The sequence below is a fragment of the Salmonella sp. SAL00653 genome (assembly GCF_046552515.1).
Classification (GTDB): Bacteria; Pseudomonadota; Gammaproteobacteria; order Enterobacterales; family Enterobacteriaceae; genus Salmonella; species Salmonella enterica.
Map to the genome: position 1 here is coordinate 57,672 of NZ_JBGDTY010000002.1, position 115,343 is coordinate 173,014.

Sequence of the window (115,343 nt, forward strand, 5' to 3'; positions counted from 1 at the left end):
CTGGATTTGAAAAAAGTCGCCAAAGCTCTGGGCGCGAAAAAGGTCGATATGGCCGACCCGATGGTGGCGCAACGCACCACGGGATATCTGGTCGGCGGGATCAGTCCGCTGGGACAGAAGAAACGGCTGCCTACGCTGATTGACGCGCCAGCCCGCACGTTTGCCACTATTTATGTTTCCGGTGGTAAACGCGGGCTGGATATTGAACTGGCGGCTGACGATTTGGCCGCCATACTGGGTGCTAAATTCGCTGATATCGCGCGTCGGGATTAAGCCTGCGTAAAATACATTGCCGGATAGCGGCGCAAACGCCTTATCCGGCCTACAGCAGACATAATCCGTAGGCCTTAAGGCTGCGCGCCATCAGGCAGTGATGGCTATCCGTACCGCTACAGCCAGCTCACCTCGCCATTTGGCGTAAACGCCGCCGCATCCAGCGGTGAATTCTGCTGAATAAACTCTTTCAGCACTTCCGCGTCAATAAACCCGGTATTCACGTATCCCGGTTTGTTATCGATGCGCGGATAACCATCGCCGCCCGTGGCGTTGAAACTCAGCGTCGCCATGCGATAGGTTTTAGCCGGATCAACAGGCTCGCCTTTGATTTTCAGATCGGTGAGCTTGCCCTCTTTGGCGACAAAGCTCACATTGGCGAACTGTGGATAGGCGCCGGAGTCCGGTTTCATCTGTGCTACGGCGGTGAGATAATCAACCACCTCTTTGCCGCTCATATCGGCATACACCACAATGTTGCCGAACGGCTGTACCTTGAGCACGCTTTTATAGGTAATATCTCCCGCCTCAATCGAGTCGCGAATACCGCCGCCGCTCATCACGCCAAAATCGGCGCCGGTGCGCGCGATCTGCGCAGCCAGAATCACCCGTCCCATATTGGTCTGGACAAATCTGACCTTACTGCGATCGCCTTCAAGAAGGCCATTCACGCTACCAATTTTCACCTCCAGTTGCGCTTTACCTTTATTCTGGAACGGCGTTAATAACGAGAGCATTTGCGGATTTTCGGCGATTTCCGGCGTGTAAAGTACACGCTCGCTTTTCCCGTTATCCCAGGTCACTTTTTTCTTGAGATTTACCGGAATAAGCTGGTAGTTAACCATTTTCATCTCGCCGTTACGGAATTCGAAATCCGCGCGGCCCACATATTTACCCCACTCATGCGCCTGCACGATCCAGATACCATTTTGCTTATCCGGCGCGCAGGGCGTTCCCGGTACGTAATTCACCTGTTTTTTATTTTCCGACGCCATACATACCGGATCTTGTGAGTGACCGCCCACAATCATCGCCAACGAACCGGCAGGCAGGCTACGCGCCATCTCAACGTCGCCCGGCGCGTTCGAACCGTGATCGCCGTTGTCATAATGTCCCATATGCGTGGTCGCGATAATCACGTCCGGTTTTTCATTCATATTAAGTTCCTGAATCACCACCTTTGCTTCTTCAGCAGGTTTACGAAACTCAATATCGGTGAAATATTCCGGGTTGCCTATTTTCGCCGTGTCATCGGTGGTTAAGCCGATTACCGCGATTTTTATATCCTGGCGTGTAAAAATAGCCCACGGCTTAAACAGACGCTCGCCGGTACTTTTTTGATAAATATTGGCGGAAAGAAAGGGAAACTTCGCCCACTTTTCCTGCTGGCGCAATACGGTGAGCGGATTATCAAATTCATGATTACCGACGGCCATAGCGTCGTAGCCAATCAGATTCATCCCGCGGGAATCGGGCTCCGCATCCTGGAGATCGGATTCCGGCACCCCGGTATTAATGTCGCCGCCGGATAACAACAGGACGCTTCCCCCCTCTTGCGCCACCTCTTTACGGATACTGTCCACCAGCGTTTTTTGCGCCGCCAGACCATATTCGCCATATTCGCTGCGCCAGAAGTGACCGTGGTGATCGTTGGTATGCAGGATAGTAATTTTATAGGTTTTATCTTTTTCGTAAGCCTGTGCAGGCTGAGTCGTCAGCGCGAACGCCGCCAGTAACGCCAGCGCCACACCCCGTTTCAAAAATTTCATCTTTCTCTCCCTGACTCAATATCAACCGCAGAAATTACCTTTCCTTGCAATAATAGACAAATATGTTTTCAGAATTGAGACTTCCTTCAAACACATTTCACAGGTATGTTAGGCAAGTAATAATTACACATCCTACTATCTCCAACATCGCATAAAATTTAAGTGACTTTCTATGGCCATGAGTGAACCAACCCAGCCGTTAGCCGGCGCGCCCGCAGCGGCCGCTAAAGCACGTACTTCGTTTGGTATTTTGGGCGCGATCAGTCTTTCCCATCTGCTGAACGATATGATCCAGTCGCTAATCTTAGCCATTTATCCCCTGTTGCAGGCAGAGTTTTCGCTGACTTTCGTCCAGATAGGTTTGATCACCCTGACGTTCCAGCTCGCCTCATCGCTGCTGCAACCGGTCGTCGGCTACTGGACGGATAAATATCCCATGCCGTGGTCGCTGCCTGTCGGCATGTGTTTTACCCTGAGCGGGCTGGTACTGCTGGCAATGGCGGGAAGTTTTGGCGGCGTATTGCTCGCTGCGGCGCTGGTGGGTACCGGCTCGTCCGTTTTTCACCCGGAATCGTCCCGCGTGGCGCGCATGGCCTCCGGCGGACGTCATGGTCTGGCGCAGTCTATCTTCCAGGTCGGCGGTAACTTCGGCAGTTCATTGGGCCCGCTGCTGGCCGCCGTGATTATCGCGCCCTATGGCAAAGGGAATGTCGCCTGGTTTGTGCTGGCCGCGCTGCTGGCGATCGTGGTGCTGGCGCAGATCAGCCGCTGGTATGCAGCCCAGCACCGGATAGCGAAAGGCAAGCCAAAAGCGATAATCGCTAACCCGCTGCCGCGCAATAAAGTCGTGCTGGCGGTCAGCGTGTTATTGCTACTCATTTTCTCGAAATATTTTTATATGGCGAGCATCAGTAGCTACTACACCTTTTATCTGATGCAAAAATTCGGATTATCAATACAAAACGCGCAGCTCCATCTGTTTGCCTTCCTGTTTGCGGTGGCTGCCGGGACGGTAATCGGCGGGCCGGTGGGCGATAAAATCGGCAGGAAATATGTGATTTGGGGCTCTATTCTCGGCGTCGCGCCGTTTACCCTTGTTTTACCCTACGCCACGCTGTACTGGACGGGGATTTTAACGGTGATTATCGGCTTTATTCTCGCGTCGGCGTTTTCCGCCATTCTGGTGTATGCCCAGGAGTTGCTGCCAGGACGCATCGGTATGGTTTCCGGCCTGTTTTTCGGGTTTGCCTTCGGGATGGGAGGCTTGGGCGCAGCGGTGCTGGGGCTGATTGCCGACCATACCAGTATCTATTTAGTTTATAAAATATGTGCTTTCCTGCCGCTTCTGGGGATACTGACCATATTCTTACCTGATAATCGACATAAAGCGTGATTTTATGGCGGTTAAAGGTACGCTTTAACCGCCTGTACATCCCGATGCCATCATGCTTTGCCTATCCCATACTTATCCCTTTTCCGTTCCGTGCTCTTTTTACCGTCAGATTGTATTTTTTTATAAAACACAACCATTTTTTATAAACATCCTGATTGAAATTGTCATAAACTATTACCCGGAGTTTTGGAGTCCAGCAACCAAAGGAGACGGAATGCATCACGCTACCCCGCTTATCACCACCATTGTCGGCGGCCTTGTGCTCGCTTTTATTCTCGGCATGATTGCCAACAAATTGCGTATTTCTCCACTGGTGGGATATCTGTTAGCGGGCGTTCTGGCGGGACCTTTTACCCCGGGTTTTGTTGCGGATACCAAACTGGCACCGGAGCTGGCGGAGCTCGGCGTGATTCTATTGATGTTCGGCGTCGGGCTGCATTTTTCGCTGAAGGATTTGATGGCGGTAAAGTCTATCGCCATTCCCGGCGCTGTCGCTCAGATAGCGGTGGCGACGCTGTTGGGTATGGCGCTTTCCGCCGTGCTGGGATGGTCATTAATGACCGGCATCGTTTTTGGGCTCTGTCTGTCTACCGCCAGTACCGTCGTCCTGCTGCGCGCGCTTGAGGAGCGACAACTCCTTGATAGCCAGCGCGGGCAAATCGCCATCGGCTGGCTGATTGTCGAAGATCTGGTGATGGTGCTGACGCTGGTCTTGCTGCCCGCCGTTGCCGGCATGGTGGAAAAAGGCGATGTCGGCATAGCCTCGCTGACAGTCGATATGGGGATAACCATTGGTAAAGTGGTGGCGTTTATCGCCATCATGATGCTGGTCGGACGCCGCCTGGTGCCGTGGATTATGGCCCGCAGCGCCGCCACCGGCTCGCGCGAGTTATTTACCCTTTCCGTACTGGCGCTGGCGTTAGGCATTGCGTTTGGCGCGGTAGAGCTGTTTGACGTCTCTTTTGCGCTGGGCGCGTTCTTCGCTGGAATGGTGCTTAATGAGTCGGAACTGAGTCACCGGGCGGCGCACGATACGTTGCCGCTGCGCGACGCCTTTGCCGTCCTGTTTTTTGTTTCCGTCGGCATGTTGTTCGATCCGTTAGTCTTGATCCAACAGCCGCTGGCGGTGTTGGCGACGCTTGCCATTATCGTCTTTGGTAAATCGATCGCTGCGTTTTTCCTGGTGCGTATGTTCGGCCACTCGCCGCGAACCGCGCTGACCATTGCCGCCAGCCTGGCGCAAATCGGCGAATTCGCCTTTATTCTCGCCGGACTCGGCATGGCGCTCAATCTGCTGCCGCAAGCGGGACAGAACCTGGTGCTGGCAGGCGCTATTTTGTCGATTATGCTTAATCCCGTACTGTTTACCCTGCTGGAGAAGTATCTGGCGAAAACCGAAACGCTGGAAGAGCAAACTCTGGAAGAGGCTATCGAAGAAGAGAAGCAAATTCCGGTGGATATCTGTAATCATGCCCTGCTGGTGGGTTTTGGCCGCGTAGGCAGTCTGCTGGGAGAAAAATTACTGGCGGCGGGGATTCCGCTGGTGGTTATCGAAACGTCCCGTACCCGCGTGGATGAACTGCGCGAACGCGGGATTCGCGCCGTACTGGGCAACGCCGCTAACGAAGAAATCATGAATCTGGCGCATCTGGACTGCGCCCGCTGGCTGTTATTGACCATCCCCAACGGTTACGAAGCCGGTGAGATTGTCGCCTCAGCGCGGGAAAAAAGTCCTGATATCGAGATAATCGCCCGCGCGCACTATGATGATGAAGTGAAATATATTACCGAGCGGGGAGCCAATCAGGTAGTGATGGGCGAGCGAGAAATTGCCCGGGCGATGCTGGAACTGCTTGAAACGCCGCCCGCGGGTGAAGTCGTCGCCAGTTAAGGGTTTGCCGGACGGCCCGATGCGCGCAGCGCCATCGGGCAAGCCAGATTAGCGATCCCAGTACGACTCTTCCAGGCTGTCCTCACGTTCCGGCAGCCCGCGTGTCAGACGCGGAGAATGCTGGTTCAGTACCTGATAACTGACACGGTTAGCATATTTACACACCTGCGCCAGCGACGAATAGGTCAGCCAGGTAAATTTGTGCTTACTGGAGTTCGGTACGTTGCTACGATGGTAACTGTTCGCCGTAATATCGTGCAGCAGCGCCGCCAGCGCGCCATCGCCCGCGCCGTTGGTGTTCATGATTTTTTCCGGCCCGCCCATATACGGCGCAATATGCGAATAAACGCGCAGCGGATTAATACAATCTTTATGGCGCATTGCCCGGCTAAATTCATACTGGTTAAATTCAGCAATAGCTCCCGGTAGCAGCGGATGCTGGGTTTTACGTTTTGCTTCCTCTTCGGTGAAGCCCGCCATATATAACCCTATCGGCCCGGCGGTGCATAACACCAGGTCGACCCAGTCCAGCGCCTTATCCGCCGCCAGCAGCGGGTCGTTTTCGCCGGTCAGCGCTTCCGCTTCTTCTTCATTCATTGCCAGAATCGAGACATTCTCTTTGAGAAACGCCTGCCACCACTGCGGATTATCGGCGATCACAAATTTGGTGCCCAGCGTCATGACAACCGGCACGTTATGCTTTTTCGCGTATTCGATCGCTTTCATCGTCGCGTCAGGCATCGGTTCGCCAGGCTTACAGCGCACCAGATATGAGGTCAACACCAGCGCGGAAGCGCCAGCGATCACCGCTTCCGGAATACTTTCCGCCCGTAACTGATTCATATGGCCGGGGCTGATAGCGAAGGTACGCTCGCCGGATTCGCCAATCAGCGTGAAACAGCGGCCAATCGGGCCATCTACCGCTTGCAGATAATTCAGGTCGGTACGGCTGGAAGTATTACACAGGTAGCGATAAGCGTAGCTGCCAATCTCAATGTTGCTGCACATCACGCCCAGTAACACCGAACAGTCATCCGCCAGTACCGAGTAATTGTGCATCGTATTGCCTATGGTGCCGCCAGCAAACTGATGGGTGATCAGATTTTCCCGCGTCAGTTCCTGATACAGCTTCTCCGCCACCTCGTCTTCTATCACCAGAGAATGCCCGGCGCTTAATCCATAGCGTGTAATAAAATCGTCATCCACTTTCGCCTCAATATCCACCAACGTCTGGTCGATACCGACGACCCAGGAGGCGTTGGTTTCCTGTTCTGGCTGAATTTGTTGCAACAACGGGTCACGCGCATTGACGGGAAAATAGTGTTTGGATTTACGTTTACCGGGAAATTTCATGATTGTGCTTACGGATGAATAACGGAGCGCTGCATGGTAGCACATTCCCCCTGCTGCGCGCGACGGACGATGGCGTTTCAATATCGGACGACGAGATCGCAGTTTCTCCAGCCGCGTTTTTTACAATGGTTCACTTTCACAAGGAGCGTTTTATGAAGCCGGAAAATAAAATTCCCGTACTCACCCGACTGTCAGACGAAATGAAAGCCGTCGTAAACTTCCAGCAACCAGGCCTTCCCCCCTGGCCTGCCGATGGCGATATTGAGACCCAGCGTCAGTATTATCTTCTTGAGCGCCGTTTCTGGAATGCCGACGCGCCGTCCATGACCACCCGCACCTGCGCCGTCCCTACGCCTTATGGCGATGTAACAACCCGGCTCTACTCGCCGCAGCCGACCAGCCAGGCCACCTTATACTATCTGCACGGCGGCGGATTTATCCTCGGTAATCTGGATACGCATGACCGGATAATGCGTCTGCTGGCGCGTTATACCGGCTGTACCGTGATCGGTATTGATTATTCGCTGTCGCCACAAGCGCGTTATCCGCAGGCCATTGAAGAAACCGTCGCGGTATGCAGCTACTTCTCTCAACATGCCGATGAATACTCGCTCAACGTGGAGAAAATCGGTTTCGCCGGGGATTCCGCAGGCGCCATGCTGGCGCTTGCCAGCGCGCTCTGGCTACGTGATAAGCACATTCGCTGCGGTAACCTTATCGCGATTCTGTTGTGGTATGGGCTGTATGGGTTGCAGGACTCGGTAAGCCGCCGTCTGTTCGGCGGCGCATGGGACGGCCTGACGCGTGAAGATCTGGACATGTACGAAAAGGCCTATCTGCGTAACGATGAAGATCGGGAATCGCCCTGGTATTGTCTGTTTAATAACGATCTCACGCGCGATGTGCCGCCCTGCTTTATTGCCAGCGCGGAGTTTGATCCGCTCATTGATGACAGCCGCTTGCTGCACCAGACATTACAGGCGCACCAACAGCCCTGCGAATACAAAATGTATCCCGGCACGCTGCACGCCTTTCTGCACTATTCGCGAATGATGACAATCGCCGACGATGCCTTGCAGGACGGCGCACGCTTCTTTATGGCGAGGATGAAGACGCCGCGTTAACGGTACGGCGCCGTGAGTTTCAGCATCATATCAATATGTTCCGGCGTCGCGTTCAGCGCCGGAATGTACGCATATTTTTTACCGCCCGCTTCAAGGAAAATCTCGCGATTCTGTTCCGCTATCTCTTCCAGCGTCTCCAGACAATCCGCGGCAAACCCCGGACACATGACCTGAATATGGCCCGTCCCCTTTTCACCCAACATTTTTAGCGTTTCATCGGTGTACGGCGTCAGCCACGGTTCACGGCCAAAGCGCGACTGGAACGTCATCATTACCTTTTCCGGCGGCAGTCCCAATGCGGAAACCAGTTCGCGCGTGGTATCGCGACAGCGCTGCGGGTAGTCATCGCCTTCATCCGCATAACGTTGTGGAATGCCGTGATAAGAGAGCAGAAGCACATCCGGCTCGCCGTGTCTGGCGAACGACTCACGCGCGCTTTTCGCCAGCGCATCGATATAAGCGCCGTCATCCGCGTAATCGCGAATAAATGAGATACCGGGAATACGACGTTTACGCGCCAGTATCCGCCCCAGTTCGTCCCAGACTGCGCCCACCGTTGAGCAAGAGTATTGCGGGTACAACGGCAGCACGACGATATGGTCGACGTCGCTTGCTAACAGTTCATCGACAGCGCTTTCCAGCGAGGGCGAGCCGTAGCTCATCCCCAGCGCGACGGGCGTATCTGGCAACCGCGCGGCCAGCGCCTGTTGCTGTTCGCGGCTATATACCATGAGCGGCGAACCGCCATCCATCCAGATAGATTGATAGAGTTTCGCGACGCGCGGCAAACGCAGCGGTAAAATAACGCCACGCAGCAGCGGCCACCACAGCAGACGAGGAGTATCCACCACGCGTCTGTCGCTTAAAAATTGTTTCAGGTAACGCTTTACCGCTTCAGGAGTTGGGGCATCTGGCGTGCCAAGGTTAGCCAGCAGGATACCGGTTTTCGTCTGACGCATTGCCGCCTCTTATCTATTCAAATTGTTGATAATTGTAGCGGAAAAGTGATAAAGAAGAACTAATTGCTGCGAGAGGTAAGACGAGAATTTGCCGAATGGCGCTAACGATGCCAGTAGGCCGGATAAGGCGTTCAGGCCGCCATCCGGCACCGATTGCCTGATGGCGTTACGCTTATCAGGCTTGCGGGATAACAGCAGGCCTGATAAGTGCTTCACTACGCGAAAAAATTAACCGAGGATTTTTTCCAGCGCTGCGCGCACGTCGGCAACGGCCTGCGTACCGTCAACTTTAGCGTATTTGGTGTTGCCCGCTTCCGCTTCTTTCTGGTAGTAGCCAATCAGCGGCGCGGTCATCTGATGATATTCCACCAGACGTTTGCGAACGGTCTCTTCCTGATCGTCTTTACGGGTCGTCAGATCTTCGCCGGTGACGTCATCTTTGCCTTCCACTTTCGGCGGATTAAACTTTACGTGGTAAACGCGGCCAGAGGCGGCGTGTACGCGACGGCCCACAATACGGTCAACGATCAGTTCGTCCGGTACGTCGAATTCCAGCACGTAATCCACGACAATACCCGCTTCTTTCATCGCGTCAGCCTGCGGGATCGTGCGCGGGAAACCGTCCAGCAGAAAACCGTTACGGCAGTCTTCCTGGGCGATACGCTCTTTAACCAGCGCAATCACCAGTTCATCGGTCACCAGTTTACCGGCGTCCATGATATCTTTCGCCTGTTTGCCCAACTCGGAGCCTGATTTCACTGCGGCGCGCAGCATATCGCCAGTGGAGATTTGCGGAATACCATATTTCTCCATGATGAACTGAGCCTGAGTTCCTTTACCCGCGCCCGGAGCGCCAAGCAGAATAATACGCATTACGAAAATCCCCTCAAAGGTTGTCGATATTTTTTAAAAAGCGCTAAACGATACCACCATCACGCATTTCGCTCAAGGAAGCCGCCTGATGCTGAAACGGTTAACGAAGAGAAATCCAGAAAAGAGAAGGCATTATAAAAAATGCCGGATGGCGCTGGCGCTTATCCGGCCTACAAACAGTACTCGCCCGTAGGCCGGATAAGATGCTTCGCGTCGCTATCCGGCAATCAGATGAGCGTTATCAGGACACCAGCAACTGGTTCATACGGCGGATAAACTGGTTCGGATCTTCCAGCGTACCGCGTTCAGCGAACAGCGCCTGATCCAGCAGCAGCTCAACCCACTCTTTAAACTGCGCTTCATCCTTGGTATCGGCAGTGCGTTTAACCAGCACATGATCCGGGTTGAGCTCAAAGATGTATTTCACTTCCGGCACGGACTGACCAGCCGCGGCGAACAGTTTCGCCATCTGGGTGCTCATTTCATCCGCATCGGTGGTGACAATCGCCGGCGTGTCGGTTAAACGGTGCGTCAGACGCACGTCTTTCACGCGATCGCCCAGCAGGGTTTTGACACGCTCCACGAACGGCTCAAGCACCTTTTCCGCTTCTTTCGCGTTTTCGTCGACTTCATCCGCCAGTTTTTCGATGGATTCATCGGCTTTAGCGACCGACTGGAATGCTTTACCGTCAAACTCGGTCAGGTAGTTCATCATCCACTCGTCGATGCGATCGGAGAGCAGCAGCACTTCGATGCCTTTCTTACGCAGCAGCTCCAGGTGCGGGCTGTTTTTCGCCGCCGCATAGCTGTCTGCGGTGATGTAGTAGATTTTTTCCTGCCCTTCTTTCATCCGGGAGACGTAATCTTCCAGCGACACGGTCTGAGCGGAAGAGTCGGTATGGGTGGAGGCAAAGCGCAACAGTTTAGCGATCGCTTCCTGGTTGGCGTGATCTTCCGCCGGGCCTTCTTTCAACACCAGACCGAACTGTTTCCAGAAGGTTTGGTATTTTTCCGCGTCGTCTTTCGCCAGTTTTTCCAACATTTGCAGAACGCGTTTGGTTAGGGCGCTGCGCAGATTACGCGTTACCGTGCTGTCCTGCAGGATTTCACGGGAGACGTTCAACGGCAGGTCATTAGAATCAATCAGGCCGCGCACGAAACGCAGATAGTTCGGCATGAACTGCTCGGCATCGTCCATAATGAACACGCGCTGTACGTACAGCTTCAGACCATGTTTGTGATCGCGGTTCCACAGATCCCACGGCGCCTGCGACGGGATATACAGCAGGCTGGTGTACTCCTGCTTACCTTCCACGCGGTTGTGGCTCCAGGTCAGCGGATCGGTGAAATCATGCGCGATGTGCTTGTAAAACTCGTTGTACTCGTCGTCTTTAATTTCCGACTTGTTACGGGTCCACAACGCCTGGGCCTTGTTGATTTTCTCCCAGGAAATCACGGTTTCGCCGTCTTTTTCTTCCCGTTTTTCAATCTCTACCGGCAATGCGATGTGATCGGAATATTTACTGATAATTGAGCGTACGCGCCAGTCATCGAGGAATTCATCTTCGCCTTCACGCAGGTGTAAGGTGATTTCCGTACCACGGTCATTTTTGGTGATATCGGCAACGGTGTATTCGCCTTCGCCTGCCGATTCCCAGAACACGCCATTTTCCGGCTTGTCGCCTGCCGCACGAGTACGTACGGTCACTTTATCGGCCACAATAAACGCGGAGTAGAAGCCTACGCCAAACTGACCAATGAGCTGGCTATCTTTCGCCTGATCGGACCCCATTGATTCGAGGAAAGATTTGGTGCCGGACTTGGCAATGGTGCCTAAGTGGTCAATCACCTCATCACGATTCATCCCCACGCCGTTATCGGCAATGGTCAACGTACGCTTATCTTTATCGAAAGAGACGCGCACACGCAGCTCGCCATCTCCTTCATACAGGTCCGGGTTTGACAGAGCGCGGAAACGCAGCTTGTCCGCCGCATCTGAGGCGTTAGAGATGAGTTCACGCAGGAAGATTTCTTTATTGGAATAAAGAGAATGGATCATCAGGTGCAGAAGTTGTTTAACTTCTGACTGAAAACCACGCGTTTCTTGTCCTTTCATGTGGATAGACCTCAACAATGCCATTTTTAATGGTAAAAATACGTTGAGGGTGAGATGGGGACAAGCAGGTGTGATTTCAAGCGGAGGCCGCGAATGCCGCCTCCGTTTGTTCAGAAAATAATCTTATGGCGTCCCGCCAGCGAGTGGGACAGCGTCGTACCGTCGACCATCTCCAGTTCGCCGCCAACCGGCACGCCGTGGGCGATACGACTGGCTTCGACGCCGGCCTCCGCGCACAGCTCGGCAATATAGTTCGCGGTAGCCTCCCCTTCAACCGTCGGGTTGGTTGCAAGGATCAGCTCACTGATTTTTTCTGACGCCAGCCGCTGTTCCAGACGATCGAGACCGATATCATCCGGCCCGATGCCGTCCAGCGGCGACAGGTGGCCCATCAGCACGAAGTAGCGGCCGGGAAATTGCCCGGTCTGCTCAATGGCGTAGATATCCGCAGGACTCTCCACCACGCAAATCTGGCCGTTTTCCTGACGCCGCGGGTTCGAACAGATATTACAAACATCCTGCTCGGTAAAGGTGCGGCAGTCGGCGCAGTGGCCGATTTCCGACATCGCCCGGGTCAGCGCCTGCGCCAGGCGCATTCCGCCGCTACGATCGCGCTGCAACAGGGTAAACGCCATCCGCTGCGCCGACTTAGGGCCGACGCCCGGGAGGCAGCGCAACGCTTCCATAAGCTGAGTTAACAGCGGACTGGTTTGCATCAGAATGGCATCTTAAAGCCTGGCGGCAGTTGCATACCGGAAGAGACGGAAGCCATCTTCTCTTTTTGCGTCTCTTCAATGCGGCGCGCCGCATCGTTGAAGGCCGCAGCGACCAGATCTTCCAGCATCTCTTTGTCATCTTCCAGCAGGCTTGGGTCAATTTCCACGCGGCGGCAGTTATGCGCGCCGTTGATGGTAACCTTCACCAGACCCGCGCCGGATTCGCCGGTCACTTCCAGCTGCGCAATCTCTTCCTGCATTTTCTGCATTTTTTCCTGCATCTGCTGGGCCTGCTTCATCAGATTGCCCAGACCGCCTTTTCCAAACATAAGCTCTCTCTCTTGATGGTTCACAATCGCAAGCCAGGCTTACGATCAAATGGGGCGGATACTCTCTTCATCCAGCTCGGCGTCGAAGAATCGACGCAGCGTCTGAATGTTATTATCCGCAATAATTGACTCACGCGCTTGCGCGAGTTTCTCTTCATAAATGGCCTGACGCCATTCCAGCGGCGTACGCACCGCGGGATTATCATCTTCAACGATGGTCAGTTCAACCGTCGTTCCCGTCAGATCGCTGAGCGCTTGCGCCAGCTTTTGCTGCGCGCCGCTGGAATTGAGGTGCCGCTGCGTCGAGCGCAGATGCAGACAAACCGCGTTGCCGTTCTGCTCCTTCCAGGCATTGAGCGCCACCTGCTCCACCAGCTTAGGCAAAGAAAGCTGGCTTACCTGCGCCGCCCACGGATCGCGCTCAATCGCTTCCGCCGCCAGTTTAGCCGCCAGCTCCGGCGTTTTTTCATGCTCCAGAGCTTTCTTAAGCGCTTTTGGCGTAGCTACCACTTCTTTGGTTTGTACTACCGGCGTGGTGGCCTTCCAGCGATAAGCCTCTTTCTTTACTGGCGCCGTTTCCAGCGCGGACGGCGCCGGGCGCGCCTGTACGCGCTCCGAAACCGAGGCCAGCCGCTCCAGCGCAGAGTGATTCACCGGCCGCGCGCGGGATGCGGCTGCCGGTTCACTCTTTTTTGTTTTGGTTACTCCCTGCGCGCGCTGTAGCTGATTGCGCGCCGCCAGCACCTGACTGGTAGACGCCGGCAGCGGCGCTGGCGATGTCTGCGGCGCGGGCGCCGACGGCTGCTGCACCTGCGGCGGCGTCATTACCGCCGTTGGGGCCACGGGCGCAAAAGACTGCCGCGGCGTTTCAGGCTCCGGCAAGGGCATACGAGGGTGAAACGCCAGTGCACGCAGTAACGTCATTTCAACGCCCATCCGCCGGTCCGGCGCCCAGGGCAATTCTTTGCGACCAATCAACAACGTCTGATAATAGAGCTGAAGATCGCCGGGAGGCACCGTCCGGGCAAGTTCGCGCATCCGTTGCTCGATAGCCGCCATATCGCTGCCTAACGCGGCAGGCGAAAGTTGCACCATCGCAATACGGTGCAGCAGGCTAAGCATTTCGACCAGCAGCGCTTCCCATTCAATACCGCGCGCCGCCGCCTCGTTGATAAGCGACATGACGCGTTCGCCGTTAGCGTCAACCACCGCCTCGACTAATGACAAAGCCTGGTCGTCGTCCAGCGTACCGAGCATGGCGCTTACCGCCTGCGTCGAAACCTGCCCGTCGCCGCTGGCGATCGCCTGGTCAGTCAGACTTAATGCATCGCGCAGGCTGCCGTCAGCCGCACGTGATAACAACTGCAACGCGCGGGGTTCGTGAGCGATATGTTCCTCATTGAGAATATGCTCAAGCTGATGGCGAATCTGTTCAACATCCAGCGCTTTGAGATGAAACTGTAGGCAGCGCGACAAAATGGTCACCGGCAGCTTCTGCGGATCGGTGGTCGCCAGTAAAAATTTCACATGCGCTGGCGGCTCTTCAAGCGTTTTAAGTAGCGCATTAAAGCTGTGGCGCGACAGCATGTGGACTTCATCGATCAGATAGACTTTAAAGCGACCGCGCGCAGGCGCGTACTGGACGTTATCCAGCAGGTCGCGGGTGTCTTCGACTTTGGTACGCGATGCGGCGTCAATCTCAATGAGATCGACAAAACGCCCTTGCTCAATTTCCCGACAGTTATCGCAAACGCCGCACGGCGTCGCGGTAATACCGGTTTCGCAGTTCAGCCCCTTCGCCAGCAGTCGGGCGATAGAGGTTTTACCGACGCCGCGCGTGCCGGAAAAAAGATATGCGTGATGAATGCGCCCTAACGACAAGCCGTTCGCCAGTGCGGTCAGCACATGTTCCTGGCCGACGACGTCAGCAAAGGTTTGTGGGCGCCATTTTCTGGCTAAGACCTGATAACTCATTGGCAGGCTCTGAAACGCTGGAAGGTGGATTCATAGAAGGGTAATGCTAACACAACCTCGCCGATACAGCGAGGTTGTCTCTCTGGCTAAAATAGCAGTGCGAATAGCCTGAATCAATGCCCCGGAAACGGCACCAGGCTATAACAGGTAATTCCTTGCTTTTCCAGACGCTGCTCGCCGCCCAGATCGAACAAATTGATGATGAACGCCGCATCGGTGACTTTCCCGCCCAGACGACGGATCAGCTTCACGGTCGCCTCAATGGTGCCGCCAGTCGCCAGCAGATCGTCCACGACCAGCACGTTGTCGCCAGGTTTAATCGCGTCGACATGGATTTCCAGCTGATCGGTGCCGTACTCTAATTCATAGGTCTCGGCAATAGTTTCACGCGGTAATTTGCGCGGTTTACGTACCGGAACAAAACCAACGCCCAGCCCAAGCGCAACCGGCGCGCCAAACAGGAAGCCACGCGCTTCGGTGCCGACCACTTTGGTGATACCCGCATTTTTATAACGCTCAACCAACAGTTCAATACTGAGCGCGTAGGCTTTCGGGTCTTCCAGTAAGCTGGTGACATCACGGAAAAGAATGCCCGGTTTCGGGTAATCCTGAATGCTTTTGATGCTGTTTTTGAGAAACTCAAGCTGCTGTGCAGTCGCGGTCATGGATATATGCCTGCTAAGTACGGTGTTACTCACGGCGCAATACTTTTCAGTCAGGGGTAACGCTCGGTTACTCTTTGACCGCCTGCGCCTGTGCTCGAAAACGGTCGAATTTACTGGCTGTGAACGACAATTGCAACAGCGATTCGTGTGCTTCAGCGCTTTTGTTGCTTTTCATCAATCACCGGTATCCGCCACATAAAAATCAGCAGGCAGGCCAAAATAACCAACAGCAGCACCCGCACCCACATCATATTCACCAGCCACAGCGAAATACCAAAGGTCAGCAATATCAACGCGATCGCTCGCGGTTTCGCTCCCGGCGGCATGGCCCGATAATGCTGCCAGTGGCGCAGATAACCGCCAAACCATGAGCGGTATAACAACCAGGCATGGAAACGCGGCGACGAGCGGGCGAAACACCAGGCCGCCAGTAAAATGAACGGCGTTGTCGGCAACAGGGGCAAAACCACGCCCAATGTCCCTAATACTACCGCCAGCCAGCCAATGATGATTAAAATAGTACGTTGCATAATGCGAATCGTTATCAAACAGAAGGCTACTGTAGCACAGCCTGTCTTATTTTCATCGGGGTGTTGAATTGAAAACCGCTATGCTGTTACAGACGCTGGAAGAGAGGCTGGCGACGCTACGCCAACGCTGCGCGCCGCTGGCGCAACATGCGACGTTAAGCGCGCGCTTTGACCGACACCTTTTCCGTACCCGCAGTACTCTGTTGCAGGGATATCTGGAAGAGGCTGACGCCAATCTCGCCGCGTTGCGTCAGGCGGTAAAACATGAGCAACTGCCGCAAGTCGCCTGGCTGGCGGAACATCTGGCTTCGCAACTGGAGGCTATATCGCGTGAAACCGCCGCCTGGTCGCTGCGCCAGTGGGACACCGCCGCGCCAGGGCTTGGCCGTTGGCAGCGCAGACGAATACAGCATCAGGAGTTTGAACGTCGACTACTGGCGATGACACAGGAGCGCAAAATTCGTCTGGCGCAGGCGACCGGCCTTGTCGAACAACAAACGCTGCAAAAGGAAGTCGAGATCTATGAAGGACGGCTGGCGCGCTGTCGACATGCGCTGGAGAAAATAGAAAACGTACTGGCGCGTTTAACCCGCTAACCCTGGAGAAAGTATGTCGCTTGAAAATGCCCCTGATGAAATCAAACTGGCCGTGGATTTAATTATGCTGCTTGAAGAGAATCGCTTACCGGCACGAACGGTGCTACGCGCGCTGGAAATAGTTATGCGTGATTATGAAAACAAGTTAAAAAGTACGGAAGACGACTCGCAAACAGAGTAATTGCCCTCTGGTTTGTCCTCGTTGTCGCTGACAAAGTGGTCGATACAGTCAGGCAACAAGGGATGGGTCATGGAACGTCTACCCACCACGCCGCACGATGCGATATTTCGACAAATGCTGATGCAAAAAGAGGTCGCCCGCGACTTTCTGGCTATCCACTTGCCAGAAGCCTTTCTTGCAATCTGCGATCTGGATTCACTGAAGCTGGAGTCAGGGAGTTTTGTTGAAGACAATTTACGCAGCCGCTATTCAGATATTCTCTACTCTCTGCATACCCAACACGGCCCCGGGTATGTTTACGCGCTCATTGAACATCAGAGCAAATCAGACCGGCTGATGGCTTTTCGCCTGATGCGTTACGCCATTGCCGCCATGCAGCGTCATCTGGATGCCGGCCATGATACCTTGCCGCTGGTGGTACCAATCCTCTTTTATCACGGTCCGGAAAGCCCGTGGCCCTATAGCCTTAACTGGCATAATATGTTTGTGAAACCGGATATGGCGAAGGCCTTATACAGCCGCGATTTTGCGCTGGTCGACCTGACGATAATGCCGGATAATCAGCTTTTGCAGCATCGGCGGATAGCGATGTTAGAGCTCCTGCAAAAACATATTCGTCAACGCGATTTAAGCGAACTGCTCGACCCCCTTATCACGCTTTTAACGCAGGATCATTTGACGGACACGCAGCTCAGTGTACTAATCAACTATATGTTGAAAGCAGGAAACGCCGCAGAACCCGGGGCGCTAATTCGTCAACTGGCGCAGGGCGCGCCGCAGTATAAGGAACAACTGATGACAATAGCGGAATGGCTGGAAGAAAAAGGCCGAACGGAAGGGTTGCAAAAAGGCCTTGAGCAAGGGTTAGCACAAGGCCGTGAGGCCGAAGCGCGCGCTATTGCCCGCAAAATGCTTGCCAACGGGCTGGAACCCGGGCTCATCGCCAGCGTCACCGGCATTACGCCGGAAGAGCTTTCTACGCTTTCGCATTAGCGGCGCCGCGCGCACTCATAAAGCGCGCGGCCCACCGCCTTTTAGCTTGTCGTAGGCGCCAGATCGCCGCCGTTGAGATCGCGCTTCACTTCAGTGACTTCGTCGCCCTTCGCGTTATGCAGATGCACCTCAAGCTGGTTAAAGGCGATATTGATATCATTTTCACGGCACAGTCGATCGATCGCGCGGTTCAGTTCATCCACCGTATGGCTACGATCGCGCAATTCACGCACATACAGACGCAGTTCATGATCCAGAGTGCTGGCGCCAAAGGTGGTGAAGAATACGGCAGGTTCCGGATCGTGCATCACCTTCGGATGCTCCATCGCCGCCTGTAGCAGGACTCTTTTCACTTTCTCCAGATCCGAGCCATAGGCCACACCAAGCCGGATCACCAGACGTGTCGTGGTATCGGAGAGGGACCAGTTAATCAGCCGCTCCGTCACGAACGCTTTGTTCGGAATGATCACTTCTTTACGATCAAAATCGGTAATAGTGGTGGCGCGAATACGAATCTTACTGACCGTGCCGGAGTAGGTGCCGATCGTTACCGTATCGCCAATGCGTACCGGACGTTCGAAGAGGATGATTAAACCCGAGACAAAGTTACCGAAGATCTCCTGTAGCCCAAAACCGAGACCCACCGACAACGCCGCCGCCAGCCACTGGAGTTTATCCCACGAGACGCCGAGCGATCCGAATACTGTCATCGCGCCAACAGCGATAATGACGTAGTTAAGGATCGTGGTGATCGCATACGAAGCCCCCTGGCGCATATTCAGACGTGAAAGCACCAGCACTTCCAACAGGCCGGGTAAGTTGCGGATGAGTGCCCAGGCCACCATCGCGGCAATAATGGCGAATAGCAAGCTGCCCATCGTCACGCTTTTCACCACCGCAGCGCCAGCTTCGGAGCCGTTGTAGTGCCACAGCGTGATGCTATCAAGATAGCTGAATACGGTGATCAAATCGGACCAAATCGCCCAGAACATAACGCCAAACAGGGCAAGCATTAGCAGCATCGTGATACGTAATGTTTGCTGGTTAATCTGCTCCAACGCAATGGCGGGTTCTTCCTGTGGCTCCGCGCCTTCCGCTCCCTCTTTTACCAGGTTCTGACGACGAGCCAGCGCGCGTCGCCAGGCAATCCGGCGCGCCGCTACGCTTAACCCGCGCAGCACCGTTTGATAAAGCAGGTTCCAGATAATGACCAGATAGACGGTTTCAATCCAGCGTCCCGCCAGGCGCAGCGTGGTATAGAAATAGCCGGTCGCCGTTAATACCATTAACGCCACCGGAATAATGGAAAGAATCGTCACGGTCACCAGTCGAATGCCGTGAGATTCTTTATCGCGCCAGCTTTCCCGGCACAGTGGCCACACCAGCAATGTTATGACCAGCAGATTGAGGAAAATAACCGCCTGCCCCAGCACGTCATCCATCAGATTCAGCGGCGACAACTCCGCCACCACAGACCAAAAGTGCAGCGGCAGCAATGCGAGGCTAATGCGTACAATCTGGCGACGCCAGTGGCTGGTCAACTGCGCTGGCATACCGAAATGGCGTATTGCCACGCCCTCTTTTTCCAGCACCTTCCAGCACAGCCCAAAGACCAGCCAGAACATCGCGAGCTTTTTACTAAAGGCCCAGAGCAGATCGCTGATATTTAGCTGCATGGTCAGCAGGATCAGTCCAAGCGCGAGGATAATCAGGCACACCGGCAGCGCGCGGATCAGATCGATCAGAATAGCTTTTGGCGTATTGAGCTGACTATCGTTACGCAGCGATCCCACGGCGGCGGCCAGCTTCTGTTGATACGCTTTTAACCATTTCAGACGCCAGCGGATTAAACCGGCGATGAGCAAGAGCGGCAACCCGGCCAAAAAAGCAATAAATACCGCGGGCCAGGCTTTTTGCCAGTTCACCGTGATTTTCATGGCGCTGAATTGCTCTTTTAACGTTTGGGGGAACGCTTTAAGCCAGTCCCAGTCCATAGGGCGGTTACTGTTCACCCAAAAAATCTGCTGCGTCAGAATGGCTTTCAGATTTTTCGAGACGCTCATCAACTGCTGCTGGTTAACTTGCAGGTTAATCGCCATCATCAGCTGGTTACCCAACTGTTTATTTAGCTGATCCAATAGCTCACGGCGCATCTCCACCACCTGAAGCAACGCATCATGAACTTCATCATTCACCTCGCTGGTATGCCCCTCCTCCAGCTTGTCGACAAAGGCATCGCTTTGGAATAAGGCATCACGCTGCTGGTTGATTTCAAACTGCTCCAGACGCAAATCCGCAATGCGGTTGGTCATATCTTCGAGTTCGTCGGCGGAGGGCAGGGTTTGCTGCTGTTGATAAAGAATACGCGACAACAACAGGCTGCCTTTTAAGACGGCAATCTGTTCTTTGATATTTCTTTCCGACTGCAGCGCGCGATCGAGCCAGTTTTTTACTTTAATGTTTTGCTGCATCAACATATTGCCGTTTTCGGTCGCGACAATCAGACGCTGGCTGAGTTGATGGTTAATATCCAGTTCCTGTTTTACCAGCGGGTTTGCCTGGATACGCGCCGTTTCGTCCGGCGAAATGGCCTCCTGGGCCGTTTTTTCCGTTAGCGTAAGTCGTTTACTGTTGACCGCCTCCTGTAAAAGTTGAAGCTGATGTTCAAGGCGATTACTGTTGGCCGTCACGTAATCCCGCTGTTTTTGCAGGGTGTCCTGCAAAACGGTATTTCCTTCAAGACTCTTACGTTGCTGGTCGATCTGCGCATTAAGCAGCGCCTGCTGTGCCTGTAATAACACCTGTTGGCTGGGGCGAAGCGCGGCTTCGCCAACGTTATTGCCGTCCAGACGGTTACGGATTTGCTGTATTTGCTGTGAGGCGGTATACATGGCGTTTTGCACGCGCTCAGGCTGGGTCTGTAGCGAAACAAGCTGGCTGTTATAAGCGGCAAGATCGTTTTGCGAATTTTGCAAATCATCCAGTACCTGCGCCACGCGCAGCTCAAGCTGACGTAGCGAAAGCGCACTCAGCGTTTTTCGCATTTCATCATCATTATCGACATCGCTCAGCGCATTCAACGCAGCCGTCGCCTGACGCATTTTTTCAGGCGCCTGCGCCACCTTCTGCCGTAGCTGTACGGTTTCCTCTTTCACCCGCTCGATTTTCTCCAGCGTAGCTAACGTATCAATAAGGTCCTGCTGGACGAACTTATCCTGGGCGGAGAGATCTTTTTGCTTATTCAGCGTATCCAGCTGGTTTTGCACATCCGCTTTTGACGGCAGGTCGCCATTCGTTTGCCCCCGGGCAAATGCCAGAGACTGACAGGACAGCAAGATAATAAGGACGCTAATTGTAATAAAAACAAAATGCTGTGAACGTTTATAAAGCTGCAACATAGTCATGAGAATGAAGTGTCTGAACCGGCAAGCAGACCGGAAATAATTGAGTCGCAAGAATATCACGCCTGTAACAAACAGAATAGCGACACAGAAAATGTCCAGGAGTTTTCCTGGAATATTATCAGGGGGAGCCGTTGAACGTCGACGCGCGCAGCGTCGGACACAATTGATACATCTCCAGCAGGATCGTGACGTAGGCGCGAGCGGTAATGACTCCAACTTATTGATAGTGTTTTATGTTCAGATAATGCCCGATGACTTTGTCATGCAGCTCCACCGATTTTGAGAACGACAGCGACTTCCGTCCCAGCCGTGCCAGGTGCTGCCTCAGATTCAGGTTATGCCGCTCAATTCGCTGCGTATATCGCTTGCTGATTACGTGCAGCTTTCCCTTCAGGCGGGATTCATACAGCGGCCAGCCATCCGTCATCCATATCACCACGTCAAAGGGTGACAGCAGGCTCATAAGACGCCCCAGCGTCGCCATAGTGCGTTCACCGAATACGTGCGCAACAACCGTCTTCCGGAGCCTGTCATACGCGTAAAACAGCCAGCGCTGGCGCGATTTAGCCCCGACGTATCCCCACTGTTCGTCCATTTCCGCGCAGACGATGACGTCACTGCCCGGCTGTATGCGCGAGGTTACCGACTGCGGCCTGAGTTTTTTAAATGGCGGAAAATCGTGTTGAGGCCAACGCCCATAATGCGGGCGGTTGCCCGGCATCCAACGCCATTCATGGCCATATCAATGATTTTCTGGTGCGTACCGGGTTGAGAAGCGGTGTAAGTGAACTGCAGTTGCCATGTTTTACGGCAGTGAGAGCAGAGATAGCGCTGATGTCCGGCGGTGCTTTTGCCGTTACGCACCACCCCGTCAGTAGCTGAACAGGAGGGACAGCTGATAGAAACAGAAGCCACTGGAGCACCTCAAAAACACCATCATACACTAAATCAGTAAGTTGGCAGCATCACCGGCGCGAGCTTCTTTTTTTAAATCAAACGATTGCGGAGCAAATAACCAGTTTTCCATGAGCCCTGAAATAAAGCTGCGCATCAGTATCGCCGCACGACGAGTCAGCAGATTTTCAGGCAGCATTTTAGCATTAATACAATGTTTTAACGTTTGTTCAATCCGATCGTAACTTTCCAGACAAAGGCTACGTTGCGCCTGTTGAACCACAACCATTTCTCCGACAAACTCACATTTATGGAATATAATCTCCATCAATAAGCGGCGTCGTTCTTCTGTTACAGTAGCTTCAAGAATATGAACTAAAATTTCTCTTAATACAGATAGTGGATCGTCGGGGAATTTTGCCTGATACTCAATCTCAAGCTCACCAATATTGGATTCTGATAGCTCCCAGATCTCACTGAATAAATCCGACTTATTTTTGAAATGCCAATAGATTGCGCCGCGCGTCACGCCAGCAGCGTTCGCAATCTCCGCCAGCGAGGTTGCCGATACGCCTTGCTGCGAGAACAAACGCAGGGCCACATCCAGGATGTGTTGTCGTGTCTCCAGCGCTTGTTGTTTGGTTTTTCGTGCCATATGTCGGTGAATTTACAGGCGTTAGATTTACATACATTTATGGATGTATGTACCATAGCACGACGATAATATAAACGCAGCAATGGGTTTAAGGACCTTTGACCATTGACCAATTTGAAATCGGACACTCGAGGTTTACATATGAACAAAAACAGAGGGTTAACGCCTCTGGCGGTCGTTCTGATGCTCTCAGGCAGCTTAGCGCTAACAGGATGTGACGACAAACAGGACCAGCAAGGCGGCCAGCAGATGCCAGAAGTTGGAGTTGTCACACTAAAAACGGAACCACTGCAAATCACAACTGAACTTCCGGGTCGTACCATTGCTTACCGTATCGCCGAAGTTCGCCCACAGGTAAGCGGCATTATCCTGAAGCGTAATTTCGTTGAGGGAAGTGATATCGAAGCGGGAGTCTCTCTCTATCAGATTGATCCTGCGACCTACCAGGCGACTTACGACAGCGCTAAGGGCGATTTGGCAAAAGCGCAGGCCGCCGCGAATATCGCTGAACTGACGGTGAAGCGTTATCAAAAGCTGCTGGGTACGCAGTACATCAGTAAGCAGGAATACGATCAGGCGCTGGCTGACGCGCAACAAGCGACTGCCGCCGTTGTCGCAGCAAAAGCCGCCGTTGAAACCGCACGTATCAACCTGGCGTATACCAAAGTCACCTCACCGATTAGCGGTCGTATTGGTAAGTCATCCGTAACGGAAGGCGCGCTGGTACAGAACGGTCAGGCGTCGGCGCTGGCGACAGTGCAGCAGCTAGACCCTATTTATGTCGATGTGACCCAGTCCAGCAATGACTTCCTGCGCCTGAAGCAGGAGCTGGCAAATGGTTCGCTGAAACAGGAAAACGGCAAAGCGAAGGTCGACCTGGTGACCAGCGACGGTATCAAATTCCCGCAGTCCGGTACGCTTGAGTTCTCCGACGTGACCGTTGACCAAACCACCGGGTCTATTACTTTGCGCGCCATCTTCCCTAACCCGGATCACACCTTATTGCCAGGAATGTTCGTTCGCGCACGTCTGCAGGAAGGGACAAAACCGACGGCATTACTGGTTCCACAACAGGGCGTTACCCGTACTCCACGCGGCGATGCCACGGTGCTGGTGGTTGGCGCTGATAACAAAGTGGAAACCCGCCAAATCGTCGCAAGCCAGGCGATCGGCGATAAGTGGCTGGTGACTGACGGGTTGAAAGCGGGCGACCGCGTAGTCGTCAGCGGGCTGCAAAAAGTACGTCCTGGCGCACAGGTTAAAGTGCAGGAAATTACCGCGGATAACAAACAGCAAGCCGCAAGCGGTGATCAACCTGCTCAGCCCAGGTCTTAACTTAAACAGGAGCCGTTAAGACATGCCTAATTTCTTTATCGATCGCCCTATATTTGCGTGGGTGATCGCCATCATCATCATGTTGGCAGGGGGGCTCGCGATCCTCAAATTGCCGGTAGCGCAATATCCGACGATTGCGCCACCAGCAGTGACGATCTCCGCAACCTACCCTGGCGCTGATGCGAAAACGGTACAGGATACCGTCACGCAGGTTATCGAACAGAATATGAACGGTATCGATAACCTGATGTATATGTCCTCCAACAGTGACTCCACGGGGACCGTGCAGATCACGCTGACCTTTGAATCCGGCACCGATGCGGACATCGCGCAGGTTCAGGTTCAGAACAAGTTGCAACTGGCAATGCCGTTACTTCCCCAGGAAGTACAGCAACAGGGCGTGAGCGTTGAGAAGTCCTCAAGTAGCTTCCTGATGGTAGTGGGCGTCATTAACACCGACGGCACCATGACCCAGGAGGATATTTCGGATTACGTTGCCGCCAATATGAAAGATCCGATCAGCCGTACCTCTGGGGTGGGCGACGTCCAGCTGTTTGGTTCGCAGTATGCGATGCGTATCTGGATGAATCCGACAGAGCTGACCAAATACCAACTGACGCCGGTCGACGTGATTAACGCGATCAAAGCGCAGAACGCCCAAGTCGCGGCAGGTCAGCTCGGTGGTACGCCGCCGGTAAAAGGCCAGCAGCTTAACGCATCGATTATTGCCCAAACGCGTCTGACCTCAACGGATGAGTTTGGCAAAATCCTGCTGAAGGTGAATCAGGATGGCTCTCAGGTTCGTCTGCGGGATGTAGCGAAAATTGAGCTTGGCGGCGAGAACTACGACGTCATCGCGAAATTTAACGGTCAGCCAGCGTCAGGTCTTGGCATCAAACTGGCTACCGGCGCCAACGCGCTGGATACCGCTACCGCTATTCGCGCCGAACTGAAAAAAATGGAACCGTTCTTCCCGCCAGGGATGAAAATCGTCTACCCGTATGACACCACGCCGTTCGTGAAGATCTCTATTCATGAAGTGGTAAAAACGCTGGTCGAAGCGATTATCCTCGTGTTCCTGGTGATGTACCTGTTCCTGCAGAACTTCCGCGCGACGTTGATTCCGACTATTGCGGTTCCGGTGGTGTTGTTGGGAACCTTTGCCGTGCTTGCGGCATTCGGTTTCTCGATAAACACGCTGACGATGTTCGGGATGGTGCTCGCCATCGGCTTGCTGGTGGATGACGCCATCGTGGTGGTCGAGAACGTCGAACGTGTTATGACGGAAGAAGGCCTTCCGCCGAAGGAAGCGACGCGCAAATCCATGGGCCAGATTCAGGGCGCATTGGTGGGTATCGCGATGGTACTGTCGGCGGTATTTATTCCGATGGCCTTCTTTGGCGGCTCAACCGGGGCAATTTATCGTCAGTTCTCTATCACCATCGTATCGGCGATGGCGCTGTCGGTGCTGGTCGCGCTGATCCTGACGCCTGCGCTGTGCGCGACGATGCTCAAACCCGTCGCCAAAGGCGATCATGGCGAAGGGAAAAAAGGCTTTTTCGGCTGGTTTAACCGCCTGTTTGATAAGAGCACGCATCACTACACCGATAGCGTAGGCAATATTCTGCGCAGCACCGGGCGTTATCTGCTGCTCTATCTCATTATCGTCGTCGGTATGGCTTATCTGTTCGTTCGTCTGCCAAGCTCTTTCTTGCCGGATGAAGACCAGGGCGTATTCCTGACAATGGTCCAGCTCCCCGCCGGCGCGACGCAAGAGCGCACGCAAAAAGTGCTGGATGAGGTCACGGATTACTATCTGAACAAAGAGAAAGCCAACGTTGAATCGGTATTCGCCGTCAACGGCTTCGGTTTTGCAGGGCGCGGTCAGAATACCGGTATTGCATTCGTGTCGTTGAAAGACTGGGCCGATCGTCCAGGCGAAAAAAACAAGGTTGAAGCGATTACCCAGCGGGCAACCGCAGCGTTTTCACAAATTAAAGATGCGATGGTCTTCGCCTTTAACCTACCGGCGATTGTTGAACTGGGCACCGCAACCGGGTTTGACTTCGAGTTGATTGACCAGGCGGGACTTGGTCATGAAAAACTCACCCAGGCACGTAATCAGTTGTTCGGCGAGGTGGCGAAATATCCTGATCTGCTGGTCGGCGTTCGACCTAACGGTCTGGAAGATACGCCGCAGTTTAAAATCGATATCGACCAGGAAAAAGCTCAGGCGCTGGGCGTGTCTATTAGCGACATTAATACCACGCTGGGCGCAGCATGGGGCGGCAGCTATGTAAACGACTTTATCGATCGCGGTCGTGTGAAGAAAGTTTACGTGATGTCCGAAGCGAAATACCGCATGTTGCCGGATGATATTAACGACTGGTACGTTCGTGGTAGCGATGGTCAGATGGTGCCGTTCTCCGCATTCTCCTCTTCCCGCTGGGAATATGGTTCGCCGCGTCTGGAACGCTATAACGGTCTGCCTTCGATGGAAATTCTGGGTCAGGCGGCGCCAGGCAAGAGTACTGGTGAAGCGATGGCGATGATGGAGGAACTGGCCAGCAAGCTGCCGTCAGGCATTGGATATGACTGGACCGGGATGTCCTACCAGGAGCGGTTGTCCGGCAACCAGGCCCCTGCCCTGTATGCTATCTCGCTGATCGTCGTCTTCCTGTGTCTGGCGGCATTGTATGAGAGCTGGTCTATCCCGTTCTCCGTAATGCTGGTTGTTCCGCTTGGGGTTATCGGCGCGCTGCTGGCTGCGACCTTCCGCGGACTGACTAACGACGTTTACTTCCAGGTGGGCCTGCTCACAACCATTGGGTTGTCGGCGAAGAACGCGATACTTATCGTCGAATTCGCCAAAGACTTAATGGATAAAGAAGGGAAAGGTCTGGTAGAAGCGACGCTGGAGGCCGTTCGGATGCGTTTGCGCCCGATTCTGATGACCTCGTTAGCGTTCATGCTGGGGGTTATGCCGCTGGTTATCAGTTCCGGCGCGGGTTCCGGCGCGCAGAATGCGGTAGGTACTGGCGTACTGGGCGGGATGGTAACGGCAACCGTACTGGCTATTTTCTTCGTACCGGTCTTCTTCGTGGTGGTACGCCGCCGCTTTAGCCGTAAAAGCGAAGATATTGAGCATAGTCATTCGACAGAACATCGCTGATTTGCTCACTGTTGATAAGGCCGCGCAAGCGGCCTTTTTTACGCAAAAATCATAAAATACGCTTATTGTTAGATTGATTATTTTTTGCCATATTAATAAAAGGTATAATCCTTACTGCGTTAAAGGCTTTTCTTAGGAAAGTTGGCCATTTCTTAATTCAGCCATTAATTAAGAAATATTAAGAATATTCCTGGCTATTTTCTCCTGTCAGAGTCTATTGTTTTAGCCTGAAAAGCTAAAAAACGTTAACCCAATGATTACACAAACAATAAAACTGGTTCCTTTTTAGGCGACCGACGATCACTGTTAAAATTCGAAAAAGTATGGCAACACGCGGCTTTCACGCAATTGTAATTTTTCGTAATATGACGATGAAAAGTTTTTTAGAGTAGATTATAGTTAAATCATAAGGTGACGTGGGAAGTACCAGGTTAGTTAGTTGTATCCATCCCGAAGGTGTTCGGTTAGTTTAAGCCACTAAAAAGGGGATGCATTATGGACGAATACTCACCCAAAAGACATGATATAGCACAGCTTAAATTTCTTTGCGAAACCCTGTATCATGACTGTCTTGCAAACCTTGAAGAAAGCAACCATGGCTGGGTTAATGACCCGACCTCAGCAGTCAACCTGCAGCTCAATGAGCTGATAGAGCATATTGCAACTTTCGCGCTTAATTATAAAATTAAGTACAATGAAGACAATAAATTGATTGCGCAGATAGATGAATACCTGGACGACACCTTTATGTTGTTCAGCAGCTATGGTATTAATACGCAGGATTTGCAAAAATGGCGTAAATCGGGCAACCGCCTGTTCCGTTGTTTCGTCAACGCCACCAGGGCCAATCCTGTTAGTTTGTCTTGTTAAAAATTATTACAATCATAGGTAGAATTTATGTCTGATAAACCATTAACTAAAACTGATTATTTGATGCGTTTACGGCGCTGTCAGACAATTGACACTCTGGAGCGCGTCATTGAGAAAAATAAATATGAATTGTCCGACAATGAGCTGGCTGTATTTTACTCAGCTGCGGATCACCGTCTTGCAGAATTGACGATGAACAAACTCTACGACAAGATCCCCTCTTCAGTATGGAAATTCATTCGTTAATCACGCTACATTACTTTTTAGAGAACACGCAGGTGTTATCTGCCTCCTCGTTCTGGCTAATAACACAACGGGCTATTATAGAACAGTGATATAGATCACATAGCAATAGCAGGGAACGTTCCCTCTAATACTTTATTATTGCTTCTATTGCGATAATATCCACCAAGGGGAGCGCGCGATGAGTGACGAAAAACAAAAAATGATCGCTGGGGCACTGTATTGCCCGACCGATGAAACTTTATGCCAGGATCGACTGCGGGCGCGTCAACTCATCCATCAATACAATTATACTACGCCTGATGAAATAAATAAGCGTCAGGCGATTTTACGCGACCTGTTGGGTCGATGCGAAGACGCCTATATTGAACCTTCCTTCCGTTGCGACTACGGCTATAATATTTTTCTTGGTCACTCCTTTTACGCTAACTTCGACTGCGTCATGCTTGATGTTTGCCCTATTCATATTGGCGATAATTGTATGCTCGCGCCAGGGGTACATATCTATACCGCCACGCACCCGCTGGACGCCGTCGAACGCAACAGCGGCAGAGAATTAGGTAAACCCGTCACTATCGGAAATAACGTCTGGATAGGCGGACGAGCCGTCGTTAATCCTGGCGTAACCATCGGCGATAACGTCGTCGTCGCTTCAGGCGCTGTGGTGACAAAAAACGTACCGCCAGACGTCGTGGTAGGCGGAAATCCGGCGCGAATCATTAAAAAATTGTAGTTCAAATGATAACTGTTATGCTAATTCGTGGTTAATCTGTTACTTTTTTCACGTTACACCTCCCTTTAAAATGGGCTGTTACTACCCCCTATGTCGCAGAAATCATGAAGGCAAAAGATGACAGAGATACAGCGCCTGCTTAGCGAAACTATTGATGACTTAAACGTCCGTGAAAAACGCGATAACAGGCCGCGTTTTAGTATCAGTTTTATCCGCAAGCATCCTGGGTTATTTATCGCGATGTATGCAGCCTGGTTTGCGACGCTGGCGGTCATGCTGCAATCAGAAACGCTGGTGGGGTCAGTGTGGCTGTTAGTGGTGTTATTTATCGCATTTAATGGCTTCTTCTTTTTCGACATCGCCCCGCGTTATCACTATAACGACATCGATGTGCTGGACCTCCGGGTCTGTTACAACGGCGAATGGTACAACACCCGCTTTGTTCCCCCCACGCTCATTGAGACGATTCTTCAGTCTCCACAGGTGGATAATGAACATAAAGTCCAGCTGCAAAAAATGGTTGCCCGTAAGGGCGAACTTTCCTTCTACGATATTTTTACGCTGGCCCGCGCAGAAGCCAGCCGGTAATAAAAAAGTGCGCACCCTCCCTGGTACGCACTGCTTTCCCTGAACCGTTGGTTTTTTAACGTCTTTTTTTACGCCCCTGAACCGCCTTAAAACGCGGATTTGTTTTACAAATCACGTATAAGCGTCCTTTGCGTTTGACTATCTGGCAATCCGGATGCCGTTGTTTTGCATTGCGAAGTGAGTTTAACACCTGCATTTCATTTACCCCCGTTTAGCGCCGATAAAATGACCAAAACGTTTCTGGAAGCGTGCGGCGCTACTTTCGCTATCAAACGTTTTCTGTCTACCGGTATAAAAAGGATGCGATTTTGATGACACATCAATAGTGACATACGGATATGTCACGCCGTCCAGTTCGATTTCACGTTCAGTTTTGATAGTTGATCCCACTTTCACATATTCATTTGCGCTGGTGTCGTGAAATACGACGGTGCGGTATACAGGATGAATATCAGGTTTCATTGCGCTCTCTCAATTATGTTATAACATAACAATAAAATACGCTATCAATGCTCCTTTTTCAACCGGTAAACATTCACGATCTCTTCCTGGCGGCAAAAGCAACGTGGCGTAACGCGTTAGTCTGGCCCCTGTATCTGTAAAATCGATAAAATAGCTTTATCATTCAAGGGCGCGATTTACGATCGGATATACTTTCTCTACGCTGTGTTTATAAGGACATCACTGTGACAACACGACATCTGGTCAGCCTGGTAACGGGAGTGCTTATCCTGTCTGTCCTTTTCCCGATAGGATTGAGCCTGTGGCTGGCGCACCGTCAAGTTGAAAAAAGGTTTAACGAAGAGCTGGATATCTTCTCGTCCCGGGTGGCGCTACGTACAGAAAGGGTCAGTGACCAGGCAAAAGCCGCGTTAACGCATATTGCCTCCTTTAAAGGCGAGCCCTGCAGCAGCGCCCATTTACTCGCCATGCGCCGCGTGTCTTATAGCTTTCGGTATGTCCAGGAAGTTCTGTATCTTAAAAATTCGATTCCCGTTTGCTCCTCACTTGAAAAAGAGAGCCATATTCCCGCTTTCCCTCCGCCCATGAAAATCACTCGCGACGGTTATCGCGCCTGGTTTACGGCGCAAAACGATCTGGGTATAAAACGCTATATGGCGGCACTCGGGAGCGACAGCTATATCGTGATGATCGACCCGGCGTCCTTTATCGATGTGATTCCGTTTGGCGCATGGCCGATTGACGTCGCTATTATTGGCCGGGAACGCAATACTGTGGTTGCCAGCAGCGGTAACCTTGACCCCGCTATTCTTCCGCTCATTCACCATGAGACGCCCCTGCGGCTGGAAAACCGAGGCATTCAGTGTGCTATCCACCCCTTTCCGGAAATGGGCATTACTATCGTAAGCTGGGCACCGACCGCTCCGCTGGAAAGGAGCTGGTATCGACAGGCGTTTATCTGGCTACCGGCGGGCATCGTAACGGGTCTGCTGGCCGCGGCCTTTATTCTGCGTATTTTGCGTCGGCTACAGTCGCCCCGCCACCGTCTCCAGGATGCGATAGACAATCGCGAAATTAACGTACACTATCAGCCTATTGTCTCCCTGAGCAGCGGAAAAATTGTCGGTGCCGAAGCCTTAGCTCGCTGGCAACATATTTCAATCAATCTTGAGGCATCCGATCTGGCGTCGGAAACGTTGCCGACGCTGTTAAGCACGCTGCTGAACCGTAACCAAATTTCTCCGTCGCAAATCGCGCTTGAGTTAACGGAACGCGAGTTCGCCGATCCGAAAACCAGCGCGCCAATTGTCGCCAGATACCGTAACGCGGGACATGCAATTTATATTGATGACTTTGGCACCGGCTATTCCAGCCTCAGCTACTTACAAAATCTGGATGTGGATGTCCTTAAAATTGATAAATCTTTTGTCGATGCGCTGGAATATAAAAACGTCACGCCGCATATTATTGAAATGGCGAAAACGCTCAAACTTAAGATGGTCGCAGAAGGCATCGAAACGACCAGGCAAGAACAGTGGCTACGCCAGCATGGCGTACATTATGGTCAGGGCTGGTTATACAGTAAGCCCCTACCCGCTACGGCATTTATTCTTTGGGCGGAACAGCGGCTATAACGTCGCACAGCAGAAAAGAACAGTATGGAGAGGCACAAATGGGTGGGGGCCCTGCCAGCTACATCCCGGCACACGCGTCATCTGCCTTGGCTGCTTCCTTCCGGACCTGACCTGGTAAACAGAGTAGCGTTGCGGGAGAACCAACAGAGCCCCCATTGAGAGCGTTGTGAACCAACGCGCAGGCGCATTATCACTGCTATATCGTGCAATTGCAACCCATCAGGCATCGGATGCTGGTTTCTTGCGCATCCGGGCTTTCCTCCCCCCTTATTCCAGATTATCCTGAAGCATTAACGCAGGATTCTATTATGGATATTCAGGACACATTTCCTCAACGCGTCTGGCAAATCGTCGCTTCGATCCCGGAAGGGTTTGTCACGACCTACGGCGATGTCGCCCGGCTTGCCGGTTCCCCTCGGGCAGCGCGTCAGGTCGGCGGAGTTTTAAAACGTCTGCCGGAAGGCAGCACTTTACCATGGCATCGGGTGGTGAACCGCCACGGCGCAATATCACTTACCGGGCCGGATCTACAGCGGCAGCGTCAGGCATTACTGGCGGAAGGCGTGGTGGTGTCGGGAAGCGGACAAATCGATTTACAACGCTATCGCTGGGTGTATTAACCCTCTCCGTAACGGAGAGGGTTGGCGCAGGATTAATACTGGGTAGGCGCAGGAACGGCAGAAGACGGATTGACCTGGGTCGGCGAAGTCGATGGAACCGTCGTCGTCGCACCACCGCTGGCCTGCACAGGCACCGCCGTTTGCTGTACCGGTACCAGCGTCAGATCCGCTTTAGTGCCGCCATTGTTAATCACCGGTTTCACGCTATCGGTAATAAATACCAGCTTATTGTCAACGGTGATGGCCGCGCTCAGGAGAATACGCGCGTTAGGTTGAATATCTGATGGGTTAAACGGCAACACAAAACTGAAAGGCGCCTGTTTACCTTCGGTACGTACCGCTTTTTGCGACAGCACCTTAGACGGCGCATCAGCCAGCGAAGCATCTGAAAGCGTCACGGTCAGCACCGCATCTGGCGGCAGAGCGACCTTCTGGCGGATCCAGACGGTACCGGAAACATTGGGTTGCTGAATAGTAGACTGGTTAGCTGTAATCGACATGTTAGGGTTTGGCGCAGGCGTCTGGATATCAGCGCTTTTATCAGCGCAGGCCGCCAGAGATATCGCAACCGCTAAACCACTTACGATGTGCACGAGTTTCATTCAATTCTCCTTATCATCAATGCACCAGCAGGCCTTTCCCCCCGCCGGAAGAGTGGTTAACAGAAACATAACGTGATTAAGTGTGGCACATGTCACTCATTTTTGCCTGGAATTGGTCTGTTATTCAGACTTTTGTACCCATCGGACCACTTGCAAAATTGCGTTATACTCTGCCCTACCTCGCTTCGGCATCGTTGTCACCTGGAGAGTATGTATGAGTCAGACACTGAATAATTTGCTGACATTATTGAATCTGGAAAAAATTGAAGAAGGACTCTTTCGGGGCCAAAGTGAAGACTTAGGGCTGCGCCAGGTATTTGGCGGTCAGGTGGTGGGCCAGGCGCTCTATGCCGCCAAAGAAACGGTGCCGGAAGCGCGACTGGTGCATTCATTCCACAGTTATTTTCTGCGGCCAGGCGACAGCCAAAAACCCATTATCTATGACGTAGAAGTGCTGCGCGATGGGAACAGCTTCAGCGCCCGCCGCGTTGCCGCTATTCAGAACGGGAAACCCATCTTTTATATGACCGCCTCATTCCAGGCGCCGGAACCGGGTTTCGAACATCAAAAAACCATGCCGACGGCAGTCGGGCCGGAAGGACTACCGTCAGAAACGGAAATCGCGCAATCGCTGGCGCATTTACTGCCGCCGATTCTGAAAGAAAAGTTTCTCTGCGATCGCCCGCTGGAAATTCGTCCCGTCGAATTTCACAATCCGTTGAAAGGTCACGTCGCCGCGCCTGTGCGTCAGGTATGGATTCGCGCCAACGGCACCGTTCCGGATGACATTCGCGTCCATCAATATTTACTGGGATACGCCTCGGATCTGAATTTCCTTCCCGTCGCGCTTCAGCCTCACGGCATCGGTTTTCTGGAAAAGGGCATTCAGATCGCCACTATCGATCACTCTATGTGGTTCCATCGCCCGTTCAATTTTAATGAATGGCTACTTTATAGCGTGGAGAGCACTTCCGCCTCCAGCGCCCGGGGCTTTGTTCGCGGCGAGTTTTATACTCAGGATGGCGCGCTGGTCGCTTCAACCGTGCAGGAAGGGGTAATGCGCAATCACAATTAAAAAACATGCCGCTATGCGGCGTTAATGGCCTGATGACGCTGCGCTTATCCGGCCTACGGTAAACTGGATAAGCGCAGCGCCATCAGGCATGTTGCGCAATCACGCGTTATACGCATTCTCGCCGTGACTGTTCACATCCAGCCCCTCGCGCTCCTGCTCTTCCGGTACACGCAGTCCAACAAGGATATCCGCCAGTTTGTAACCAACAAACGCGACAACGCCGGACCAGACGACCGTAATAGCAATACTTTCCAGCTGTACCATCACCTGATGTCCCATCGTAACGCCGTCGACAAAGCCAACGCCGCCCAGCGAGCTGGCGGCAAAAACGCCGGTCAGGATACAGCCGACTATTCCGCAAACGCCGTGAACGCCAAATACGTCGCACGGATCATCTACCCGTAGCAGACGTTTAAGCATGGTGACTCCCCACAATCCCGCCAGACCCGCAATAACGCCGATAACCAGCGCGCCGCCAACGCCAACATAGCCACAGGCTGGCGTCACGCCGACCAGACCGGCAATCGCGCCGGAACACGCTCCCAGCAGGGAAGGCTTACCGCGTAGCGTCCACTCGCCGATAATCCACCCCAGAATCGCGGCGGCGGTCGCCACCACGGTGTTCACAAAGGCCAGCGCTGCTATCTCGTTTGCGCTACCGGCAGAACCCGCGTTAAATCCAAACCAGCCGATATACAGAATCGCAGTACCGGTAAAGACCATCGGCAGGTTATGGGGTTTAAATGCTTCCTTCCCAAAGCCGACGCGTTTGCCAATTAAATAAGCCCCCACCAGCCCAGCGATAGCGGCGTTAATATGCACCACTGTACCACCAGCAAAATCCAGCGCGCCGTGAGCAGCCAGCAGGCCGCCGCCCCACACCATGTGCGCAATCGGGATATAAGAGAGCGTGAACCACACCACAACAAAAATCAGTACCGCCGAAAAACGAATACGCTCCGCCAGCGCGCCGACAATCAGCCCGACGGTAATACAGGCGAAAGATCCCTGAAACGCGACATGAATATACTGATAAATCGTCCCCGTTACCGCCGTCAACGCGATATTCTTCAACATCGCCCCATCGGCATTACCGAAAAAATGATTCCCTTCGCCAAAAGCCAGCGAATAGCCGTACACCACCCATAAAATACAGACCAGCGCAAAGGTGACGGTCACTTGCGTTAACATTGACAGCACGTTCTTGGCGCGAATTAATCCGCCGTAAAACAGCGCGATACCCGGTATCGTCATGAACAGCACCAGCGCGGTGCAAATCATCATAAAAGCACTATCCGCTTTATCGGCAACCGCCGGCGCGGCTATCGTTAGCCCAGGCAGCAGCGCCAGTGAAGCCAGTGAAGCCAGTGAAGCCAGTGTGGTTTTTATCATCGCTATCTTCATTTTTTCATTTCCTGTTGCTGTGTGGCGGGTCTTACAGCGCTGCTTCGTCAGCTTCGCCGGTACGAATCCGAATAACGCGCATGAGCTCCGCGACGAAAATTTTGCCGTCGCCAATTTTTCCGGTGTAAGCCGCTTTACTGATGATATCGATCACCTCTTCCAGTTGGTCGTCGGCGATAGCCACATCAATTTTGACCTTCGGCAGGAAATTCACGCTGTACTCCGCGCCGCGATACAGTTCGGCGTGTCCTTTCTGACGGCCAAACCCTTTCACTTCGGTGACGGTCAGTCCCTGAATGCCAATGGAAGAAAGCGCCTCCCGCACGTCCTCCAGCTTGAACGGTTTGATAATCACAGTAACCAGCTTCATAGAACCCTCCAGTCAGAATTAGGTAACGGCTGCCGCCGCGCATGGACTCTTCAGGATGGATATTGCAAAGGATGTGCCAGAAGCTGGCGAGCGAGGAAAAGCGCGGTTAGCGGCGCGTCTTTATATTGACGCGCCCCAAAATCGAAGCAGGGAAAGAAAAACGCACCATGACGGTGCATGATGGGCGAGGTTTTGCTCTGTGGCGCCAAACCTTACGCCGCAGGGCCGGATTCTTCGTGTACGCTGGCGGCTAACTCCTCGCCAACTAACTGTAATTGATACATTTGCCAGTAGCGCCCTTGCGCCGCCAGCAATTGTTGATGCGTCCCGCGCTCCACCGCCTGGCCGCGATGGAGAACCAGAATGGTATCCGCCTCCACGATTGTCGATAGCCGATGGGCAATAACCACCAACGTGGTGCGCTCGCGAATCGCCGCCAGCGCCTGCTGTATCGCCTGCTCAGTGCCGGAATCGATGCTGGCCGTCGCTTCATCAAGAATTAATATTTGCGGGGCGTCAACCAGCACGCGCGCCAGCGCCAATAGCTGTTTTTGCCCGACGGACAGCGTATTTCCCTGCTCGCCGAGATGCGTATGCAGCCCGTCGCTCAGGCCGCGCGCCAGATCTGCCAGTTGTACCGTTTCCAGCGCCTGCCACACCTGCGCCTCGGAGACATCGCGCCCCAGCGTCACATTAGCCAGAAAGGTATCCGCCATCACTACCGGGTCCTGTTGAACCATCGCCACGCCCTGGCGTAAAACGCGATGATTAAGAGAGGCGATTTCTCGCCCATCCAGCCGAATTTCGCCTTGTGTCAGGGGGTAATACCCCATTAATAAGCTGGCGAGCGTGCTCTTCCCGCTGCCGGTGTGCCCCACCAGCGCCACAAAGCTACGGGACGGTACTGATAGCGTAATGTCCTGTAAAACAAGATTATCGTCGCGGTAAGCAAACGACAGATGATCAATATCAATCGCCCCGCTTTGTAACGGCCTGTCGTCGCTGCCATAGCGCTGGCGCGGGCGATCCATCAGTTCAAAAACACGCTCTCCCGCCACAACCGCCTGCTGTAGCATGGATTGCTGGGTGGTCAGTTCAATGAGCGGCTCGTTCAGACGTGACAAATAGCTAATGAACGCATACAGCACCCCGACCTCAATCGTGCCGGCAGACGTAAAGCTGAAAAGCATCAACAAACCGCATAAAATGAGCGCGGAAAAGAGGCTAAGCAGCGGACGCAATAAAAAGCCGTCCAAGCGCAGCGTCTGCATCCGCGCCATGTAGTGCGAGCGGCTGGCCTCGCCCATGCGTTCGCCGAAGCGCGCCTGCTGGCGAAACTGCTGGATTACGCTCATCCCATTGATGATTTCGTTAAAGCCGTCGTTAATATCCGCCAGGTATGCCCGCACGCGGCGTACAATCGGCGTGCTGTAGCGCTGATAAATGATCATCACGGTCAATACCGCCGGAAAAATCAAAATCGCTACCAGCGCCATCCGCCAGTCAAGGCTGAACATAGCGACCAGCATGGCGCCGATCAACGCCGCGCTACGTAATACCGTTGCGACGACCGTGACGTACAGATCGCGGATGACTTCCGTATCGTTGGTCACACGTGAAATTAATTGTCCGACAGGCTGCGTGTCGAAGGCGCTTAGCGGCTGGCGCAAGGCGGCATCCATGACGTCCGTGCGCAAGGACTGAACCACGCCAACGGCCGCCCGGTTAAATAATAAAGACTGGGCGTAATGCAGACCCGCCGCCAGAAATTGTAGCCCTACATAGGCGGCCGCCAGCCCCGCGACCTTGCCCAACGGTAAATGGTGGCGGGCCACCATGTTATCAATGAAATAGCTGATCAGCAGCGGACCGCTAACCTCCGCCGCTGCCGCAATCCACAGCATCATCACCGCGACAGAGAGCGGTTTTCGCCATGGCGAGCCATACGCCAGCAACCGTTTCAGCGTCGGCCATAGCTGTCCAAAACTACGCATTCGCCGCCTCCTCGCCGCGTTCCGGCGCGTCATCCAGAGCGGCCTCCAGTTGCTGATAGCGATACATATCGCGATACCAGCCAATCTGCTGCGCCAGTTGATTGTGATCGCCGCGCTGAACAACATGACCATGTTGCATAACGATAATTTCATTGGCGTCGGTCAGCGCGGATAAACGATGCGCGCTGATGATAACCGTACGCCCTTCGCCCCACTGGCGCAAATTATGCAAAATCTGATGCTCTGTACGACCATCTACTGCTGAAAGCGCATCATCGAGAAGCAGAATTTCCGCATTTAACAGCAGCGCTCTGGCAATCGAGATACGCTGTTTTTGCCCTCCCGATAACATGACGCCACGTTCACCTACCTGCGTGTCATAGCCCTGTGGCAAACGGAGAATATCCTCATGTACGCTGGCTAAACGCGCCACCCGTTCAATCTCCTCTTGAGTCGCCTCCGGGCGTCCGAGCGCAATATTATTGGCAATAGAGTCCGAGAACAAAAACGGCGTCTGGCTGACGACCGCCAGTCGGCTACGCCAGCTATCCAGTTGCAGATGCGTCAACGGCATGTCATGGAATCGGATTTCTCCCTGCGTCACATCAAAATGGCGCTGGATAAGCGACAATATTGTGCTTTTCCCCGCGCCGGTCGGACCGCATATCCCCAGCATCTGACCCGGTTTAAGACGAAAGTTCACATTCTCCAGCGCCGGATGCGTCGTTTGCGGATAGCAAAACTCACGAATGGCCGCCGTCAGTTCGCCACGCCCCGCCGGGACCGGCTCTTCGCCATCCTTAACTACCGGCGCTTCCGCCAGCATGGCGCGGATGCGGCTGTAAGCGGCGCTACCCCGCTCCACGATATTAAACATCCAGGCCAGCGCCAGCATCGGCCAAATCATCAACCCCAGATACATCATAAAGCTGGTGAGTTCGCCCAGCGTCAGGCTGCCGTTAACCACCATCCAGCTTCCGCCGCTAATCGCAAGCAGGTTCGCCATGCCAATGGCGATGTAAATGGTTGGATCAAAACGCGCGTCAATACGCGCCACGCGCATATTTTTCTTGCCGGTATCTTCGGCATCCGCCGCAAACAGCGAAGACTGGCGGTCCTCCAGACCAAACGCTTTGATCATACGGATGCTGGTCAGACTCTCCTGCGTGCGGTCGTTCAGGCTGGAGAAGGCGACCTGCGCCAGTTTGAAATAGTCATGCAGCCGATCGCCGTAACGTTTGATCATCAGCGCCATCACCGGCATCGGCAACAGAGCTAATAGCGTTAGCTGCCAGCTAATTTGCGTCGACATGACAATCGGTACCGCACAGCCCATTACCAGCGAGTCAACCAGCGTCAGAACTCCCTCGCCCGCCGCAAATACGACGCGATCCACATCATTCGTCGCGCGCGCGATAAGATCGCCCGTCCGATGGCGCTGATAAAATTCAGGATGCTGACGACTCAGCTGGCGATAATAATCCTCACGCAGTTCAACGGCTAATTGATAAGAAGCGCCAAATAGCAGCACGCGCCAGACATAGCGCAACAAATAGACCACTACGGCGATCAGGGCAATGGTGCCAATCCACATCGCTATTCGGCCTGGAGTAAAATGCTGTGCGGTTACGCCATCCACGACAATCCCCACCACTTTAGGCGGGATCAGCTGAAGCATCGCAATAAGCATAAGCAGAGCCACCGCGCCAAGATAGCGACTCCATTCCCGGCAAAAGTACCAGCTTAATTGAGCAAATAATCGCACGCGTTATTTCCTGATATGATTTCCGGCAATACCGGGAGAATTATTCAATGGGCAGAGAGGTGGTGTACTTAATCTGTTCCATCGCAAAACTGGAGGTGACGTCTGACAGTCCTGGGACGCTATTGACCAGACGTTTATAGAAGTCGTCATACCGCTTCATGTCGGCCACCTGAACTCGCATCAGATAGTCGTATTTCCCCGCCATCCGCCAGAAGCCAAGCACTTCCGGCATCTCAGAGACGACTGTCACGAACCGACAGTACCATTCACTGCTGTGGTGCTGCGTTTTTATCAACACAAAAGCGGTTAATCCCAGCCCCAGTTTTTCCGGGTCCAGCAGCGCGACCCTGCCAAGCAGGATACCGTCATCTTCCAGGCGTTTAAGCCGCTTCCAGCAAGGCGTTGTCGTCAGATTAACGGCATCCGCCAGCGCCTGCAAAGAGAGGGTACAGTCCTGCTGCAATAAGCAAAGCAGTTTACGGTCAATTTTATCTAACATACCCACTCCATAGAGAATATTTTTCTCCTTACATTGTAATTTAAAGGTCAAATAGCAACAATTTTTCCGTACTTTTCGCTACTCTTGGCACAAAATGATAAATGGATATTAATGATGAGTAGCAATTGGGTTAAAAATGCCATTAATGAAATTAACGCTGACCACCAGCGCTCGGCGGATACGCATCTTATTCGTTTGCCCCTGTCGGCATTTCCAGGTATCCAGCTTTACCTGAAAGACGAAAGCACGCATCCCACCGGTAGCCTCAAGCATCGTCTGGCGCGCTCGCTGTTCCTTTATGGGCTGTGCAATGGCTGGATTAAAGAAGGCACTCCGATTATTGAAGCGTCATCAGGCTCAACGGCGATTTCCGAAGCCTGGTTCGCGCGTTTACTGGGACTGCCGTTCATCGCCGTCATGCCCGCCTGTACCGCAAAACGTAAAATCGAACAGATTCAATTTTACGGCGGCCACTGTCATTTTGTGGAGAGCGCCTGCGAAATTTATGCCGCCTCCGAGCGGCTGGCGCATGAACTGAACGGTCACTATATGGACCAATTTACCTACGCAGAACGAGCTACCGACTGGCGGGGCAACAATAATATTGCCGACAGTATTTTCCGCCAGATGCGCAACGAACCCCATCCAGTACCGCGATTTATCGTCATGAGCGCCGGAACGGGCGGAACCTCTGCGACGATTGGGCGCTATATTCGCTGCCAAGGCTATGATACTCAGCTCATGGTGGTGGATCCGGAAAATTCCGTCTTTTTACCTTACTGGCAGGATCGCGACGCTTCATTACGCAGCCCGGTGGGCAGTAAAATTGAAGGAATTGGTCGTCCGCGAGTAGAGCCTTCTTTTATTCCGGATGTCGTGGATGAGATGCTGCGCGTGCCGGACGCCGCCAGCGTTGCCACCGCACACTGGCTGGAAACGCAGCTAGGCCGTAAAGTCGGCGCCTCTACCGGCACGAATATGTGGGGAGCGCTGCAGCTTGCGGCCCGGATGCGCGAGGCTGGAGAAACCGGCGCTATCGTGACGTTATTGTGCGATAGCGGCGATCGCTATCTGGATACCTATTACCATCCGTCCTGGGTTAGCGACCATATCGGCGATTTGACGCCGTGGTCAGCGGCCATCGCAAAATTACTTACCGGCGACTAAAAACCAAAAAAAAGCCAGACTGAATGTCTGGCTTGCTGGAAGAGATCTCTCATTCGGGGGAATAAGGTAGATGCGGATTGTCCAGCCAATGCGTCAAAAAGTGTGATACCGCTTGATTACCACAATGTCCGATAACCGAAAGGTGTGGCAGCGCGGCGATAAGCTGCGGCATGGCATTGCCCATAATGAGCCCCCGCCCGACGCTGCCAAGCATTTCCCGATCGTTCATCGCGTCGCCAAACGCCATGCAATCTGCCAGTGAAAGCCCTAAATGGTTGCTCAATACCGCCAGCGCCGATCCTTTATTGCACCCCAGCGGTAGCACTTCCAGGCAGTCGACGGCAGAGAAACAGAGGTGCGCGCGTTCTTCCAGCGCCTCATTGAGCTGAATGCGCAAACGGATCAGATCGTCATGATCGCCGCAAAAACAGATCTTCGTCACCTGATGGGCCGGTATGCTTTTTATATCGATAACCTGATAACGAAAGCCGCTGTAGACGTGCGCCTGGAGTAGCGCGGGGATCTCCTGGCCTGTAAACCAGCCGTTGTCATTAAACACATGCATACTGGCTCGGGTATCCCAGGCATGGTGCATCACCGTATCGGCAACCTGAGGATCGAGATCCTGACGATGCAGCACGTCGCCTTCCAGAGAGTGAATTCGCGTCCCGTTACTGGTAATAAGATAAGCATCCAGTGATAGCGTCCCCAGAATATGCCGCATCTCCAGCACATGACGACCCGTAGCGAATGTCAGGGTGATATCGCGTTCGCGCAGACGCGACAGCGTGGCGATCGTTTCTCTACCCAAATGGTGATCGGGCATTAATAACGTGCCATCCATATCAAATGCTGCCAGACGGGCCATCTCTTTCTCCATACTGTGACGCGGTTAACTTGTTGTTCAGTATTACCTGAGATATACGGAAGTAATAGTGAACAGATAAAAGGAAGTGTTCCGGGTTTCTATGAGGCTACTGAATCGGCTTAATCAATATCAACGCCTCTGGCAGCCTTCCGCCGGGGAAACGCAACATGTCACCGTTAGCGAACTGGCCGAACGCTGTTTTTGTAGCGAGCGCCATCTGCGAACGCTGCTGCGTCAGGCCCAGCAGGCAGGTTGGCTAAGATGGGAGGCGCAGTCCGGGCGCGGGAAACGTGGACGGCTCCAGTTTCTGGTCACGCCGGAATCGCTCCGCACCGCCATGATGGAACAGGCGCTGGAAAAAGGGCAGCAGCTCAACGTACTGGAACTGGCGCAGCTGGCGCCGGGCGAGTTACGGGCGATGCTCCAGCCTTTTATGGGCGGCCAATGGCAAAACGATACGCCGACATTGCGTATTCCCTACTATCGTCCGCTTGATCCGCTGCAGCCGGGTTTCCTGCCAGGACGCGCGGAACAGCATCTCGCAGGGCAAGTTTTTTCCGGGTTAACGCGCTTCGACCGCGACAGTCAATATCCTTGCGGGGATTTGGCGCATCACTGGGAGGTTTCCGCCGACGGTTTACGCTGGGATTTTTATATTCGCTCCACGCTGCACTGGCATAATGGCGATGCGGTGGACACCGCGCAGCTACACGAACGCCTGGAAAGGCTGCTTACCCTACCGGCGCTAAGCAAATTGTTTATTAGCGTCGCACGGATCGAAGTAACGCATCCTCAGTGCCTGACCTTTCTCCTTCACCGACCTGATTACTGGCTTGCGCATCGTCTGGCGAGCTATTGTAGCGGTCTGGCGCATCCTGACCTGCCGCTTATCGGCACCGGTCCTTTTCGCCTGGCGTTGTTCACGCCGGAACTGGTGCGTCTGGAAAGTCATGACCATTATCACCTCAGCCATCCGCTGCTGAAAGCGATTGAATTCTGGATCACCCCGCAGCTGTTTGCCCAGGATCTGGGCACCAGTTGCCGCCATCCGGTGCAGATTGCCATCGGCAAACCGGAAGAGCTGGCGACGCTGAGTCAGGTAAGTAGTGGTATCAGTCTTGGCTTTTGTTATTTAACCCTCAAAAAGGGCTCACGGCTCAACGTACAGCAGGCGCGGCGTCTGATACATATTATCCATCATACTTCGCTGCTGAAAACCTTGCCAGTAGATGAGAACTTGATTATGCCAAGTCAGGGGCTGCTACCCGGCTGGACAATCCCGCAATGGCAGGACGTTGATGAAACGCCATTGCCGAAAAAACTTACCCTGGCGTATCACCTTCCCGTAGAGCTGCATACGATGGCGGAACAACTTCGACATTACCTGGCGACGCTCGGCTGTGAGTTAACGTTGATTTTTCATAATGCCAAAAACTGGGATAACTGCCCTGCGTTGACGCAAGCGGATCTGATGATGGGCGACAGGCTGATCGGCGAAGCGCCGGAATATACGCTGGAGCAGTGGCTACGTTGCGATCAGATCTGGCCGCATGTCCTGGACGCACCTGCGTTTTCCCATCTGCAGGCTACGCTTGACGCTCTGCAAATTCAGCCCAATGAAAAAGATCGCCGCGCCGCGCTACAACAAGTTTTTGCCAACCTGATGGATGATGCCACACTTACGCCGCTGTTTAATTATCACTATCGCATCAGCGCCCCTCCGGGCGTTAACGGCGTTCGGCTCACCCCTCGCGGCTGGTTTGAATTTAGCGAAGCCTGGCTTCCGCCGCCTTCGCCGTGAAGAAGCTGGTCGGGATTATCCGTACGCGTTACCATATTGGCTTTCGTCATTGATCAGGATAACTATGAAACGCGCCGTTGTTGTATTTAGTGGAGGTCAGGACTCCACCACTTGTCTGGCGCAAGCGCGGCATCAGTATGATGAAGTGCATTGTGTCACGTTTGATTATGGTCAGCGCCACCGCGCAGAGATTGATGTCGCACGGGAGCTGGCGTTAAAACTTGGCGCACGCGCGCATAAAGTGCTGGATGTCACTTTGCTGAACGAACTGGCGGTCAGCAGCCTGACGCGGGATAGCATTCCGGTGCCGGACTATGAACCGAACGCTGACGGTATCCCCAATACTTTCGTACCGGGACGCAATATTCTCTTTCTGACGCTGGCGGCGATTTACGCTTATCAGGTCAAAGCCGAGGCGGTGATCACTGGCGTTTGCGAGACCGATTTTTCCGGCTATCCAGACTGTCGCGATGAGTTCGTCAAAGCGCTGAATCACGCGGTGAATCTGGGCATGGCGAAAGATATCCGTTTCGAAACGCCCTTAATGTGGATTGATAAAGCTGAAACCTGGGCGCTGGCCGATTATTGGGGCCAACTGGATTTGGTTCGCGAAGAGACGCTGACCTGCTATAACGGCATTAAAGGCGATGGCTGTGGTCATTGCGCAGCCTGTAATCTGCGCGCTAACGGCCTGAATCATTATCTGTCGAATAAAGCGGCGGTGATGGCGGCAATGAAGCAAAAAACCGGGTTAAGGTGATTGTTTTGCCGGATGGCGGCGCATGCACCTTATCCGGCCTGGCGATATTCACCATGGTCAATATCGCCAGGCCGGACAAGTTCAACGCCATCAGACTGCGAAGCGTTATTGCACCATCTGTTCCAGCTTTTCACGCAATTCGCCTTCCAGCGGCAGCGCTTTTTGCGTTTTTAAATCAATACAAACAAACGTGATGAGCGCATCGGCCACCACCTGCCCTTCTGGCTCCAGCGTAATCGTCTGGCTTAATACGCCGCTTTTACCGTTAAGCTGTTGTACCTGGCTGGTCACGGTCAATAGATCGCTCAATACCGCCGGGCGACGGTAATTTATATTGATGTTTACCACCACAAAGGCAATATTGCGGGCCGTCATCCACTGAAAGCTGTCGCTGTTTTCCAGACCATCCCAACGGGCCTCTTCCAGAAACTCCAGATAGCGGGCATTATTAACATGTTGATAAACATCAAGATGATATCCACGAACTTTGATTTGTGTTTGCATAGCGCAATAACCTTACGTTGTTGTTATAAGTAAACGACAAGTACAGAGGTCATAACTGGTATGACCTCTACAGTCTGGCAAATTTTGGCCACTGTGCAAGTGATTACAATGTTAAAACTGCCAGATTACGCTCCACCAGCGCGCTTCCCATTCCCGGCACCTGCTTTAAATCATCCACCGTTTTAAAAGGACCATACTCCTCCCGATAGCTCACAATAGCCTGCGCTTTTTTCAGCCCAACGCCGTTCATCACCCGCGCCAGATCCTCCGCAGACGCGGTATTAATGCTCACCCTGGTACCTTCATCATCGCTGGCTTTAGCAGGTAATGCCGCTTTGGCGGAGGATGAAGAAGGCGTATCCGCTTTTGTTTCCACCGCTGCATTTTTTGCGACAGGCGTCGCCGCCAGCGCGCTATGGGCCATGCCCGCGCAGGTTAAAGAAAGCGTAATAAGCAGTGCTTTAATTCCGTGTTTCATACTGTTTTCTCCTTGTTTGTTAACAGTGCAGCCACGATAGCGGGGCGGAGAAAAACGAACAAACGGCAATTCTCAGAAATGGAAAAGGCCGCGAAAGCGGCCTTTGTGGGATACAACGTTTTGCAATTTTTTGCGAAGCGCCTCGACGATTACTGCTGTTCCAGAGCGTCGCCGATTTTGATTTTCGCCTCTTTACGCAGATTGCTCATCAGCGCCTCAAAGACAATTTGCGCATTGTTCTGCGTGATGCCCTGCACCATCGCTTTTTTCTGCGCTTCCGGCATGGCGCCCGCTTTCACCTCGTCAAACGCCAGCAGAACGACGTTACCCTGCATATCGTTCGCCACGCCATAAACTGGCTTATCTTTCGTCGGAAGGCTTAACGCAAAGGCCGCCTGACTCACCGGATCCTGACTGGTACGACTTAACGTTTTAGGCTCGCCAAAACTCAGCCCCGCCGCTTTCATCGCTTCCGCGCCTTTGCCCGCTTTCAGCTCGACCAGCAGTTTTTCCGCATCCAGCTTCGCCTGTTGTTCCGCTTTGTTATGCTTCACCAGGGCAGTGACCTGTTCCTTCACTTCTGCCAACGGCTTCACGGCTTCAGGTTTATGTTCGCTCACGCGCACGACAAAAGCCCGGTCGCCATCTACGGTGATAATGTCTGAATTCGGCCCCGGCGTACCGTTTTCGCCCACCAGACCGCCATTAAAGATAGCATCGGCTACCGGTTTGAAGTTCAGCTCTTCCGGTAAGGTGTCACGGCTAAACCAGCCGGTTTCAACGGCTTTTACGCCAGCGACCTGTTCAGCGCCTGCTAACGACTCATTGTCGTTGCTTGCCGCATCGCTCACTTTCTGCTGCAACGCATAGTAAGCATCCAGCGCTTTTTCTTGTTTCACTTTCGCGGCAATGTCGTCGCGAACCTCGCTTAACGGTTTCACTTTGGCAGGCTGAATATCATCCAGACGCGCCACCAGAAAACCGACAGACGACTTAATCACGCCAGATATCTGGCCTTTTTCTTTTAATCCGGCGTTTTTCAGTTCCGGCACCGTGGCAGACTCTTCCAGCCAGCCCATATCGCCGCCATTACGCGCAGAGATGATATCGGTAGATTTCTCTTTCGCCAGCGTGGCGAAATCTTCGCCCTTGTTCAGCGCATCCAGTACCGCTTTCGCATCATCTTCCGTTTTGGTCTGAATAATGCTGTAACGAATACGCTCCGGCTGAGTAAACTGATCTACATGCTGGTCATAATAGGCCTGAATATCCGCATCGCTGACCGGTGCCTGCATCGTCGCGGCATCCAGCTTGATATAGCTTACGCGGAACTGTTCCGGCGTCATAAAGCGGACTTTATTCTGATCGTAGTAGCTGGACACTTCCTGATCGGTCACCTGCTGCTTCGCCGCCAGCGCGTTGACATCAATAACGGCTTCACGCACCACGCGCTGTTGAGAGACTAATGCCGCCAGTTCGTCGGTTTCCCCTTTCAGCATAAAATCAGTACCGGCCACGCCGTTGATCAGTTGCTGAGTGGTAAGCTGGTTACGCAGCGCCTGAGCGTACTGATCGGCGGTCATTCCCATCTGATTCACAATCGCGTTATAGCGGTTGTTGTCAAACTTACCGTCCACCTGAAAAGCGGGAGTGGCGAAAATCGCCTGCTTTACCTGCTCATCGCTGATGCCCAGTTTCAGTTCGCGGGAATATTGATCCAACAGCGCTTCATCTATCAGACGATTCAGCACCTGCTGGCGCAGGCTTTTCATATAACCTTCGTTGGCCGCCAGTTCAGAATACCTGTCGCCCAACTGCTGCTGCATACGGTTACGTTCGTTATTAAACGCATTCTCAAACTGTGCCCGGCTGATTTCCTGGCCATTCACTTTTGCGGCGTAGTTATTGCTTCCGCCAATCAGGTAACCACTAACGCCGGTCAAAATGAACGACACGATAATGATAACGAAAATAATCTTGAGCACGAGACTGTTTGCAGCCGTGCGTAAGCTGTCCATCATGGTGTAACCACACTCCGCTGTAGGTGACTTTACACTTTATCTTTCAGGCGGCTTCTCCGCTGGCTACCGAGTGATTCGCTCAGTCGCCGCGTCGACGCAACCTGAATGATTTGCGTATAGAGACTTCACGCGCATCGCATTTTCTGAACGCGGCGCACAAAAGCCTATTGTGACAAGAAACGAGGGCAATTGTCAGCCCGCAACGCACAGAAAGTCCCGAATCGCCAATAAAAAAGGCACATCAGTTGATGCGCCCTTGTACTTTGTCACATCCCCCGAGGGGATCACGCTTAGTTTACCGCGTCTTTCAGCGCTTTACCTGCACGGAAACTCGGCACTTTGGCAGCGGCGATGGTGATCTCTTTACCTGTTTGCGGGTTGCGACCAGTACGGGCAGCACGCTCTTTAACAGCAAAAGTACCAAAGCCTACCAGTGCAACGTCATCCCCTTCTTTCAGAGATTCGGTAACAGAAGCAATAATCGCATCTAACGCACGTCCAGCCGCAGCCTTAGAGATATCAGCCCCTGCAGCAATTTTTTCGATCAGTTGAGATTTATTCACTCTTCTCTTCCTCTTTATAATTTATATCGCACCTGAATCCTTCGAAGTACGACCGCGCAGCAGTTATATCAGGCCTGCCACGCCCTTACAACACCCGTTAATGGTGGCAGACCCAATCAACCATCTAAATTAGCTATACAAAAAAAGGCTGGCAAGTCCGAAATAGCCTGCCAGCCCTGTTTTTATTAGCGCTATTTGCGCGAGGTCACTATTTTGCGGTTACAACCTGCATTCCAGACGGTTCGTTTTGCAGAGCAAGCGTCAGAACTTCCTCAATACGCTTAACCGGGTGAATATCCAGATCGGCAATGACGTTGTCCGGAATTTCCTCCAGGTCACGTTTATTTTCGAATGGAATTAAGACCGTTTTAATCCCGCCGCGATGCGCCGCCAACAGTTTTTCTTTCAGGCCGCCGATCGGCAACACCTGACCACGCAGCGTGATCTCGCCGGTCATTGCCACATCTGCGCGCACCGGATTACCGGTCAGGCAGGAAACCAGCGCGGTACACATCGCGATACCGGCGCTTGGACCGTCTTTCGGCGTTGCGCCTTCCGGCACGTGAACGTGGATATCGCGTTTTTCGTAAAAGTCCGGATTAATACCCAGTTTTTCCGCGCGCGCACGCACCACGGTCAGCGCCGCCTGAATGGATTCCTGCATCACTTCACCGAGCGAGCCGGTGTAGGTCAGCTTGCCTTTGCCCGGTACGCAGGCGGTTTCAATGGTCAACAGATCGCCGCCCACTTCCGTCCACGCCAGGCCCGTCACCTGACCTACGCGGTTTTCGCTATCCGCGCGGCCATAATCAAAGCGCTGCACACCGAGGTAGTCGTGCAGATTATCGCCGTTAATTTCGATATGTTTTAACGACTTATCGAGCAACAGTTGTTTAACCGCTTTGCGGCACAGTTTGGAGATTTCACGCTCCAGACTACGAACGCCCGCTTCACGCGTGTAATAGCGGATAATACCGATAATCGCGCTATCGTCGACCGTCAGTTCGCCTTTCTTCAGCGCGTTACGCTCGATCTGCTTCGGCAGCAGGTGACGTTTAGCAATATTCAGCTTCTCGTCTTCGGTATAACCGGACAGACGGATCACTTCCATACGATCCAGCAGCGGCGCCGGAATGTTCATGGAGTTGGAAGTGGCGACAAACATCACATCGCTGAGATCGTAATCCACTTCCAGGTAATGATCGCTGAACGCCACGTTCTGCTCCGGATCCAGCACTTCCAGCAGTGCGGAAGCCGGATCGCCGCGCATGTCAGAAGACATTTTGTCGATCTCATCGAGCAGGAACAGTGGGTTTTTAACCCCCACTTTGGCCATTTTTTGGATCAGTTTACCCGGCATAGAGCCAATGTAAGTCCGGCGATGACCGCGGATTTCCGCTTCATCACGCACGCCGCCCAGCGCCATACGGATGTATTTACGCCCTGTTGCTTTAGCGATGGACTGGCCCAACGAGGTTTTACCTACCCCCGGCGGCCCCACCAGACACAGGATCGGCCCCTTGATTTTATTTACACGGCTTTGAACCGCGAGATACTCAAGGATGCGGTCTTTCACGCGCTCCAGACCATAATGGTCAGTATCGAGGATTTCCTGCGCCTGACGCAGGTCTTTTTTGACCTTGCTACGCGCATTCCACGGCACCTGCACCATCCAGTCGATGTAGCCGCGCACCACGGTCGCTTCCGCCGACATCGGAGACATCATTTTCAGCTTCTGCAGTTCCGCTTCCGCTTTCTCTTTCGCCTCTTTCGGCATTTTCGCCGCGTCGATCTTACGCTTCAGCGCTTCGTTTTCGTCCGGCGCGTCGTCCATCTCGCCAAGCTCTTTCTGAATCGCTTTCATTTGCTCGTTCAGATAGTACTCGCGCTGGGATTTCTCCATCTGCTTTTTCACGCGGTTGCGAATGCGTTTCTCAACCTGCAGCAAATCGATTTCAGATTCCATCATCGCCATCAGATATTCCAGACGTTCGTTAACGTCGGACATCTCCAGTACGGACTGTTTATCCGCCAGTTTCAGCGGCATATGCGCGGCGATGGTGTCAGCCAGACGTGCAGGGTCGTCAATGCTATTGAGTGACGTCAGCACTTCCGGCGGAATTTTTTTGTTCAGCTTGATGTAGCCTTCGAACTGGCTGATAGCGGTACGCACCAGCACTTCTTGTTCTCGCTCATCAATGGCTGGCGAATCAAGGTACTCCGCCTTCGCGGAGAAATGTTCGCCGTTGTCAGACAGCGCGGAAATACGCGCGCGCTGTAACCCCTCGACCAGCACTTTTACGGTGCCGTCAGGCAGTTTCAACATCTGCAAAATAGAGGCCACGGTCCCGACGGTGAAAAGATCGTTTACACCCGGCTCATCCGTTGATGCTTCCTTCTGGGCGACCAGCATGATTTTTTTATCATGGTCCATAGCCGCTTCCAGACAACGGATAGATTTTTCCCGCCCTACAAATAAGGGTATGACCATGTGCGGATAAACCACCACATCGCGCAAGGGCAATACGGGGATTTCAATGCGTTCAGAACGCTCAGGATTCATAGAGCTCTCTCTTAGTTTAGTGTCCGCCAGGTAATCAGATAGTATAGCTGTGCTCCATACCACCTATAACATGTACGTCAGTATATGGGGATGTTTCCCACACATTCAACGGCGTGTTTACAGGAAAAACGAAAGGGGAGATAAAATCCCCCCTTTTTTGGCTAACTGATTGTATGAATGTTTAATTATTCGCCAGAAGCCTGCGCTTCCGGTTTGCCGTAAATCAGCAACGGCTTACTCTGACCGGCAATAACGGACTCGTCGATCACCACTTTTTCGACGTCTTCCATAGATGGCAAATCGTACATGGTATCCAGCAGCGCCGCTTCGACGATAGAACGCAGACCACGGGCACCGGTTTTACGCGCCATTGCTTTCCTGGCGATAGCGTCCAGCGCTTCGTCACGGAATTCCAGATCGACGCCTTCCAGGTTAAACAGCGCCTGATACTGCTTGGTCAGCGCATTTTTCGGCTCTTTCAGGATTTGAATCAGCGCTTCTTCGCTGAGTTCATTCAGCGTCGCTACCACTGGCAGACGACCGATAAACTCAGGAATCAGACCAAATTTGATCAAATCTTCCGGTTCAACCTGCGACAACAGCTCGCCTTCGCTGGCTTTGTCGGACTTCGCTTTCACCGTCGCGCCAAAACCAATGCCGGAGCCGGTTTCAACACGGTTAGCGATCACTTTATCCAGACCGGCAAACGCGCCGCCGCAGATAAACAGAATCTTAGAGGTATCTACCTGTAAGAACTCCTGCTGCGGATGTTTGCGACCGCCCTGCGGTGGAACCGCGGCGACGGTGCCTTCGATCAGTTTCAGCAACGCCTGCTGTACGCCTTCGCCGGAAACATCGCGGGTAATGGACGGATTGTCTGATTTACGCGAAATCTTATCGATTTCATCAATGTAGACAATCCCACGCTGCGCTTTTTGCACGTCGTAGTCGCATTTCTGCAACAGTTTCTGAATGATATTCTCGACGTCTTCACCAACGTAACCCGCTTCAGTTAGCGTGGTCGCATCCGCCATAGTGAACGGCACATCCAGCAAGCGCGCCAGCGTTTCCGCCAGCAGCGTTTTACCGGAACCGGTCGGTCCAATCAGCAGAATGTTGCTTTTGCCTAACTCGACGCCATTGCTGGTATCGCCGTTACGCAGACGCTTGTAGTGGTTATAGACCGCCACCGCCAGCACTTTTTTCGCCTGCTCCTGGCCGATAACGTAATCGTCCAGGTGGGTACGAATTTCATGCGGCGTCGGCAGCGCACTACGTTCACGGTGCGGAGCAACTTCTTTAATTTCTTCGCGAATAATGTCGTTACATAAATCGACGCATTCGTCGCAGATATACACGGATGGACCGGCAATCAGCTTGCGCACTTCATGCTGGCTTTTGCCGCAAAAAGAGCAGTACAACAATTTGCCCGAGCCATCTTTGCGTTTATCTGTCATGAGTCAAAACCTCTTCTTTGTTCTTTGTGCCGCACACGACGACGCAAATGCCATTCTCAGGCGCAAGCCGCTAATCAGCGTTGTGCCGCCCTTCATTAGTATATACACAAAATCATTCGAGCTACATCAAGGCGGCAACTCAGCGACTCCGCAGGCGCTTACATAAGTAAGTCACCGGGAGGCGCGCTGGCAACCAACACCGAGGTAGCGTGAAGGATGAAGTGTATAGCGGCACACTTGCGTCCAGGGCATCAATTACGATGGGTCAAAATTGAGTCAACCAAACCGTACTCTACCGCTTCAGGCGCGGAGAGGAAGCGATCGCGCTCAGTATCACGTTCAATCTGCTCAAGAGATTGACCCGTATGATGCGCCATAAGTTCATTCATGCGCCCTTTTACTTTCAAAATTTCGCGGGCGTGAATTTCAATATCCGTCGCCTGGCCCTGGTAGCCGCCCAGCGGCTGGTGGATCATGACGCGAGAGTTCGGCAAGCAGAAACGTTTGCCTTTCGCCCCGGCAGTCAGCAGAAACGCCCCCATAGAGGCCGCCTGTCCCATACAAATGGTGCTGACGTCTGGCTTAATAAACTGCATGGTGTCATAGATGGACATCCCCGCAGTAATTACGCCGCCAGGAGAATTAATGTACAGATAGATATCTTTTTCCGGGTTTTCCGCTTCCAGGAACAGCATCTGCGCCACGATTAGGTTAGCCATATGGTCTTCGACCTGGCCGGTCAGAAATATGACGCGTTCCTTAAGTAGACGAGAATAGATATCAAAAGAGCGCTCACCGCGTGAGGTCTGTTCAATGACCATCGGCACCAGCGCCATATGAGGGGCCAAATTATCTCGTTCTCCGCTGTATGACATTTCCGTCTCCTGGATAAAAATTGAAAAAACCTGCTGTACTGATTGTAACCTGATGGACGGATTATCAGCCAGTCCCTCTGTAATGGGTACGGCATCGCCATAATTCAAGCATAACAATCTTTTGCTCTAACGCTAACACTGAAACGCGATTTTCGCACCCTTACCATGCAAAATGCGTGACAAAAAAAACCCGTCACTGAAAGGTGACGGGTTTTTGTGCAAATTTCGTGCTTTTAACGCGACAAATTATGCCTGCTGGTTCATCAGCTCATTGAAGGAAGTGGCTTTTTCAGACACTTTCGCTTTTGCCAGAACCGCTTCAACAGCCTGTTCTTCCAGAGCGACGTTACGCATATTGTCCATCAGCTCTTTATTTTTGCTGTAGAACTCAATTACTTCTTTCGGATCTTCGTAAGCAGACGCCATCTCTTCGATCAGGCCTTTAACGCGTTCTTCGTCCGCTTTCAGCTCGTTGGTACGAATGACTTCGCCGAGCAGCAGACCGACAACTACACGACGCTTAGCCTGTTCTTCGAACAGTTCGCGCGGCAGCTCCAGAGCCTGTTTCTCGTTACCACCAAAACGCTGCGCAGCCTGACGACGCAGAACGTCGATTTCGCTGTCGATCAGCGCAGCCGGTACGTCGATGTCGTTAGCTTTTACCAGACCTTCGATCGCCTGAGACTTAACGCGGTTACGCACCGCGCCTTTCAGCTCGCGTTCCATGTTTTTACGTACTTCAGCGCGCAGACCGGCTACGGAACCATCTTCAACGCCGAAACGTTTGATGAATTCTTCGGTCAGTTCCGGCAGTCCGCGTTCTTCAACTTTCTTCAGGTTGATAACGAACTTAGCCGCTTTACCTTTCAGGTTTTCAGCATGGTACTCTTCCGGGAAGGTCACATCGATAGTGAACTCTTCGCCAGCTTTGTGGCCTTTAACGCCGTCTTCAAAGCCCGGAATCATACGACCCTGGCCCATCGCCAGAACAAAATCGGTCGCTTTGCCGCCTTCGAACTCTTCGCCGTCTACAGAGCCGGTGAAGTCGATGGTCACGCGGTCTTCCGCATCAGCAGCGCCGTCTTTTTCTTTCCAGGTCGCCTGCTGCTTACGCAGGGTGTCCAGCATCACATCAACGTCAGCGTCGGTGACTTCAACAACCGGTTTTTCAACTTCGATGGACTCGAGGCCGGTCAGCTCAACTTCCGGATAGACTTCAAACTCGACGGAGTAAGTGAAGTCTTCACCCACTTTGTATTCGCCCGGAACATAGTTCGGCGCGCCTGCCGGGTTAATTTTTTCTTTGATGATCGCGTCAACGAAGTTGCGGCTCATCAGATCGCCCAGCACGTCCTGGCGAACAGAAGCGCCATAACGCTGAGCGACGATATTCATCGGTACTTTGCCTTTACGGAAGCCGTCAATACGTACTTTTTTCGCTACGTTGACCAGCTCGCTTTTTACAGCGGTCTCGATGCTGTCAGCAGCGATTGTAATCGTTACACGGCGGCCAAGGCCCTGAGTGGTTTCAACTGAAACTTGCATCTTGTTACCTCAAAAAATCACAGTGCTCGGTCAACTCTACTCCGCAAGCACGTGCTATTTGCTTCGCGGAACCGGGATGTTCTCATAATCAATCACATTCCCTGTCGTCAGAATCATCCCGAAGACGTTCATATATAAGACGGCGCATTATAGCGGCATCACTTTTGTGAGTCGAGAACGGTGATTGTGCGATGCTGCGGCGGTTTTCACAATTCTCGGCTAATTTTTGTCTGAATACTGTACGACACGCTCAAAATTCAGACAAAACAAAACGGCCCGCAGGCCGTTTTCACATAATTCTGTAGCAACATACTGGAAAAGCGGAGGTAGTTGCAAATCCGTTTTGCTACGCGATGCTTCCCGCGCCGCGACAAGGAGGCGACGCGAAGATAGTATCCTGCAATCCTTCCCACTCTTTGAGGGTATAAGTATGCAGTGCCAGCGCATGTACGGTTGTGGAAAGTTCCGCCGTTAACGTACCGTAAATCATCCGATGACGATTAAGAAAACGTTCGCCTGTAAAGCGATCGCTCACCAGCACGACCTTAAAATGGCTTTCCGATCCTGCTGGAACATTGTGACGATAGCTTTCATCCACAACTTCGAGAAACACGGGGTCGAACGCTGTCCTTAATTTTTCTTCTATATTGCTCACGTATCATCATGAAAATCTCCTCCGACAACGCTGTGATGTCACCCATCCCTTTAAATACTAGCCGCTTTTACCGTTTCCATTACAGCATGACAACAAAAATTTAGCTTTCGTCTGGTTATTTCAGCCAAACGTATGAAGTTTACTGCCTTAATCATTCTTTTAGCGCTCAAAATCCCCGCTCGCGCCGTTATCAATACCAAATCGGACATTACGACGAATTTACCTGCGTTGACCACTTCCCCTCGCCGTTAGCGGTGTTATGATGGCGGGAATTTTTACCTATCACGTTTTAAGCGTCATTGAGAGCCTGAATATGTTAAAAAAACTTCTCTTTCCGTTAGTCGCTCTGTTTATGCTGGCAGGATGCGCCACACCGCCGACGACCATTGACGTCGCGCCGAAGATCACCTTGCCACAGCAGGACCCGAGCCTGATGGGCGTCACCGTTAGCATTACCGGCGCGGACCAACGCCAGGATCAAGCGTTAGCGAAAGTCACGCGTAACAACCAGCTGGTAACGTTAACCGCCTCCCGCGATTTACGCTTCCTGTTACAAGAAGTCCTGGAAAAACAGATGACGGCGCGGGGCTATATGATCGGGCCTAACGGCGCGGTTAATCTGCAGATTATTGTTAACCAACTGTATGCTGATGTTTCCCAGGGCAGCGTGCGCTACAACATCGCGACCAAAGCGGATATCGCGATTATTGCGACCGCGGCAAATGGCAACAAGATGACCAAAAACTATCGCGCCAACTACTCTATTGAAGGGGCGTTCCAAGCCTCTAACCAGAATATTGCCGACGCGGTGAACAGCGTTCTGACCGATACCATTGCTGATATGTCTCAGGACACCAGTATTCACGATTTTATCAAGCAAAATGCCCGTTAATAGCAACAACAAGACCCGGCAGAAGCCGGGTCTGTAGATGCCTATGTCAAGTCAATATTTACGTATTTTCCAGCAACCGCGCTCAGCCATTCTGCTGATATTGGGTTTTGCCTCCGGTCTCCCGCTGGCGCTCACCTCCGGTACGCTACAGGCGTGGATGACCGTCGAGAATATCGATCTTAAAACGATTGGCTTCTTCTCGCTGGTTGGTCAGGCCTATGTGTTTAAGTTTCTCTGGTCCCCGCTGATGGACCGCTACACGCCGCCTTTTTTAGGTCGTCGTCGCGGTTGGTTACTCGCCACCCAACTGTTGTTACTGGCGGCGATTGCGGCGATGGGCTTTCTTGAACCCGGCACGCAGCTACGCTGGATGGCGGCGCTGGCGGTGGTGATTGCTTTTTGCTCCGCCTCGCAGGATATCGTGTTCGACGCCTGGAAAACCGATGTTTTACCCGCAGAAGAACGCGGCGCTGGCGCGGCAATCAGCGTGCTTGGCTACCGGTTGGGGATGCTGGTTTCCGGCGGACTGGCGCTATGGCTGGCCGATCGCTGGCTCGGCTGGCAGGGCATGTACTGGCTGATGGCGGCATTGCTGATCCCCTGCATTATCGCCACCTTACTGGCGCCGGAACCGACCGATACTATCCCGTCCCCGAAATCGCTGGAACAGGCCGTCGTCGCGCCGCTACGCGATTTCTTTGGCCGTAATAACGCCTGGCTGATTTTACTGCTCATTGTGCTTTATAAACTGGGTGACGCCTTCGCCATGAGCCTGACCACCACCTTTTTGATTCGCGGCGTCGGCTTTGACGCCGGCGAAGTCGGTGTGGTCAATAAAACGCTGGGCCTGCTGGCGACGATCGTCGGCGCGTTATACGGCGGCATATTAATGCAGCGTCTTTCGCTGTTTCGCGCGCTGCTGATTTTCGGCATTTTGCAAGGCGCGTCCAACGCCGGTTACTGGTTGCTCTCCATTACCGATAAAAACATGTTCAGCATGGGCGCGGCGGTCTTTTTCGAAAATCTGTGCGGCGGGATGGGTACTGCCGCCTTTGTCGCCTTATTAATGACGCTATGTAATAAGTCGTTTTCCGCAACACAGTTTGCCCTACTGTCGGCCCTCTCCGCAGTAGGCCGCGTTTATGTTGGTCCCGTAGCGGGCTGGTTCGTTGAAGCGCACGGCTGGCCGACATTCTACCTCTTCTCGGTTGTCGCCGCCGTTCCCGGGCTGTTACTGTTGCTGGTCTGTCGGCAAACGCTGGAATATAGCTGGCAGAACGAGCGTTTCATTCCCCGCACGCAATACCGTGGCGCCTACAATTTCGCGCTTTCAATCCTGCTCGCGGGCGTCGCTTTGCTGGCGGTCTGGGTACTCCTGCTGACCATGAACGCGTTGGATTACACTAACTTCTCATTCCTGTCCGGATTGCTTGAAACTGCGGTAGCGGTTGCCGTGTGCGGCATTGTCTTTGGCGGGTTGCTGGACTACCTGGCGCTACGAAAAACACGCCTGCTCTAAAACATTATTTGCCGTTGTAATAACGACCCGGAATTATAACGGCTAAATAACCATCAATTGATAAAAAATATATTTGTCTTTTTGTGCGCAACAGAATTTTGGAAATTATTGGTAATTTCTACGCTACCTATTTTCTTTACACGATTCAGCCGATTAAATTTAAATTTCTGCCGTTGATTGTCCTTTTATTGATAATAAATTGTTAATTAATTGTTTTATTTTTACATTGGTTATACCAATTACCCCTCAACATCCCACTTACAGACCTCATCCGTTATAACGCAAAGTTTCAACAGTGTCTTAAAGTTATTTCGACATACTTGGCAACATATGTGACATGCGCGGCAGAACTTGGTAACACAGAACCAATCATGTTTACAGTAATGTAACCTTACCGTAAAATGCCCCTACACTTTAAACGCCACCAGGTCCCGTGGAATTGAGGTCGTTAAATGAGACTCAGGAAATACAATAAAAGTTTGGGATGGTTGTCATTAATTGCAGGCACTGCATTACTCAGTGGCTGTAATTCTGCGCTGCTGGATCCCAAAGGACAGATTGGACTGGAGCAACGTTCGCTGATACTGACGGCATTTGGCCTGATGTTGATCGTCGTTATTCCCGCCATCTTGATGGCTGTTGGTTTCGCCTGGAAGTATCGTGCGAGTAATAAGGATGCGAAGTATAGCCCGAACTGGTCACACTCCAATAAAGTGGAAGCCGTGGTCTGGACGGTGCCTATCTTAATCATCATTTTCCTTGCCGTACTGACCTGGAAAACCACGCACGCGCTTGAACCAAGCAAGCCGCTGGCGCATGACGAAAAACCGATCACCATCGAAGTGGTTTCCATGGACTGGAAATGGTTCTTCATCTATCCGGAGCAGGGTATCGCCACCGTCAACGAGATCGCCTTCCCGGCGAACACGCCGGTTTATTTCAAAGTGACCTCCAACTCCGTGATGAACTCCTTCTTTATCCCGCGTCTGGGTAGCCAGATTTATGCCATGGCCGGCATGCAAACACGTTTGCATCTGATCGCCAACGAACCCGGAACCTACGATGGCATCTCCGCCAGCTATAGCGGCCCGGGCTTCTCTGGTATGAAGTTTAAAGCTATCGCCACCAAAGACCGCGCAGAATTCGACCAATGGGTCGCAAAAGCGAAGCAGTCTCCGAACACCATGAATGATATGGCGGCGTTCGAGAAAGTGGCTATGCCAAGCGAGTACAACAAGGTGGAATATTTCTCCAGCGTGAAACCAGATTTGTTCAAGGACGTTATTAACAAATTCATGGACCACGGTAAGAGCATGGACATGACCCAACCTGAAGGTGAGCACAGCTCGCATGAAGGAATGGAAGGTATGGACATGAGCCACGCGGAATCCGCCAACTCCAAGGGTTGAGGAAGATAAGATGTTCGGAAAATTATCACTGGATGCAGTACCGTTCCATGAACCTATCGTCATGGTAACGATCGCTGCAATTATCGTCGGGGGACTGGCGATACTGGCAGCGATTACTTACTTCGGTAAGTGGACCTACCTATGGAAAGAGTGGTTAACGTCGGTTGACCATAAACGCCTCGGCATCATGTATATCATCGTCGCGATTGTGATGCTGTTACGTGGCTTCGCCGATGCCATCATGATGCGTAGCCAGCAGGCGCTTGCCTCCGCAGGCGAAGCGGGTTTTCTACCGCCGCACCACTACGATCAGATCTTTACCGCTCACGGCGTAATCATGATCTTCTTCGTGGCGATGCCCTTCGTTATCGGTCTGATGAACCTGGTGGTTCCGCTGCAGATCGGCGCGCGCGACGTTGCTTTCCCTTTCCTGAACAACCTGAGCTTCTGGTTCACCGTTGTCGGCGTTATTCTGGTTAACCTCTCGCTGGGCGTCGGCGAGTTTGCACAGACAGGGTGGCTGGCTTATCCGCCGCTATCGGGAATAGAGTACAGTCCCAGCGTCGGGGTCGATTACTGGATATGGGCGTTGCAACTCTCGGGTATTGGTACGACGTTAACCGGTATCAACTTCTTCGTGACGATCCTGAAGATGCGTGCGCCGGGTATGACGATGTTCAAGATGCCGGTCTTTACCTGGGCCTCTTTGTGCGCCAACGTACTGATCATCGCCTCTTTCCCGATTCTGACGGTTACCGTCGCGTTGCTGACCCTGGATCGCTATCTGGGCACCCATTTCTTTACCAACGATATGGGCGGCAACATGATGATGTACATCAACCTGATTTGGGCCTGGGGCCATCCGGAAGTGTACATTCTGATTCTGCCGGTCTTCGGGGTATTCTCCGAAATCGCAGCGACCTTCTCGCGTAAACGTCTGTTCGGCTATACCTCGCTGGTTTGGGCGACCGTCTGTATTACCGTACTGTCGTTTATCGTTTGGCTGCACCACTTCTTCACGATGGGCGCAGGCGCGAACGTTAACGCCTTCTTCGGTATCACCACCATGATTATCGCCATCCCGACCGGGGTGAAGATCTTCAACTGGTTGTTCACCATGTATCAGGGCCGTATCGTCTTCCATTCCGCAATGATGTGGACCATCGGCTTTATCGTGACCTTCTCGGTCGGCGGTATGACCGGCGTTCTGCTGGCGGTACCGGGCGCGGACTTCGTCCTGCACAACAGTCTGTTCCTGATTGCGCACTTCCATAACGTGATCATCGGCGGCGTGGTGTTTGGCTGCTTCGCGGGTATGACCTACTGGTGGCCGAAGGCGTTTGGCTTCAAGCTGAACGAAACCTGGGGTAAACGCGCCTTCTGGTTCTGGATTATCGGTTTCTTTGTAGCCTTTATGCCGCTGTACGTACTGGGCTTCATGGGCATGACCCGTCGCCTCAGCCAGCAAATTGATCCGCAGTTCCATACGATGCTGATGGTTGCCGCCGCCGGCGCCGCGCTGATTGCGCAGGGTATCCTGTGCCAACTGATTCAGATCTTCGTTTCTATTCGCGACCGCGATCAGAACCGCGATCTGACCGGCGACCCATGGGGTGGCCGTACGCTGGAGTGGTCAACCTCGTCTCCGCCGCCGTTCTATAACTTTGCCGTTGTGCCGCACGTTCACGAATGTGACGCCTTCTGGGAAATGAAAGAAAAAGGCGAAGCGTACCAACAGCCTGGACAGTATGAAGAGATTCATATGCCGAAAAATAGCGGTGCCGGTATTGTTATCGCCGCCTTCGCGACGGTATTTGGCTTCGCCATGATCTGGCATATCTGGTGGCTGGCGATAGTGGGTTTCGCAGGCATGATCATCAGCTGGATTGTAAAAAGCTTTGATGAAGATGTGGATTACTACGTGCCGGTCCCGGAAGTCGAAAAACTGGAAAACCAGCATTTCGATGAGATTACTAAGGCAGGGCTGAAAAATGGCAACTGATACTTTAACGCACGCGACTGCCCACGCGCACGAACACGGGCACCATGACGCAGGCCAGAACAAAATCTTCGGATTTTGGGTCTACCTGATGAGCGACTGTATTCTGTTCTCTATTCTGTTTGCTACCTATGCCGTTCTGGTGAACGGCACCGCTGGCGGCCCGACAGGTAAGGACATTTTCGAACTGCCGTTCGTTCTGGTTGAAACCTTCCTGCTGTTATTTAGCTCCATTACCTACGGCATGGCGGCGATCGCCATGCACAAGAACAACAAGAGCCAGGTTATCTCCTGGCTGGCGTTGACCTTCTTGTTCGGTGCCGGATTTATCGGGATGGAACTCTATGAATTCCATCACCTGATTGTTAACGGTATGGGCCCGGATCGCAGCGGCTTCCTGTCTGCGTTCTTCGCGCTGGTCGGCACGCACGGTCTGCACGTCACTTCCGGTTTGATCTGGATGGCGGTGCTGATGGTGCAAGTTGCCCGTCGCGGTCTGACCAGCACTAACCGTACCCGCATCATGTGCCTGAGCCTGTTCTGGCACTTCCTGGATGTGATTTGGATTTGCGTATTCACTGTTGTTTATCTGATGGGGGCGATGTAATGAGTCATTCTACCGAGAGCGGCGGCGCATCCCACGGCAGCGTAAAAACGTACATGACCGGCTTTATCCTGTCGGTCATCCTGACGGTTATTCCATTCTGGATGGTGATGACTGGCGCTGCCTCTCCGGCCGTTATTCTGGGATCTATCCTGGCAATGGCAGTGGTGCAGATTTTGGTGCATCTGGTGTGTTTCCTGCACATGAACACCAAATCTGATGAAGGCTGGAACATGACGGCCTTCATCTTTACCGTGCTGATCATCGCCATCCTGGTTGTGGGCTCCATCTGGATTATGTGGAACCTCAACTACAACATGATGATGCACTAAGAGCGGCGAGTATGATGTTTAAGCAATACCTGCAAGTAACGAAACCAGGCATCATCTTTGGCAACCTGATCTCGGTGATCGGGGGATTTCTGCTGGCCTCAAAGGGCAGCATTGACTATCCCCTGTTCATTTATACGCTGGTCGGGGTGTCACTGGTTGTGGCGTCGGGTTGTGTATTTAACAACTACATCGACAGGGATATCGACAGGAAGATGGAAAGGACCAAGAATCGGGTGCTGGTCAAAGGCCTGATTTCTCCTGGCGTCTCGCTGGTATACGCCACCCTGCTGGGTATTGCTGGCTTTATGCTGTTGTGGTTTGGCGCCAATCCTCTGGCCTGCTGGCTGGGGGTAATGGGCTTCGTGGTCTACGTTGGCGTGTACAGCTTGTACATGAAGCGTCACTCCGTCTACGGAACGCTGATTGGTTCTCTCTCCGGCGCAGCGCCGCCGGTGATTGGCTACTGCGCCGTAACGGGCGACTTTGACAGCGGCGCGGCGATCCTGTTGGCTATTTTCAGCCTCTGGCAGATGCCGCACTCTTACGCCATCGCCATTTTCCGCTTTAAGGACTATCAGGCGGCCAATATCCCGGTTCTGCCGGTGGTAAAAGGAATCTCAGTCGCTAAAAACCACATCACGCTGTACATCATTGCGTTTGCCGTTGCAACGCTAATGCTCACGTTGGGCGGTTATGCCGGTTACAAATACCTGGTGGTCGCCGCGGCGGTCAGCGTTTGGTGGCTCGGCATGGCGCTACGCGGTTACAAAGTGGAAGATGATAAGGTCTGGGCGCGCAAGCTGTTCGGCTTCTCTATCATTGCGATTACCGCGCTGAGTATCATGATGTCCGTTGATTTTATGGTGCCGAATTCGCAGAATCTGCTGACTTACGTCTGGTAAGACTTTTGATGGCGTATCGCTTGATACGCCATTATTTTCGCTCGCAGTTACAGAAAAACGCCTGCCTTAAGCATATCCATCTCTTTACCGTTAACCATTCCCGTCACAGCAGTCACGCTATAGCTATCAACATCGCAAAATTCCGGCTGATAGACAGGTTGTAATGTCGATTCACGGAGCGTATCAGACTTATACCCTTGTAAATTGCGGTTCTGCGTATTTAGCCCAAAAGGCTCAAATGCGATAACCTGCTGTGACATCGCCCCGGCCTTATTTTTCAGCGCCAGTGAGACGCGTAAATTCTCTATACTGCTGATTCTGTCCGTTTTGACGACAAACTCCAGCTCGCATGCATAGCCGCTGCCCTGGCTCGCACCGAAAACACGATCACGATTGAAGGTTAACTTCGGCAAATTCTTTTCACGCATTGCCACAGCTTCAGCGCGGGCCTGTCGGTCTTTTTCGCAGGTCACCTGAAAATGGGGATCGTCTGCAAAACTTGTTCGCCCCTGAGCAAACAACTCCGCTGCCTTCCGGCAATCCGTGTCGACAAACTGACCGTTGGTATACATCCAGGCAAGATAGTTTAAAGCGCGAAACTTGCCCATCTTCGCCGCCCGTTCAAAGAATTCAAATGCCCGAGCGTAATCAAGCGGAACCTGCGTCCCGGAGTAATAGATCTCACCAAGATTTATGAGCGCATCGGCATTACCCTGCGCAGCCGCCAACTCGTACCACTGCACCCCCTTCTGCAGATCGCGCTTAATCCCTCGTTTTCCATTCAAGTAGAAGTAACCGAGTATATTCTGCGCATCAGCCTGGCCCAATTCAGCAGCCTTGCGGAACCATTGCAACGAACGCGCCTCTTTATCGTCGACCTCAACAAAACCAGAGTCATAGAGGCTACCAACGATAAAGTTAAGTTCAGGGTCTCTCTCCTGCGCCCACAGCTCCGCAAGGTGCAGGATATCCTCCTTTGAATAACCCAGGCGCGTGATGAGCGCGGCCATCGCGCTCCCGCCGCTGGCATACTGGCGTAATGTTTCAATAAACCGGGAACGCTGAGTAATATCGCTTTCCGCGGCTTGCTTTGCCGTATCTATTTCGTCGGCTATCAGGCGCGTCACCGTCTGCGCATCAGTATCGGTGTCTGCTTTACTGGTTTTATCCACAAGCTCTTTTGCCAAAACGTCATCCTGCATCACCCCCAGGCCATGCAGATAAAAATAACGAGCGTTGTAGCAGCCATAGGGTTCTTCAACATGACAAGCCTGCTCATAATACTTGATAGCCTGTATCATATCTATCGGCACGGCAACGCCGTACTCATAAATAAACCCCAGTTCTGCCAGCGCCTGGGCATTATTATCTTTGGCTAACGCTTTTAGCTCATTTAGCGCCTGAATATCTTTCTGCGCAATACGGCTATACAACGCGTCAATATCATCACCTGCCTGGCATACCGATGCGAAAGAAAGCCCAAGCAGAAACAAAATATTCCATTTCCGTTTTATCATTTTTCATTCCCTTATTCTTTATCTAAAAAGCGCACACTGTCAGCTTTCAGCAAATCAACATTCTTATCGTTAATCGTTGCCGTAGCGGATTTCAGCGTAAAATGGATATCGTCAATCCCGTGACAAAAATCTTGCGTATACAACGGGAGATCGTATGGGGTAACGAGAGGATCAACATCATGATTTTGCATATCTATCCCCAGAGTATTCAAACCGAATGGCGGAATCATTAACGTTTCCTCAGTTGCCATTCCATCATCATTTTTCAGCTCAAGCGTAATATGCAAATTCGCCATGTTACGGATTTTATCTGTGCCAATCTGAAAAATTAGTGCGCATTCTTTCGGTTTAGCCGTTATCCCGCGAGAGAAAATACTCTCTTTTTTTAGGGTTACTTTGGGTAAAGCATCCGCGTTGTTTTTTCGACTCTGAATATCCGCTGCGCATTTACTTAAAAATATTTTTTCCTCAACCTTCTTACCTACATATCGAGATGCTTTCTTGTAATACGACCAGGCTTTATCACAATCAGGTGCAGTACCTAAACCGTTATAATACATCCAACTCAACGGCATCGTTGAGCGCGAATTAGTACCATCATTTTCAACCTGCGTAAATAATGCCAGCGCTTTAGCGTAATCAGTGCGCCCTGTTGCGCCAGAATAATAGATTTTACCTAACGCAATCTGTGCATCGCTGTCCCCCTGCTCAGCCGCCTGACCATACCATTTTTGTGCTTCCTGAATGTCTGGCTTAATCCCCCACTCATCGCCCTCTCCCCCCGAATAAATACCCCCCAAGAGAGATTGGGCCTCAACGACGCCTTTTTCCGCGGCGGCGCGAAACCATTTCAACGAGGCCGGCCTGGCTTTATAAGGCTCGTCCGCATAGCGACCGGAAAAGTCATTAAGGGTGAGTCGCCCCATCTGATAATCCATTTGCGGGTCGCCATCCTGCGACCATAACGTAGCCAGCCGAAATGTTTTTTCCTGGTTAAATCCAATACGGCTAAAAAAAAGCGCATCGCTCTCGGGTCTATTATTTAGAGCATGAATTAGTATACTAATAAATGCCGCCCGCTGCGATTTATCCGTATCGGCCAATGCTTTTGCCATGTAAATTTCTTGCGAAAACTTATCAATATATTCTTGCTCAATCAATAAATTATCCAGATTCATTTTCTTAGCATACTTATTGGCCTGAGCGCTATCTTTCGCCACTCCGTCGCCATACTGATAAGCATACTTCACATTATAACAGCCGTAGTTACCGCCAAGCTCACAGGCCTGCTTGTAATACTGCAACGCCCGTTCGCGATTCATCGGTACACTAAGGCCGTATTCATGGATAAACCCCAGTTCATCCAGAACCGAAGCTCTTTTTTCCACAGGCAAAGCATCAAGATCCTTCTGGGTAAGCGCAGCGTATTTTACATCATCTTTACTGTTGTTCTCTGATGCATTCACCTGGTTAGCAAATAAAACACCCGCTAAAATACATAATGATAAGAATTTAATTTTCACAACTAATTCACTCCTTGAATAATATAATAAATAAGACTGATGACGAACCTTCTGCCTGATAAACGCGCGCCATCACGCAGAAAGTTTGCTATCAGTCTCGGCGTTGTTGAATAAATCAAATTTTCAGAAGATGGGCGGATCTGATCATTGCCATCGTTTCAGAATCGGGTTCCTATGGCAAAGCAAAAGTTTAAAATCACCCACCGGCCAGCCACACTCAGGCAGCGCGGTTCGCTGACAGTCTGGCTTGACGAGTTCTGCTATTGCAACATGGAGCAACAGCGCACACCGCCTGAAGGCCGTGGCTAACCGCTACACTATACTGATACGGCTCAGATAGCCACTACAGCTCAAGGAGATCGGAATATGAATGAGCACAAGGCTATGCTGACTCTCCCGATCGCCCCTATCGTGTTAACGATTTATCTCTTTTTTAGCTCAACTGTTTCAAAAACATAATATTTGCTAATTAACCCTCTATTTACCCGGCACACTCCCCGCACTACACTACTCCCAGCTTTTATACAGAGGTGGCAATGAACGATTATAAAATGACGCCAGGGGAGCTGCGCGCCACATGGGGTTTAGGGACCGTCTTTTCGTTGCGTATGCTGGGCATGTTTATGGTTCTACCAGTACTGACCACATACGGTATGGCGCTACAGGGCGCCAGCGAAGCATTAATCGGCATTGCGATCGGCATTTACGGGCTGGCGCAGGCTATCTTTCAAATTCCCTTTGGGCTGCTGTCCGACCGCATTGGCCGTAAACCGCTGATTGTCGGCGGACTGGCGGTATTTGTCGCGGGTAGCGTCATTGCCGCGCTCTCCCACTCAATCTGGGGCATTATTCTGGGGCGAGCGCTACAAGGGTCCGGCGCTATTGCCGCCGCCGTCATGGCGCTCCTGTCTGACCTCACCCGCGAGCAAAACCGCACCAAAGCGATGGCGTTTATCGGCGTCAGCTTTGGTATCACCTTCGCGATTGCGATGGTATTAGGGCCGATCGTTACCCATAGTCTGGGATTGAACGCGTTGTTCTGGATGATCGCCGCCCTCGCCACTCTGGGCATTCTTCTGACGATCTGGGTGGTTCCCAACAGTACTAACCATGTGCTGAATCGCGAATCCGGGATGGTCAAAGGCAGCTTCAGTAAAGTGCTGGCGGAGCCGAGGCTGCTCAAGCTCAATTTCGGCATTATGTGTCTGCATATTTTATTGATGTCCACCTTTGTCGCCCTGCCCGGCCAGCTTGCCGATGCCGGTTTCCCTGCCGCCGAACACTGGAAGGTGTATCTGGCAACCATGGTGATCGCCTTTGCCGCCGTCGTGCCTTTTATTATCTATGCTGAAGTCAAACGGCGGATGAAGCAGGTATTCCTGTTCTGCGTGGGGCTCATTGTCGTCGCAGAAATCGTGTTGTGGGGAGCGGGCCAACATTTCTGGGAGCTGGTGATTGGCGTACAACTCTTTTTCCTCGCCTTTAATCTGATGGAGGCGCTGCTGCCTTCGCTTATTAGCAAAGAGTCGCCCGCGGGGTATAAAGGAACGGCGATGGGCGTCTATTCTACCAGTCAGTTTCTTGGCGTGGCGCTTGGCGGCTCGCTGGGCGGCTGGATAGACGGCACGTTTGATGGGCAAACCGTTTTCCTTGCCGGGGCCGTACTGGCGATGGTATGGCTGGCGGTGGCAAGTACCATGAAAGAGCCGCCCTATGTCAGCAGCCTGCGCGTGGAAATTCCAGCGGATATTGTTGCTGACGACAGGCTAAAACAGCGACTGTTGGCAATGAAAGGCGTAAGCGAAGCGCTGATCGTGGCGGAAGAGCATTCCGCTTACGTCAAAATCGACAGCAAAGTGACCAATCGCTTTGAAGTTGAACAGCTTATCAGCAAAGGATGAATACTGCATTGCCGGATGGCGGCGAGGCTCTATCCGGCATAACAACTTAATCGCGGAAGTTTTTGAACTGGAACGGCTGGCCCAAATCGCCGCCGCGAACCAGCGCCATTACCGATTGCAGATCGTCACGTGATTTGCCCGTCACGCGAATCTCTTCCCCCTGAATTTGCGCCTGCACCTTCAGTTTGCTGTCTTTAATCAGCTTGACGATTTTCTTCTGCACGGCGCTTTCAATGCCCTGCTTCAGCTTCGCTTCCACATACCAGGTTTTACCGCTATGCACGAACTCGTCCGGTACATCCAGCGAAGCGCCTTCAATACCGCGTTTAAGCAGCTTGGCGCGCAGAATATCGAGCAACTGATTGACCTGGAAATCGGACTCGCTCAGCACCTTGATGGTTTTATTGGCATCGTTCAGTTCAATAGTCGCCTCTACGCCACGGAAGTCAAAACGAGACTCAACCTCGCGAACCGCGTTATCCACACCGTTACGCGCTTCCTGCAGATCAACTTCAGAAACAATATCGAAAGATGGCATCTTTTCTTCTCCCTTCATTTTCGTTGCGTTGCATAATACCTGCAACGAGGCTTAACGAGAAGCTTAGCTGATGACGCTATAATTAGCGCCATAACACCTGGCGCTGTTGCAGGTGAGGAGGAACAATGAAAATTACTGTACTGGGATGCGGAGCCTTAGGACAACTTTGGCTTTCGGCACTGTGCAAACACGGACATGACGTACAGGGCTGGCTACGGGTGCCACAACCTTATTGCAGCGTAAATCTGATCGATACCGATGGTTCCTTTTTCAACGAATCACTGACGGCAAACGATCCGGATTTTTTGGCGAAGAGCGAACTGTTATTAGTCACGCTGAAAGCGTGGCAGGTTTCCGACGCAGTACGAACCCTGGCGTCAACCCTACCGGTGACGTCGCCTATCCTGCTCATTCATAATGGAATGGGAACCATAGAAGAACTGCAAAATATCCAACAGCCGATGTTGATGGGGACTATCACCCATGCTGCGCGCCGCGACGGTAATATCATTATTCATGTCGCTAACGGTACTACGCATATTGGCCCGGCGCGCGAGCAAGACGGCGATTACAGTTATCTCGCCGATATCCTGCAGGGGGTACTGCCCGATGTCGCCTGGCATAACAATATCCGCGCAGAGATGTGGCGCAAACTGGCGGTCAACTGTGTTATCAACCCGCTCACCGCGCTTTGGAACTGCCCGAACGGCGAGCTGCGCCATCATACTGATGAAATCAACGCGATTTGCGAAGAGGTCGCCGCCGTGATTGAACGTGAAGGCTACCACACATCGGCAGACGATTTACGCTATTATGTTGAGCAAGTGATTGACAGTACGGCAGAAAACATCTCATCCATGTTGCAGGACGTGCGTGCCATGCGCCATACCGAAATTGACTACATTACCGGTTATTTACTCAAGCGCGCCCGCGTGCACGGTCTCGCCGTTCCGGAAAATAGCCGCCTGTTTGAAATGGTAAAGCGAAAGGAGAGTGAGTATGAGCGCTCAGGCACTGGTATGCCTCGCCCCTGGTAGTGAAGAGACCGAAGCGGTCACCACTATCGATCTGCTGGTTCGCGGCGGAATCCACGTCACTACTGCAAGCGTCGCCAGCGATGGCAACCTGACGATTGTCTGCTCGCGCGGTGTAAAGCTACTGGCGGATGCGCCGCTGGTTGAAGTTGCCGACGGCGATTATGACATCATCGTGTTGCCCGGCGGAATTAAAGGCGCCGAGTGCTTTCGCGACAGCCCGCTGCTGGTCGAAACCGTAAAACAGTTTCACCGCTCCGGGCGCATTGTCGCAGCCATTTGCGCCGCAGCCGCTACAGTGCTCGTGCCGCACGATATCTTCCCTATCGGCAATATGACCGGTTTTCCGGCGCTGAAAGATAAGATCCCCGCCGAACAGTGGCAGGATAAGCGTGTGGTGTGGGATGCGCGGGTAAAATTATTAACCAGCCAGGGACCGGGTACCGCTATCGATTTTGGCTTGAAAATCATCGACCTGTTGGTTGGTCGTGAAAAAGCGCATGAAGTGGCTTCGCAACTGGTGATGGCGGCGGGGATTTATAACTACTACGAATAAGAATGATTGCCGGATGGCGGCGTAAACACCTTATCCGGCCTACAAAACGGTACAGTCTGTAGGCCGGATAAGCGGCAGCGCCATCCGGCAGTTATTTTACAGGCGTTCGCCCTGCGCCAGACGCGCATTAATATGCGCAATCACCTCAGGTAAATCCGCCAGTGAATCCACCACGTAATGCGCCCCGGCGGCGTACAGCTTGCTGGCCGCGTGCTCGCGGCGGACCGCAACGTCCTCTTTCGACATTGTCTGATAGGCGTCCCATGTTGCGCCGAATTCGTTACCCGATACCGCCAGCCCCACCGTCCACATCCCCGCGTTAAGCCCCTCGCTAATGCCCGGCGCGGCATCATCTACCTTCACGCAGTGCGCGACCGCATCAATGCCCAGCGCAATCACGTTTTGCAGCGCCATCCACGGCCCCGGGCGGCCACCCGCGGCCAGGTCGTCCGTTGCCACCCAATGATCCGGACAATAGCCATGCCCGGCGGCGGCGGGGACCAGGCGCTCCATCACCGCTCGTGGGTAACCGGAGCAGGAGCCTATCTTAATGCCCTCGGCTCGTAGCGCCGCGATCGTGTCGATAACTCCGGCAATAGGAGAAGAAAAATCGACAACTTTAGCAATCTGTAACGGCATGAAAGCGGCGTAGATGGCATCAATATCTGCTGCGCTCATGGAGCGGCTAAACTTTGCCTGCCAGCGCGCGTCAACAGCAGGTAATTTTCCCAGCGCTTCAATGTGTTGCCATTTACCCAGCCCCATTGGCACGCGTGCTTCGGCGAGGGTGATCTCCACATCAAATGCCTGACGGAACGCCTCGACGAAAATTTGCGTCGGCGCGAAGGAGCCAAAATCGACGGTGGTGCCCGCCCAGTCGAGAATAACAGCGTGAATACGGTTCATCATGGTTCCTTATTTCGTCCAGTACATGGCGGTACGAATGGCGGTCAGCAGGGCAGTGATATCGGCGGCATATACTTCGCCAATGTTGCCGATGCGAAAGCAGTCGCTTTGCGACACTTTGCCTGGATAGATAACAAAGCCCTGCTCTTTGAGGCGGCGATAAAATTCGCTAAAGCGATACTGCGGGTCTTCCGGTGAATAAAAGGCGGTGATAATGGGCGAGTGAAGTTCGTCATCCAGCAGCGTGTTAAAGCCCAGCGCCCGCATTCCGGCCACCAGGCTGCGCTGATTTTGCTGATAGCGTTGATGACGTGCCGCCACGCCACCTTCTTCCGCCAGCTCTTTCAACGCCTGGGCAAACGCGAGGACGGTATGAGTGGGCGAAGTAAAACGCCATTTGCCGTGGTTATCCTCCATGCAACGCCACTGGGCGTAGAGATCTAACGACAGCGAGCGGGAATGCCCTTTGCACGCGGCCAGTTTTTGCTCGCGGGCAATCACGAAGGCAAAACCCGGCACGCCCTGAATGCATTTATTGGCGGAGCTGATCAGATAGTCGATGTGTAATGCTGCAATATCCATAGGGATGCCGCCGAAGCTGCTCATGGCGTCAACGATGTAGGTTTTGTCATAGCGCTGCGCCAAAGCGCCCACCTCATCAATGGGGTTGAGCATCCCGGTGGTCGTTTCGCTATGCACCATGGCGATATGGCTGATCGTCGGGTCGGCGTTGAGGATCGCGTCGATCGCCTGCACATCCGGGCGCGCAACTTCGCCGCAGTCGTAAGCGTGATGGGCGATACCCATAAGGCCGGCCATCTCGACCATTCGTGCGCCGTATGCACCGTTGCTGACGATCAGCACCTTATCCTGCGGCCCCAATGCGCTACCCAGTACGGCTTCCACAGCATAGCTGCCGCTGCCTTGTAGCAGTACGGAGGTGTAGCCTTCGGAGGCCGTTGCCAGTGCGGTCAGCTGCTGGCGGATCTGTTCTACCACGCCGATATTGTAATCATCATCCCAGGTACAGCTATCGAACAACATCGCTTCTTTCACGGTGCGAGAGGTGGTGAGCGGGCCAGGAGTCAGCAGCAGATAGTTACGCGAAGTCATGTTATTTACCTTTGGTCTATACCAGATTACATTTATCATGACGATCTTTGCCGCGATGGGTCAAAGAGAAAATCGCGCTGCAACAAAAAATTCATCTCTGCTTGTATAATGGCGGCAGGCAAAACGGAAGCGAGTAAGCATGAAATCTATCCCGGGCGATATCCCGCAGTACCTGTTGATCAAGGCGCAGCTTCAGGAGCGTATTCAGAGCGGTGCGTTGAAAAGCGGTGATAAACTGCCGTCTGAACGCGAACTGTGCGCGATCTTCAACACCACGCGCATTACTATTCGCGAAAGCCTGGCGCAGCTGGAGTCCAGTGGGCTTATCTGGCGCGCCGATCGTCGCGGTTGGTTCGTTACGCCGGAACGCCTGTGGCTGGATCCGACCCAGAACACCAACTTCCATAAGCTTTGCCGCGAGCAGGGGCGGGAGCCAAAAACCGCGCTACTGAGCGGCGTGTTAACCACCGTGCCTGTCGAGGTCATGGAGTCCCTCCAGCTCCAGCCGTTTGATCAAATCTATCTGCTGACCCGTCTGCGTTACGCCGATGGCCGCGCCGTGTGCTACTGCGAAAACCATTGTTTGCCCGCCCGCGTGCCTGAGCTGCTGCAGTACGATCTCAACGGCAGCCTGACCGAGGTATACGAGTCGCACTACAACCTCGTCTATACCAGCATGCATCTGTCGTTCTACCCCACCGCCATGCCTGCGCAGGCCGCACAGGCGCTGGGAGTTATGGAAGGACGCCCGGCGCTGTTGCTGCGCCGTCTGAACTACGATCAACACGGGCGAGTGCTGGATCTGGATATCGAATACTGGCGTCACGACAGCCTGCGTATTGAGGTAGATACCCACTAGCGGATGCGCCGGATGTTGGCTGCGGGACTTATCCGGCCTACCAATCGTATCGTCTCACGGCTATCCGGATAAACGCAGCATCATCCGGCGTGGACTGATTTATTTCTCTTTCATCGTTTTGTCATATAAGCCGTTTAGCGTAAAAAGCAAACCTGGTATAGGCCAGAAAATGCAACGTACGCTATGAGGCTATTACGATGAAACTTTCCCGACTTGCTCTGCTGTCTGTCTTCGCTCTCGCCAGCGCCCCGTCATGGGCGGAATCGGTGGTCACGGTGTACTCCATCGACGGGCTGCATGATGGCGATAACAGCTGGTACCAGGTGCAGTTTGACGCATTCACCAAAGCGACCGGCATTACCGTACGCTATGTTGAAGGCGGTGGTGGCGTGGTAGTGGAACGTCTGGCAAAAGAGCGTACGAATCCGCAGGCCGACGTGCTGGTAACCGCGCCGCCATTCATTCAGCGCGCCGCCGCCGAAAAGCTGCTGGCGAACTTTAACACCGACGCCGCATCGGCTATCCCCGATGCCAACAACCTTTATTCGCCGCTGGTAAAGAACTATCTGAGCTTTATCTACAACAGCAAGCTGCTGAAAACTGCCCCGGCGAGCTGGCAGGATCTGCTTGACGCTAAATTCAAAAATAAACTCCAGTATTCCACGCCAGGTCAGGCCGCTGACGGCATGGCGGTGATGCTGCAGGCTTTCCACAGCTTCGGCAGTAAAGATGCCGGTTTTGCGTATCTCGGCAAGCTGTAGGCCAATAACGTCGGGCCATCTGCCTCTACCGGCAAGCTAACCGCGCTGGTTAATAAAGGTGAAATCTACGTCGCTAACGGCGACCTGCAAATGAACCTCGCGCAGATGGAACGTAACCCGAACGTGAAAATCTTCTGGCCGGCCAACGACAAAGGCGAGCGCAGCGCGCTGGCCATCCCTTATGTCATTGGCCTGGTCCAGGGGGCGCCGCAGAGTGAAAATGGTAAAAAGCTGATTAACTTCCTGCTGAGTAAAGAAGCGCAGACTCGCGTCAGCGAACTCTCCTGGGGAATGCCGGTACGCAGCGACGTGACGCCGAGCGACGAACATTACAAGGCCGCCACTGCCGCGTTGGAAGGCGTGCAGAGCTGGCAGCCAAATTGGGATGACGTAGCCGTTTCGCTGTCGGCAGATATTAGCCGTTGGCACAAAGTGACCGAAAGCGAGTAAGCCTGATGCTGATGAAAACGACCGCCGTTCACGCCCCTGCATCGCAGGGGACATCGGGGATAGTCCTCGACTCGCTGCGCGTTGCGTATCACGGCAACGTGGTGCTTAAACCGCTCTCTTTGACGATTGAACCTGGAGAAGTGCTGGCGCTGATTGGCCCATCAGGATCTGGAAAAACGACGGTGCTGCGTGCGGTTGCGGGCTTTGTGCAACCTGCAGGCGGTCGTATTCTGATTGGCGATACGGACGTCACCCATCTGCCACCCTATAAACGCGGGTTGGCGATGGTGGTGCAGAACTACGCCTTGTTCCCGCATCTGAAAGTGGAAGACAACGTCGCTTTTGGCCTGCGTGCGCAGAAGCAGCCAAAGGCGCTAATTAATGAGCGTGTAACGCAGGCGCTGAAAACGGTTGGCATGAGTGATTACGCCGCCCGTTATCCGCATCAACTTTCCGGCGGCCAGCAGCAACGCGTGGCCATCGCCCGCGCGATTGCCGTGCGCCCGCGCGTGCTGTTGCTGGATGAACCACTGTCAGCGCTGGACGCACAGATTCGTCATAATATGGTGGAAGAACTCGCCCGTCTTCACCGTGAGCTGCCGGAACTCACTATTCTCTACGTCACCCACGATCAAACGGAAGCGCTCACTCTGGCCGATAAAATCGGCATTATGAAGGATGGCTCGCTGATTGCTCACGGCGAAACCCGCGCGCTATATCAGCATCCGCCCAATCGTTTTGCCGCCGAATTCTTAGGTCGCGCCAATATTCTCTCCGCTATCGCGCTGGGGATAACGGAGGCTCCGGGGCTGGTGCACGTCAGCTGCGGCGGTGCAGTGATTCGCGCGTTCAGCCGGGGCAGCCACCACGGTTACAACAAACTACTGTGCATTCGTCCTCAGCACCTCAGCCTGACGCCGCGTTCGGCCTACAGCAACCGCTTCAACGCCACACTGCAATCGGTGCACTGGCAAGGCGATTTAACCCATCTGCTGTGTGACGTTGCTGGCGAAACGGTGCGGATGGTGTTGACGCATGTCAATCCGCTGCCGCGCGTGGGCGACAAGCTGGCGCTGTGGTTCGAACCGGATGATGCGGTCCTGATTGAGGTATAACCATGTCACTCATTTTACCTCTGGAAAAACCGGCGCTTAACCTACGCCCACTGCTGTGGCTGCTGCTCCCGTTGCTGGTGCTGGCGACGCTGTTTTTCTGGCCTCTGTCGCTCATCGTTGAACAGGCGCTACGCGGTGCCAATGGCGAGATCGGGCTCGAGACCTTCCGCCAGGTGGTCGACTCGAAACGCTTTGTCGGCGCGTTGCTGAACACGTTGCAAATCGCCTTTTTCGCCACCGCCGGTTGCCTGCTGCTGGGCAGCGTGATGTCGCTGATTCTGGTGTTTATTCCTTTCCCCGGTAGCGAGTTGATTGGTCGGGTCGTCGATACTTTTATTGCGCTGCCGACCTTCCTGATTACGCTGGCGTTCACCTTTATTTATGGGTCAGCGGGTCTGCTCAACGGTACGCTGATGAGCCTGTTTGCCTTTGAGCTACCGCCGGTGGATTTTCTCTACTCGATGCAGGGCGTCATTCTGGCGGAGATCACGGTGTTCACTCCGCTGGTGATGCGGCCACTGATGGCCGCGCTGCGGCAAATTGATAAAAGCCAGCTAGAGGCAGCCAGCATTCTGGGGGCGCACCCGTTACGGGTGATTGGGCAGGTGATTTTCCCGGCGGCGCTACCGGCGCTGATGGCTGGTGGCAGCCTGTGCCTGCTGTTGACCACTAACGAGTTTGGCATCGTACTGTTTATTGGCGCGAAAGGGGTTAACACCCTGCCGATGATGGTTTACAGCAAAGCGATTCTGGAGTCCGACTATACGGTCGCCTGCATGATTGCGTTGATTAACATTGTCTTGTCGCTGGGGCTGTTCTCCCTCTATCGCCTGGCGGCATCGCGTACCGGCGTAAGGAGCTAGCCATGCCAATTTGGTCACCTAAAGGACGCGCTGCGGCGGGCGTTGTGGCTAGCGTACTGTTTATCGTGTTCTTTTTCCTGCCGCTGGCGGTGATTCTGATGTCCAGCCTTAGCCAGCAGTGGAACGGTATTCTGCCGAGTGGCTTCACGCTGAACCACTTTGTTAACGCTCTGCACGGTGCGGCATGGGATGCCCTACTTGCCAGCCTCACGATTGGCTTTTGCGCCAGCCTGTTTGCGCTGCTGTGCGGCGTTTGGGCGGCGCTGGCGCTGCGTCAATATGGGGTGAAAACGCAGAAATGGTTAAGTATGGTGTTCTATCTGCCGAGTGCGATTCCGTCAGTGTCCGTGGGCCTGGGCATTCTGGTTGCTTTCAGCCAGGGGCCATTGCAAATGAACGGCACCCTATGGATTGTGCTGACAGCGCACTTTGTGCTGATTTCCGCCTTTACCTTCAGTAACGTGTCGACCGGACTGGCGCGAATTTCCGCCGATATTGAAAACGTCGCGTCGAGTCTGGGGGCATCGCCCTGGTATCGTCTGCGTCACGTGACGTTGCCGTTATTGATGCCGTGGATGATGTCAGCGCTGGCGCTGAGTTTATCGCTCTCCATGGGGGAGTTGGGCGCGACGATGATGATTTATCCGCCGGGCTGGACGACGCTGCCGGTGGCTATCTTTAGCTTGACCGACCGTGGAAATATCGCCGACGGCGCGGCGCTGACCATTGTGCTGGTGGCCATTACGCTGCTGCTGATGATGAAGCTGGAGCGCATTGCAAAATGGTTGGGGCAGAAATAAAACGGTAGGCCGGGTAGGACATAGCCGCCACCCGGCAAAGGAATTACGGACGATACACCTTCACATTGGCAAACCCCTGCTCGCGCAGATAGAGCGCCTGCAGGCGACTCATTACGCCACGTTCGCACCATAGCAGCCAGGTTTTACTCTGATCGAGATCGCCAAATTTAGTGCTCAGCTTGTAGAAAGGCAGCGAAACGACGTCCACACCTTCCACTTTCAGCGGCTTGTCATCCTGTTCATCCACAGAACGGATATCCAGAATCACGTCGTTCGGGCCGAAACCGCTCACGGTTTCTACTTCCACCACCTCCTGCTGGGTCTGCTGGGCGATTTCACGAATATCGACGTTGTTCGCTTCTTCTACCACCTTATCGAGAATACTGAAGTCGAAGTTTTCTTCTTCGGCTTCAATTTTCGCTTTAATGGCTTTCACCGTCGGACTTTTTGAAATCACGCCACAGTATTCAGGCATCGTACGGGCAAAATCTTCCGTACCAATCTGGCGCGCCAGGTTGATAATGTGCCCTTTATCGTAAGAGATCAGCGGGCGCAAGATCAGCGTGTCAGACACGTTATCGATCAAGCGCAAATTGGTTAGCGTCTGGCTGGATACCTGGCCCAGCGCTTCGCCGGTCACCAGCGCCTGTACGCCGTAACGTTCCGCCACTTTCGACGCCGCGCGTACCATCATACGTTTGAGCACCACGCCCATCTGGCCGTCGTCAACTTTCTCCAGAATCTCGCCGACCACCGGTTCGAAGTTAATCGCCACAAAACGCACGCGATGGGAGCTGCCAAAGCGGTTCCACAGGTAATGCGCCACCTGGCGAACGCCGATTTCATGCGCCGCGCCGCCAAGGTTAAAGAAGCAGTAGTGTACGCGACAGCCGCGACGCATCAGCATATAGCTGGAGACGCCGGAGTCAAAACCGCCGGAGATCAGCGACAGCACATCTTCCTGGGTGCCAATCGGGAAACCGCCAATACCTTCATAACGCCCTTTGATCAGCAGCAGGCGATCATCTTCCACTTCCAGATGCACCGTCACATCCGGGTTAGTGAGCTTCACGCGCGCCGATTCAATATGCTGATTTAATCCGCCGCCAACATAGCGCTCCACTTCAATGGAGCTAAACTCATGCTTACCGCGACGTTTTACCCGCACGCAGAAGGTTTTGCCTTCAAGCTGTTCGCGATACTGCGCCAACGCTTTCTCGAAAATGTCGTGCATATCGGTGAACGGCACATCTTCGACTTCAAGAATATGGTGAATCCCCGGAATGCGGGTCAGCGCGTCGCGAATCGCCAGACGCTGGTTTTCATCTTTGGCGCGAACTTCAATGTTATCCCAGTGACGGACAACCGCGAGGGTCTCATCGTAGTGCTTTAAAACGTTACGGATATTCCCGGTTAAAATTTTTATAAAGCGCAAACGCACAGATTGGCTTTTGATAGTGATTTCCGGGAACAATTTAATGATAAACTTCATGGCGGCAATGGTTCTTTAGCAAGCTATCTAAGGCTTGTCGTGGAGAAATAGTACAGCAGCCCATACCTACGGCTGCATCCAGGCGCGGAAGTATATCACGATCACGGACATCTTGCGCATTTCCCCTTACCATTGCGCGTTATTTGCTTATCAGTGTGAGTCCGTTACCATAGACTTGTGCTGCCATTACAGAGAGTCAAACAGTCATCATGCCGAAGAAAAATGAGGCGCCCGCCAGCTTTGAAACTGCGCTGAGCGAGCTGGAACATATTGTTACCCGCCTGGAAAGCGGCGATTTGCCGCTGGAAGACGCGCTGAATGAATTCGAGCGCGGCGTACAACTGGCGCGTCAGGGGCAGGCAAAACTGCAGCAGGCGGAACAGCGCGTGCAAATTTTGCTGTCTGATAATGAAGAGGCTTCACCTGAGCCTTTTATCGCGGATAATGAGTAAATGGACTTTACGCAGCAGCTACAGGCTTGCGTAACGCAAGCGAATCAGGCGCTGAGCCGTTTTATCGCGCCACTGCCCTTTCAGAACACTCCCGTGGTCGAAGCCATGCAGTATGGCGCATTATTAGGCGGTAAACGCCTGCGGCCATTTCTGGTTTACGCCACCGGTCAAATGTTTGGCGTCAGTACGGCAACGCTGGATGCGCCAGCTGCGGCGGTCGAATGCATTCATGCCTATTCGCTGATCCATGACGACCTGCCAGCAATGGACGATGACGATTTGCGTCGCGGCCTGCCGACTTGCCATATTAAATTTGGCGAAGCCAACGCAATCCTGGCGGGAGACGCGTTGCAGGCGCTGGCGTTTGCTATTATCAGCGACGCGCCGATGCCGGAAGTCGCCGATCGCGATCGTATCGCGATGATCGCCGAACTGGCAAACGCCAGCGGTATCGCCGGTATGTGCGGCGGTCAGGCATTGGATCTGGCGGCAGAAGGCCAGCGGATCACTCTGGACGCGCTGGAACGCATTCATCGCCATAAGACCGGCGCGCTCATTCGCGCCGCCGTTAGACTTGGCGCATTGAGCGCGGGCGATAAAGGACGGAATACTCTGCCGATACTTGACCGCTATGCAGAGAGTATCGGCCTTGCCTTCCAGGTTCAGGATGACATTCTGGATGTGGTGGGCGATACTGCAACGTTAGGTAAACGTCAGGGCGCAGACCAGCAGCTTGGCAAAAGTACCTACCCTGCACTTCTGGGTCTTGAGCAAGCCCGGAATAAAGCCCGGGACCTGATAGAGGACGCCCGTCAGTCGTTACATCAGCTGGCCGCGCAATCACTGGACACCTCGGCACTGGAAGCGCTAGCGAACTACATAATCCAGCGTGATAAATAAACCCCATATCCAATGAGCTTGCGATGAGTTTTGATATAGCCAAATACCCTACCCTGGCATTGGTCGACTCCACCCAGGAGTTACGACTGTTACCGAAAGAGAGTCTGCCGAAACTCTGCGACGAGCTACGCCGCTACTTACTCGACAGCGTAAGCCGTTCCAGCGGGCATTTCGCTTCCGGGCTGGGCACGGTAGAACTTACCGTGGCGCTGCATTATGTCTACAACACCCCGTTTGACCAGCTAATCTGGGATGTTGGACACCAGGCTTATCCACATAAAATCCTTACCGGTCGTCGCGACAAAATCGGCACCATTCGCCAGAAAGGCGGTCTGCACCCGTTCCCGTGGCGCGGAGAAAGCGAATACGATGTGCTGAGCGTTGGGCATTCCTCCACCTCCATCAGCGCCGGTATCGGTATTGCCGTAGCGGCGGAGAAAGAAGGCAAAGATCGCCGCACCGTCTGTGTGATTGGCGACGGCGCCATCACCGCCGGTATGGCGTTTGAAGCAATGAATCACGCAGGCGATATCCGGCCCGACATGCTGGTCATTCTGAACGACAATGAAATGTCGATTTCGGAAAACGTCGGCGCGCTCAACAACCATCTGGCGCAGCTACTTTCCGGTAAGCTTTACTCTTCTCTGCGCGAAGGCGGAAAAAAGGTCTTCTCCGGCGTACCGCCAATTAAAGAACTGCTCAAGCGTACCGAAGAACATATTAAAGGCATGGTTGTGCCGGGAACACTGTTCGAAGAGCTGGGCTTTAACTACATCGGGCCGGTCGATGGTCACGATGTCATGGGGCTTATCAGCACATTGAAGAACATGCGCGACCTGAAAGGCCCGCAGTTCCTGCATATCATGACCAAGAAAGGCCGCGGCTATGAGCCCGCGGAAAAAGATCCGATCACTTTCCATGCGGTGCCTAAATTTGATCCTTCCAGCAGATGTTTGCCGAAAAGCAGCGGCGGTCTGCCAGGTTATTCAAAAATCTTCGGTGACTGGCTGTGTGAAACCGCCGCCAAAGACAGCAAGCTGATGGCGATCACCCCGGCAATGCGCGAAGGTTCCGGCATGGTGGAATTTTCACGTAAATTCCCGGATCGCTATTTTGACGTCGCCATCGCCGAGCAGCATGCCGTCACCTTCGCCGCAGGCCTGGCGATTGGCGGCTATAAGCCCGTCGTGGCGATCTACTCTACTTTCCTGCAACGCGCCTACGATCAGGTTATCCATGACGTCGCTATCCAGAAACTGCCTGTCATGTTCGCCATCGATCGCGCCGGTATCGTTGGCGCGGATGGGCAAACGCACCAGGGCGCGTTCGATCTCTCTTATCTGCGCTGCATCCCGGATATGGTGATCATGACGCCAAGCGACGAGAACGAATGTCGCCAGATGTTATTTACCGGGTATCACTATAACGACGGCCCGACGGCAGTACGTTATCCACGCGGTAATGCGCAGGGCGTGGCGCTAACCCCGCTGGAAAAACTGCCTATTGGTAAAGGTCTTGTGAAGCGTCATGGCGAAAAACTGGCGATTCTGAACTTTGGCACCTTAATGCCTGAGGCGGCGAAAGTCGCCGAAGCGCTGAACGCCACGCTGGTCGACATGCGCTTTGTTAAGCCGCTGGACGACACGTTAATTCTGGAGATGGCCGCGCAGCATGACGCGCTGGTGACGCTGGAAGAAAACGCCATTATGGGCGGCGCTGGCAGCGGCGTAAACGAAGTGCTAATGGCCCATCGTAAACCTGTACCTGTGCTGAATATCGGTCTTCCGGATTTCTTTATCCCGCAAGGAACGCAGGAAGAAGCCCGCGCGGAACTGGGGCTTGACGCCGCAGGCATTGAAGCCAAAATCAAGGCCTGGCTGGCATAATCCCCTCTTTGCTCCTGCTATGCTTGAAGAGTGACGGGTATAACAGGAGCGGAGTCATGCAATACAACACGTTAGGAAATACAGATCTTCAGGTGTCCCGCCTTTGTCTGGGCTGTATGACGTTCGGCGAGCCGAGTCGCGGCAATCACGCCTGGACGCTTCCCGAAGAGAGCAGCCGTCCCATCATCAAGCGCGCCCTTGAGGGCGGCATTAACTTTTTTGATACCGCCAACAGCTACTCCGACGGCAGCAGCGAAGAGATTGTCGGCCGCGCGCTGCGTGATTTCGCCCGGCGCGACGAGGTGGTGGTAGCGACGAAAGTCTTCCATCGCGTCGGCGATCTGCCGGAAGGATTGTCCCGCGCGCAAATCCTGCGCTCTATTGACGATAGCCTCACCCGTCTGGGAATGGAGTATGTCGATATCCTGCAAATCCACCGCTGGGATTACACCACGCCGATAGAAGAAACTCTGGAAGCGCTAAACGACGTGGTGAAGGCGGGTAAAGCCCGCTATATCGGCGCTTCCTCAATGCACGCCTCACAATTTGCCCAGGCACTGGCGCTACAAAAACAACACGGCTGGGCGCCGTTTGTCACCATGCAGGATCACTATAACCTGATCTACCGCGAGGAAGAGCGAGAGATGCTACCGCTGTGCTGGCAGGAAGGCGTTGCCGTGATTCCGTGGAGTCCGCTGGCGCGCGGGCGCTTAACTCGCCCCTGGGGAGAAACCACGGCCCGGCTGGTCTCGGATGACGTGGGTAAAAATTTATACGATGAAAGCGATAAAAATGATGCGCAAATAGCGGAACGGCTGGCTGGCGTCAGCGAGGCGCTTGGCGCAACGCGAGCGCAGGTTGCGCTGGCCTGGCTACTCAGTAAACGAGGCGTCGCCGCGCCGATTATCGGCACTTCGCGTGAAGAGCAGTTAGATGAGTTGCTGAATGCCGTTGATTTAACGCTCAAACCGGAGCAGATTGCTGAACTCGAAACGCCGTACAAACAGCATCCGGTGGTGGGATTTAAATAATCTGCCATTGCCCGATGGCGCGGCGCTTATCGGGCCTGCGAAATCGACATATTGTTCGGGGATAGGCCGGATAAGGCGTTTACGCCGCCATCCGGCAAACCCTTTAAATAATACCGAGCGGCCAGTGATGACCGATAAAATACAGTATGCCGGCGGATATCACGCCGGCGACGATATCATCGATCATAATCCCCATGCCGCCGTGCACGTTGCGATCAAACCAACGGATCGGCCAGGGTTTCCACATATCCAGAATGCGGAAAATAACGAACCCGGCAGCCACCCACTGCCAGTCCGTCGTCGGCAACGCCATTAGCGTTATCCACATACCGATAAATTCATCCCAGACAATACTGCCGTGGTCGTGTACGCCCATATCTTTCGCCGTCTGATGGCAAAGATAAACGCCAATGCAGATCCCAAACATCACGACCAGCGAATAAAGCTGCCACGGCAGAAACGTCATCAAATACCAGAAGGGGATCGCCGCCAGCGAGCCCATCGTGCCCGGCACCACAGGGCTCAGCCCGCTGCCAAAGCCGGTAGCGAGCAGGTGCCACGGATTGCGCAAATTCAGGCAGCTTTTCGCAACATCTTTATGGCGTGGCAAAATGGTCATATCCTTTCCAGTCAAAAGTGACAGGTTCTCCGTCACGCACAAAGGCGATCCCTTCGATATCCGCCGTCATTTGCCCGATACAGGTAAACGGCACGCCCAGATGACCAAGCGCGACATCCAGCGCGCCACGGTTCAGCTCCGGGACGGTAAAGCACAGTTCATAATCTTCGCCGCCGGATAACATCCAGCGAAGCTTTTGTTCGGGATCATTGGCATGTCCCCACAGTTCTTCGGAGTCAGGCAGCGCCTCCAAATCGATTCGCGCGCCGCAGTTGCTGGCTTGCAGAATGTGACCAAGATCGGAGATCAAACCGTCGGAAAGATCGATCGCTGAACTGGCGAGATCGCGTAGCGCCTGCCCTTGTAAAATACGCGGCGTCGGGCGCAGATGGCGTTTGACCAGATAGTCGGCATCCCCCCAGCTTCCCACGCGAAAATCACCCCGTAGAATCGCCAGACCGGCAGCGCTATCGCCCAACGTGCCAGTAACATAAATCCAGTCGCCCGGTTTTGCGCCAGAACGTTTCAGCGCCCGACCGGCTGGCACAAGGCCATGAATACCCAGCGTCATCGACAGCGGTCCACGCGTGGTGTCGCCGCCAATGAGCTGCATGTCGTAGTAATCCAGTTGTTCAAACAGGCTGTCGCTGAACGCGGCAAGCCACGCCTCATCGACGTCAGGAAGCGTGAGCGCCAGCGTTAACCATGCCGGATCGGCGCCCATCGCCGCCAGATCGCTTAAATTCACCGCCAGCGCTTTATACGCCAGATCGGCAGGATCGATATCGGGTAAGAAATGGATGCCCGCCACCAGCGTATCGGTACTGATCGCCAGGGTCTGTTTTTCAGGAATATTCAGGAGCGCGCAATCGTCGCCAATACCGGTTTCAACATCAAGACGAGAGCTTCTTACACGGTCAAAATAACGGGCAATCAGGGAAAACTCGCCACATGCCATACGTTATGCCTCAGCAGAAAAAAAGAAAAGGCCGGAGACGGCGGGTATCGATCGCCCGCTATCTTTCCGGCCTGTGAATCACTTTTTGTTGGGACGAATCACCGGAGCTGCTTTATCCAGTACGCCGTTGACGAATTTGTGGCTGTCTTCAGCGCCAAAGGTTTTCGCCAGTTCAATCGCTTCGTTGATGGCCACTTTATAAGGCACATCGCTGCGTTTTGACAGCTCAAACAACGCAATACGCAGCACGGCTTTTTCAACCTGTCCCAGCTCTTCAAGCAGGCGGGACAGATACGGTTTCATTAAACCATCCAGGTACGCGCTGTTAGTCGCCACCCCGGATAGCAGTTCACGGAAATAGAGAACGTCGACGTCTTTTACGTCCTGTTCCGCCAGGAACTGGTATTCAACATCAGCGATGTCGTTCTGGGACAACTGCCAGGAGTAAAGCGCCTGAACGGCACACTCACGGGCGCGGCGACGAGCAGCAGGTTTCACGGAATTCCCCTTACAAAAAATCAGGCCTTAATGGCTTTCAATACATTAATCATTTCAAGCGCGGTCAGCGCAGCTTCTGCGCCTTTATTACCGGCTTTTGTACCAGCACGTTCGATGGCTTGTTCAATACTCTCGGTGGTCAGAACACCAAAGGCTACCGGCACGCCGCTGTCCTGGGCAACGCTTGCCAGGCCATTGCTGGCGCCGCCTGCCACATATTCAAAGTGCGCAGTCCCCCCGCGAATCACGGTTCCCAGCGCAACCACGGCGTCGTATTTACCGCTTTTCGCCAGCGCTTCGGTCGCCAGCGGCAGTTCATAGGCGCCAGGCACCCACACTACGGTAATATTATCATCTTTTACCTGACCAATACGCGTCAGGGCATCAACCGCGCCATCCAGCAGGCTGTCGTTGATAAACTGATTGAAACGCGCAATAGTGATGGCGACACGAGCGTCAGGGGCTGCAACGTTAGCTTTAATAATGTTCATATTCTCTCTTCCAGGGTTCATTTGGCCCCGCAGGGGGGCGGATTTTATCATAATAATTTGAGCGCTGCTCCCCTTTCGACGGGAGAACTCATGCGCTCACCATATGCAGGCAAACATCCGGGCCGACATGACGTATTTCGCTGAAGGTAAATTGCGGCGCGTCGGCGAGCTTCTCAAGCCCCGGCAATTCGCATAATCCCCGCGCCTGGGTTCCCAACAATTTAGGCGCGACATAGACAATCAGTTCATCCACCAGCCCGGCTTGCAACAACGCGCCTGCCAGTCCCGGTCCGGCTTCAACCCATATGCTATTAATCTGCTGCCTGCCTAACTGCATCATCAGTACAACCAGATCCAAATGTCCGTTGTGCGCCGGCACGCTGATAGTACGAACCGCATCGGGCCACGCGCGGCTATCTTCCTGGGTACGCGCAATCCACGTTTCGCCAGGCTGCTGCACAATACGATGCGCAGGCGTTACCCGGTTTTGGCTGTCGATAACAATTCGCACCGGCTGGCGCAGATTTTCCTGCGGGTAAGACGCCTGCGTAGAGGCGTCTAACTCCGCCCAACGCACCGTCAAGGCCGGATCGTCAGCCAATACCGTCGCGCTACTGGTTAAAATAGCGTGGCTTTGCGCACGCAAGCGCTGAACGTCGCGCCGGGCCTGCGGCGAGGTGATCCACTGGCTTTCGCCGCTGGCCATCGCCGTCCGTCCATCCACGGAGGCGCCCAGTTTAAGCTGAAGATAAGGGAATCCGGTACGCATCCGCTTGAGGAAGCCTTTATTGAGCGCCTCCGCTTCACTCATCATTAACCCGTGGCTGACCGCAATACCCGCCTGTTGCAGGCGATACAGCCCGCGCCCGGCGACCTGTGGGTTCGGGTCCTGCATCGCGGCGACCACGCGCGCGACGCCGGCCGCAATCAGCGCATCGCAACATGGCGGCGTTCGCCCATGATGGCTACAGGGTTCAAGCGTGACATAGGCGGTTGCGCCTTTGGCTTTTGCGCCCGCCATCCGCAGCGCATGGACCTCGGCGTGCGGCTCTCCGGCGCGATGGTGATAACCTTCGCCGACGATGTCGCCATTGTTAACAATGACACAGCCGACATTAGGGTTCGGGTGAGTGGTGAAACGTCCACGCTGCGCCAGTTTGAGCGCTCGCGCCATGTAAAACTCATCCTGCATGGCTTAGTCCTGTAGGCGAGCGATTTCTTCGCCAAAGTCTTTGATATCTTCGAAACTGCGATAGACGGAGGCAAAGCGAATATACGCGACTTTATCGAGTTTTTTCAGCTGCTCCATGACCAGGTTGCCAATCATCTTGCTGGGAACTTCACGCTCCCCAGTGGCACGTAATTGTGACTTAATATGGTTCAATGCCATTTCAACATCATCTGCGCTGACTGGTCTTTTTTCCAGCGCTCTCAACATGCCGCTACGCAGCTTATCCTCATTAAAGGGTTCGCGCACATCGTTGCTTTTTATCACGCGCGGCATGACCAGTTCAGCCACTTCAAAGGTCGTAAAGCGTTCATTACACACCAGGCACTGCCGACGGCGGCGCACGGACGAGCCCTCGCCTACAAGACGAGAGTCAATGACTTTGGTATCTACGGCGAAACAAAATGGGCAATGCATACGGCGTCCTGACCAGATGATTTAGGAAATGCTATTTTACCCTGAACTGGCGCGACAACAAAGGCGGAGCGCTTTTGAGATAAAGGATCGGTGCCTTTGTGCGTATAGCGCACTACCATTACGCTATCGAACCATGAAGGAAATGATCGACATGACAAGACGTTACCTAAGAATTCTCCTGGTGGGAAGTCTCTTGAGCCTGACCGCCTGCGCGCCGCAGAGCGAAGTTCGCCAGATGCATCAAAGCATTAGCACCCTGAATAAAGAGATGACCCAACTGAATCAGGAAACGGTAAAAATTACCCAACAAAATAAGCTGAATGCGGAGTCAACCCGCGGCGTCTATTTGTTGCCTGGCGCCAATACGCCTGCCCGGCTGGAGAGCCAGATCGGTACGCTACGTATGACATTGCTGGAAATTACGCCTGTCGCAGACGGCGCTCACGCAACGTTACACATTCAGGGCGAGTCCCGCGATCCGCTGCCGGCATTCAGCGCTACCGTAGAGTACGGGCAACTTCAGGGCACTACGGAGAACTATCAGGAGGTGAATGCACAGAGCCTTCTGGTAAATGCCCCAGCCAGCTTGCTGGCGCCCAGTGATGTCAATATTTCGTTACCGTTGAAGGGGATCACTCCGGCGCAGTTAGGCTTCATTCGCATCCATGATATTCAGCCTGTTAATCAATAAACGTTCTGGCGGAGCGTTTTGTGCGTTCCGCAACATCCCCCGCGCGACTTTTGTTGCCCTACTGACATTCCCGTCATTTATGACATGGATTGGTAATATTCATGAAAGATAGTACTGTCGCCGCGTCTAAAATGCGCAAACGTGAACGCAATCGATTACGTAAATGATAGATATGTGAAACAAGACATATTTTTGTGAGCAATGATTTTTATAATAGGCTCCGCAGAAACACGAAATATTTAGAAACGCAAATTGCGTTCTTTTCACTCCCGCAAGGGATTTCAAACAGTGGCATACATATGAAAAAAACTTTACTCGCAGTCAGCGCAGCGCTGGCGCTCACCTCATCTTTTACTGCTAACGCAGCAGAAAATGATCAGCCGCAGTATTTGTCCGACTGGTGGCACCAGAGCGTAAACGTGGTAGGCAGCTACCATACCCGTTTCTCGCCGAAATTGAACAACGACGTCTATCTGGAATATGAAGCATTTGCTAAAAAAGACTGGTTTGATTTCTACGGCTATATCGATATTCCCAAAACCTTTGATTGGGGTAACGGCAACGATAAAGGTATCTGGTCCGACGGTTCTCCGCTGTTCATGGAAATCGAACCGCGTTTCTCAATTGATAAGCTGACCGGCGCAGACCTGAGCTTCGGCCCGTTTAAAGAGTGGTATTTCGCCAACAACTACATCTACGATATGGGCGATAACAAAGCCAGCCGCCAGAGCACGTGGTATATGGGTCTGGGGACCGATATCGACACCGGCCTGCCGATGGGCCTGTCGCTGAACGTGTATGCGAAATATCAGTGGCAAAACTACGGTGCTTCCAATGAAAACGAATGGGACGGCTACCGTTTCAAAGTGAAATACTTCGTCCCCATCACCGATCTGTGGGGCGGTAAACTGAGCTATATCGGCTTTACCAACTTTGACTGGGGATCTGATTTAGGCGACGATCCGAACCGTACCAGCAATTCCATCGCTTCCAGCCATATCCTGGCGCTGAACTACGATCACTGGCACTACTCGGTCGTTGCGCGTTACTTCCATAACGGCGGACAGTGGCAGAATGGCGCAAAACTGAACTGGGGCGACGGCGATTTCAGCGCGAAATCTACCGGCTGGGGCGGCTACCTGGTCGTGGGTTACAACTTCTAAACCTGCAAAAAAGGCCAGAGGTCGCCCTCTGGCCCGTTTCGGGCGCATGCTGCCATCCGGCGGCGAGTCGCGCCCACTTCACATTACTTCCGGCGATGCCACCAGCCTAAAAACAGACCTGTCGCAATCCCGACCAGCGTTGGTGCCGCCAGATCGTGCCAGATAGTAATGCTCAACTCTGTGAGCGTCATATTGCCGCCTTTGTTGCAATGGCAACGGTTCGCGGCTATCCTCAACTTGTCTGGAGTCAAGTTAGCCCCCGCAACATTGCGCCTCACCGGGTTGCCCCGGCTTACCGCTGATTCTATTCTGCTCGCCAGTATCGGCAGGACTTAAAAACAAAAAAATCCCAACCTTGCGATCGGGATTCCAGTGACAATGTATGCGTTACAGGACGTTTGGGGGCTGACGACAAACTCCGGGGCTGAAAAAATGTCGGATTGCATCCGACCTACGAAAACCAATAATTCATTTATATTGCGGATTCCGTTGTGTGGAGCGAAGCGTAACCTAACATTCAACAGCACCAACAGCTTTGTCAGCAGTCTGCTTATTTCTTTTTGTTCATCATCGCTTTCAGATCGGCAAACGGGTTATAAGTCGCCTCGCCGACATCTTTTTGCGCATCTTCCCCGGCAATGACCGTCGAACCGTACTGATCGGCTTCGGTATATTTGGAATGCTCGTGATCGTGGCAGTAGAGGCACAATAGCTCCCAGTTGCTGCCGTCTTCCGGGTTATTGGTGTGGTCATGATCGATATGATGCACCGTCAGCTCACGCAGATTTGAATACACAAACTCACGGGAACAACGTCCGCACACCCACGGAAACAGCTTCAGCGCTTTTTCACGATAGCCGCTTTCCAGGCGCGCGTAGTTTTTTGGGATGATAGCCATAATTAACAGGTACCTGAATAATACAAAGGGTTATGCGCAGTTTCCCGCGAAGCCGGGCTTTTAGCAATGATTCTGTGCAACTTATATATCCAGGTAAGCAAGGCTATTTCAGGCAAACTGATGACCAATCAACCCGTTTTACAAGCGTTAGAGGTATCGCTATCACATCTTACGGCATTTTTTCGTGCTCGACTTTTCGCAAAAAATCACGCAAAGAACGGTCGATTGTTTCACGAAATCGCCGGTTAAGCGGAGTAATTTGTAAACAGCGATCGAGGAGAAAACACCGATAGTCTTCCCGTCTCTCACACCAGGCAACCAGCAGCCAGTGCTCTCCCCAGAAAAACAATCCCAGCGGTTGTATATCCCGCGAAGAGAGATGCCCCGCTTCATCACGATAATGTAGCGCCAACACCTGCTGCGCCGAAACGGCCTGATGGATAAGATCAAACGCGCTGCGCGAATGTGGAGATGTACCCAAATCCGGAGCGTAAATCCGTGTCTGCTCCGCTTTACGGCGGCTCTCTTCCGGCAAAATGGCCAACACTTTTTCCTGGGCGGATTCAAGCTCGCGCGATAGCGAATCGCCGCCCCAGGTTTTCAATAACCGTATAGCCACCATCAGTGCTTCCGATTCACGATGGGTAAGCATCAAGGGTGGCAGATCAAAACCTGCCATTAAACGGTATCCGCTCCCCGCTTCACCTTCGACAGGCACACCGGATAACGACAGATCGCGAATATCGCGATAAATCGTCCGTTCAGAAACCGCAAGCCGCTGTGCCAACAGCGCTGCCGTCGTCAGTCGTCTACCCCGCAAAATTTGCACGATCTGAAACAAACGGTCAGCGCGTCTGGTCATATTGACTCTCTACATTTAGCAAATATCACGCAGGTTGATGTAAACCTATTCGGTTGCCTTCGCTGTCAATAAACAACGCGATGGTTCCAATGTCATCTCCGGGAACCATGGGTTCCAGAACACACTTGCCACCGGCAAGGACGACACGTTCAATCGAGGCTAACAAATCGGCGGTATGCAGATAAATAACGACTCCCTGCGCAACTGGAGCGACATCATCCTGCTTTATCAGCGCTCCGCCGGGTCCGGGTTCAGCATACGGGAATACGGCCAGGTCCGCCCCATCCATGGTTTCCCGACGTAACGATATCTGCATCACTTGCTCATAAAAGGCGATTGCACGCGCCATATCAGTAACTGGAATTTCAAACCAGTTAATCAAGTTTTTCATACATCCTCCTGCGTGTGTGGATTAATTCATGAGGAGTGTATGACAGGGCTCCTGACAGCATACTGTCAGTAATGTTTATCGTCATGGTACATAAAAAAAATCCCGATCGTATGACCGGGATTCAGATAACACTTAAATACGTGTTTACGGCAGAATGGACGGCTGATCCGCCCCTTCTTTTTCGACTTTCTGCTGCAGCATATGCTCGCGCTTCATACCGAGTTTCAGCGCCAGCGCCGATGCGACATAGATAGAAGATGCCGTACCAATAGAGACACCGATCAGCATCGTCAGCGAGAAGCCTTCCAGTACCGGACCACCGAAGAGGTACAGCATCAGAATTACCACTAACGTCGTACCGGAGGTAATCAACGTACGGTGTAGCGTCTGGGTCAGCGACACGTTAAAAATTTCGTAAGGCGTCCCGCGACGGATTTTGCGGAAGTTTTCACGAATACGGTCGGAGACCACGATACTGTCGTTCAGCGAGTAACCGATCACCGACATCAACGATGCCACAATGGTCAGGTCAATCTCGATATGGAAAAGCGACAGTATCCCCAGCGTAATGATCACGTCGTGCGCCAGCGCGATGACCACCCCTGCCGCCAGTCGCCACTCAAAGCGGAAACCGACATAAACGAGGATAGAGATCAACGCCACCAGCAGCGCCATGGCGCCGGTTTGCGCCAGATCGGCGCCCACGCTTGGCCCCACGAATTCAATACGCTTCACGGCCGCGTTCTGGTTGGTGGCTTCATTAATGATCGTCACCACTTTGCTACCCAGTACCTGACCGCCGGTTTCACCTTCGGTTGGCGGCATACGCACCATAATGTCGTGACTGCAGCCAAAGTTCTGCAACTGCGGCTCTTCATAGCCCGCTTTTTGCAGCGCTTCGCGCATCACGTCCATTTCAGCCGGTTTTTCCAGTGTGATTTCAATTACCGTACCACCGGTGAAATCCAGCCCCCAGTTAAACCCGCGTACGCCCATAATGACAATGGCCGCGATCAGCAACAGCCCGGAGATGCCGAATGCCCAGAAGTCCCAGCGCATAAAGTCATAGACTTTACGGCCGTGGTTTAGTTGTTCAACAGTGTATTCCTGTGCCACATCGCACTCCTCAGATTGACAGCTTAGTGACGCGCTTGCCGCCATATAGCAGGTTTACGATAGCACGCGTACCGATAATCGCGGTAAACATCGACGTCGCCACACCGATACCGGTCGTAATCGCGAACCCTTTAATTGCCCCGGTACCGACAGCATACAGAATGATGACTTTAATCAGCGTCGTGATGTTCGCATCGAAGATGGAACTGAACGCGCCGGCATAGCCTTCGTTTATCGCCTGCTGTACCGTGCGGCCATTACTCAACTCTTCTTTGATACGTTCGTTAATCAGAACGTTGGCGTCGACCGCCACCGCAAGGGTTAACACGATACCCGCAATCCCCGGCATACTGAGCGTTGCCCCCGGCAACAGCGACATGATACCGACAATCAACACCAGGTTAGCCACTAACGCGCTGGTCGCAATCAGACCAAACTTCTTATAGAAGAAGATCATGAACAGGATGGAGACCACCAGACCGGCCAGACAGGCTTCCAGGCCCTGCTTGATGTTCTGCATACCCAGAGTCGGGCCAATGGTGCGCTCTTCAACGATCTGAATCGGCGCAATCAGGGCGCCCGCACGCAGCAACAACGAGAGCTGACGCGCTTCGTTCGGGTTGCTGATACCGGTAATACGGAAGCTGTTACCCAGCCGGGACTGGATGTTGGCAATGTTAATCACTTCTTCCTGTTTCACCAGTACGGCGCGACCGTTAGCGTCTTTCTTACCGCTGTCTTTATACTCCACAAACAGGGTCGCCATCGGTTTGCCGATATTGTCCTTAGTGAAGTTAGACATGATATTGCCGCCTGCGCTATCCAGCGAGATGTTAACCTGCGGTTGGTTATATTCATCCTGGCTGGACGTCGAGTCGGTGATATGGTCGCCGGTGAGGATCACGCGTTTGTACAATACCACCGGCTGACCTTCGCGGGTCTGTTTCACTTCGGAATCACCCGGTACGCGCCCGGCAGCAGCGGCGGCCTGGTCAACGTTGGTATTCACCAGACGGAATTCCAGCGTCGCGGTCGCGCCGAGAATTTCTTTCGCGCGAGCGGTATCCTGGATACCCGGCAGCTCAACCACAATACGGTCTGCGCCCTGGCGTTGTACGACAGGCTCCGCGACGCCCAGTTGGTTAACACGGTTACGCAGAATATTAATGTTCTGCTGAACGGCGTATTCACGCGCTTCGCTCAGGCGCGCATCGGTCATTACCGCGCGAAGTTGATTGCCGCTCTGGCTGGAAATCACCAGGTCACGATGACGCGGCGTCAGATAGGCGATCGCCTCATCACGCGCTTTGCTGTCACGGAACGTGATGCTCAACCCATAATTATTTTCTTTACGAACGGTGGTATAAGGAATGCCTTTTTCACGCAGATCGCTGCGCAGGCTATCGATATTTTGTTCCTGGAGTTTACCTAACGCGGTATCCATATCCACTTCCATCAGGAAGTGAACGCCGCCGCGCAGATCAAGACCGAGCTTCATCGGATCGGCGTGAATAGCCGCCAACCAGCGCGGCGTAGCCGGCGCAAGGTTAAGCGCCACGACATATTTATCCCCCAGCACGCTCATCAGCGCTTCACGGGCGCGTAGCTGGGTATCGGTGGTGTCGAAGCGCGCAAGAATAGCGCCCTCTTCCAGTGCCACAGACTTAGCGGGAATTTTTTCTTCTTGTAACGTTTTCTGGACCTGGATCAGCGTTTGCTCACTGGCGGCGACGCCGCGCACGCCAGTGATTTGAACAGCCGGATCCTCACCATACAGGTTGGGAAGTGCGTAAAGCAGGCCGACGATAATCACGACGACCAGCATGATGTACTTCCACAAAGGATAACGGTTTAACACGGCAGTTCCCTTTGGGAAAACGAAATATTACAGCGCCTTCATGGTGCCTTTCGGCAGAACGGCAGCTACGAAGTCACGTTTGATAACCACTTCCGTGGTGTCATTCAGCGCGATGGCAATGTAGCCGGCTTCCGCTACTTTGGTCACTCGACCGACCAGACCGCCATTCGTCAGAACTTCATCACCTTTCGCAATGGAGTCCATCAGCTTTTTGTGCTCTTTGGTGCGCTTCTGCTGCGGGCGCAGGATCATGAAATAGAAAATCAGACCAAACACCACCAGCATTAAAATCAGAGACATCGGGCTGCCCTGCGCTGGAGCACCTGTTGCCGCTACCGCATCAGAAATAAAAAAGCTCATTCAAATTCCCTCATTATTAAAATTAATCAACGTTCAAAGGTGGAACGGGTCGCCCCTGACGTTGGTAAAACTTGGTTACGAAGCTCTCTAATTTACCCTCTTCAATAGCCTTGCGTAAACCCGCCATCAAACGCTGGTAGTAACGCAAGTTATGAATGGTATTGAGACGCGCACCTAATATTTCGTTGCAACGGTCGAGATGATGCAAGTAAGCGCGTGAATAATTGCGACAGGTGTAGCAATCGCACTCGGCGTCAAGCGGGGTGGTGTCGCTTTTATGCTTTGCATTACGAATCTTCACCACGCCGTCGGTCACAAACAGATGACCATTACGGGCATTTCGCGTTGGCATGACACAGTCAAACATATCAATACCGCGACGTACCCCTTCCACCAGATCTTCCGGTTTACCCACGCCCATCAGGTAACGCGGTTTGTCAGCCGGGATCTGCGGGCAAACGTGCTCCAGAATGCGGTGCATATCTGCTTTCGGCTCACCGACAGCCAAACCGCCGACAGCGTAGCCATCAAAGCCAATCTCTACCAGACCTTTCACCGAGATATCGCGTAAATCTTCGTAAACGCTGCCCTGAATGATGCCAAAAAGCGCATTCTTATTGCCAAGGCTATCAAAACAGTCGCGGCTACGCTTTGCCCAACGCAACGACATCTCCATCGAGCGTTTAGCATAGTCCCAGTCTGCCGGATACGGCGTACATTCATCAAAGATCATCACGATATCGGAACCGAGATCGTACTGGATCTCCATCGACTTTTCCGGATCGAGGAAAATCGGATCGCCGTTGATCGGGTTACGGAAGTGCACGCCTTGCTCGGTAATCTTACGAATATCGCCGAGGCTGAAGACCTGGAAGCCGCCGGAATCGGTGAGAATCGGCCCTTTCCACTGCATAAAATCGTGCAGATCGCCATGCAGCTTCATGATTTCCTGACCCGGGCGCAGCCACAGGTGGAAAGTGTTGCCGAGAATAATCTGCGCGCCGGTCGCTTCCACTTCTTCCGGCGTCATGCCTTTTACCGTACCGTAAGTACCCACAGGCATAAAAGCAGGCGTTTCCACTACGCCACGATCAAACACCAGACGACCGCGACGCGCGCGACCATCGGTGGTATCTAACTCAAATTTCATTATCACTCCTGCGTCAGAAAAACAGTCCGACGTTTAACGACTCGCTACGGAATGATTCCATAGCTAATAAATTCCCGAAGGCGTCATCGGCGCAGCCAGTTTGGGGTCGACCAGCGCACAACCACCGGAGCGTACACGCAGTACGTGAGGATGGCGAGCACTGCCCGGCGTCAAAATGGCAAGTGAGATAGCCTTCTTACGGACGCTCAGAAATAGCCTGCGGATTGTACGTGATAAACATCGCGTCCCCGTAGCTAAAAAAGCGATATTTTTGTTCTACCGCAGTCTTATAGGCATTCATGGTGTGTTGATAACCGGCAAATGCGGAAACCAGCATAATCAACGTCGATTCCGGCAGATGGAAGTTGGTGATCAGCGCATCAATCACTTTGTATTGATAACCTGGATAAATAAATATTTGCGTATCGCCGAAGAACGGCTCTATCAAATCGCTTTTTGCCGCCTGCGCCGCGCTTTCCAGTGAGCGTACCGAGGTGGTGCCGACCGCAATCACCCGGTTGCCGCGCGCTTTCGCCGCCAGCACCGCGTCGACCACCTCTTGCGGCACCTCAGCATATTCGGAGTGCATGATGTGATCTTCAATGGTATCGACACGCACCGGCTGGAAAGTGCCCGCGCCGACGTGTAGCGTAACAAACGCCATTTCGACACCTTTCTCACGAAGCGCCGCCAGCAGCGGCTCGTCAAAGTGCAGCCCGGCGGTCGGCGCGGCGACGGCGCCCGGTTTTTCACTGTAGACCGTCTGGTACAGTTCGCGATCGGCGTCCTCGTCCGGACGGTCGATGTACTGCGGCAACGGCATATGGCCGATGGCGTTGAGAATATCCAGCACCGGACGCGGGTCATTAAACTCAACTTCAAACAGAGCGCCGTGACGCGCGGTCATGGTCGCGTGGATACTTTCGTCGTCGCCCAGTAGCAGTTCCGTGCCCGGTTTTGGCGCTTTAGAAGCGCGAATATGCGCCAGGATGCGTTTATCATCGAGCATACGTTCGACCAGCACTTCTATCTTGCCGCCGCTGGCTTTACGGCCAAAGAGCCGCGCCGGGATTACGCGGGTATTATTGAAGACCAGCAAATCGCCAGGGTTGAGCTTATCGAGCAGATCGGTGAAAGTACCGTGCGTCAGCGCGCCCGTCGGCCCCTCTAATGACAGCAAACGGCAGCGACTGCGTTCCGGCTGTGGGTAGTGGGCAATCAGGGATTCGGGTAGTTCAAAGGAAAAATCGGTAACGCGCATGACTCTGACTCAGACTAAAATAAGAGGCGGGTAGTCTAGTGCCGGGGCGTTCCCGCTGCAACCGTTACCCGCTTTTTGGACAGAGAATCAATAATGAATTTTCTTGCTCACCTGCATCTGGCGCACCTTGCCGACAGCTCGCTTTCCGGTAATCTTCTGGCCGATTTTGTCCGCGGTAACCCGGCAACGCATTATCCTCCTGACGTGGTAGAGGGTATTTATATGCATCGGCGTATTGACGTCATGACCGACAACCTGCCGGAAGTTCGTGAGGCGCGAGAGTGGTTCCGCCATGAAACGCGGCGCGTGGCGCCCATTACGCTGGACGTCATGTGGGATCATTTTTTATCGCGTCACTGGACGCAAATCTCTCCCGATTTTCCACTTCAGGCGTTTGTCGGCTACGCCCATGCGCAGGTCGCGACGATTCTGCCCGACTCCCCGCCGCGCTTTGTCAACCTGAATGATTATCTTTGGTCAGAAAAATGGTTAGAGCGGTATCGCGATATGGATTTCATTCAAAACGTGCTGAATGGCATGGCGAATCGCCGTCCCCGGCTGGATGCCTTGCGTGATTCCTGGTACGATCTGGACGCGCACTACGACGCGTTAGAAGAGCGCTTCTGGCATTTTTATCCGCGTATGATGGCACAGGCCGCCCGCAAAGCGCTGTGACGGCCTGATAGCGAGGGCGTGCGTCAGATCCGCCGTTGGCAGAAAGATCGTTCGCTGTCATAAAAGGGTCATCATTACGATTTATAATGACCCGATCGATAGGCAAAAGCTGTCTCATTGATTGTCAAGACCGCATTGTTTTGTCGCTTCGCCCTCCCTATACTGCCCGCGTTGCGTTCTAAAACCCTTAATATTGCAGGAGAATTATTATGGTACTGGTTACTCGTCAGGCCCCGGATTTCACCGCTGCGGCGGTACTGGGTAGCGGTGAGATTGTTGATAAATTCAACTTCAAACAGCACACCAATGGTAAAACGACCGTTCTGTTCTTCTGGCCGATGGACTTCACTTTTGTTTGCCCGTCTGAGCTGATCGCCTTTGATAAACGTTATGAAGAATTCCAGAAGCGCGGCGTTGAAGTGGTCGGCGTTTCTTTCGACTCTGAGTTCGTTCACAACGCATGGCGTAACACCCCTGTCGATAAAGGCGGCATTGGCCCGGTGAAATACGCAATGGTCGCCGACGTGAAGCGTGAAATTCAGAAAGCTTACGGTATCGAACACCCGGACGAAGGCGTTGCGCTGCGCGGCTCTTTCCTGATTGACGCTAACGGTATTGTTCGCCACCAGGTCGTAAACGATCTGCCGCTGGGTCGTAATATCGACGAAATGCTGCGTATGGTCGACGCGCTGCAGTTCCACGAAGAGCACGGTGATGTCTGCCCGGCGCAGTGGGAAAAAGGCAAAGAAGGCATGAACGCCTCTCCGGACGGCGTGGCTAAATACCTGGCTGAGAACATTTCCAGCCTGTAAGTCAGTGCATTGATAAAAGGCTCGCGAATGCGAGCCTTTTTTATGCGTAAGGTGTTACGAACCACCTCGCCTCAACGATTCATCCATACCGTCGCGGAAATCGCGGGTAAACTAAGTCTTCCCTCACGGATGTCACCGCTTCCCGTTTTACATTGCCATCCAGCCACGTTCAGCAACGGCAACGCTTCCAGCGCCACTTCACAGGCCTCGCCCCGGTTAATAGCCACCAGCGCCCGCTGCTGCTGATAAACTCGCACGAATACCACTACGTCACCTTCGGCATACAGCGCCTGGCATCCGCCACGACGCAGCGCCAGACTGCGCTGACGCAGTTTCGCCATACGCTGGTACAGCGCCAGCAAGTTGCCGTCCTGCTTGCGTTCATCCCACGGGAACGGTTTGCGGCACATGGGGTCATTTGCGCCGTCCACGCCGACTTCATCGCCGTAATAAATACATGGCACGCCGGGCCAGGTAAACAGCCAGACCACCGCCAGCGGCAGGCGCGCCGCGTCTTTACCCAGCAGGGTTTTAAAGCGCGCAGTATCATGACTGTCGAGTTGATTAAACATACGCAGTTGTTGCTGATGTGACAGCCCGGCGCGGTAGTTATCCATCCACGTGATACAGGTCCGGGCATCAATATGCTGTGGTTCGTAAGCGATATCAGTATTGGCGAGAAATCCCCACAGCGGGAAGGTGAAGCCGCGATAATTCATGGCGGCATCTTCCGCATCGGCCTGTAGCCACTGCCGCGCATCGCCGAAATGTTCCCCCACAATATAGGCTTCGGGCTGCGCTTCTTTTGCCGCCCGGGTAATGCCGGCGACGTGCTGCAAATTGTGGCGCGCCCCGCCCGCCTCGCCCAGCATATGTACGACATCCAGCCGCCAGCCGTCCATATTCCACGGTGCCTTTAGCCAGTGACGAACGATACTGTCCTCACCGCGATAGATCTCATCCACCAGCGTTTCTGATTGATAATCGAGTTTCGGCAGGCTCGGATAACCCAGCCAGTCCAGCGCCACGCCTTGTGGTGAAAAGGAGTACCAGTCGCGCCACGGCGAGTCCGGGTGATGGCACGCGCCGCCAGTGCTGCGGTTATGCCTGTCAAACCACGCATGCGAGTCGCCGCTATGATTAAACACGCCATCCAGCACCAGCCTCATGCCCTGCGCCTGGGTTTCACGCCGCAGGCGTAGCAGCGCCCGATCGCCGCCAAATTGCGGATCGACATGGCGATAATCTTCCGTGTCGTACTTATGGACGCTCGGCGCGGTAAATACCGGATTCAGATATAGCGCTGTGACGCCCAGTGTTTTCAGATACGGCAGCTTCTCACAAATGCCATTCAGACAGCCGCCGTAAAAGGTGGAACCGCCCGCCTGGAGGGTTAAAGGATCGTCCCAGTCGCGCAGCACAATCTCCTGACCTGCGGCATGATGGTGGTACACCCGGTCCTGATCGGCTTCACACGTCGCGCTGCGGGCAAAACGATCCGGGAAGATCTGATAAAAAATTTGATCGGCGACCCACTGCGGGCCGCTGTCCGGAACATCAACGGCAAATTGTTCCAGACGCGCCGGTGGGAAGCGGTTAAATCCCTGCGGCGTAAACCAAAGCTGGCGGTCGTGCCAAAGCAATTTAAAGCTGTAACGGCGACGGGGTTGCCCTAACGCGATATTGAGCGTCGCTCGCCACGCCGTCACGCCCGGCTGCGGCTGGCGGCGCTGTTTGCGCATCGCCAGTGAGATTTCTTCATTATCGAATTCTGAGCGCAACGTCACGCGAGACGGCGGATTTTCTCCGCTCAGCCACAGCGTAATGGTTAATTTATCGTTATGTTGCTTCACAAATGGGGCAACCGGTAAGTGCCAGGCATTCAACATCTCGTATCCCCTCTACTGAAAATGGGGCCACCTTGCCACAGAGATTTAAAGGATAACTCATCATCCAGGGGTTTATTAGGGGAGGAGGCTCCAGGAGGAGAAGCGGCTCCGCTTATCCGGTCTACCGTTGCCTGCAGACCGGATAAGGCAGAGAAAAACGACTACGCCTGCGCCAATTGACGGTCGCGACGGCGTTTAAATATCCAGCCAATCAACAGCAGAACTATCCAGGCGAAGCCCACATACAGTGAGATGCGGGTATCCGGATGGTAGCCGATAAGCGCAATAATGAAGACCAGGAAAATCAGACCCGCTATCGTCGTTACGACACCGCCCGGCACCTTAAACTTCAGCGCTTTTACCTCTTCCGGCGGTAAACGACGGCGGAAGGCGATTTGTGACAGCAGGATCATGATCCATACCCATACCGTCGCAAACGTCGCCAGCGAGGCAATCACCAGGAAGACGTTTTCCGGCATGATGTAGTTCAGGTAAACCGCAAACAGCAGCGCAATCGTCATCACCAGCACAGTAACCCACGGAATACCACGGCGTGACGTTTTGGCAAAGACTTTCGGCGCGCTCCCCTGCTCCGCCATACCATGCAGCATACGGCCTACGCCAAACACATCGGAGTTGATAGCGGAAAGCGAGGCGGTCAATACCACAAAGTTCAGAATGCTGGCGGCAAAGGTAATCCCCATATGCTGGAACGTCAGCACAAATGGGCTGCCGTTTGTGCCGACCTGATTCCACGGATAGATAGACATAATGACGAACAGCGTGCCGACATAAAATACCAGGATACGCATCGGTACTGAGTTAATGGCGCGCGGAATGGATTTCTCCGGGTCTTTCGCTTCCCCGGCGGTGATACCGATAATCTCAATCCCGCCGTAAGCGAACATCACCATTTGCAGCGACATGATCATTCCCAGCCAGCCATTGCTGAAGAAGCCGCCGTTGCTCCACAGGTTATGAATGCCGGTCGGCTGCCCGCCGTTGCCAACTCCCCACACAATGATGCCGATACCCGCGACAATCATGATAATAATGGTGGCGACTTTGAAGAAGGAGAACCAAAACTCCAGCTCGCCGAACACCTTGACGCTCATCAGGTTGATGGCGCAAATGATCAGCACCACGCTAAGCACCCAAATCCAGTGCGGCACGGCGGGGAACCAGACCCCCATATAAATGCCGAACGCGGTCACGTCAGCAATGGCGACGATCAGGATCTCAAAACAGTAGGTCCAGCCGGTAATGTAGCCCGCAAGCGGGCCGAGGTTTTCCTGCGCATAGCGCGAAAATGAGCTGGCGGCAGGGTTGTGAACGGACATTTCCCCCAATGCGCGCATAATGATATATGCCGCGACCCCGCCAATAATATAGGCCAACAGCACGCTCGGCCCCGCCATTTTGATGGCGTCCGCCGAGCCGTAAAACAGGCCGGTGCCGATTGCCGAACCTAATGCCATAAAGCGAATGTGCCGGGTGCTCAGCCCACGCTTTAGCTTATTATTGCTTTCCATCAATTTCTGACCTATCAACACAATAAAAAACCACGGGGCGTTAAGCCCCGTGGTGTACACATATGTCAGCGATTTTAGTGAGCGCTGGAGGTCACCTGCCGACCCGCCGCGCGATCCCAGATAATCGCCAGGATCACCATCACCACCGTTGGCATCAACCACGCCAGTCCCTGTTCCGCCAGCGGCAAACGCTGACTCCAGGCTGGCAGCATATCGCCGAAGGCAGATGCTTTGATGCCGTCAAGGATACCAAAAAGCAGACTGATAAACATGGCCGGCGCGATGATACGGGTGGAATTATGCCACCATGAGCGGGTAAAACTTAATACAACCAGTGCGATACACGGCGGATAGATAGCCGTCAGCACCGGAATGGAGATTTGAATCAGATGGCTCAGTCCGAGATTTGACACCACCATAGAGAAGCCGCCGAGAATAAAGACCAGCGTGCGGTAAGACAGCGGAATATACTGCGCGAAAAACTCAGCGCAGGCGCAGGTCAGCCCCACCGCCGTCACCAGACACGCGATAAAGATCAGCGCCGCCAGCAGGAAGCTTCCCGCGCCGCCAAAGGTATGCTGAACGTAGGCATGAAGAATCGCCGCGCCGTTCGCTGACTGATCGACCAGCGTCGCGCTGTCAGAACCTAAGCGGAACAAGGCAAGGTAAAGCAGCGTCAGCCCCACGCCCGCCATCAGGCCGGCCCAGACCGTGTAACGCGTCAACAGGCGCGCTTCGGTCACGCCGCGAGAACGCGCCGCGTTCACAATAACGATACCAAACACCATCGCGCCCAGCGTATCCATCGTCAGATAGCCGTTCACAAATCCGTTAGAAAAGGCCGCATTCTGATAAGCGTCCAGGGCGTTGCTGATTGGACCGGCAGGCCAAACGATAGCCGCGACGGAAAGGATGACCAGCGCAATAATTTTCAACGGCGCCAGGAAATTCCCTACCGTATCCAGCAGCTTACCCGGATAGAGGGAAACCAGAATAACAATAGCGAAATAGACCACGCTGTAAATCAGCAACGGCATTGCAGAATCGCCGGTCAACGGAGCGATACCGACCTCAAACGACACCGTCGCGGTACGCGGCGTCGCAAATAACGGCCCGACGGCCAGATAGCAAACGGTCGCCAGCAGGAGTCCCGCCACTTTACCAATCGGCGTACTGAGGCTGTCTACGCCGCCGCCGACTTTCGCCAGCGCCACAACAGTAAGAACCGGTAGCCCTACGGCGGTAATCAGAAAGCCAATAGCGGCTGTCCAGACGTGTTCACCCGCCTGCAAACCGACCATAGGAGGAAAGATAATATTGCCTGCGCCAACGAACAGCGCAAATGTCATAAAGCCCAGGGCGATGATATCGCGCGATTTTAACTGATGGGTCATAAAGTCTTACTGCCTGTGGATGGTGATGTTGTAAACATTAAAATTTTTGCCTTTCCCGGAGGATTATAAAGCGGCGTTTTTTATCAATTTCAGCGGGAAAAGCTCCCGGACCGATGCGGCGAAGAATTGTTTTTCGATTTACCGCGCAAATGCAGTCGTAATGACAGCACCTGAAGCGCAATTTAAACGCTTATAACGTTTTAAAGCAAGGTGGGATCTAAAAACCAGATGAATATAGCGATATGAAATTTACAACCAGAATAAAACACCATTCTCATGAAAAAGTTATGGCTAATCATGCGAACAAAAAATCACCAAACGTTGAATGTTTCAATGAGCCCGTCTTAACTGCAAAGAAAATAAGCCAGCATCCGCTGGCTTATGGAAAGTTATACTTACGAAAGGCAATTAATCGCTATTTTTGGCAATTAAACGTTCCGGCAGCACAAAGCTAAATCGCGTTCCTTTGCCAGGCGAACTGTCGATTTCAAGGCGGCTTTCATGGTGATTCAACGCATGTTTCACAATCGCCAATCCCAGGCCGCTGCCGCCCGTTTGCCGCGAACGCGCTTTATCGACGCGGTAGAAGCGTTCGGTCAGACGAGGAATATGCTCGGCAGCAATCCCCGGACCGTTATCTTGAATGCAAAACTCAGCGCCATGCGCGACACGTCGCCAGCTCACCGTAATATGCGTTCCCGCCGGCGTATGGTTTACCGCGTTATACACCAGGTTTGAGATCGCGCTACGTAGCTGCTCTTCATTACCCAGAACGCTAAGACTATCGTCGACCTCAAACGTAAAGGTATGTTTCTGCTGGCTGAGCGTCTGCGCTTCACGCTCCACGACCCGCAGCATCATCGGTACATCCACTTTTTCATTTAATAACAGCGCCGGAGCCGCCTCAATTTTAGACAGCGTAAGCAGTTGTTTTACCAGCCCTTCCATACGATACGTTTGCTCGCGCATCGTATGCAGCGCTTTCTCTCGCGTCGCCCCTTCCAGCGCCTGTTCCTGCATCATTTCCAGATAGCCTTGCAATACCGTCAAGGGCGTACGCAACTCATGGCTAACGTTGGCGAAAAAGTTACGTCTGGCGCCTTCAAGCTGATGCATTTGCGTCACATCGCGCGCCACCATCAGGAGTTGTTTATCGGTATAAGGCATGACGCGGATCTCCAGATGCCGCCCGGTATTGAGCACCAAATGAAGCGGACGGGTGAAATCACGCGTTTTTAAATACTGGGTAAACTCCGGATAACGCAGTAGATTGAGAATATTCTGCCCGTTGTCATCCGGCCAGCGTAGCCCCAGTATCTGTTGCGCCAAACCGTTACACCAAAAAATGCCGCCCTCTTCTGTGGTCAGTACCACGGCATCAGGCAGCGACTCCGCGCCGCTGCGAAAACGTTTAATCAGGTTCCCCAGCTCGCGGCGACGCTTCTTATTTCGCAACTGCATCTGGTGTAAACCGTATAACAGCGGTTCCCAACTTCCCCGCCCCGGCGGCGGCGTCATACTTCTGTCGACCCAAAGCCACCAGGAGAGGCGTAACAAATTCCAGAAATGCCAGACAAGCAGTCCCGTCACCGCCGCCAGTAAAAACCACGGCAGATAACCAAAAAAAGCGCTAAGGATAAGCGCGGGGATGCAACAGAGCACCAGCTCCAGCACCAGCCTTTTCCATGACAGCCGTTCCAGCACGCGTCATACTCCCTCAAGAATGGAAAGCCTTCTCCGCCAGAAACCTGTGTTCTACTGGCGGAAAAGGCATTAAAAGCGGGTCGAAAAACGATACCCTGTCCCGCGTACCGTTTGCACCATCCGGTCGTGGCCGCTGTGCTCCAGCGCCTTACGCAAACGGCGAATATGCACGTCGACCGTCCGGTCTTCAACGTACACATTGGTGCCCCAGACATGATTGAGTAGCTGTTCGCGGCTGTAAACCCGTTCCGGGTGCGTCATAAAGAAATGGAGTAATTTAAATTCGGTCGGCCCCATATCCAGCGGGCTGTCGCCGGTCATCACGCGGTGAGAGCCAGGATCAAGGCTCAGTCCCTGCATCTCGATCACCTCTTCGACCGCCATCGGCGAGATGCGCCGCATAACGGCTTTAATGCGCGCCACCAACTCCTTGGGGGAAAACGGCTTGGTAATGTAATCGTCAGCGCCGGTTTCCAGCCCGCGCACACGATCTTCTTCCTCACCTCTCGCGGTCAGCATAACCACAGGAATATCCCGGGTCATGGCCTCACGTTTGAGATGTTTAATAAACTGTAACCCTGACCCGCCGGGCAACATCCAGTCAAGAAGGATGAGATCCGGCCAGGGTTCATTAAGTTTATTCACCGCACTGTCATAATCTTCGGCTTCTACGGGCTGAAAGCCATTTTGTTCGAGCACGAAGCACACCATTTCACGGATCGGCGCCTCATCTTCTACGACCAGAATACGTCTCGCCATAATTTGCCCTGTTAGTCGTTAGTTATCAATGCCGCGCCATTATGCGTCAGATTTATGACAGATTTATGAAAAAAAAAGGCGGCATTGACAGCATGTTGATGATTTATGACACCGGTGAAACCGTGCATTACCGTGTACCAGCGGTAAATTACGCCCAAAAATGGAGGGGATGACGTGTATAATCCCGTTCACGCTTTTTTTGCATGGAACAATTATGCGCATCCTCCACACCTCTGACTGGCATCTGGGACAAAATTTCTACAGTAAAAGCCGCGCCGCGGAGCATCAGGCTTTTCTGGACTGGCTGCTGGAGACCGCGCAGGCCCATCAGGTGGATGCCATTATTGTCGCTGGCGATATTTTTGATACCGGTTCGCCGCCAAGCTATGCCCGAGAACTTTATAACCGTTTCGTCGTTAATTTACAGCAAACGGGCTGTCATCTGGTGGTGCTGGCCGGTAATCATGATTCCGTCGCCACACTAAACGAGTCACGCGACATTCTGGCGTTTCTCAATACAACCGTGATCGCCAGCGCGGGCTATACGCCGCGGCTACTTCATCGTCGCGACGGTTCTCCGGGCGCCGTACTGTGCCCCATTCCCTTTTTGCGCCCGCGCGACATTATTACCAGTCAGGCGGGGTTATCCGGCAGCGAGAAACAGCAGCAACTTCTTCATGCGATTGCCGATTATTATCAACAGCAGTATCAGGAAGCGTGCCTGCTACGCGGCGAACGAAAGCTGCCGGTTATCGCGACGGGACATTTAACCACCGTCGGCGCCAGCAAAAGCGATGCGGTTCGCGACATTTATATCGGTACGCTGGATGCCTTTCCGGCGCAGCATTTCCCCCCCGCGGATTATATCGCATTAGGACACATTCACCGCGCGCAATGTGTCGGCGGCACGGAGCATATCCGCTATTGCGGCTCGCCCATCGCCCTCAGCTTTGATGAGTGCGGCAAAAGCAAATGCGTGCATCTGGTGACCTTCGACCAGGGAAAATGGCAAAGTACCGAAAGTCTGGCTATCCCCGTGACTCAACCGTTGGCGGTTTTAAAAGGCGACCTGGCGTCAATTACCGAACAGCTTGAGCAGTGGCGCGGCGTTGAGCAATCGCCCCCCGTCTGGCTGGATATTGAAATCACCACCGATGATTATCTGCACGATATCCAACGCAGAATACAGACATTAACGGAGTCACTCCCCGTAGAGGTATTACTGGTGCGCCGTAGCCGCGAACAGCGCGAGCGCTCGCTGGCGAACGAGCGGCGGGAAACATTAAGCGAGCTTAGCGTGGAGGAGGTTTTTGCGCGGCGTCTGGCGCTGGAAGCGTTAGATCCCCCGCAGCGCGAGCGCCTGAATCAGCTCTTTTCCAGCACGCTCTACGCGTTGAATGAGGAGCATGAGGCATGAAAATTCTCAGTTTGCGTCTGAAAAACCTGAACTCGCTGAAAGGAGAATGGAAGGTCGACTTTACCGCCGAACCGTTTGCCAGTAACGGGTTATTCGCCATTACCGGCCCGACCGGCGCGGGAAAAACCACCTTGCTTGACGCCATCTGCCTGGCGCTGTACCACGAAACGCCGCGCCTGAATACGGTATCGCAATCGCAAAACGATTTGATGACGCGCGATACAGCGGAATGTCTGGCCGAAGTGGAGTTCGAGGTAAAAGGCGAAGCCTGGCGCGCGTTCTGGAGCCAGAACCGAGCCCGAAATCAGCCTGACGGCAATCTCCAGTCCCCACGCGTGGAGCTGGCGCGGTGTTCAGACGGAAAGATCTTTGCCGATAAGGTAAAGGATAAACTGGAGATGATCGCCACGTTGACCGGGCTGGACTACGGGCGCTTCACCCGTTCGATGTTGTTATCACAGGGGCAGTTCGCCGCCTTTCTTAACGCCAAAGCGAAAGAGCGCGCAGAGCTTCTGGAGGAGCTCACCGGCACTGAGATTTACGGGCAGATCTCCGCACAGGTATTTGAAAAACATAAATCAGCCCGTCTCGAACTGGAAAAGTTACAAGCGCAGGCCAGCGGCGTCGCCCTATTGGCGGACGAACAGTTACAGCAACTGGAAGCCAGTTTGCAGGCGCTTACTGACGAAGAGAAACGCCTGCTGGCCGACCAGCAAGGACAGCAGCAGCACCTTCACTGGCTGACCCGAAAAAACGAGCTCCACACTGAATTACACGCCCGGCAGCAGGCGCTGTACGCGGCGCAAGAGGCGCGAGAAAAAGCGCAGCCGCAGCTCGCGGCGCTGACGCTGGCGCAACCTGCTCGCCAGTTGCGCCCGCATTGGGAGCGCATTCAGGAACAAACCCGCGCCGTTGAGCGTGTTCGCCAGCACAGTGATGAAGTGAATGCTCGCTTACAAAGCGCGTATCGCCTGCGCCAGCGTATCCGCGCCTGCGCGCATCGACAATTCACGCAACTGAACGCCACAGGGCAGCGGTTGAAGACATGGCTGGCGGAACATGACGGCATCCGCGTCTGGCGCAGCGAACTGGCGGGGTGGCGAGCATTATTAACACAACAATCCCACGATCGGGCGCAACTGAGCCAATGGCAACAGCAGTTGCTGAGCGATACGCGTCAGCGTGATGCGCTACCGCCGCTCACGCTCGACCTCACGCCACAGGCGCTGGCGGAAGCCAGAGCATTGCATACCCGGCAGCGTCCGCTACGCCATCGTCTCGCCGCGCTTCAGGGGCAAATTCTCCCGAAACAAAAGCGTCAGGCGCAGCTACAGGCAGCTATCGCGCGTCATCATCAGGAGCAGGCGCAATACACCCAACGTCTGGCGGATAAGCGTCTGAGTTATAAGACTAAAGCGCAGGAGCTTGCGGACGTTCGCACTATTTGCGAGCAGGAGGCGCGCATCAAAGATCTGGAAAGCCAGCGGGCGCACTTACAGTCCGGCCAGCCGTGTCCGCTTTGCGGCTCGACGACGCACCCCGCCATCGCCGCCTATCAGGCGCTGGAACTGAGCGCGAATCAAACCCGCCGCGACGCGCTGGAAAAAGAGGTCAAAACGCTGGCGGAAGAAGGCGCGGCGCTGCGAGGACAGTTAGATGCCTTAACGCAACAATTACAGCGGGATGAAAGCGAGGCGCAGTCGTTGTTGCAGGAGGAGCAAGCGCTTACTGAGGAATGGCAAACGCTGTGCGCTACGCTGGGCGTTCAGCTCCAGCCGCAAGAAGACCTCGCGGGCTGGCTGACCGCCGCGGAAGAGCATGAGCAACAGTTGGATCAGCTCAGCCAGCGTCATGCTCTACAAACGCAAATCGCGGCGCATACTGAACAGGTAGCGCGCTTTACCGCGCAGATTGCGCAGCGTCAGGCGTCGCTGACGGCTGATTTGGCGCAGTATACGCTTTCCCTTCCTGCGCCAGAAGACGAGGCCGCATGGCTGAATGAGCGCGCCGACGAAGCGAAAATATGGCAACAGCGTCAGACTGAGTTCGCGGATTTGCAAACGCAGATCGACAGGCTTGCCCCGTTGCTGGAGACGCTACCGCAAACGGATACCGCGGATTCCGACGACGACGTGCCGCTGGATAACTGGCGGCAGGCGCATGATGAGTGCGTGTCATTACAAAGCCAGTTGCAAACCCTGCAGGAACAGACGACGCAGGAACAGCAGCGCGCCGCCGAGGCAATAGCGCACTTTGATGCGGCGTTAAAAAATAGCCCGTTTGACAGCCAGGCAACGTTCCTGGCGGCGTTGCTGGATGAAGAGACCGTGACCCGTCTGGAAAAACAACAACAAACGCTGGAAAGTCAGCTACAACAAGCGAAGGCGTTAAGCGCGCAGTCCGCGCAGGCGCTGGCTGACCATCAGCAACAGCCGCCCGCCGGTCTGGACCCAACGTGTACGGCGGAGCAGCTCGCGCAGCGGCTGACGCAGTTGGCGCAACAACTGCGCGAAAACACGACACGCCAGGGGGAAATCCGCCAGCAAATTAAACAGGATGCAGATAATCGGCAGCGCCAACGCGCGCTGATGGCGGAAATGAAGCAAACCTCTCAGCAAGTGGAAGACTGGGGCTATCTCAATGCGCTGATCGGCTCTAAAGAAGGTGATAAGTTCCGCAAATTCGCCCAGGGACTGACGCTGGATAATCTGGTCTGGCTGGCGAATCATCAGCTCACCCGCCTGCATGGCCGCTATTTATTGCAGCGCAAAGCCAGCGACGCGCTGGAACTGGAGGTTGTCGATACCTGGCAGGCCGACGCCGTGCGCGATACGCGAACGTTATCAGGCGGCGAAAGTTTCCTGGTCAGCCTGGCGCTGGCGCTGGCGTTATCAGATTTGGTCAGCCATAAAACGCGCATTGATTCTTTGTTCCTCGACGAAGGCTTCGGCACGCTTGATAGCGAAACGCTGGACGCCGCGCTGGATGCGCTCGACGCGCTGAATGCCAGCGGGAAGACCATCGGTGTGATTAGCCATGTGGAAGCCATGAAAGAACGTATCCCCGTGCAGATAAAAGTGAAAAAAATCAATGGACTTGGTTATAGCAAACTGGACAAAGCGTTTGCTGTGGAGTAACGCGAGTGTCATCCTGCGCACAGCATACTGTCATGACATAGCATAATAATGAATACACAAAGACGGATAAGGAATGGTATTACCTCGCGCTTATCCGCAAGCTATACGTTGATTGGCTGTGACAATTCACAGCCACAGCGCGCAACATGCGCCTTTATTTTCGGCAGGTGGTATGAAAAAAGTTATTTTTTCTTTGGCGCTGGGTACGTTCGGACTGGGGATGGCCGAGTTTGGCATTATGGGCGTGCTGACGGAGCTGGCACGCGATGTCGGGATAACGATTCCCGCCGCCGGGCATATGATCTCGTTTTACGCCTTCGGCGTCGTGCTGGGCGCGCCTGTTATGGCGCTCTTTTCCAGCCGCTTTTCGCTTAAACATATACTGCTGTTTCTGGTCACGCTGTGCGTGATGGGCAATGCCATATTTACCTTTTCCTCGTCATATCTGATGCTCGCCGTCGGCAGACTGGTTTCCGGCTTTCCGCACGGCGCCTTTTTTGGCGTCGGCGCCATTGTCCTGTCAAAGATTATCCGCCCCGGGAAAGTCACCGCCGCCGTCGCGGGTATGGTTTCAGGAATGACGGTGGCGAATCTGGTGGGCATTCCGGTCGGCACTTACCTGAGCCAGGAATTTAGCTGGCGCTACACCTTTTTATTGATCGCGGTTTTCAACATCGCTGTGCTCACCGCAATTTTCTTCTGGGTGCCGGATATCCGTGACAAAGCCCAAGGCAGCCTGCGCGAACAGTTTCACTTCTTGCGTAGCCCCGCGCCGTGGCTCATTTTCGCCGCCACGATGTTCGGCAATGCGGGCGTTTTTGCCTGGTTCAGCTATATCAAGCCATTTATGATGTACATCTCCGGTTTTTCGGAGACGAGCATGACGTTTATTATGATGCTGGTCGGGCTGGGGATGGTGTTAGGCAATCTGTTAAGCGGCAAACTCTCCGGCAGATATACTCCGCTGCGCATCGCGGTAGTGACTGACCTCGTTATCGTGCTCTCTCTCATGGCGCTCTTTTTCTTCAGCGGATACAAAACGGCATCGCTGACTTTCGCGTTTATCTGCTGTGCTGGTCTGTTTGCGCTCTCTGCGCCGCTGCAAATCCTGCTGCTGCAAAACGCCAAAGGCGGCGAACTGCTGGGCGCGGCGGGAGGACAAATCGCGTTTAATCTCGGTAGCGCGATTGGCGCCTGGTGCGGCGGGCTGATGCTGACGCTAGGTTTTGCGTACCACTACGTGGCGCTTCCCGCCGCCCTGCTCTCGTTTTCCGCCATGTCGTCGTTGCTGGTATACGGACGTCTAAAACACAAGCAGCCATCGGTCACGCCGGTTGCCGGATGACGTCATCCGGCTAGAAACGTTACGCCAGCGGCCACAGCCAGGCCGCGCCGCGCACGCCGCTTGAATCGCCATGCCGCGCCTTACGTACCGGCGTCTCGCACTCGCCGCCAAAAACAAACGATTTCATCAGCGACGGAACCGTCTTGTACAGGCGCTCAACATTGCTCATACCGCCGCCCAGCACAATGACATCCGGATCCAGAATATTCACGACATGAGATAATGCTTTCGCCAGCCGTAGCTCATAACGGCTTAACGCCAGTTCCGCCACGGCGTCCTGCGCGTCGACCAGACGAATAATCTCATCGCCTTTTAGCGCGTTACCGCTCAAATGCTGGTAATCCGTGGCAAATCCCGTACCGGAAATAAAGGTTTCGATACAGCCTTGTTTACCGCAATAACAGGGAATTTCTTCGCGGTAACGCAACTCATCGTCATCCATCCACGGCAACGGATTGTGGCCCCATTCGCCTGCCGTACCGTTGCCGCCGATGTGCGTCCGGCCATTTAGCGCTACGCCCGCGCCGCACCCGGTACCGATAATCACCGCAAACACCGTTTGCGCCCCCGCCGCAGCGCCATCTACCGCCTCTGATACCGCCAGGCAATTGGCATCGTTGGCTAACCGCACTGCACGCTTCAGACGACGGCTCACATCGCTATCGAACGGCTGGCCGTTAAGCCACGTAGAGTTAGCGTTTTTTACCACGCCGGTGTAAGGCGAGAGAGAACCGGGAATGCCAATGCCAACGCTACCGGTCTGGCCGGTCGCCTGTTCCGCCATGTCGACCAGCGTAGCGATGGTTTCTATCGTTTGCTGATAATCCTCCCGCGGCGTAGGCAGACGATGGCGAAACCGCTGCTCTCCTGCATCATCAAGCGCAATGACTTCCGTTTTTGTGCCGCCTAAATCGATACCAATACGCACATACCGCTCCTCATTTTTTGGGAATATCAACAGGGTAGAATTCACCGTTCTGATTGGCAATGCAAGCCTGCCGACAATTCGTTACTATACCGCCTGGATTTAACGACAAGGCCGTGGAAATTATCATGCTGTGGTTCAAAAATTTAATGGTTTACCGTCTTAGCCGCGATATTACATTACGCGCCGAAGAGATGGAGAAACAGCTCGCCTCAATGACGTTTACCCCATGCGGTAGCCAGGATATGGCCAAAATGGGCTGGGTTCCGCCGATGGGCTCTCACAGCGATGCGTTAACGCACACCGCCAATGGCCAAATTATTATTTGCGCGCGCAAAGAAGAGAAAATCCTGCCATCGCCAGTGATCAAACAGGCTCTGGAGGCGAAAATCCAGAAACTGGAAGCCGATCAGGGACGCAAGCTGAAGAAGACGGAAAAAGATTCCCTGAAGGATGAAGTGTTGCATTCGTTGCTGCCGCGCGCGTTTAGCCGCTTCAGTCAGACAATGATGTGGATTGATACCGTTAACGGCCTGATTATGGTTGACTGCGCCAGCGCGAAAAAAGCGGAAGATACTTTGGCGCTACTGCGTAAAAGTCTTGGCTCGCTGCCAGTCGTCCCGCTGGCGCTGGAAAATCCGATTGAGCTGACGCTCACCGAGTGGGTGCGCTCCGGTACGGTCGCTCAGGGTTTCCAGTTGCTGGACGAAGCCGAATTGAAAGCGATGCTGGAAGATGGCGGCGTGATCCGCGCGAAAAAGCAGGATCTGGTCAGCGACGAGATCGCCGTTCATATTGAAGCGGGTAAAGTGGTCACGAAGCTGGCGCTCGACTGGCAGCAGCGTATTCAATTCGTCATGTGCGACGACGGCTCCATTAAGCGTCTGAAATTCTGCGATGAGCTGCGCGATCAGAACGAAGATATCGACCGGGAAGATTTTGCCCAACGTTTTGACGCGGACTTTATCCTGATGACCGGCGAGCTGGCGGCGCTGATTCAAAGCCTGGTGGAAGGATTAGGCGGCGAAGCGCAGCGCTAACCAGAGGGTCCCTCTCCGCCGGAGAGGGGACTCACCGTTACAAATAGCGGCACAGATACGAGGTGGGCTCAGCAACCTGGAGATGAAACTCGCTGTGGACAGGCACGTTAAACACCTCACCGGCTGTATACACTTTCCATTCGACAGTTCCCGGCAACAGTACCTTCAACGCGCCGCTCACAACCGTCATCTCTTCGGGTTCGGCGGTGCCAAAGGTATACTCCCCTTCCGCCATCACACCAACGCTGGCCCGGCCGGTGCTACTGCTGGTAAATCCAATAGACTTCACTTTCCCGGAAAAGTATTCATTGCTTTGTAGCATAATCAGGCCCCGTCTCATTATTAAATTAACACCCAATATAGAGTCCTGACGTTCGGCCTGTCACGTAAAATTAGACAAGCAGTTCTGAAGCTAACCGCGCAATCAAAACATTAGAGAGTAAAACCGGCACATCCAGCGCTTGCTGTAAAATATCCCGATGACGCTGATGAAAACCCAGACAATCCAGCATAATGACGTCCGCGCCTTGATCCAATAGCGCCTGCCCGGCATCAATTAACTGTTGCTCAGAACCGTGAACCGGATTCGCCAGCGAATACACCGGCGGCATTTGCAATACCTGCCATTTTTTCTCCTGGGCCGCCAGAAGTTCTGCAACAGGCACAATCACGCCCACCTGATGTCCATCCACAATAGAGGCGACAAGCGGTGGAATAATACGCAGCGGTTCAAGCAAAATAGAATTACGGGCAGCCATACTTTTAATCGCCGCGGTGCTCATCAGTATAATGACATCATAACCCTGGTTATCCAGTACCTCGACAACGCTCTGTAAATCTCGCTCCACCTTCTGGCGGGAAACATGGGCTATCTGGTTATCATTCAGCAACGTCAAAAGCGGATCATCGCCAGGCTCTACAGCGTAATCCGCCATAACGTCTTCCCGGCTCATTTTTCCCAGCAGGCTATGATGGGTGATGTGTTGTTCGTCGATGTATTCCGTCAGAAGCGGTAACACTTCGCTCATTGGCACAACGCCGATTGTGAGGATTGCCAACGACGCACTCATTTTTATTCCACCTTATTACTTCGTCGTAATTCCCGGGCAAATATTCACACGCTCACCGCGCTACCTGCCCTACAAATCTCAGAAAGCGTAGCAGCAGATGAGCAACGTATTGTGTAAAGATTCCAAATAACTCCAATATTGTATTGTTATCGCTTAATTTACGGTTTTAGTTGCCAGTATAAATGTTTCAAGAATGTGATGGAGATACAATTTAGGGGTACTCAGAATCCCTTCCGAGTGGTTCATGCGTCTATGATTTATCCGGATCTTCGTAACGTTTTTTCGCATCCATCGCTTCTTCTGCGGTCGGATGCTCGCTGATGAGCGAATCAGGTTTCGGATGGTCAGCCCGTAGCTGATACCACGTCACCGTCTGGCCCGGCGTGCCTTTTTCAATGGTGACGATATAAGCTTCCCGCGGATAAGGTGGTCTGGTTGGCATAGCGTTTCCTTTATTCTGGGTGAGCGTTAAGTATAGACATCTCCCTGTAACCGTTGCGTCGACGGCGGCAGCGCCGCAATAATTTCAGAAACGACCTGGGCCGGCGCTTTCGTCGCGTCAATAATGTAATGCGCCGTTTCGCGATACAACGCGTCACGCTGCTCAAGCACTTCCCGAACCTCTTCGCTCAACGGCTTGCCGGTGAGGGTCGGGCGCAGATCCGCTTCAGGTTCAGCCTCAAGCCGATTAACCAGCGTGGATACCGGCGCGCACAGATAAATCACTACGCCAACACGGTGCATATAACGTCGGTTATAATCCGTGAGAATAATACCGCCTCCCGTCGCCACGACAGTCGAAGGCGCGCTTACCGCCTCCAGGGCCGCGGTTTCCCGGGCGCGGAACCCTCCCCAGCCTTCTTTTTCAACGATATCAGCGACGCTCATCTGCACGTGCGATTGCAGCCAGCGGTCGGTATCTGCAAACCGGAAACCGGTTGCCTGCGCCAGCGCCATACCGATGGTGGTTTTCCCACAGCCCCGCGGGCCAACAAGATAAAGAGGTTGCATCATAGCA

Annotated in this window: 105 protein-coding genes, 1 other RNA gene, 7 pseudogenes and 1 other annotated feature (1 of these 114 only partly in view); of the genes and pseudogenes, 48 read left to right on the forward strand and 65 right to left on the reverse strand. The window is 53.5% G+C overall.

All coding sequences use genetic code 11. The annotated features are described in order from the left end of the window. Positions 1-273: the 3' portion of a Cys-tRNA(Pro)/Cys-tRNA(Cys) deacylase YbaK gene (gene ybaK, locus ACLJRU_RS03015; protein WP_000186618.1), read on the forward strand. 207 nt of this gene lie to the left of the window's left edge; the window shows 273 of its 480 coding nt (coding positions 208-480); its start codon lies beyond the left edge, outside the window; it ends in the stop codon at positions 271-273. A 116-nt stretch (positions 274-389) separates the two neighbouring features. Here ybaK and ushA read toward each other — a convergent pair whose 3' ends face one another. Beyond that, positions 390-2,042 (reverse strand): bifunctional UDP-sugar hydrolase/5'-nucleotidase UshA, encoded by a 1,653-nt coding sequence (ushA, locus tag ACLJRU_RS03020; RefSeq protein ID WP_023235521.1) that lies wholly within the window; start codon positions 2,040-2,042, stop codon positions 390-392. A 172-nt stretch (positions 2,043-2,214) separates the two neighbouring features. On the opposite strand from ushA, the gene ACLJRU_RS03025 reads away from it, so the two are divergent. Both ACLJRU_RS03025 and ybaL read left to right on the forward strand, forming a co-directional pair. Next, a complete protein-coding gene (locus tag ACLJRU_RS03025) occupies positions 2,215-3,435 on the forward strand; it encodes an MFS transporter (protein WP_001251593.1) in 1,221 nt (406 codons plus the stop codon). A 214-nt stretch (positions 3,436-3,649) separates the two neighbouring features. Continuing rightward, positions 3,650-5,326, forward strand: coding sequence for a YbaL family putative K(+) efflux transporter (ybaL, locus tag ACLJRU_RS03030; protein ID WP_000546209.1), 1,677 nt, complete (start codon positions 3,650-3,652; stop codon positions 5,324-5,326). 48 nt (positions 5,327-5,374) lie between these two features. Here ybaL and gsk read toward each other — a convergent pair whose 3' ends face one another. Next, complete coding sequence (gene gsk / locus ACLJRU_RS03035) at positions 5,375-6,679, reverse strand: inosine/guanosine kinase (protein ID WP_012664390.1); 1,305 nt, start codon at positions 6,677-6,679, stop codon at positions 5,375-5,377. Positions 6,680-6,831: 152 nt separating this feature from the next. Between gsk and aes the strand changes: the two genes are divergently transcribed. Further along, positions 6,832-7,803 (forward strand): acetyl esterase, encoded by a 972-nt coding sequence (gene aes / locus ACLJRU_RS03040; RefSeq protein ID WP_001539341.1) that lies wholly within the window; start codon positions 6,832-6,834, stop codon positions 7,801-7,803. Here the strand turns inward: aes and hemH are convergent. The 8 genes from hemH to ACLJRU_RS03080 all read right to left on the reverse strand — a co-directional run bounded on the left by hemH (position 7,800) and on the right by ACLJRU_RS03080 (position 15,965). Continuing rightward, positions 7,800-8,762 carry a ferrochelatase gene (gene hemH, locus ACLJRU_RS03045; protein ID WP_038393951.1) on the reverse strand — a complete coding sequence of 321 codons (963 nt, stop codon included), beginning with the start codon at positions 8,760-8,762 and terminating at the stop codon, positions 7,800-7,802. The genes aes and hemH overlap by 4 nt on opposite strands. Before the next feature lie 228 nt (positions 8,763-8,990). Then, complete coding sequence (gene adk / locus ACLJRU_RS03050; protein ID WP_001220237.1) at positions 8,991-9,635, reverse strand: adenylate kinase; 645 nt, start codon at positions 9,633-9,635, stop codon at positions 8,991-8,993. 241 nt (positions 9,636-9,876) lie between these two features. Beyond that, positions 9,877-11,751 (reverse strand): molecular chaperone HtpG, encoded by a 1,875-nt coding sequence (gene htpG / locus ACLJRU_RS03055; protein ID WP_023235520.1) that lies wholly within the window; start codon positions 11,749-11,751, stop codon positions 9,877-9,879. Positions 11,752-11,861: 110 nt separating this feature from the next. After that, positions 11,862-12,467, reverse strand: a complete 606-nt coding sequence (recR, locus tag ACLJRU_RS03060; RefSeq protein ID WP_001539337.1) for a recombination mediator RecR — start codon at positions 12,465-12,467, stop codon at positions 11,862-11,864. Beyond that, on the reverse strand, positions 12,467-12,796 hold the full coding sequence (locus tag ACLJRU_RS03065) for a YbaB/EbfC family nucleoid-associated protein (protein WP_000467098.1): 330 nt from the start codon (positions 12,794-12,796) through the stop codon (positions 12,467-12,469). The genes recR and ACLJRU_RS03065 overlap by 1 nt, the downstream gene beginning before the upstream one ends. 45 nt (positions 12,797-12,841) lie before the next feature. Continuing rightward, the gene (gene dnaX, locus ACLJRU_RS03070) at positions 12,842-14,770 is read right to left on the reverse strand and encodes a DNA polymerase III subunit gamma/tau (protein WP_001539336.1); all 1,929 of its coding nucleotides are present in this window, start codon (positions 14,768-14,770) and stop codon (positions 12,842-12,844) included. Then, positions 13,445-13,509: a sequence feature (DnaX frameshifting element), on the reverse strand. Its footprint overlaps the gene before it by 65 nt. 113 nt (positions 14,771-14,883) lie before the next feature. Beyond that, the gene (apt, locus tag ACLJRU_RS03075) at positions 14,884-15,435 is read right to left on the reverse strand and encodes an adenine phosphoribosyltransferase (RefSeq protein ID WP_000127350.1); all 552 of its coding nucleotides are present in this window, start codon (positions 15,433-15,435) and stop codon (positions 14,884-14,886) included. Positions 15,436-15,587: 152 nt separating this feature from the next. Further along, positions 15,588-15,965 carry a DUF454 family protein gene (locus ACLJRU_RS03080; protein WP_001189856.1) on the reverse strand — a complete coding sequence of 126 codons (378 nt, stop codon included), beginning with the start codon at positions 15,963-15,965 and terminating at the stop codon, positions 15,588-15,590. 68 nt (positions 15,966-16,033) lie between these two features. Here ACLJRU_RS03080 and priC point away from each other — a divergent pair, with 68 nt between their 5' ends. The 3 genes from priC (at position 16,034) to ACLJRU_RS03095 (ending at position 17,735) form a co-directional block, all read left to right on the forward strand. Beyond that, complete coding sequence (gene priC, locus ACLJRU_RS03085) at positions 16,034-16,561, forward strand: primosomal replication protein N'' (RefSeq protein WP_001519637.1); 528 nt, start codon at positions 16,034-16,036, stop codon at positions 16,559-16,561. Positions 16,562-16,574: 13 nt separating this feature from the next. After that, entirely contained in the window at positions 16,575-16,742 is a 168-nt protein-coding gene (rsmS, locus tag ACLJRU_RS03090; RefSeq protein WP_000051158.1) for a pleiotropic regulatory protein RsmS, read from the forward strand. Positions 16,743-16,811: 69 nt separating this feature from the next. Further along, positions 16,812-17,735, forward strand: coding sequence for an Rpn family recombination-promoting nuclease/putative transposase (locus tag ACLJRU_RS03095; RefSeq protein ID WP_023235519.1), 924 nt, complete (start codon positions 16,812-16,814; stop codon positions 17,733-17,735). Positions 17,736-17,776: 41 nt separating this feature from the next. Here the strand turns inward: ACLJRU_RS03095 and mscK are convergent, their stop codons facing one another. The 4 genes and pseudogenes from mscK to acrR form a co-directional block, all read right to left on the reverse strand. After that, complete coding sequence (gene mscK, locus ACLJRU_RS03100; RefSeq protein WP_001539334.1) at positions 17,777-21,139, reverse strand: mechanosensitive channel MscK; 3,363 nt, start codon at positions 21,137-21,139, stop codon at positions 17,777-17,779. 118 nt (positions 21,140-21,257) lie between these two features. Continuing rightward, positions 21,258-21,341 (reverse strand): annotated as a pseudogene (locus ACLJRU_RS03105) (DNA-binding transcriptional repressor AcrR); the annotation flags it as partial. A 15-nt stretch (positions 21,342-21,356) separates the two neighbouring features. Continuing rightward, a protein-coding gene (locus ACLJRU_RS03110; protein WP_095033700.1) for an IS1-like element IS1B family transposase occupies positions 21,357-22,054 on the reverse strand; the annotation gives its coding sequence in 2 pieces (ribosomal slippage) (positions 21,357-21,805 and positions 21,805-22,054; 699 coding nt in all). A 55-nt stretch (positions 22,055-22,109) separates the two neighbouring features. Next, positions 22,110-22,688: pseudogene (acrR, locus tag ACLJRU_RS03115) on the reverse strand (multidrug efflux transporter transcriptional repressor AcrR); the annotation flags it as partial. A 141-nt stretch (positions 22,689-22,829) separates the two neighbouring features. Between acrR and acrA the strand changes: the two are divergent. The 6 genes from acrA (at position 22,830) to ACLJRU_RS03145 (ending at position 29,629) form a co-directional block, all read left to right on the forward strand. Continuing rightward, positions 22,830-24,023 carry a multidrug efflux RND transporter periplasmic adaptor subunit AcrA gene (acrA, locus tag ACLJRU_RS03120; RefSeq protein WP_023235518.1) on the forward strand — a complete coding sequence of 398 codons (1,194 nt, stop codon included), beginning with the start codon at positions 22,830-22,832 and terminating at the stop codon, positions 24,021-24,023. 22 nt (positions 24,024-24,045) lie between these two features. Next, complete coding sequence (acrB, locus tag ACLJRU_RS03125; RefSeq protein WP_001132508.1) at positions 24,046-27,195, forward strand: efflux RND transporter permease AcrB; 3,150 nt, start codon at positions 24,046-24,048, stop codon at positions 27,193-27,195. 495 nt (positions 27,196-27,690) lie between these two features. Beyond that, on the forward strand, positions 27,691-28,065 hold the full coding sequence (gene tomB, locus ACLJRU_RS03130; RefSeq protein WP_000344807.1) for an Hha toxicity modulator TomB: 375 nt from the start codon (positions 27,691-27,693) through the stop codon (positions 28,063-28,065). Positions 28,066-28,092: 27 nt separating this feature from the next. Then, on the forward strand, positions 28,093-28,311 hold the full coding sequence (locus ACLJRU_RS03135) for an HHA domain-containing protein (protein WP_001280991.1): 219 nt from the start codon (positions 28,093-28,095) through the stop codon (positions 28,309-28,311). 178 nt (positions 28,312-28,489) lie between these two features. Continuing rightward, positions 28,490-29,041: a maltose O-acetyltransferase gene (gene maa, locus ACLJRU_RS03140; protein WP_001278793.1), complete on the forward strand. Its 552-nt coding sequence runs from the start codon at positions 28,490-28,492 to the stop codon at positions 29,039-29,041. Between the two features lie 117 nt (positions 29,042-29,158). Continuing rightward, positions 29,159-29,629 (forward strand): YlaC family protein, encoded by a 471-nt coding sequence (locus ACLJRU_RS03145; RefSeq protein ID WP_000136183.1) that lies wholly within the window; start codon positions 29,159-29,161, stop codon positions 29,627-29,629. A 55-nt stretch (positions 29,630-29,684) separates the two neighbouring features. Here the strand turns inward: ACLJRU_RS03145 and ykgO are convergent, their stop codons facing one another. Both ykgO and ACLJRU_RS03155 read right to left on the reverse strand, forming a co-directional pair. Beyond that, positions 29,685-29,825 carry a type B 50S ribosomal protein L36 gene (ykgO, locus tag ACLJRU_RS03150; RefSeq protein WP_001197749.1) on the reverse strand — a complete coding sequence of 47 codons (141 nt, stop codon included), beginning with the start codon at positions 29,823-29,825 and terminating at the stop codon, positions 29,685-29,687. A gap of 5 nt (positions 29,826-29,830) precedes the next feature. Then, a complete protein-coding gene (locus ACLJRU_RS03155) occupies positions 29,831-30,091 on the reverse strand; it encodes a type B 50S ribosomal protein L31 (RefSeq protein WP_000801415.1) in 261 nt (86 codons plus the stop codon). A gap of 224 nt (positions 30,092-30,315) precedes the next feature. On the opposite strand from ACLJRU_RS03155, the gene ACLJRU_RS03160 reads away from it, so the two are divergent. After that, positions 30,316-31,725, forward strand: a complete 1,410-nt coding sequence (locus tag ACLJRU_RS03160) for an EAL domain-containing protein (RefSeq protein WP_038393950.1) — start codon at positions 30,316-30,318, stop codon at positions 31,723-31,725. A 49-nt stretch (positions 31,726-31,774) separates the two neighbouring features. Here the strand turns inward: ACLJRU_RS03160 and ffs are convergent. After that, positions 31,775-31,871: signal recognition particle sRNA small type (gene ffs / locus ACLJRU_RS03165), an RNA gene on the reverse strand. A gap of 84 nt (positions 31,872-31,955) precedes the next feature. On the opposite strand from ffs, the gene ACLJRU_RS03170 reads away from it, so the two are divergent. Further along, a complete protein-coding gene (locus tag ACLJRU_RS03170) occupies positions 31,956-32,345 on the forward strand; it encodes an MGMT family protein (RefSeq protein ID WP_000961285.1) in 390 nt (129 codons plus the stop codon). A 32-nt stretch (positions 32,346-32,377) separates the two neighbouring features. Here the strand turns inward: ACLJRU_RS03170 and ACLJRU_RS03175 are convergent, their stop codons facing one another. Next, entirely contained in the window at positions 32,378-32,947 is a 570-nt protein-coding gene (locus tag ACLJRU_RS03175; RefSeq protein ID WP_000779802.1) for a YbaY family lipoprotein, read from the reverse strand. Between the two features lie 214 nt (positions 32,948-33,161). Between ACLJRU_RS03175 and tesB the strand changes: the two genes are divergently transcribed. Next, positions 33,162-34,022: an acyl-CoA thioesterase II gene (gene tesB / locus ACLJRU_RS03180; protein ID WP_000084176.1), complete on the forward strand. Its 861-nt coding sequence runs from the start codon at positions 33,162-33,164 to the stop codon at positions 34,020-34,022. Positions 34,023-34,121: 99 nt separating this feature from the next. Here tesB and amtB read toward each other — a convergent pair whose 3' ends face one another. The 5 genes from amtB to decR all read right to left on the reverse strand — a co-directional run bounded on the left by amtB (position 34,122) and on the right by decR (position 40,054). Further along, entirely contained in the window at positions 34,122-35,426 is a 1,305-nt protein-coding gene (gene amtB, locus ACLJRU_RS03185; RefSeq protein WP_000684923.1) for an ammonium transporter AmtB, read from the reverse strand. A 31-nt stretch (positions 35,427-35,457) separates the two neighbouring features. After that, positions 35,458-35,796 (reverse strand): P-II family nitrogen regulator, encoded by a 339-nt coding sequence (gene glnK, locus ACLJRU_RS03190; protein WP_000780341.1) that lies wholly within the window; start codon positions 35,794-35,796, stop codon positions 35,458-35,460. 212 nt (positions 35,797-36,008) lie between these two features. Then, positions 36,009-37,790, reverse strand: coding sequence for a SmdB family multidrug efflux ABC transporter permease/ATP-binding protein (locus ACLJRU_RS03195; RefSeq protein WP_001256071.1), 1,782 nt, complete (start codon positions 37,788-37,790; stop codon positions 36,009-36,011). After that, positions 37,783-39,555, reverse strand: coding sequence for a SmdA family multidrug ABC transporter permease/ATP-binding protein (locus tag ACLJRU_RS03200; RefSeq protein WP_001539329.1), 1,773 nt, complete (start codon positions 39,553-39,555; stop codon positions 37,783-37,785). Before ACLJRU_RS03200 ends, ACLJRU_RS03195 begins: the two co-directional genes overlap by 8 nt. Positions 39,556-39,595: 40 nt before the next feature. Continuing rightward, positions 39,596-40,054, reverse strand: a complete 459-nt coding sequence (gene decR, locus ACLJRU_RS03205) for a DNA-binding transcriptional regulator DecR (protein WP_001539328.1) — start codon at positions 40,052-40,054, stop codon at positions 39,596-39,598. 111 nt (positions 40,055-40,165) lie between these two features. Here decR and cdsH point away from each other — a divergent pair, with 111 nt between their 5' ends. Beyond that, a complete protein-coding gene (cdsH, locus tag ACLJRU_RS03210) occupies positions 40,166-41,221 on the forward strand; it encodes a cysteine desulfhydrase (RefSeq protein ID WP_000987850.1) in 1,056 nt (351 codons plus the stop codon). A gap of 49 nt (positions 41,222-41,270) precedes the next feature. On the opposite strand, the gene cof is transcribed toward cdsH, so the two are convergent. Beyond that, entirely contained in the window at positions 41,271-42,089 is an 819-nt protein-coding gene (cof, locus tag ACLJRU_RS03215) for an HMP-PP phosphatase (protein ID WP_023235420.1), read from the reverse strand. A 100-nt stretch (positions 42,090-42,189) separates the two neighbouring features. Between cof and ACLJRU_RS03220 the strand changes: the two genes are divergently transcribed. Beyond that, the gene (locus ACLJRU_RS03220; protein ID WP_001238164.1) at positions 42,190-43,890 is read left to right on the forward strand and encodes an SgrR family transcriptional regulator; all 1,701 of its coding nucleotides are present in this window, start codon (positions 42,190-42,192) and stop codon (positions 43,888-43,890) included. 64 nt (positions 43,891-43,954) lie between these two features. Continuing rightward, positions 43,955-44,650: a 7-cyano-7-deazaguanine synthase QueC gene (gene queC, locus ACLJRU_RS03225; RefSeq protein WP_000817214.1), complete on the forward strand. Its 696-nt coding sequence runs from the start codon at positions 43,955-43,957 to the stop codon at positions 44,648-44,650. A gap of 105 nt (positions 44,651-44,755) precedes the next feature. On the opposite strand, the gene fadM is transcribed toward queC, so the two are convergent. The 9 genes and pseudogenes from fadM to bolA all read right to left on the reverse strand — a co-directional run bounded on the left by fadM (position 44,756) and on the right by bolA (position 55,321). Next, a complete protein-coding gene (fadM, locus tag ACLJRU_RS03230; RefSeq protein ID WP_001194543.1) occupies positions 44,756-45,154 on the reverse strand; it encodes a long-chain acyl-CoA thioesterase FadM in 399 nt (132 codons plus the stop codon). A gap of 103 nt (positions 45,155-45,257) precedes the next feature. Continuing rightward, positions 45,258-45,632 carry a helix-hairpin-helix domain-containing protein gene (locus ACLJRU_RS03235; RefSeq protein ID WP_000680322.1) on the reverse strand — a complete coding sequence of 125 codons (375 nt, stop codon included), beginning with the start codon at positions 45,630-45,632 and terminating at the stop codon, positions 45,258-45,260. Positions 45,633-45,781: 149 nt separating this feature from the next. Then, entirely contained in the window at positions 45,782-47,653 is a 1,872-nt protein-coding gene (ppiD, locus tag ACLJRU_RS03240; RefSeq protein ID WP_000969434.1) for a peptidylprolyl isomerase, read from the reverse strand. A gap of 290 nt (positions 47,654-47,943) precedes the next feature. Further along, positions 47,944-48,234, reverse strand: coding sequence for a nucleoid-associated protein HU-beta (gene hupB / locus ACLJRU_RS03245; protein WP_254888479.1), 291 nt, complete (start codon positions 48,232-48,234; stop codon positions 47,944-47,946). A gap of 190 nt (positions 48,235-48,424) precedes the next feature. Next, entirely contained in the window at positions 48,425-50,779 is a 2,355-nt protein-coding gene (gene lon / locus ACLJRU_RS03250) for an endopeptidase La (RefSeq protein ID WP_001067723.1), read from the reverse strand. Between the two features lie 185 nt (positions 50,780-50,964). After that, positions 50,965-52,236: an ATP-dependent protease ATP-binding subunit ClpX gene (gene clpX / locus ACLJRU_RS03255; protein ID WP_000130314.1), complete on the reverse strand. Its 1,272-nt coding sequence runs from the start codon at positions 52,234-52,236 to the stop codon at positions 50,965-50,967. A 251-nt stretch (positions 52,237-52,487) separates the two neighbouring features. Beyond that, entirely contained in the window at positions 52,488-53,111 is a 624-nt protein-coding gene (gene clpP, locus ACLJRU_RS03260) for an ATP-dependent Clp endopeptidase proteolytic subunit ClpP (RefSeq protein WP_000122257.1), read from the reverse strand. Between the two features lie 246 nt (positions 53,112-53,357). Then, on the reverse strand, positions 53,358-54,656 hold the full coding sequence (gene tig / locus ACLJRU_RS03265; protein WP_001198408.1) for a trigger factor: 1,299 nt from the start codon (positions 54,654-54,656) through the stop codon (positions 53,358-53,360). Between the two features lie 346 nt (positions 54,657-55,002). Beyond that, positions 55,003-55,321, reverse strand: a pseudogene (gene bolA, locus ACLJRU_RS03270) (transcriptional regulator BolA). A gap of 303 nt (positions 55,322-55,624) precedes the next feature. On the opposite strand from bolA, the gene ACLJRU_RS03275 reads away from it, so the two are divergent. From ACLJRU_RS03275 to cyoE, 7 genes are all read left to right on the forward strand, one after another. Then, positions 55,625-56,203 (forward strand): lipoprotein, encoded by a 579-nt coding sequence (locus ACLJRU_RS03275; RefSeq protein ID WP_001539323.1) that lies wholly within the window; start codon positions 55,625-55,627, stop codon positions 56,201-56,203. A gap of 43 nt (positions 56,204-56,246) precedes the next feature. Next, complete coding sequence (gene ampG / locus ACLJRU_RS03280; RefSeq protein ID WP_000098473.1) at positions 56,247-57,722, forward strand: muropeptide MFS transporter AmpG; 1,476 nt, start codon at positions 56,247-56,249, stop codon at positions 57,720-57,722. A 452-nt stretch (positions 57,723-58,174) separates the two neighbouring features. Next, positions 58,175-59,131, forward strand: a complete 957-nt coding sequence (cyoA, locus tag ACLJRU_RS03285; RefSeq protein WP_001239448.1) for a cytochrome o ubiquinol oxidase subunit II — start codon at positions 58,175-58,177, stop codon at positions 59,129-59,131. Positions 59,132-59,141: 10 nt separating this feature from the next. Then, complete coding sequence (cyoB, locus tag ACLJRU_RS03290) at positions 59,142-61,133, forward strand: cytochrome o ubiquinol oxidase subunit I (protein ID WP_023235417.1); 1,992 nt, start codon at positions 59,142-59,144, stop codon at positions 61,131-61,133. Then, positions 61,123-61,737, forward strand: coding sequence for a cytochrome o ubiquinol oxidase subunit III (locus ACLJRU_RS03295; RefSeq protein WP_000179833.1), 615 nt, complete (start codon positions 61,123-61,125; stop codon positions 61,735-61,737). Before cyoB ends, ACLJRU_RS03295 begins: the two co-directional genes overlap by 11 nt. Beyond that, a complete protein-coding gene (locus ACLJRU_RS03300) occupies positions 61,737-62,066 on the forward strand; it encodes a cytochrome o ubiquinol oxidase subunit IV (protein WP_000019878.1) in 330 nt (109 codons plus the stop codon). Before ACLJRU_RS03295 ends, ACLJRU_RS03300 begins: the two co-directional genes overlap by 1 nt. 11 nt (positions 62,067-62,077) lie before the next feature. Then, a complete protein-coding gene (gene cyoE, locus ACLJRU_RS03305) occupies positions 62,078-62,968 on the forward strand; it encodes a heme o synthase (protein WP_000971352.1) in 891 nt (296 codons plus the stop codon). A 47-nt stretch (positions 62,969-63,015) separates the two neighbouring features. Here cyoE and ACLJRU_RS03310 read toward each other — a convergent pair whose 3' ends face one another. Both ACLJRU_RS03310 and ACLJRU_RS03315 read right to left on the reverse strand, forming a co-directional pair. Next, positions 63,016-64,485, reverse strand: coding sequence for a tetratricopeptide repeat protein (locus tag ACLJRU_RS03310; protein ID WP_023235416.1), 1,470 nt, complete (start codon positions 64,483-64,485; stop codon positions 63,016-63,018). A gap of 11 nt (positions 64,486-64,496) precedes the next feature. Continuing rightward, positions 64,497-66,008 carry a tetratricopeptide repeat protein gene (locus ACLJRU_RS03315; RefSeq protein ID WP_001539316.1) on the reverse strand — a complete coding sequence of 504 codons (1,512 nt, stop codon included), beginning with the start codon at positions 66,006-66,008 and terminating at the stop codon, positions 64,497-64,499. 174 nt (positions 66,009-66,182) lie between these two features. Here ACLJRU_RS03315 and ACLJRU_RS03320 point away from each other — a divergent pair. After that, a pseudogene (locus tag ACLJRU_RS03320) lies at positions 66,183-66,314 on the forward strand (IS5/IS1182 family transposase); the annotation flags it as partial. A 230-nt stretch (positions 66,315-66,544) separates the two neighbouring features. Next, positions 66,545-67,909, forward strand: coding sequence for an MFS transporter (locus ACLJRU_RS03325; protein ID WP_001000938.1), 1,365 nt, complete (start codon positions 66,545-66,547; stop codon positions 67,907-67,909). Between the two features lie 46 nt (positions 67,910-67,955). On the opposite strand, the gene ACLJRU_RS03330 is transcribed toward ACLJRU_RS03325, so the two are convergent. Then, positions 67,956-68,447 carry a YajQ family cyclic di-GMP-binding protein gene (locus tag ACLJRU_RS03330; protein ID WP_001138913.1) on the reverse strand — a complete coding sequence of 164 codons (492 nt, stop codon included), beginning with the start codon at positions 68,445-68,447 and terminating at the stop codon, positions 67,956-67,958. Positions 68,448-68,572: 125 nt separating this feature from the next. Here ACLJRU_RS03330 and panE point away from each other — a divergent pair, with 125 nt between their 5' ends. Together panE and yajL are read left to right on the forward strand one after the other, a co-directional pair. Beyond that, complete coding sequence (panE, locus tag ACLJRU_RS03335) at positions 68,573-69,484, forward strand: 2-dehydropantoate 2-reductase (protein ID WP_000705816.1); 912 nt, start codon at positions 68,573-68,575, stop codon at positions 69,482-69,484. Beyond that, positions 69,447-70,037 (forward strand): protein deglycase YajL, encoded by a 591-nt coding sequence (yajL, locus tag ACLJRU_RS03340; RefSeq protein WP_001275809.1) that lies wholly within the window; start codon positions 69,447-69,449, stop codon positions 70,035-70,037. Before panE ends, yajL begins: the two co-directional genes overlap by 38 nt. Positions 70,038-70,045: 8 nt before the next feature. On the opposite strand, the pseudogene ACLJRU_RS03345 reads toward yajL, so the two are convergent. The 3 genes and pseudogenes from ACLJRU_RS03345 to phnW form a co-directional block, all read right to left on the reverse strand. Continuing rightward, positions 70,046-70,128, reverse strand: a pseudogene (locus tag ACLJRU_RS03345) (hypothetical protein); the annotation flags it as partial. 5 nt (positions 70,129-70,133) lie between these two features. Beyond that, positions 70,134-70,943 (reverse strand): phosphonoacetaldehyde hydrolase, encoded by an 810-nt coding sequence (gene phnX / locus ACLJRU_RS03350; RefSeq protein ID WP_023235415.1) that lies wholly within the window; start codon positions 70,941-70,943, stop codon positions 70,134-70,136. A gap of 9 nt (positions 70,944-70,952) precedes the next feature. Further along, positions 70,953-72,056 (reverse strand): 2-aminoethylphosphonate--pyruvate transaminase, encoded by a 1,104-nt coding sequence (gene phnW, locus ACLJRU_RS03355; RefSeq protein ID WP_000203961.1) that lies wholly within the window; start codon positions 72,054-72,056, stop codon positions 70,953-70,955. A gap of 139 nt (positions 72,057-72,195) precedes the next feature. Between phnW and phnR the strand changes: the two genes are divergently transcribed. The 5 genes and pseudogenes from phnR (at position 72,196) to phnV (ending at position 76,904) form a co-directional block, all read left to right on the forward strand. After that, entirely contained in the window at positions 72,196-72,915 is a 720-nt protein-coding gene (phnR, locus tag ACLJRU_RS03360; protein WP_001539310.1) for a phosphonate utilization transcriptional regulator PhnR, read from the forward strand. A 197-nt stretch (positions 72,916-73,112) separates the two neighbouring features. Further along, positions 73,113-74,126 (forward strand): annotated as a pseudogene (gene phnS / locus ACLJRU_RS03365) (2-aminoethylphosphonate ABC transporter substrate-binding protein). Positions 74,127-74,131: 5 nt separating this feature from the next. Further along, a complete protein-coding gene (gene phnT / locus ACLJRU_RS03370; RefSeq protein ID WP_038393949.1) occupies positions 74,132-75,241 on the forward strand; it encodes a 2-aminoethylphosphonate ABC transport system ATP-binding subunit PhnT in 1,110 nt (369 codons plus the stop codon). Between the two features lie 2 nt (positions 75,242-75,243). Continuing rightward, positions 75,244-76,104: a 2-aminoethylphosphonate ABC transporter permease subunit gene (gene phnU / locus ACLJRU_RS03375; RefSeq protein ID WP_000052716.1), complete on the forward strand. Its 861-nt coding sequence runs from the start codon at positions 75,244-75,246 to the stop codon at positions 76,102-76,104. 2 nt (positions 76,105-76,106) lie between these two features. Then, entirely contained in the window at positions 76,107-76,904 is a 798-nt protein-coding gene (gene phnV, locus ACLJRU_RS03380) for a 2-aminoethylphosphonate ABC transport system, membrane component PhnV (protein ID WP_001539302.1), read from the forward strand. Between the two features lie 43 nt (positions 76,905-76,947). Here the strand turns inward: phnV and thiI are convergent, their stop codons facing one another. After that, positions 76,948-78,396 carry a tRNA uracil 4-sulfurtransferase ThiI gene (gene thiI / locus ACLJRU_RS03385; RefSeq protein WP_001539301.1) on the reverse strand — a complete coding sequence of 483 codons (1,449 nt, stop codon included), beginning with the start codon at positions 78,394-78,396 and terminating at the stop codon, positions 76,948-76,950. A gap of 209 nt (positions 78,397-78,605) precedes the next feature. Between thiI and xseB the strand changes: the two genes are divergently transcribed. From xseB to ACLJRU_RS03410, 5 genes and pseudogenes are all read left to right on the forward strand, one after another. Next, positions 78,606-78,848, forward strand: coding sequence for an exodeoxyribonuclease VII small subunit (gene xseB, locus ACLJRU_RS03390; protein WP_001124944.1), 243 nt, complete (start codon positions 78,606-78,608; stop codon positions 78,846-78,848). Continuing rightward, positions 78,849-79,748 (forward strand): (2E,6E)-farnesyl diphosphate synthase, encoded by a 900-nt coding sequence (ispA, locus tag ACLJRU_RS03395; RefSeq protein WP_001539299.1) that lies wholly within the window; start codon positions 78,849-78,851, stop codon positions 79,746-79,748. A 23-nt stretch (positions 79,749-79,771) separates the two neighbouring features. Further along, the gene (dxs, locus tag ACLJRU_RS03400; protein ID WP_023235296.1) at positions 79,772-81,634 is read left to right on the forward strand and encodes a 1-deoxy-D-xylulose-5-phosphate synthase; all 1,863 of its coding nucleotides are present in this window, start codon (positions 79,772-79,774) and stop codon (positions 81,632-81,634) included. Between the two features lie 56 nt (positions 81,635-81,690). After that, complete coding sequence (locus ACLJRU_RS03405; protein WP_001199856.1) at positions 81,691-82,665, forward strand: aldo/keto reductase; 975 nt, start codon at positions 81,691-81,693, stop codon at positions 82,663-82,665. 7 nt (positions 82,666-82,672) lie between these two features. Beyond that, positions 82,673-82,764 (forward strand): annotated as a pseudogene (locus tag ACLJRU_RS03410) (hypothetical protein); the annotation flags it as partial. A gap of 4 nt (positions 82,765-82,768) precedes the next feature. On the opposite strand, the gene pgpA reads toward ACLJRU_RS03410, so the two are convergent. The 6 genes from pgpA to nrdR form a co-directional block, all read right to left on the reverse strand. After that, on the reverse strand, positions 82,769-83,284 hold the full coding sequence (gene pgpA, locus ACLJRU_RS03415) for a phosphatidylglycerophosphatase A (RefSeq protein ID WP_001539297.1): 516 nt from the start codon (positions 83,282-83,284) through the stop codon (positions 82,769-82,771). Next, the gene (gene thiL / locus ACLJRU_RS03420) at positions 83,262-84,242 is read right to left on the reverse strand and encodes a thiamine-phosphate kinase (protein WP_000752133.1); all 981 of its coding nucleotides are present in this window, start codon (positions 84,240-84,242) and stop codon (positions 83,262-83,264) included. The genes pgpA and thiL overlap by 23 nt, the downstream gene beginning before the upstream one ends. Positions 84,243-84,320: 78 nt before the next feature. After that, positions 84,321-84,740, reverse strand: a complete 420-nt coding sequence (gene nusB / locus ACLJRU_RS03425; protein ID WP_000801129.1) for a transcription antitermination factor NusB — start codon at positions 84,738-84,740, stop codon at positions 84,321-84,323. 20 nt (positions 84,741-84,760) lie between these two features. After that, positions 84,761-85,231: a 6,7-dimethyl-8-ribityllumazine synthase gene (ribE, locus tag ACLJRU_RS03430; RefSeq protein ID WP_001021372.1), complete on the reverse strand. Its 471-nt coding sequence runs from the start codon at positions 85,229-85,231 to the stop codon at positions 84,761-84,763. Positions 85,232-85,319: 88 nt separating this feature from the next. After that, a complete protein-coding gene (ribD, locus tag ACLJRU_RS03435; protein ID WP_001150216.1) occupies positions 85,320-86,423 on the reverse strand; it encodes a bifunctional diaminohydroxyphosphoribosylaminopyrimidine deaminase/5-amino-6-(5-phosphoribosylamino)uracil reductase RibD in 1,104 nt (367 codons plus the stop codon). A gap of 3 nt (positions 86,424-86,426) precedes the next feature. Beyond that, on the reverse strand, positions 86,427-86,876 hold the full coding sequence (gene nrdR, locus ACLJRU_RS03440; RefSeq protein ID WP_000543533.1) for a transcriptional regulator NrdR: 450 nt from the start codon (positions 86,874-86,876) through the stop codon (positions 86,427-86,429). A gap of 151 nt (positions 86,877-87,027) precedes the next feature. Here nrdR and ACLJRU_RS03445 point away from each other — a divergent pair, with 151 nt between their 5' ends. Together ACLJRU_RS03445 and ACLJRU_RS03450 are read left to right on the forward strand one after the other, a co-directional pair. Beyond that, positions 87,028-87,567 carry a DUF3251 domain-containing protein gene (locus ACLJRU_RS03445; RefSeq protein ID WP_000198484.1) on the forward strand — a complete coding sequence of 180 codons (540 nt, stop codon included), beginning with the start codon at positions 87,028-87,030 and terminating at the stop codon, positions 87,565-87,567. Positions 87,568-87,866: 299 nt separating this feature from the next. Continuing rightward, entirely contained in the window at positions 87,867-88,730 is an 864-nt protein-coding gene (locus tag ACLJRU_RS03450; protein ID WP_000752021.1) for a nucleoside-specific channel-forming protein Tsx, read from the forward strand. Between the two features lie 83 nt (positions 88,731-88,813). On the opposite strand, the gene ACLJRU_RS03455 is transcribed toward ACLJRU_RS03450, so the two are convergent. The 9 genes from ACLJRU_RS03455 to queA all read right to left on the reverse strand — a co-directional run bounded on the left by ACLJRU_RS03455 (position 88,814) and on the right by queA (position 96,626). After that, positions 88,814-88,921, reverse strand: coding sequence for a type I toxin-antitoxin system toxin Ldr family protein (locus ACLJRU_RS03455; protein ID WP_000176312.1), 108 nt, complete (start codon positions 88,919-88,921; stop codon positions 88,814-88,816). Between the two features lie 359 nt (positions 88,922-89,280). Then, positions 89,281-89,628, reverse strand: coding sequence for an HNH nuclease YajD (gene yajD, locus ACLJRU_RS03460; RefSeq protein ID WP_000974818.1), 348 nt, complete (start codon positions 89,626-89,628; stop codon positions 89,281-89,283). Positions 89,629-89,797: 169 nt separating this feature from the next. After that, on the reverse strand, positions 89,798-90,490 hold the full coding sequence (locus ACLJRU_RS03465) for a helix-turn-helix transcriptional regulator (RefSeq protein WP_001539291.1): 693 nt from the start codon (positions 90,488-90,490) through the stop codon (positions 89,798-89,800). A gap of 25 nt (positions 90,491-90,515) precedes the next feature. Then, on the reverse strand, positions 90,516-90,881 hold the full coding sequence (locus ACLJRU_RS03470; RefSeq protein ID WP_000793035.1) for a VOC family protein: 366 nt from the start codon (positions 90,879-90,881) through the stop codon (positions 90,516-90,518). 144 nt (positions 90,882-91,025) lie between these two features. After that, on the reverse strand, positions 91,026-91,997 hold the full coding sequence (secF, locus tag ACLJRU_RS03475) for a protein translocase subunit SecF (RefSeq protein ID WP_023235295.1): 972 nt from the start codon (positions 91,995-91,997) through the stop codon (positions 91,026-91,028). Positions 91,998-92,007: 10 nt separating this feature from the next. Further along, the gene (gene secD, locus ACLJRU_RS03480; RefSeq protein WP_000934811.1) at positions 92,008-93,855 is read right to left on the reverse strand and encodes a protein translocase subunit SecD; all 1,848 of its coding nucleotides are present in this window, start codon (positions 93,853-93,855) and stop codon (positions 92,008-92,010) included. A 27-nt stretch (positions 93,856-93,882) separates the two neighbouring features. Continuing rightward, positions 93,883-94,215, reverse strand: coding sequence for a preprotein translocase subunit YajC (gene yajC / locus ACLJRU_RS03485; protein ID WP_000007628.1), 333 nt, complete (start codon positions 94,213-94,215; stop codon positions 93,883-93,885). 22 nt (positions 94,216-94,237) lie between these two features. Next, on the reverse strand, positions 94,238-95,365 hold the full coding sequence (gene tgt, locus ACLJRU_RS03490; protein ID WP_187790654.1) for a tRNA guanosine(34) transglycosylase Tgt: 1,128 nt from the start codon (positions 95,363-95,365) through the stop codon (positions 94,238-94,240). A 196-nt stretch (positions 95,366-95,561) separates the two neighbouring features. Next, on the reverse strand, positions 95,562-96,626 hold the full coding sequence (gene queA / locus ACLJRU_RS03495) for a tRNA preQ1(34) S-adenosylmethionine ribosyltransferase-isomerase QueA (protein WP_001539288.1): 1,065 nt from the start codon (positions 96,624-96,626) through the stop codon (positions 95,562-95,564). A gap of 93 nt (positions 96,627-96,719) precedes the next feature. Here queA and acpH point away from each other — a divergent pair, with 93 nt between their 5' ends. Beyond that, a complete protein-coding gene (acpH, locus tag ACLJRU_RS03500; RefSeq protein WP_001009858.1) occupies positions 96,720-97,301 on the forward strand; it encodes an ACP phosphodiesterase in 582 nt (193 codons plus the stop codon). A 209-nt stretch (positions 97,302-97,510) separates the two neighbouring features. Next, positions 97,511-98,113 (forward strand): peroxiredoxin, encoded by a 603-nt coding sequence (locus tag ACLJRU_RS03505; RefSeq protein ID WP_000244731.1) that lies wholly within the window; start codon positions 97,511-97,513, stop codon positions 98,111-98,113. Between the two features lie 71 nt (positions 98,114-98,184). On the opposite strand, the gene malZ is transcribed toward ACLJRU_RS03505, so the two are convergent. The 5 genes from malZ to phoB form a co-directional block, all read right to left on the reverse strand. Then, on the reverse strand, positions 98,185-100,002 hold the full coding sequence (gene malZ / locus ACLJRU_RS03510; protein WP_000930703.1) for a maltodextrin glucosidase: 1,818 nt from the start codon (positions 100,000-100,002) through the stop codon (positions 98,185-98,187). 161 nt (positions 100,003-100,163) lie between these two features. After that, positions 100,164-101,534, reverse strand: coding sequence for a proline-specific permease ProY (proY, locus tag ACLJRU_RS03515; RefSeq protein WP_023235294.1), 1,371 nt, complete (start codon positions 101,532-101,534; stop codon positions 100,164-100,166). Between the two features lie 74 nt (positions 101,535-101,608). Beyond that, on the reverse strand, positions 101,609-102,928 hold the full coding sequence (gene brnQ, locus ACLJRU_RS03520) for a branched-chain amino acid transporter carrier protein BrnQ (protein WP_000149625.1): 1,320 nt from the start codon (positions 102,926-102,928) through the stop codon (positions 101,609-101,611). A 408-nt stretch (positions 102,929-103,336) separates the two neighbouring features. Then, positions 103,337-104,632 carry a phosphate regulon sensor histidine kinase PhoR gene (gene phoR, locus ACLJRU_RS03525; RefSeq protein ID WP_000893645.1) on the reverse strand — a complete coding sequence of 432 codons (1,296 nt, stop codon included), beginning with the start codon at positions 104,630-104,632 and terminating at the stop codon, positions 103,337-103,339. 69 nt (positions 104,633-104,701) lie between these two features. Beyond that, positions 104,702-105,391, reverse strand: coding sequence for a phosphate response regulator transcription factor PhoB (phoB, locus tag ACLJRU_RS03530; protein ID WP_000113921.1), 690 nt, complete (start codon positions 105,389-105,391; stop codon positions 104,702-104,704). Between the two features lie 214 nt (positions 105,392-105,605). Here phoB and sbcD point away from each other — a divergent pair, with 214 nt between their 5' ends. From sbcD to araJ, 3 genes are all read left to right on the forward strand, one after another. Continuing rightward, positions 105,606-106,808, forward strand: coding sequence for an exonuclease subunit SbcD (gene sbcD / locus ACLJRU_RS03535; RefSeq protein WP_001539282.1), 1,203 nt, complete (start codon positions 105,606-105,608; stop codon positions 106,806-106,808). Then, positions 106,805-109,945 carry an exonuclease subunit SbcC gene (sbcC, locus tag ACLJRU_RS03540; protein WP_001539281.1) on the forward strand — a complete coding sequence of 1,047 codons (3,141 nt, stop codon included), beginning with the start codon at positions 106,805-106,807 and terminating at the stop codon, positions 109,943-109,945. Before sbcD ends, sbcC begins: the two co-directional genes overlap by 4 nt. A 172-nt stretch (positions 109,946-110,117) precedes the next feature. After that, positions 110,118-111,290: an MFS transporter AraJ gene (gene araJ / locus ACLJRU_RS03545; RefSeq protein WP_000755630.1), complete on the forward strand. Its 1,173-nt coding sequence runs from the start codon at positions 110,118-110,120 to the stop codon at positions 111,288-111,290. Between the two features lie 19 nt (positions 111,291-111,309). Here araJ and mak read toward each other — a convergent pair whose 3' ends face one another. Continuing rightward, a complete protein-coding gene (gene mak, locus ACLJRU_RS03550) occupies positions 111,310-112,218 on the reverse strand; it encodes a fructokinase (protein WP_001539278.1) in 909 nt (302 codons plus the stop codon). A 125-nt stretch (positions 112,219-112,343) separates the two neighbouring features. Between mak and rdgC the strand changes: the two genes are divergently transcribed. Then, the gene (rdgC, locus tag ACLJRU_RS03555) at positions 112,344-113,255 is read left to right on the forward strand and encodes a recombination-associated protein RdgC (protein ID WP_000964305.1); all 912 of its coding nucleotides are present in this window, start codon (positions 112,344-112,346) and stop codon (positions 113,253-113,255) included. Positions 113,256-113,292: 37 nt separating this feature from the next. Here rdgC and ppnP read toward each other — a convergent pair whose 3' ends face one another. From ppnP to aroL, 4 genes are all read right to left on the reverse strand, one after another. Further along, entirely contained in the window at positions 113,293-113,577 is a 285-nt protein-coding gene (ppnP, locus tag ACLJRU_RS03560) for a pyrimidine/purine nucleoside phosphorylase (protein WP_000941954.1), read from the reverse strand. A 70-nt stretch (positions 113,578-113,647) separates the two neighbouring features. Further along, positions 113,648-114,325: an AroM family protein gene (locus tag ACLJRU_RS03565; RefSeq protein ID WP_001276437.1), complete on the reverse strand. Its 678-nt coding sequence runs from the start codon at positions 114,323-114,325 to the stop codon at positions 113,648-113,650. Positions 114,326-114,575: 250 nt separating this feature from the next. After that, complete coding sequence (gene yaiA, locus ACLJRU_RS03570) at positions 114,576-114,767, reverse strand: protein YaiA (protein ID WP_001143161.1); 192 nt, start codon at positions 114,765-114,767, stop codon at positions 114,576-114,578. 26 nt (positions 114,768-114,793) lie between these two features. Then, entirely contained in the window at positions 114,794-115,339 is a 546-nt protein-coding gene (gene aroL / locus ACLJRU_RS03575) for a shikimate kinase AroL (RefSeq protein ID WP_000983565.1), read from the reverse strand. Positions 115,340-115,343 lie beyond the last annotated feature (4 nt).

Bases quoted from the DNA above. Each gene is read 5' to 3' on its own strand.
- apt (WP_000127350.1), bottom strand. From the start codon at position 15,435: ATGACCGCGACTGCACAGCAGCTTGAGTTTCTCAAAAACAGCATCAAA.
- aroL (WP_000983565.1), bottom strand. From the start codon at position 115,339: ATGATGCAACCTCTTTATCTTGTTGGCCCGCGGGGCTGTGGGAAAACC.
- ACLJRU_RS03465 (WP_001539291.1), bottom strand. From the start codon at position 90,490: ATGACCAGACGCGCTGACCGTTTGTTTCAGATCGTGCAAATTTTGCGG.
- queA (WP_001539288.1), bottom strand. From the start codon at position 96,626: ATGCGCGTTACCGATTTTTCCTTTGAACTACCCGAATCCCTGATTGCC.
- phnV (WP_001539302.1), top strand. From the start codon at position 76,107: ATGCCAATTTGGTCACCTAAAGGACGCGCTGCGGCGGGCGTTGTGGCT.
- ACLJRU_RS03330 (WP_001138913.1), bottom strand. From the start codon at position 68,447: ATGCCATCTTTCGATATTGTTTCTGAAGTTGATCTGCAGGAAGCGCGT.
- dnaX (WP_001539336.1), bottom strand. From the start codon at position 14,770: ATGAGTTATCAGGTCTTAGCCAGAAAATGGCGCCCACAAACCTTTGCT.
- cyoA (WP_001239448.1), top strand. From the start codon at position 58,175: ATGAGACTCAGGAAATACAATAAAAGTTTGGGATGGTTGTCATTAATT.
- ACLJRU_RS03455 (WP_000176312.1), bottom strand. From the start codon at position 88,921: ATGACGCTCACAGAGTTGAGCATTACTATCTGGCACGATCTGGCGGCA.
- yajL (WP_001275809.1), top strand. From the start codon at position 69,447: ATGAGCGCTCAGGCACTGGTATGCCTCGCCCCTGGTAGTGAAGAGACC.
- ppnP (WP_000941954.1), bottom strand. From the start codon at position 113,577: ATGCTACAAAGCAATGAATACTTTTCCGGGAAAGTGAAGTCTATTGGA.
- ACLJRU_RS03135 (WP_001280991.1), top strand. From the start codon at position 28,093: ATGTCTGATAAACCATTAACTAAAACTGATTATTTGATGCGTTTACGG.
- acrB (WP_001132508.1), top strand. From the start codon at position 24,046: ATGCCTAATTTCTTTATCGATCGCCCTATATTTGCGTGGGTGATCGCC.
- ACLJRU_RS03295 (WP_000179833.1), top strand. From the start codon at position 61,123: ATGGCAACTGATACTTTAACGCACGCGACTGCCCACGCGCACGAACAC.
- amtB (WP_000684923.1), bottom strand. From the start codon at position 35,426: ATGAAGATAGCGATGATAAAAACCACACTGGCTTCACTGGCTTCACTG.
- clpP (WP_000122257.1), bottom strand. From the start codon at position 53,111: ATGTCATACAGCGGAGAACGAGATAATTTGGCCCCTCATATGGCGCTG.
- malZ (WP_000930703.1), bottom strand. From the start codon at position 100,002: ATGTTGAATGCCTGGCACTTACCGGTTGCCCCATTTGTGAAGCAACAT.
- ACLJRU_RS03565 (WP_001276437.1), bottom strand. From the start codon at position 114,325: ATGAGTGCGTCGTTGGCAATCCTCACAATCGGCGTTGTGCCAATGAGC.
- clpX (WP_000130314.1), bottom strand. From the start codon at position 52,236: ATGACAGATAAACGCAAAGATGGCTCGGGCAAATTGTTGTACTGCTCT.
- ACLJRU_RS03300 (WP_000019878.1), top strand. From the start codon at position 61,737: ATGAGTCATTCTACCGAGAGCGGCGGCGCATCCCACGGCAGCGTAAAA.
- cyoE (WP_000971352.1), top strand. From the start codon at position 62,078: ATGATGTTTAAGCAATACCTGCAAGTAACGAAACCAGGCATCATCTTT.
- nrdR (WP_000543533.1), bottom strand. From the start codon at position 86,876: ATGCATTGCCCATTTTGTTTCGCCGTAGATACCAAAGTCATTGACTCT.
- ampG (WP_000098473.1), top strand. From the start codon at position 56,247: ATGTCAAGTCAATATTTACGTATTTTCCAGCAACCGCGCTCAGCCATT.
- ACLJRU_RS03220 (WP_001238164.1), top strand. From the start codon at position 42,190: ATGAGGCTACTGAATCGGCTTAATCAATATCAACGCCTCTGGCAGCCT.
- ACLJRU_RS03235 (WP_000680322.1), bottom strand. From the start codon at position 45,632: ATGAAACACGGAATTAAAGCACTGCTTATTACGCTTTCTTTAACCTGC.
- ACLJRU_RS03195 (WP_001256071.1), bottom strand. From the start codon at position 37,790: ATGCGTAGTTTTGGACAGCTATGGCCGACGCTGAAACGGTTGCTGGCG.
- phnR (WP_001539310.1), top strand. From the start codon at position 72,196: ATGAAATCTATCCCGGGCGATATCCCGCAGTACCTGTTGATCAAGGCG.
- glnK (WP_000780341.1), bottom strand. From the start codon at position 35,796: ATGAAGCTGGTTACTGTGATTATCAAACCGTTCAAGCTGGAGGACGTG.
- tomB (WP_000344807.1), top strand. From the start codon at position 27,691: ATGGACGAATACTCACCCAAAAGACATGATATAGCACAGCTTAAATTT.
- panE (WP_000705816.1), top strand. From the start codon at position 68,573: ATGAAAATTACTGTACTGGGATGCGGAGCCTTAGGACAACTTTGGCTT.
- fadM (WP_001194543.1), bottom strand. From the start codon at position 45,154: ATGCAAACACAAATCAAAGTTCGTGGATATCATCTTGATGTTTATCAA.
- phnX (WP_023235415.1), bottom strand. From the start codon at position 70,943: ATGAACCGTATTCACGCTGTTATTCTCGACTGGGCGGGCACCACCGTC.
- lon (WP_001067723.1), bottom strand. From the start codon at position 50,779: ATGAATCCTGAGCGTTCTGAACGCATTGAAATCCCCGTATTGCCCTTG.
- ACLJRU_RS03325 (WP_001000938.1), top strand. From the start codon at position 66,545: ATGAACGATTATAAAATGACGCCAGGGGAGCTGCGCGCCACATGGGGT.
- dxs (WP_023235296.1), top strand. From the start codon at position 79,772: ATGAGTTTTGATATAGCCAAATACCCTACCCTGGCATTGGTCGACTCC.
- sbcD (WP_001539282.1), top strand. From the start codon at position 105,606: ATGCGCATCCTCCACACCTCTGACTGGCATCTGGGACAAAATTTCTAC.
- tgt (WP_187790654.1), bottom strand. From the start codon at position 95,365: ATGAAATTTGAGTTAGATACCACCGATGGTCGCGCGCGTCGCGGTCGT.
- ACLJRU_RS03175 (WP_000779802.1), bottom strand. From the start codon at position 32,947: ATGAAACTCGTGCACATCGTAAGTGGTTTAGCGGTTGCGATATCTCTG.
- ribE (WP_001021372.1), bottom strand. From the start codon at position 85,231: ATGAACATTATTAAAGCTAACGTTGCAGCCCCTGACGCTCGTGTCGCC.
- gsk (WP_012664390.1), bottom strand. From the start codon at position 6,679: ATGAAATTTCCCGGTAAACGTAAATCCAAACACTATTTTCCCGTCAAT.
- yajD (WP_000974818.1), bottom strand. From the start codon at position 89,628: ATGGCTATCATCCCAAAAAACTACGCGCGCCTGGAAAGCGGCTATCGT.
- yaiA (WP_001143161.1), bottom strand. From the start codon at position 114,767: ATGCCAACCAGACCACCTTATCCGCGGGAAGCTTATATCGTCACCATT.
- phoB (WP_000113921.1), bottom strand. From the start codon at position 105,391: ATGGCGAGACGTATTCTGGTCGTAGAAGATGAGGCGCCGATCCGTGAA.
- ACLJRU_RS03275 (WP_001539323.1), top strand. From the start codon at position 55,625: ATGTTAAAAAAACTTCTCTTTCCGTTAGTCGCTCTGTTTATGCTGGCA.
- ACLJRU_RS03450 (WP_000752021.1), top strand. From the start codon at position 87,867: ATGAAAAAAACTTTACTCGCAGTCAGCGCAGCGCTGGCGCTCACCTCA.
- cyoB (WP_023235417.1), top strand. From the start codon at position 59,142: ATGTTCGGAAAATTATCACTGGATGCAGTACCGTTCCATGAACCTATC.
- sbcC (WP_001539281.1), top strand. From the start codon at position 106,805: ATGAAAATTCTCAGTTTGCGTCTGAAAAACCTGAACTCGCTGAAAGGA.
- ybaL (WP_000546209.1), top strand. From the start codon at position 3,650: ATGCATCACGCTACCCCGCTTATCACCACCATTGTCGGCGGCCTTGTG.
- ykgO (WP_001197749.1), bottom strand. From the start codon at position 29,825: ATGCAGGTGTTAAACTCACTTCGCAATGCAAAACAACGGCATCCGGAT.
- hemH (WP_038393951.1), bottom strand. From the start codon at position 8,762: ATGCGTCAGACGAAAACCGGTATCCTGCTGGCTAACCTTGGCACGCCA.
- ribD (WP_001150216.1), bottom strand. From the start codon at position 86,423: ATGCAGGATGAGTTTTACATGGCGCGAGCGCTCAAACTGGCGCAGCGT.
- phnT (WP_038393949.1), top strand. From the start codon at position 74,132: ATGCTGATGAAAACGACCGCCGTTCACGCCCCTGCATCGCAGGGGACA.
- recR (WP_001539337.1), bottom strand. From the start codon at position 12,467: ATGCAAACCAGTCCGCTGTTAACTCAGCTTATGGAAGCGTTGCGCTGC.
- rdgC (WP_000964305.1), top strand. From the start codon at position 112,344: ATGCTGTGGTTCAAAAATTTAATGGTTTACCGTCTTAGCCGCGATATT.
- ispA (WP_001539299.1), top strand. From the start codon at position 78,849: ATGGACTTTACGCAGCAGCTACAGGCTTGCGTAACGCAAGCGAATCAG.
- ppiD (WP_000969434.1), bottom strand. From the start codon at position 47,653: ATGATGGACAGCTTACGCACGGCTGCAAACAGTCTCGTGCTCAAGATT.
- thiI (WP_001539301.1), bottom strand. From the start codon at position 78,396: ATGAAGTTTATCATTAAATTGTTCCCGGAAATCACTATCAAAAGCCAA.
- decR (WP_001539328.1), bottom strand. From the start codon at position 40,054: ATGTTAGATAAAATTGACCGTAAACTGCTTTGCTTATTGCAGCAGGAC.
- ACLJRU_RS03505 (WP_000244731.1), top strand. From the start codon at position 97,511: ATGGTACTGGTTACTCGTCAGGCCCCGGATTTCACCGCTGCGGCGGTA.
- ACLJRU_RS03095 (WP_023235519.1), top strand. From the start codon at position 16,812: ATGGAACGTCTACCCACCACGCCGCACGATGCGATATTTCGACAAATG.
- queC (WP_000817214.1), top strand. From the start codon at position 43,955: ATGAAACGCGCCGTTGTTGTATTTAGTGGAGGTCAGGACTCCACCACT.
- araJ (WP_000755630.1), top strand. From the start codon at position 110,118: ATGAAAAAAGTTATTTTTTCTTTGGCGCTGGGTACGTTCGGACTGGGG.
- ACLJRU_RS03170 (WP_000961285.1), top strand. From the start codon at position 31,956: ATGCTGGTTTCTTGCGCATCCGGGCTTTCCTCCCCCCTTATTCCAGAT.
- rsmS (WP_000051158.1), top strand. From the start codon at position 16,575: ATGTCGCTTGAAAATGCCCCTGATGAAATCAAACTGGCCGTGGATTTA.
- proY (WP_023235294.1), bottom strand. From the start codon at position 101,534: ATGGAAAGCAATAATAAGCTAAAGCGTGGGCTGAGCACCCGGCACATT.
- ACLJRU_RS03080 (WP_001189856.1), bottom strand. From the start codon at position 15,965: ATGCAACGTACTATTTTAATCATCATTGGCTGGCTGGCGGTAGTATTA.
- acrA (WP_023235518.1), top strand. From the start codon at position 22,830: ATGAACAAAAACAGAGGGTTAACGCCTCTGGCGGTCGTTCTGATGCTC.
- cdsH (WP_000987850.1), top strand. From the start codon at position 40,166: ATGATGAGTAGCAATTGGGTTAAAAATGCCATTAATGAAATTAACGCT.
- yajC (WP_000007628.1), bottom strand. From the start codon at position 94,215: ATGAGCTTTTTTATTTCTGATGCGGTAGCGGCAACAGGTGCTCCAGCG.
- acpH (WP_001009858.1), top strand. From the start codon at position 96,720: ATGAATTTTCTTGCTCACCTGCATCTGGCGCACCTTGCCGACAGCTCG.
- ACLJRU_RS03065 (WP_000467098.1), bottom strand. From the start codon at position 12,796: ATGTTTGGAAAAGGCGGTCTGGGCAATCTGATGAAGCAGGCCCAGCAG.
- pgpA (WP_001539297.1), bottom strand. From the start codon at position 83,284: ATGACCATTTTGCCACGCCATAAAGATGTTGCGAAAAGCTGCCTGAAT.
- adk (WP_001220237.1), bottom strand. From the start codon at position 9,635: ATGCGTATTATTCTGCTTGGCGCTCCGGGCGCGGGTAAAGGAACTCAG.
- ACLJRU_RS03470 (WP_000793035.1), bottom strand. From the start codon at position 90,881: ATGAAAAACTTGATTAACTGGTTTGAAATTCCAGTTACTGATATGGCG.
- phnU (WP_000052716.1), top strand. From the start codon at position 75,244: ATGTCACTCATTTTACCTCTGGAAAAACCGGCGCTTAACCTACGCCCA.
- maa (WP_001278793.1), top strand. From the start codon at position 28,490: ATGAGTGACGAAAAACAAAAAATGATCGCTGGGGCACTGTATTGCCCG.
- phnW (WP_000203961.1), bottom strand. From the start codon at position 72,056: ATGACTTCGCGTAACTATCTGCTGCTGACTCCTGGCCCGCTCACCACC.
- ushA (WP_023235521.1), bottom strand. From the start codon at position 2,042: ATGAAATTTTTGAAACGGGGTGTGGCGCTGGCGTTACTGGCGGCGTTC.
- ACLJRU_RS03145 (WP_000136183.1), top strand. From the start codon at position 29,159: ATGACAGAGATACAGCGCCTGCTTAGCGAAACTATTGATGACTTAAAC.
- thiL (WP_000752133.1), bottom strand. From the start codon at position 84,242: ATGGCATGTGGCGAGTTTTCCCTGATTGCCCGTTATTTTGACCGTGTA.
- ACLJRU_RS03025 (WP_001251593.1), top strand. From the start codon at position 2,215: ATGGCCATGAGTGAACCAACCCAGCCGTTAGCCGGCGCGCCCGCAGCG.
- ACLJRU_RS03405 (WP_001199856.1), top strand. From the start codon at position 81,691: ATGCAATACAACACGTTAGGAAATACAGATCTTCAGGTGTCCCGCCTT.
- ACLJRU_RS03445 (WP_000198484.1), top strand. From the start codon at position 87,028: ATGACAAGACGTTACCTAAGAATTCTCCTGGTGGGAAGTCTCTTGAGC.
- mscK (WP_001539334.1), bottom strand. From the start codon at position 21,139: ATGACTATGTTGCAGCTTTATAAACGTTCACAGCATTTTGTTTTTATT.
- ACLJRU_RS03310 (WP_023235416.1), bottom strand. From the start codon at position 64,485: ATGATAAAACGGAAATGGAATATTTTGTTTCTGCTTGGGCTTTCTTTC.
- brnQ (WP_000149625.1), bottom strand. From the start codon at position 102,928: ATGACCCATCAGTTAAAATCGCGCGATATCATCGCCCTGGGCTTTATG.
- xseB (WP_001124944.1), top strand. From the start codon at position 78,606: ATGCCGAAGAAAAATGAGGCGCCCGCCAGCTTTGAAACTGCGCTGAGC.
- tig (WP_001198408.1), bottom strand. From the start codon at position 54,656: ATGCAAGTTTCAGTTGAAACCACTCAGGGCCTTGGCCGCCGTGTAACG.
- cof (WP_023235420.1), bottom strand. From the start codon at position 42,089: ATGGCCCGTCTGGCAGCATTTGATATGGATGGCACGTTATTAATGCCC.
- aes (WP_001539341.1), top strand. From the start codon at position 6,832: ATGAAGCCGGAAAATAAAATTCCCGTACTCACCCGACTGTCAGACGAA.
- ACLJRU_RS03155 (WP_000801415.1), bottom strand. From the start codon at position 30,091: ATGAAACCTGATATTCATCCTGTATACCGCACCGTCGTATTTCACGAC.
- htpG (WP_023235520.1), bottom strand. From the start codon at position 11,751: ATGAAAGGACAAGAAACGCGTGGTTTTCAGTCAGAAGTTAAACAACTT.
- tesB (WP_000084176.1), top strand. From the start codon at position 33,162: ATGAGTCAGACACTGAATAATTTGCTGACATTATTGAATCTGGAAAAA.